Here is a 113,746-nt window from a genome sequence, read left to right as displayed (position 1 = left end):
GATTCTGTTTAATAAAGGGAACATTACTGTTGATGGTAATCCGGTCACTCCCACGTATAAAATGTAAGAAGCGTAGCCCATATTAGACGAAGTCGTAATACGGGAAATCGTCCATAATTGCCATCGTAAGTTCAAAACTTACATTGTTGTTATCCTCGGATAGTAACAGCCCAGGTACGTCATCCAGAGCGTAGCGAAGGATCTCAAATGGTTTAGCATGGAGCCAAAATCAGGAGATCCTTCACTACGTTCAGGATGACGTGGGTTCATTTTCCATCCATGATTTGCGCACAATGCTACGCTGGAGAATAGATCCTCGCAGCGCGGGGATGACACTTGCATGTTAAAACTAAATGGAAATAGTAGTAGTTACGTATAAAGGTGGTTTAAATGACTAAAGGCGTAAAAAAACAGCATCTTCCTGAGAAATTATGCGCTCGATGCGGCCGGCCTTTTACCTGGCGAAAAAAATGGGAAAAAGTCTGGGAAGAGGTAAAATACTGCTCTGATTCATGCAGAAAAAAATGATACAGCCGTAACCTGTCAGGGGCAACGCCGGCCGGACACGTCGCCCAGAGACAAAATGCTTGACTATCCCTCCACCAATGGCACTATATGAACAATAAAACCAGAAGCGTCAATTTATCAGGATAGTCTGCATGAAGGATCGTAATAATTACCGGGTTGCCGTTTTTACCTTTGATCATACAATATGCCGGGAGCCAACGTTTTTTTTTTTCAAAAACCTTGTCGTAGACTATGATCAACGAAGAAAAGACGATCTTCTACGGCATTTCCACTTCAATCAGGCTGATTATGAGTGTGGAAAAAAAGACGCGCCAGGGATGATCAAGACGGGAGTTTCTTCCTGGTTTTTACATAATGAACAGTACCTCAGCGCCATTGCAACGTTTCATGCTTATCCAGATTACATTGCGGGTTATCTGGCTCATATTCTTGGGAAAGAGTTAACAAGACTCGATAAGCACTCAGTTACCCCAGAAGAAAAAACATTAATTGCTACTTATGCTGTTGAAGGGGAGCGCCGCCCCATTCTCATTTCATACCTCAACCCCTTACACGACAGGGGGGTGGCCATCGACAGTTTTACATGGAAAACAAAACAACTGGAGCAACTCCGACAGGTTATGTTAGACAATAGCTGGATAGCCGGCGAGGACATGATGCATTTCTACGAAGGGGTGTGTTCGCATTCTCAATGCGGAGAAGGCTCTTGCGGTATACCAAAAGAGGCAGGCTATACGCCCAAAATCTCACAACTGTCGCTTGAACGCTCGAGTTCTACTCGAATGGGTTTCGTCACCGTGCATCGCGTCTCTCCGGGAGACGAATTTCAAGCCTCGCCTACTTTGGAAGAAATGGAAATCCTGCATCCCCCGCGAGCTGCTGCCAGCAGCCCGATACCAGTGTCATCAGACCGGCGCCCCACCCTTTTACTGGCTGGCTGGGGATTATTCGCGGTCACTGCCGCGATACTTGGCTGCGCGGTTTTGAAAGGGGAAGCAAAGGATTCTGAGCCACGCTGGATGCCCTGACGCATTTTTTTGAAAGCTCATCGAACCCCTCTATCCCGTGCTGGAGCGTTGGTGGAACGATTAATTCACATTAATGATTGGTGGATTTATGGAGTACACTTTGAATAAAAAACCATCTCTACTTGTGATAATTTCCTCGTCAATAATAACATTAATGTCCAGTGATATTTTTTTACCTGGCATGCCACATATAGCGGAGTATTTTTCCGTAGATAATTCCATAGCGCAGCTTTCGATATCACTTTTTTTAGGCGGACAAATACTTGCAACCCTTTTCTGGGGAGCTTTATCAGATAGTATTGAACGAAAAAAAGTATTTTCAATTGGAATATACGTGTTTTTTATAGGCACAATAATCTGTATTTTATCAACCAATATCTATATCTTTTTACTAGGGAGGGTAATACAAGGCATAGGGGGAATTGTAGCTCCCGTTGTGGGCTGGGCACTCATACAAGATCTTTACCCCAAAGATAAAAGTGCCGCAGTTATGTCTTGGATAGGAAGTATTATTGCCTTGGCGCCCATGACAGCTCCCGCATTAGGTGGACAAATCACCAGATATTTTCACTGGAAAGGCAATTTTTATTTTATTGCCATCACGACTGGAATTGTCCTGGCTGGGTTATCTGCGTTACCACACAATCACTTGAAGATACAAAAAAATAATTCAACAAGTCAGACAATCAAGCAGTATGCTGACATTATGAAGAATAAATTATTTGTAAGTTATGTGTCGTTATTTGCTTTATTAGCGTGTGGTCAATGGTGTTTTTTAACCATGTCTCCATTTTTATATAAAAATATAATGCATTTATCCGCTGATAAAATTGGTCTTTTAATGACATTAAGCGCATCTTTTTTCATTTTGGGCACAGGCCTGGCCTCTCGTCTACTGAATCGCCTGGGAGTTGATAAGCTTCTTGGCATGGGTACTAAGTTGTCAATGCTAAGTGGACTAATGCTGTTAGGATTTCATTTATTTGGTATTTATAATCCTATCCTTATCTCTTTAACATTTGGTTTTTATCTCTTTTGCGCTTCTTTATTATGGGGAGCAAGTTCATCAAGAGCATTACAATGCTATGAAGAGCAGCGAGGCGCAGCATCTGCAGTACGAAGTATGTTAATGATAGTTTTTTTTGCAGCGGGTAGTTATTTAGGTTCGTTGATAAGAAATGATAGTCTTTTAGATGTATCTATCGTGCTTATTACTATATCGATTAGTTCGATTTTCTTGAGTTTTACGACAGTGCCGGAGAATCACAAGGTAAACATTGCGGGTAATACCCAGTTCTATCAAGCAAGCGTAGCCCGTATTAGACGAAGTCGTAATACGGGAAATCGTCCATCCATTTGAGATCAGCGTAGAGAATAAGAAGGGAAATGTCGGGCGAAGTGCCCGACCTACGCTTGTTCAATTATTTCTTCAGCTGCTACAATTTTTTCTTCTTCTGTACAGCTATATACTGAGCATGTCTTAATACATTAATTGCCATTGTAAGTTCAAAACTTACATTGTTGTTATCCTCGGATAGTAACTACCCAGGTACGTCATCCAGAGCGTAGCGAAGGATCTCAAATGGTTTAGCATGGAGCCAGAATCAGGAGATCCTTCACTACGTTCAGGATGACGTAGGTTCATTATGTTGAATGAAAGAACAAATTTATCCACAACCTGAGTAGTTACTTTTTTAGTCATACGTGCGGTTGCGTTGACTGTTAATAATAACCGGTATCTTCAACGGCCAGGGATATGCTCCCCTGAATACGTCTCCCGTACGTCACAATTTGGCACATGAGGCACCAGTCTGGCAACGATGGGCCTGCTTTGAATCTTCAATTGCTGCGTGACTTCCAGCGTGTAGTGTTCACCTGACTGAAGCTTACTGGTGTCGTATTCAATGCCAAACTCTTCCTCTTCTAATGTAGAATAAGAAACTCCTATTGTAATTGACAGTTTTTTCAGCTTGTTCAGATCTTGCGCCCTCAGACATTCTATCGATGTACCAAGTGTTAAATTTCTAAGTCGAAGATGCAATTTACCATCACTCTCGAGCAGGGACGCCTTGTATTTTTTGACGCCGTCAATATAAATATTCAGGGATGTAATTGTCCCGCCACAATAGGTTTTGCCACCCTTCCAGCTAAATTGCAGGCTTGTACGCGGGGCAGGGGTGGAAAAAAAGGGATGACCGGCAGACACATCCTGCTCTGATGAACTCATGTTTACTCTCCTTGACTCAATGACATGGTAACTCCCGCGTTGCCCGGGAGTCGTGTTTATTTTAAATAGTTACTTGCAGAATGCTCCAGACAGTTCAGGTGAGCAATGTTATGCCTGACGATACTTGTCCGGGAATGCCAGAGCAATACATACGTGGATCATCAGACAAATGAATGGAAATATCCTGCTTCAGATTCGACAACTTCTCGTCGGCCTTGCGATACAGCGCCATGGTGGGCAAGGGTTCTTTGTCGTCATCGGCCAGATTGTACTCTATAAATTGTGCCAGTAAAACATCAGCATTTCTGGCAAAATCCGGCCCGCGTTGTTTCCCGGCTCCAACCTTGCGGGGCTGGTCTTGGAGCGTTATCATCGCATGGGTACAAAGACGGTGAAGCTGCAGCCAGTAGCGTTGCAACCTTTCCTTTCAAATTATTAACGGGATGATTATGCGTTTGATACTTGCGATTTTTTTACCTTTCCTTGTTTTTTCACTATTAAAAGACCCATATCAGGTGTTGTCTGTCTGATTTTACAACTTACATTGATTGGCTGGATACCTGCCGCATTGTGGGCTGTGTATTCTTTGTCGCAATATAAGACCGACAGGAAGATTGATGAGATGCGAAAAAATTTTTAGGGCCTGTTGGTAATTCACTCTGCTGATCACCTTATCATTTTTTCACAGCACGAAGCTCACATTGTCCGGGACTATTGCCTGCCTTTTTTGTTACAATGAGGGATAAAAAATGATTGTAAAGAACAAGCCATTTCATTGACATTGTTGAATGGATACATCGATGAGCGTATGCTTGATTCATTTACTGAACCATACTAACGGCTGAAAATTGCCCATTAAATAGTATTGTTAGATACTATTGCAAATTCTTTTATAGCTTTTTAAAGGACTAAAAATGCTGAAAAAAATCATAACGTTCGTTTTGTTAACTGCAATGGTATTTCTTTCTACCGCATCAGCAGAAAATTACCGGGTTTCTGCGACAACAAACACAGTAACGCTGGGCCTATATACACTGGATAAGCAACCTGTAGTTAAAGTCCATTCGGGAGATTCTGTGTCGCTGGAAACATGGAATAGCTGCTTGCATGAAATGGTCTTTAATAAAACAACACCGGCTGAAGTTGCCAGGTTTTATTCCAAATATGACATTCAAAATCGGCGTGGCATGCATAGCTTAACCGGCCCGGTTTATATTGAAGATGCTGAGCCTGGAGATGTGTTGGAAATTCGAATATTAGACATCAAATTAAATGATTTCGGCTATAACTTTTTAAGTCCTACGGCGGGAATTTTATCAGAGTTTACCCAGCCTCGAATTAAGTATTTTAAATTTAATAAAGCTAAGACCACCACTGAATTCACAAAAGGGCTTTGTCTGCATCTAAAACCATTTCCAGGAATTATTGCGGTTGCTCCTCCCAAGGATTGGCCTGACGGTTGGCCGGTAAATTTAACAACCCATATGGGCCAACCCGTTCCAGGCCAATTCAATTCGGTTCCACCGGGTCCTTTTGGTGGAAACCTGGATGAACCGGGTTTACAGGTTGGTTCGATTCTTTATCTACCTGTGTTTCAAAAAGGTGCGCTGGTTTGGACGGGGGATTCACATGCGATGCAAAGTAACGGCGAAATTGACGTTACTGCGCTTGAAACTTCCTATGAAGGTATTACTTTGCAATTTTTCGTAAGAAAAGATCTAAAAGCGGAAGGCGTATTCGATAAATCTAAACGCAATGGCAATAGTTTATTTACCTGGCCTATTATTGAAAATGCGGAAGAATGGATTGTGGTAGGATTGAATGAAGATCTCTTTAAAGCCATGCAATTAGCTTCTAGAAATGCCATTGAATTTTTAGTGCGCACTCAAGGATTTTCACCACAGGAAAGTTATCAGTTTTTAAGCATGGTTGGTAATTTCGATATTCCCGAAGCAGTCAATGTCGTCAAAAATGTGGCGGTACATATTCCTAAAAAATATTTCAAAAATACAGGTAAGATGAACACACTTTCTTCTGCGGGTAAGTTTCCCCTCGTATCGCCAAAGCTTGATGAAAATGAACGCTGCGAGCCTCAAGCAGGAAAAATTATTCAATAAAATGATAAATCGCACTCTCTTCTTTATTCTTTTGATGACTGTTTTTAGCGTTTTTGCTGAAACACTCAGGCCTGATTCTAAAAAATCAACACGTACACAAAGTACGCAGGCCACCAGTATCAGCTCTAACCCAGCTGCGGTTAATGTTTCTACCGGCAAAGGAACGATCCAGCGCGCCCTGGAAAAAAAACTTGGGATTGAAAATAATCATGGCATTATGATTCAGGGCGCCTGGATCGGAGACACCAATAATTTATTTTCGGGCGGTATACCTAATGCAGAGCGCACCACATCCAATAGTGTGTTACTGGTTGATTTGACGATTAAAATGGACCAGCTAATCGGGTGGAGAGGCGGTTTATTCAGCGCCCAGTTTTTACAACAAAACGCGCAAAATACCAATGCACAGGCAGGCGTTATTCAAGGCTATAATTCTTTACCCGATGTTGAGCCGTTTAACCGGTCAGAGCTCTATGCGCTCTGGTATCGGCAGGCACTTTTTGAAGATAAATTGTTTGTTCGCATTGGCAAGACAATAACGACCCTCGATTTTAATAATGTTGTTAAACCTGTGCCGCTAACCGCTGGTGAACCTAATATCCCAGCAGTAACCGGTTTAATTTATACTCCTGTCTTCATCAATCCGGCTGTAGATGGCGTTATGCCAGGCTACACCAATTCTGCTTATGGACTCACCATAAATTTTACACCTGTGAAGCAATGGTATCTTGCATATGGCATTTATGACGGTAATCTGGCAAGCGGTAAACAAACCGGTTTAACCGGACCAACATTTAACGGAAATTATTTTCAGGTTGCTGAAACAGGCGCAGCCTGGATTATGGGAAAAAAGCCCGGAACCGCTGCAATCGGAGCATGGCATCAAACAGGGCTCATTCGTCAGCATAATTTAAGTGAAATCGATGCCTCGGGCGCTTATTTATTTGGATCTCAACGTCTATGGTATCGGCATCCAGGATACGATACCAGCGGTATCTCCGCCTTCTACCAATTAAGTATCAATAACGCCAGTGTCTTACCAATGAACAAATCTATTGGCGCAGGTTTAACTGTCTTTGGCTTAATCCCCAATCGAGAAGCTGATTCTCTGGGTTGTGGTTTTTCATTGGCATGGTTGAATAAACGCAGTACCAATCGATCATCGGAATTAATGTACCAGGTTTATTATCAAGCACAAATAATTCCAAATATTTATTTAGAACCCGCGCTTTCCTATATTCCTACGCCAGGACAAAGCTCAAGTTTGCCCCCAGCATTTGCAGGCACAATAAGAGCGATCGTCTTAGCTTGAATGATTTTTGATTATCATTCTCGCATCAACCACCACGGCTTCCTTATCAGTTATAACCAGTGGATTGACATACATTTCATGAATTTGGGGTAATTGGCAAAGCCAGCGTAGGTCGAGCTAGAAAATTACGCAAATCGGAGCCCCCGAAGCATCATCCAGTTTTTGAATTGGGGTCTGGAGTCGCTGCCCAAGCGAAATCAAGTCTGCTGTTCTTACTTCACATAAGGTGGTGACTGCCGCCAAATCAAGACAGGGGCCGCCACGCCCCCCTCCCGTCAGTGGCAGCGCAGAACGAAATATAGCAAAATCAGAACCCATACCGAGCGCGCCGCCGTCCCAATTCTGCCATGAGGAAGTAACCCAATTATAAAACATTAAAGACCGTGGCAAGACCTTTTCGGTAAAATCTGGCACTGGAGAAAATGAGCGGTCCGGATGGCAATATTCGTGGCGAACATGTGCTGGCAAATCCCGCTGCGCCCCGCCCACGACTTTACACCAATGCGCGTATCTATGCGGCCAATCCCAGGCATCAAAATTATCAACATAGGCTTGAAGCGCCTTAATGAGCGGCTGAAAATTAAAGTGCTCTTTTTGCGCTTCGGATTGCTCTAACAAGCCCTTTCTTATCTCCTCACCTTGTTCGTTTTGAGGAAGACAGTCCAGCATCATAGTGTACATGTGGGTATCCATTGCCCACACGGCATATTGAAAAGCAGTACCTGTAAATTGATAACCGGCAATATCAATGGCGGCTCCTGTTTCCAAAAGCAGCTCAGGAAATTTAGCCAGGATGGCTTTCGCTTCATCCTGACGTCCATGCGCTGCATGTTCAATCAGGGTGTTGGTTAAATTCTCCTTTAACGGGTATAAGTTGGCTATATCATTCTTGTTGAATAGACCCATGTTATTTAAAAGCACGCTAAATACCGTCTGTTGAAGTGACTTGTTAGCCGGGTTTTCGCCGGTTATTACATCCGTTACAGCTGTTTCTGTTGCAGACATGGTTCGATTCCGGAAAGATTTCTGATCTTTTGTTGTACACTTAATGGCAGGGCAAGGCAAATTATTTGATATTTTTTTATCATTAAGACAAAAATATATAACGTAGGATTTTCGCAACACATGCCATAACCTAAGTCTGTCTGAAATAAATAGAGCGCCGTGAATATTTTACTCAAAATGATACGCTTGCTGGTTACCTCTATTCCGTGATTTTCTCATTGAGCAGGCTTCAATGTTAGCAAAGAAACCAAATTATTTACCTATCAGTTGGTATTGATTTTCTCTACGGGTTATCTTGTTCAATTAGAGCCATTTTATGTCACATATATTAATCAACCAGGCCCGTCCCTTTTGCTCCATTATGGTAATCCGTGGGGGCAATCATAAGGCGAAGGTGCTTTTGTATTTCTAAATCACAACTCCCTGATTTCCCTGGATCAATAATTGAAAGATGACCATCACAAAGCATTGTGACGCGATCAGAATGTAACAGCTTATTATTTAACATAAATTCATCATTAACGTTAATTACAAAATGCGCTGAATTTGGAAAGTTATTTTGAAAGTCTACCCAATTATCCTGGTATGTAAGAGCCCATTCAATAAATGCAGATTTTGACACTGATATAGATTGTGAAAATACAACATTGGAACAAACAGCAGATGCAATACAACAAGTTGCAAGAATTAAATTTTTCATAAATTTTCTACCTGAAACAATATAGTTATAATGGAAATATTTGAAATAAGACAAAGTCTGTTCTTTAGTTTATTAACTTATTAGAATAACAATTGGCGAATCGAGTGTAACAAGTTTTTACATCACGTAACATACTTGAGAAAACCAATGCAACAAATAACAGATTATTTTTTAAAGTGTATGAGTGTCCAATCGCCGCGACAATATTAACAATTCAATCCCAGAGAGCCGTTCATGAATAAAAGAACGCGCTTGTTTTGCCCCATCCCACAAGGACAATTGAGTTGGTCGAACTGTATTCACAATTTATGGCAAAACAAGTAAAGAGGCTGGCAACGCCTGATCTAAAACAAAAAATGACGCCCGAATTATTAGGGCAAATAATTAAAGCAAGGCGTACACAAAGTAATTTACGTCAGGAAGACGCAGCTGCACTTTGTGGCGTGGCAAAACAAACCTACATGCAAGTAGAACATGGACATCCTAATAGCCAATTGGAAACGGTTTTAAAAATATGTACCGCTTTAGGTATAAATATATATATCCAGCCATGGCAGGAAAGTGGGGAAGTTGATAATGATTGGCAGTGAACATGTATTGGATGTTTATTTGGGTGATAACATAATTGCAGAATTATCGTTAGCTAACGATCTGTTATGGGCGATCAAATAGTGGGCTTTATGGAGTTTGAAAGTAATGGCCACATTGACTGTTTCTATTGTCACCATCAATATCAAGGCAAAGGGGTTGGCAAAGCGCTTATGAAGTATATCAAAAACATTGCAGAAGATAATGGAATATCTCGGGTTTGGGCTGAGGTCAGCATTACTGCTAAGCCATTTTTTGAGAAGCAGGGATTTGAAGTAGTTAAAAAGCAGACGGTTAACTTGCGTGGTGTTGAATTAGTGAATTTTGTTATGGAGTGCAATTCACATTAGTAACAACGTTGACCATAGAGTAATCCCCAAAATATATGAGTACGATTTAATGCTTTTCATCTAATAAATTTGCCACATCAAGGTTTTGGTACTCTTCTGTATCAAAATAATCATGTTGAGCCATCAGTTTTTTATTTTTTTCAAAATATAAAAAATGGGGAAATGGTATTCGCTCAGAAACAGAGATGACCTTGGTAATCATCATCCCAAATTGATGATACAGCTTAACAGCGCTTGTCTGGCAGCTGACGGTATATAAGGACAGCGTCTCGCATCCTTCCGATGCTCCTTTCCGTTCTGCATACTCTAATAATTTTCTTCCCAATCCCTTACCGCGAAATGCCGGCAAGACAGCAAGAAAACTAATGTGGTAGCTTTCTGTTATTTCAAAAGCAAATATATTCTGAAATAAATCGGTAATACTGGGATCAATCGAAGCATCGTATTTACTGGCAGCCATATTGGCGAGTGCTTTTTTGGTAGCGCACACGACCGTACCCAAAACTGTTTCATAGTCTTTTTTTGCTACCACGATGTGTGTAAAGGGTAAGTGAGGCCTAACAATTGCTTCCTTAATAAACTCACGATTACTTATGTTTAGTGAATTATTTTTTAAGCCAAAATCCCAATAGCCTGTGCTGGCCAGTAAGGGGACGAGTTGCTCAACATGTTTTTCTTCTGCTTCAATCAATTCATACATATTGGTTAATCTATTCATTAGTGAGTTGAGAATATGTGTTTTTAACTATTTTATTTGTATTGGTAATTTTATTCCTAAACTTGCTCCTGGTGCATCGTAAGCCAACTATTTGATTAACTATTGCGTATATGGTGCAGCAACATCTTTCCTTTTTTCATCATTTTTAGCATAATTCATGCTCTCAATGATAATAGTTGCAGCGTCAATTCGTCCTTTTAAATAAACTTCAAGTTCTGTCAGTTAATTTTCAACTGATACTGGTTAAACAGCTATTTTGGCTGAAGCAAACGATGATAAATTAATGCTAAATATAAAAGTTACTATGGTCAGATACTAAGAGCGGTTTGGCTAAAATAAGGCTGATGTTCTCTAGTGCGTGGAATTGGCTCCCCGGAACGGGCTCGAACCGCTGATCTAATGATTAACAGTTGCGGTCTTAACCATCAACCACAGTACACTACAAAAAATATCAATAATAAAATCAACTATCTATGCACAAGCCTATTACTGCCAGTTGTTATCATTTATCGCCATTATTTGTGGCGTAGTGTCACATGAGTGTCCCCCGAAATCAATTACTTTTTAGACTTCTAAAACCCGCTTTAATTTGCTGAGCTGCTCTATTTTTTTCTCTTCGGGAATTTTGTTAATGTTTTGTAACTTCCATTGAATCCCAGGAAGGTTTTCAATGCCACCTATAGATAGTAATGACCAGTCAGGATTGCCAGATTTTAATTGAATTAAAAACATTTTTTCTGTTTCAGTAAAAGAACTCAGCAGCAGTTTAGGTAAATGTGCTCGAATGCCTTTTAATTCTTCATGTGTGGTAGGAATAGAAGTCATGCCAGAAAACTCATTTTGAAAAGTGTTTTCAAATTCCTTTTGTGATGCTTCTGTTATTCTCGGTTCAAGAAGTTCATGCATAGGTCTCGAACCACAGGCAAGATAAACAATGAATGCTTGCCGAACTGCTTCATTTAACCCCTGATTTTCTAATAAGAGTTTTATATCAAACAGATCACGAGGGTGATATCTATCTAAGGCCGCGCATATTTTTCCCCCGTACAAATCAGCAACGGATAATGTTTTAATGCGCATAAATTTTAAAAACTGGTCTTGGGCTTTGTCGCATAGTTCTTTTTCTTCACAAGGAAATACAGAACCTCTGAGGACAAAATTAGGTTCAATCTTGATCATGCCATTATTGGAATAAGCCTGTAGTTTGGATATTGAGCCGTTTTTCATAGGTACGGTTTTAACTGTCACTCCTAATTGCTCGATCAGCTGTTTCATTTTCAGTAATTCAACTTCGATATTTGGAAGGAAAACATCTCGGCTCTCAATAGGTAAATAAGTCAGGTCAATATCAACACTTAATCTGGGCATATCATGGATGAATAAATTAATTGCTGTACCACCTTTTAAAGCGAAACATTTAAAATCATTAAGTACAGGTAAGACTTCGAGCAATAAAGCCACTTGATTTTTATAACCGTCTTGAAAACTCAATGCATTACTCCTTTACTTCAGGCAAAGACAGCTGATATTTAGAAAAATATTTTCCGCCTTCAGCTAATACTCGCTTACCTTTGCCCAAATCTACTTTTGTTACATCCAAACTAGAAAACCAAGGATGATTAAATTGTTCACTTAAATGTAAGAAAAGCCTTTTTACTTTGATTGAATGGCAGTCCTCTAGTAATGCTTGGATTATTTTCGGTCTTAATTGAGCTAGATTTTCTATTAAATAAGTTATCTCATTCAGTGATTGATGCTGAGGATATAAATAAAGTAGTTCAAGCGCAGCTCTTTCAGGACTGGATATTTTTAAGTTTATGCCATTGATAGGTCGTTCTACTAATCCTTGATCATTAGAAAATAATGAGGATTTGTATATCTCAAATTCTGCATTCCATGTATTAGCTAATAGCCATTTTGGTATTTTAGTAGTTGCAGGCGCAAATAGCATGATGTGCTGCATGCCTTGCATAGATACAAAATGCCCTAATCCTAATAAATGCAAGGCAGTTTTTGCTCCTACATGGATTGGAGTTGCCAGCTGTGTTTGCAGCGCATTAATCGCCCCTTCCCAAGTGATGTGATCGCCTGCTTTTTTATAAGCGTTAGTTCCGAGCTTTTCTAATAGCCCTGAGTGGACATACCACCAAGCCAGCTTGGACGATACGCCTTGCTCTTCAAGCCATGCGGCAGTCAACACTACACCTGATGGTGCTGTAACCATAAAGTGGTTTATTTTTGATCCATTATTTCTAGTCATACTAGATATTATAGCATAAAGTTAAACCCAAGTTTAATTTAACTAAAAATATTCGAGAATTCCTAGAATTTTTAAATAAAATGTAAACTTTTTATAATTGTGTGATTTAATAGGTGATATTTTATAGTCGGTGTGTTATGGCGAAGGAAAACTCACTCGTGCATTTTTATGTAGAGGAGTGAGCCATATTATTTGTAGTATAATCCGACTAATGGCATTTATGGAGGTCAATGGGCTTGAGCCCTTAGTTTCCAAGGCGGAGCTATGAGGCACTACTTTTTATTCGGCATATAGAGAAAACAGGTTAATAGGTATCGATATGTCAAATAGGTACCGATTATAAAAAAATATATTCCTAATACCCATAAGCCAATCAGAGGATCTAACAATCCGCCCACAAAAATAAGTCCAGCTACGCAAACTTGAATAACTAATGCCAACAAAAACACACTTACCTTTTTCTCCATATTCAACTTGAATTCACTCCCTAATAAGAATATTGGAACACCCTTTTTTCTGAAGTATTAAAAAACATAATAAATAATACCCAGGACTAATAGTGCTGATAAAGATACACATGTTCCCATACGAATTTGTTGTACGTTCATTTCAGTGAACGTAAAGTTCATACCTTTTAAAGCAGAAATAATTAATTTAAACGGGCCTCGTGAAAAAAAATTAATAAAAGGATAAATAAGAAAAGCAATAACTACTGAGTGAAGCTCATTTATATTTTCGCCTAAGTCTCTTATAAAATCAGATAGCGCGTTTTGTTGTAGAGGGTGATTCAGATACGTTTCAGAGGCACACAAAAACATATAAGCTAAAGTTAGAAAAGCATATAGCATCATTATGGTAACAATGTAATAAGCGCCTTTAGATAAAAAAATTCTATCATTAATCTGCTCGGACAATGTTTTTTTAGTTGAGATTGCTAAGTTGGCTTCAGATTTAATATGTAAGGTATGCAAAAATTCTTTTGAAAGCTCTTTGCCAGGATAAACTCTATCGAGCCATTTGGAAAAAATTACACTAATAACACTTGCTAAAATATTTTGAAAAAACGCGGACATACAACAATGTTTCCTTACAATTGAACGCGGTAGTTTATTCCATTTTTCTACATTGTTTCTACATGAAACTTTTACATTTCATGAGAATAACCGTAACTACTTGATTTTATTGGCTCCCCGGAACGGGCTCGAACCGCTGACCTAATGATTAACAGTCATCCGCTCTACCGACTGAGCTACCGGGGAATGAGCGGGAATTGTAAATGCATTCTTTATCGTGGTCAATAGCGTTGGCGTAATTTTTTTATTAATGCAGCAAAAGTCTGGAAACGATTTGATTTTTGCCGTTTTCCTTGGCCTGGTACAGGGCCTGGTCGGCGGTGGATATGATGCTTTCCGGGGCGGATGTGTAGTTGGATAATATGGATACGACGCTCATGCTGAGCGTTACGTTTTCGTGTTGGTTGTTTCTGGAGAACTGGTTTTGTATGTAGGAGCACATGGAGATGGAGTCTTCCGGGCTCATGTTGGAGAGAATGGCAGCAAATTCGTCGCCGCCGAGGCGGAAGATGATGTCGTTGGAGCGGCGTATCGACAGCTTAAGCGAATCAGCAACGTAAACAAGGAAGTCGTCGCCGCAGGGGTGGCCGAAGGTGTCGTTGATGTATTTGAAGTTATCCACGTCAATTAAAATCAGACTCAGGCTATGGCTGTTGCGTTTGGCTCTGGAGATTTCATTTTTCAGCATGCTGTCAAAATAGCGGCGGTTAAACAGGCCGGTCAGTGAGTCGGTGATGGACATGATTTTGATTTCCTCCACCGAGTGCTCCAGCTTCTGGTTGGTCACCTTCAGTTCATTGATAAGGCGATCTTTTTCCTCACTAAGCTCAAAGGTCTTGTGTAAAAGACTGGAATTTATTCTGGCTGTGATCATCAGCATGATAACAAACAGCAGATACATGATCGCCATCAAGGTGCGTTCAAACTCCAGTGGATAGAAATTGTAGGCAATGATAGGTAAAAACATGGGGAGCAGGTACGTATAATAGGCTGGCAGATAGACCGACAACGACGCAATGGCGCCAGCAGACATGCCCCCCAGAACCAGTATGATAATGGCTTCATGCATGCCGGGGACCTGGGATATGAAAATAAAGTAGCAGATGCTCCATATAAGCCCGGTACAGCCTGTTAAAAATAAAAAGACTCCCAGCTGACTCCTCGTTTTTGATTTATCGTATCCACGGCGAATAACGTGTTGGCTGTATCCCCAGCGGATGAGCGTTATTGCGGCCACGGCCGACAGCCAGGCCATCACCAGGCCCGGAGCAACCTGGTTATATATCATGCTCGCACTCATAAAAACGGCGAGAATGACATTAAACGGTATCGATTTCAGCGAGCTTTCAAACAGCAGTGTCACACTTTCATCGTGTATCTGGGGCGTCAATGGTTTCATAGATTCCGCCATGAATTTCCGTTTCTTAGCGGTAAGTATAGTAGTAAATTGCTGGAATGGGTATAAACGTGCCACAGCGCAGAGTCTGTGGCACGGGGGAGAATTTACTGGCAGAAACGCTGCAGTCTGTCCATCGCGTCGCGCAGGATGTCCATGCTGGTGGCAAATGAAAAACGAATGCATCCTTCGTTGCCGAATGCAGAGCCCGGAACCAGCGCAATGCCGACCTGATCCAGCAGTTTGTCCGCAAATTCCACGTCATTGGCATAGCCGCGAGCTTCGATAATACGCTGCACACTTGGGAAAATGTAGAATGTTCCATCGGCAGGTATGACATCAATGCCAGGAATGGCTGTTAAGCGTTCAACCAGAAAATCATGGCGTTGACGGAATGCTGCCACCATTTCCTTCACACTTTCCTCGCCACCGTTTAAGGCCGCTACTGCTGCGCGCTGGGCGATGGAGCAGGGGTTGGAGGTGGATTGCGACTGCACGGTTTTCATCGCGTTAATCAGAGGAGCGGGGCCGCCTGCGTAACCAATTCTCCAGCCGGTCATGGCATAGGCTTTGGAGACACCGTTTAAAACGATGGTGCGGTCATACAGCTCGGGGCAGGCGTTCAGAATATTGGCGAACGGATGCGTCCAGACGATGTGTTCGTACATGTCGTCGGTGGCAATCAGCACTCTGGGATGTTTTTTGAGAACTTCGCCCAGGGCTTTCAGCTCATCCAGCGTGTACGCAACACCCGATGGATTAGATGGGCTGTTGATGAAGAGCAGTTTGGTTTTGGGCGTGATGGCTTTTTCCAGCTGTTCGGCGCTGATTTTGTAACGGGTGGCCGGTGTTGATGGCATAATGACCGGGGTACCGCCAGCGAGTAATACGATATCGGGATAGGAAACCCAGTAAGGCGCTGGAATCAGTACTTCGTCGCCTTCTTCGATAAACGCCTGGCAAAGGTTGAAAATGCTTTGCTTTCCGCCCACGGAGACCAGGATTTGATTCATTTGATAATCAAGTCCATTATCGCGCTTAAATTTGCTGCGAATGGCCTGTTTCAGTTCGGGAATGCCGTCTACGGCCGTGTATTTGGTGAATCCGGCGTTGATGGCGGCAATGGCAGCGTCTTTGATGTGTCGGGGAGTGTCAAAGTCGGGCTCGCCCGTACCCAGGTTGATGATGTCCAGGCCATCGGCTTTCATTTGAGCTGCTTTGGCGGCCACGGCAAGCGTGGGGGAGGGTTTGACCAGTTGAACGCGTTCGGCCAGTGTTATACTCATTAGGACTCCTTGTTAAAGGTAAATTGTATGAAAAACGTATTTAAACTTAATGCTGATTACCAACCTGCCGGTGATCAGCCTGCTGCCATAGCGTCCCTGATTGATGGCCTCGAATCCGGCCTGGCCCGTCAAATCCTGCTGGGCGTTACCGGTTCGGGGAAAACGTATACCATTGCCCAGGTTATTCAGGCAATGAAAAAACCAACGCTGGTCATGGCACCCAATAAAACACTGGCTGCACAGCTGTATGGCGAATTCAAGGCGTATTTTCCCGAAAACGCAGTAGAATATTTCGTTTCCTACTACGATTATTATCAGCCCGAGGCTTATGTTCCGTCATCTGATATGTTCATCGAAAAAGACGCGTCGATTAATGAACACATTGAGCAGATGCGATTATCAGCGACAAAAGCACTGATAGAACGCAAGGATGCCATCATTGTGGCAACCGTATCTGCTATTTATGGGCTTGGCGACCCTGATTCCTACCTGCGTATGGTATTACATCTATCCCGTGGAGAACAATGCGACCAGCGTAAAATTTTAGCACGCCTTGCCGAGATGCAGTACACTCGCAACACGCAGTTTCTGGAGCGTGGTCAGTTTCGAGTGCACGGAGATGTGATTGATGTCTTTCCGGCCGACTCAGAAAAAGAAGCCATTCGTGTGGAGCTGTTTGATGACTGTGTCGATAACATTGCCCGCTTTGATCCGTTGACGGGTGAAATTCTGCAGCGCATGCCGCGCATCACCATTTTTCCCAAAACCCATTACGTAACACCGCGTGATCGTCTGCTGGAAACCATTGAGCTTATCAAGGAAGAATTGAGGGTACGGGTTGAGGAGTTCACCGCACAGAACAAACTGGTAGAAGCGCAGCGTTTGCATCAACGCACCTGTTTTGATATCGAAATGATGCTGGAGCTGGGCTATTGCTCGGGCATTGAAAATTATTCGCGTTATTTGTCTGGGCGCGGCCCGGGTGAGTCGCCACCAACTCTGTTTGACTATCTGCCACCAGACGCCCTGTTGATTATCGATGAGTCACACGTCACCGTGCCACAGATTGGCGGCATGTACCGCGGCGACCGGGCGCGCAAGGAAACGCTGGTTAACTATGGTTTTCGCCTGCCATCGGCGCTGGATAACCGTCCCCTGCGTTTCGAGGAGTTTGATGAGCGCTCACCGCAGACCATCTACGTATCGGCAACGCCTGGGCCTTTTGAAAAGGATCATGCGGACAACATAGCTGAGCAGGTGGTCAGACCCACGGGTCTTGTTGATCCACAGGTAACAATCCGCCCCGTCAGCAACCAGGTCGATGACGTGATGTCAGAAGTCAATCGCGTAGCAGCTCAGGGTGAACGGGTGCTGATTACCACGCTGACTAAGCGAATGGCGGAAGACTTAACCGAGTATCTTCGTGAGCACGGTGTGAAAGTCCGCTATCTGCACGCTGATATTGATACAGTCGAGCGAATGGAAATTATCCGTGATCTGCGTCTGGGCGAATTTGATGTGTTGGTGGGTATTAACCTGCTGCGTGAAGGTCTGGACATGCCGGAGGTTTCCTTAGTGGCGATTCTCGATGCGGATAAAGAAGGATTTCTCCGTTCTGACCGCTCGCTGATTCAGACCATTGGCCGCGCGGCGCGTAATGTCAATGGCCGGGCCATTCTCTATGCCGATAAAATAACCGGCTCTATGCAGCGTGCTCTCGATGAGACCGACAGACGCCGCCAGAAGCAAATCGCGTTTAACGAAGCACATGGGATTACGCCCAAGGGTATTAACAAAGCCGTGAGTGATGTGATGGAGGGCGCGTATTCTACCCGTCGTAAATCACGTGCTGCAGAGCCGGAGGCCGAGTACGCACATTTCACGCCACAGCAACTGGCCAGACAAATCAAGCTGCTTGAAAAGCAGATGCATAGCCATGCACAGAGTATGGAGTTTGAAATGGCGGCTAAGATACGGGATGAGATACTGGCACTGCGGAAGCAGTTTGCGACATAAAATCCCCCGGCAGTCCGGATTTTGAACCCAGGGGTTCAAGTGGGAAGCGGTTGCAGCCGTTCAGGCGTCCCACTCAGGGTGGGCTTGCACAACACGGGCTTTCAGGATGCTCCCCAGAGTGTAAGTATTGGTTCACAAATCACTCGCTGCCGGGTTAGTCTGATTATAGCACTGCTTCTTCCCTGATCACTATGTTAAAACGCGATTTACGCAAATTTTTCGTTAACGGTGATGGTCAATCCGTTTGTGGATCAAATGCTGCATCGCCATTAACCACCTGATTGATTTTATTTTCCAGCGAGCTGATGAATTCTGTTACCTGATGCCGTTGCGCGGCCTGTTTTTTCTCGCAGGTGACCAGTTCATGGCTGATGTAGAGCGCTGCCAGCAGCATGTTTTCGAATTCACTCAGCTGCCTGTACTTCGTTTTGTTCACCTGTAACTGCGCTTCCAGTTTGGTCGCGGCCAATTGCAGATTATCGGACTCATTCTCCGGACACTTGACGGTGTAGGTCTTATTCAGCAGTTTGACCGTGCAGGGCGTGGACGTCGTCATGGTAGTTTCCTGGGTTAGAGGCTCTATTTGTATAAATAGTATCAATTTTGGTTTGTTTCGGCAATTCGGTTATGATAGTCGTACCTGAGAGCGGGTGAATATTTTTATTAATTTTTTTGTCTGGTGAATATTACTATGTCTTATGAAAGTACGTCGGAACGGCTCCCTCCCTACCAACAGTTTGTCGCCAATATTGCCGTGCTTGACCTGCCCCAGTCAGCCAGTGAGCTGCATGGTCTGTTATGCGGGTATCTGTGCGCCGGAGAGTTTCAAAAGGGCGAACATTACCTGCGTGCCCTGATCACCAAGGACAAAAATACCGGGCTTGTTCGAACCGCGGCGTCGGCTTTATTTGAATTGTATATGCTGAGCAAGCAGCAGATCACCACCCTTGATTTTTCTTTTGCTCTGCTGCTGCCAGACGATACGGAACCCCTGGCCGAGAGAGCCAGAGCCTTCAGCGACTGGTGCGAAGGTTTTACTCAGGGCATAAGCCTGTCTGGTGTGGGCTATGAAGAGCTGGACGAAGACGAATCGCGGGATGCGCTGCAGCATTTGTTTGAATTTGCCGAGCTGGATTATGACAGCCTGGATATCGACGAAGACGATGAAAAAGCACTGATTGAAGTGAGTGAATACGCACGCATGGCCGTATTGCGCCTGAGCGATGATTTAAAAGACAATGGAAGCGAGCGTGGTATTACCGATACGGCGCACTGATAAACGACTGGCAAAAGGACCGCACAATATGATTACCCAGCAGGAATATCAACAAAGACGGCAACGACTGGCGCAGCAGCTGCCCGCAGGCAGCCTGGCGATCATCGCCGCCGCCGGCGAACAATTGCGCAATGGCGACACCCATTATCGTTTTCGCCAGTCCAGCGATTTCTACTATTTCACCGGTTTTAATGAACCGGACGCGCTGCTGTTGATTATGGCTGGTGACGAAGGCGAGAGCGTGCTGTTTAACCGTCCCCGCAATCCGGCAGAAGAGCAATGGACGGGGCGACGCCTGGGCCAGGACGGCGCCTGCCAGATGCTGGGCATGGCCGAGGCTTTCTCCATCGACGAGCTGCCTGAGCATCTGGTCGATTTCATGTCTGGAAAATCCGCGGTTTACTACGCGCTTGGCCGTAATTCCCGGCTTGATCAGCAAATGATTCTGGCGCTGAACGTATTGAAGGCTCAGGTCAGACGTGGCATCGTCGCACCGCAGGCCTTTTGCGACCTGGAGCCTGTCACCAGCGAAATGCGACTGTTTAAAAGTCCGGCAGAAATCGCGCTGATGCGTCAGGCGGCCAGCATTTCGGTGGCGGCGCACAAACGAGCCATGCGTGCCTGTCGTCATCTGCAGAATGAATATCAGCTGGAAGCCGAGTTGCTCTATGAATTTTTCCGTCAGGGCTGTCGCAGTGTCGCCTACGATCCCATCGTTGGCGCGGGTGAAAACGCGTGCATTCTCCACTACACCGAAAACAACCAGGCTCTGAAGTCAGGAGATCTGGTCTTGATTGACGCCGGTGGCGAGTTTGAAAATTACGCGGCCGATATTACCCGTACGTTCCCGGTTAACGGCCACTTCAGCACGGAACAGCGTGCGATATATGATCTGGTGCTCAAGGCGCAACAGGCCGGCATTGCGCAGGTCAGGCCGGGAGCCGCCTGGAATGTGATTCAGGAGACCATCGTTCGTATCTTGACGGAGGGGCTCTGCCATCTGGGATTGCTGCACGGCGATGTGGATGCCCTGATTGCCGATGGAGCCTATCGACCGTTCTATATGCACAATTCCGGTCACTGGCTGGGTCTTGATGTGCACGATTGCGGTGCCTACAAAAAAGAGGGCGTCTGGCGTCCGCTGGAGCCTGGCATGGTCCTGACCGTTGAGCCAGGTTTATACATCAGCGCCAATATGCCCGGTGTTGATTCACGCTGGTGGAACATTGGCGTGCGTATTGAAGACGACATACTGGTGACCGCAGATGGTCACGAAAACCTGACCGGCGCACTGCCCGTCTGCGCCGACGAGATAGAGGCCTTACTGCGTGACTGATGATCTGATTGATATTTTAATTGTGGGGGGCGGCCTGACCGGAGCCTCGCTGATGCTGGCCCTGGCGAAACACGGGTTTCGCGTGCGCCTTATCGACGCCAGGCCATTGACAGACAGGGTGCAGCCCGAATTTGATGCGCGCACTCTGGCTCTGTCGCCAGCCAGTGTCCGCATACTGGAGCGCCTGGCTCTCTGGCCCCTGCTCAAGGCCGATGCCACGCCTATTGATACGATTTATGTCTCTGAACAATACCGCCTCGGCACGGCACGACTGCAGCGCGATACTACAGAGTCGCTGGGCTATGTGCTGGAAATGCAGCATATTTCCCGTGCCCTGGTGCAGTTGCTGGATAAAGACGCGATTATGGCGCCTGCCGAATTACGTGCACTGGACGTCGATAAAGGGCAGGCCACAGTTTATCATGATGGCCATGAACAGCTCATTCAGGCGCGTTTGATCGTCGCAGCTGATGGTTCCTGGTCAACGGTTCGTCGTCTTGCCGGTCTGCGTGTGCAGACAAAAGCCTACGATCAGCAGGCCATTGTGGCTAATATTGGTCTGAATCGTCCGCATGGCAACGCGGCTTACGAGCGTTTCACCTCAAATGGCCCACTGGCCATGCTGCCCATGACCGAGCAGCGCGCTGCCTTGATTTGGGCGATGAAGCCTGAACAGGCGACTCGTCTGATGGCGCTGGATGACAAGGCCTTTCTGGCCGGGCTGCAGCTTAATTTTGGCTATCGCCTCGGCCGTTTGATCAAGGTGGGCAGGCGCAGTACCTGGCCTTTGCAGCAAATGATCATGCCGCAGCAGGTTGCCTGGCCGCTGGTCTTTGTCGGTAATGCTGCCCATACTCTGCACCCGGTAGCCGGGCAGGGCTTTAATCTCGGTTTGCGCGACGTGGCCATGCTGGCGCAGTTTTTAGTTGAACAGGGACTGAGTGCGGAAACGCTGACGAATTATCAGGCCGCCAGACATTATGATCAAAGCGCGATCATTCGTATGACAGACGGTCTGGTCACAACCTTTTCCAATTCATTGCCTGGCCTTGGCTCTCTTCGCAGTCTGGGGCTGGCGCTGGCGGATCAGTTGCCTGGTTTAAAACGCATTCTGGCCCGCCACGCGCGAGGTTTTGCCGGCGTGGTGCCGGATTTGGTCTGCGGTATGGATTTGACACCTGGGAGGCATGATGAGCAAGCCTTATGATGTATTGGTAAGCGGAGCCGGTGTGGTGGGTCTGAGCGCGGCGCTGGCCATGGCCCGGCGCGGCAATCAGGTCGCTGTTGTGGATGCGCTGGATATGACCGTCACGCCGCTGACAGAGCCGGACAGGCGTGTATACGCCATTAATCAGGCGTCGAGAGCCCTGTTTAACGAGCTGGGCGTCTGGTCTTTGATGGATGAATCACGCCTGGCACCGTATCGACACATGCACGTCTGGGATGCTGCCACAAAGGCACATATTGATTTTGACTGTCGCGAGGTTGCCCGTGCTGATCTGGGTGTGATTGTGGAAGAGGGCGTGATCCGGCAGGCTCTGTTGAAGGCCTTAGGCGAACTGGATAATGTCAGCTGTTTCCCCCGGCAGTCTGTCAGCCAGATTGATGAGCATGCCGATGGTGTCCGCGTAAGCAGTGTCGATCAAAGCTGGGAGGCTGGCCTTTTGATCATCGCGGAAGGTGCTCAGTCACCCAGCCGGCAGCTACTGAAGGTAGCTCTGACCTCCTGGCCTTATCATCAAAACGCACTGGTAGCGACCATTCGCACCGGGAAACCACATGAGCAGACCGCGTATCAGATTTTTAATGCCGATGGCCCGCTGGCTTTTCTGCCCCTGGCGGATGAGCATCTGTGTTCCATCGTGTGGTCGACCACCGCCAAACGTGCCGATTTACTGAGTCAGATGGACGAAGCGGCTTTTAATCAGGCCCTTGGTGAAGCATTTCAGCACCGTCTGGGTGAGCTCAGTCTGAGCAGTGCAAGGCATCAGTTCCCTCTTTTTATGCGCCATGCGCAGCAGTATGTGGGTAAAAACTGGCTGTTGATGGGGGATGCGGCGCATACCATTCATCCGCTGGCGGGGCTGGGTCTGAACATTGGTCTGGCTGATTTGCGTGACTGGCTGCACTGCCTCGATACTCAAGCCAGGCGCTCAAGGGCATTGTCAGTCTGGCAGCGGCAGCGCAAAGTGGCGGTCTGGCAAAGCATTGCCTTGATGGGCGGGCTGAAAACCCTGTTTGCCAACCCCTTTCCCCCCGTCGCGGCCCTGCGCGGTTTAGGATTAAGCTGGTGCAATCGCATGACACCCCTGAAACGCCTGTTCATTGAGCACGCAGCCTCGTAGGCCGGGCCCTGGCCCAACAGGGGATTACACTGGTCCATCGTTGTTGGGCCGAGGCCCAACCTACGCTTAAAACCCACATACGCCCGGATTAAATTCCAATTTGGCGTCTTTGTTGTTTTTGGAATACACATTGGCTGCCAGTACCAGACCCGTTGCCAGAAAAAACAGGGCGAGGCTCGCGAAAACCAGCGCAGCCGGTAACGGAGCCACAAAAAATAAGGGAAGGGCTACCATAGCGCATACCAGACCGGTAGCCAGACAGTATTTAGCCTGTATATATGGATTGGCCGGGCGTCCGAAAAAAACGCTGCGATTCGATTGCCCATAATGCGCTGCGCCTGTATACGCCTGCGATTGAAAATCGTTTTTTTTCGATGACATGCTTACCTTTCCTACTATGAATGTAAAAGTTGAAATATACACCATTTGAGGTAAAAATTAAACATTTCGCAGGTATATTCCCTGCTGATGTATAGAATCAGCCCATTCTCGGTACGGAACAAAAACTCCGGGCTGTCATTACCGCGGCTTCCTTCACCCTAAACCCAGCGAGAGGGGAGCCGCTTCGTGCTCAGGCTGACAGGCCTCTCCGGGATTTTCATCACGCAGGATGTCGGCGAACGTGACCCTCTTTTTTACTGAGATGGGCGCTTCTGGTAAAAGATTCTGCCACGGCTTCCCGACGCTAACGCTTCTGGCCGTCATATTAGAACGATTTTTTTCATCCAGAAAACGATGCTGATCCCGCTTGTGAAGTTTGCTGAACACAGCCAGAAAGCTATGAATGTCTTCGTCAGACAGTTGCCGGCTGCAAAAAAAAGACAGCAGCAGGTTGCTGCCGCTTTCCGGCGATTCCAGGATAAAAAGGTTTCTAATCAGTTGTAAATCGGCCGGCTGGCTTTCGATGAGATAGCGGATCACGTTTGCCAGATTCAGCTCAATGTGAGGTGTTTTATGCGCATTCCACTGGCTGAAATACGCTTCATTCGTAAACAGAAACGCTTCTGTTATCTGGAACTGCTCCCAAAAGCCAGGACTGGTTCGAAAAAGCGACACAAGTTTTTTGTAAGGGCTGCTGGCAGGGGCCGCGAACAGTGCCTGATACACACCGCTTTGGAACAGGATATCCGCAATGCCTGTGTCTGAGCTGGTGGCGGCACGGGAATCATGGTTTTCTTCGAGCAGACAGGCTGCCATGGCCTTGATTTTCGTGCGGGGCGTCATGGAGCAGAACAGGCTGGTAATCAGAGCATGTTCATCACAAATTTCACGTAAAAATAAAAACGCTTCAGGATGACTGCTCGTTTCCAGGTAGTTAAGGAAGGCCTCGTGCAGCCTGCGGTCAGCCAGTACCGTTCTTAAATTATCCTCAAGCTCAGTGGAGAAAACAGTTGGATGAAACTGCTGCTGGAACAGCTCATGAAGTACGCCTGGCGCCAGTATCGTCAGGACGTCAGGCAATATCTTTTGCAATCGATCCAACATGCTTATGCTTCGGCAGCATTCTGCCGGTATAAGAGTGTTGCGCACGTCGTCAAGCGCTGTTTCCCACGCGTTCTTAATGCCTTCAATCTGAATAATCTGTCCGCTGGACCAGCTCAGCGTCGGGTCATTAATGGCACGCATGACCCTGTGTAGAATAACTACTCGTTGCGCTGGATGCATGGTGGACATGCCAGACAGGATCAGATCAACGGCATCAGGGTTATGATGCTCAAAGTAGCCCGCTCGCTGATATGCTGCAAAGCGCCCACCGAGAGCATAAATATCCAGCGCTTCGCCCAGTGCAACAAGATATATTTCGTCCGGATTGTTTTTCATTGTCCTGATAAACGTGGCGATGACGTCGTTTGGTGCGCGATAGGCAATGGACTGAAGCAGCAGTTTTCCCAGAATGGTTTTCAGCTCATTGGGTGAGCGCTGATCGGGATCAGCAGATTCCTTATAGCCCGTCCATGGGTTTTCCCGATCGTCTGGTGGTGTCCAGTCAGACACGATATACCAAAGCCGGTTCAGCAGACTCTCGGTTCTCGGTTCGAGATCGTAAAAGATCGCGCTTAATGCACACTGATTCTCGCGCAGGGAGGGATCGGCATCAGAGGCGCTGCCATCAGACCAGGCGGAGCAGTGTATCCTCCTCATCAGTTCATCAAGTGGCATCATGGATCTCCTGGCGTCCAGCGTATCCAGGGAATGATACCCGGGCATGACTTCCAAAACACTGCGTTCCATGGCCAGTCGTAGATTCTCTATCTGGAACGGATGGTATTTATGCAGTTTGGCCGGGGTGGCAAACATATTCTCCCAGAGCCAATCCGACCAGGGCATATTCTCTTTGAACAGAAGGAGTTCATTGGCAAACAGTTGTCTTGCTTCGGTGTAGGTTGGCATAAAGAATGGTCCTGTTGATTTTCAAAATTTGTCCATGATATCAAAAAAAACATCAACCATAACAGATAGAAAAGTACCCGCAAGGGCATATTTTAATTCATGTTTGGAAAAATAACCTAAGTCCAGGTAGAATATCAGACTTAAATGTGGTTTAATTTTAAACATTCGTTAGGTCGTGTTGAGGATTTGTGTCATTGTTGAACGTCAAGCGGCAAATAATACCCGTCATGCTACTCTTCCTCGGCACCGGATTTTCTTCCTCCCTGTCGGCTGCAGACGATGCCGCGACCCGTCTGCAGGAAGCCATTGACCGTCCGGAATACATGCTCAAACACTGGATTGATCTGCCCACCTCACCGCAGGCAAAAAACAAAAGCGTACGTCATCTCAGTTTACGCGAAGCCATTCTGCTGGCGTTACGCTACAACCCCAATATTCAGAATGCCGAACTGGACCGCATTGTTCAGCGCTACCAGCTGCGTCTGGCGCATAATGAATTTGAGCTGCAATATGCCCTGGCCGGAACCGGTACGGTGCAGCAGTCCCGTTTCAGCGATGTTGGCACCTCCAGTAATAAGGCCTTTGTCGCTTCGCCCGAAGTAAATCTGAAAACAAGGCTTGGAACGCAGATTGGCCTGAATGTTGATAACAATGTCTCTGCATACAACAACTATACCCCCATGATAACCGCCTCCCTGACCCAGCCTCTGCTGCGGGGTTTTGGTAAAAAAGCCAATGAGGCCGGCCTGCTCAACGCCGAGGACAGCGAGCGCCTGAATAAGGTGATGCTGAAACAGACGGTTATAGATCAAATCACTCAGGTCATCTCCGCATATCGGGCCTTGATTCTGAGTGGAAACAACCAGGAAAATCAGCAGCGTCAGCTGGAGGATGCCAAAAAAACCTATGATATCAACGAGAAAAAAATCGCAGCCGGGCAGCTGGAACCCACCGCCAATATTCAGCAGTCCTATCAAATCGAATCCCTGAGCCTGATGGTCGAACAGGCCAACAATGAATTCAACACGGCGGCTCAAAATCTGCTGCAGGCGATAGGGCTCGATCCTGCCATGCGCCTCGCCGTTCCGAGTGACGTGACTGTCAGCAAGGCCGTGGTGCCTGATTTGAAACGAAGCATCGATATCGCTTTGTCACATAACAGTCAGTACCTGGCACAGCAGACCCTGATGCGCGCCGATCAGCGCGCCTACGATGTGGCACGCAATCAGCAGCTCTGGCAGCTCGATGCCGGTGCCAGTGTGCAGGCTGGTCTTGCCAGTAACGTGGACGGCAATTCAGGGCGTCTGGGAATTTATAACGGCCGCAACGTAACTGAATCGGCCAGCCTGACCTTCACTGTTCCCATTAACGACGTCAGTCGTCGCAGTCAGGTTATCAATGCCCGGGTCAAACTGGAACAGGACAGGCTGAGCCTGATCGCACTTCGCCGCGCTATCGTCACCCAGGTGACCAACAGCGTGAACAGCATTCAAAGTCAGGCCAGGCGCTATCAACTGGCCGAAAAACAGGTTAAGCTGGCGACGCAGTCTTATGAGCTGGAAAAGAAAAAGCTGCAGGCCGGCATCAGCAGCGCGCTGGATTTAAACAACACGCAAAACCAGCTGATTCAGGCCCAGGCGGGGTTGATCGGTGCCAAAATAGCCTGGCTGAACGAATTATCTGCTTTACAGCAGTTTCTGGGTACCACCCTGGACGAATGGCAAATCAAACTCAGGTACGGTTCATGAACATAATCCGAATGATCATCCTCGCGCTGCTTGTCACGCAGTTGAGTGCCTGCGGCGAAACCCCAAAATCGGGCAGACCGGGGGCGCATACCTACGTCAGCAGGAAGGAGGCGGTGGACAAAACCCTGTATTTTACCGGTACCATCCAGCCCTTGCATGCCAGCTCCGTCAGTGTGCCTATGGATGCGGTGGTTGAAAGCATGGATATTCACTACGGTCAGCCGCTGAAAAAAGGGGACGTGATAGCGGTGCTCCGCTCCACAGAACTGCAGCGACAATACAACGAAACCCTGACCGACTACCTTAAAGCCAAAGACAGTTTTGCCGTGGCGCGTGCCAAATTTACCGGAACGAAAAACCTCTGGGATGCCGGATTGCTGTCAAAAAATAATTACCTCAGTGAAAAGTCCAGCCTCGATACCGCCCGCGTGACCCTGATGCAGTCCACACGAAAACTGAGTGAAATGCTCGAAAAAATGGACGACAGCGATGCGCGCGATTTGTCGCAGCTCAGTCTGGCGGAGTTTGACAAAGTGCGTCAGGCCCTGTCCGGTAAACATGACCGCATCTTCCTGAAAGCCCCGGCAGACGGGGTACTGCTGTATCCTCCCAAATCCGGTGAGGACAAGGGTGAGCGCCTGTCGGTTGGCTCAAGCGTCAAGGCCGGTCAGGTTTTTGCTCTCGTTGGCGATTTGACTGGGGTAAGCATCGAAATTGATGTGCCTGAAATTGATATCGATAAAATCCGGGCTGGTCTGAAAGCCAGTGTCACCGGCGTTGCCATGAGGCATGAGGTATTGCAGGGCGAGCTGGTGGCGATTAACGCTCAGGCATCTGCCGGTAACGGCAGTGCCTTACCCTCGTTCAGCGCGGTAGTTGAAATCAGGCATTTGACCAAAAGCCAGCAGGCCTGGGTGAAAGTGGGCATGAGCGCTGCCGTGGCCCTGATGGTGGCAGATGATCAGCATTTATTTATTCCCATCGCAGCGGTTCGTCAGCAAAGCGGCGACAGCATGGTCACTGTGCGTGAGCCGGATGGTAAACTGGTTGACCGGCGTATATCCACCGGTGCCGCTCAGGCAGACAAGGTGATCGTGGAAACGGGGCTGCGCGAGGGCGACGTGGTGGTTTATGACGAATAAGCCATTGATTCAGATTGATAACCTGGTGAAATCCTATGCTCTTGAAGGAGTCAGTACCCAGGTTCTGAAGCAGGTTTCGCTGTCTATAATGGCCGGCGAGCTGGTGGCGATAGTCGGCGCATCCGGTTCAGGGAAATCGACCCTGATGAACGTGATTGGCCTGCTGGACAGCGGCGATTCAGGCCGGTACTGGCTAAAACAGCGCGATGTATCGTCGCTTGATCAGGATGATTTGGCACGCCTGCGTAATCAGTACATCGGCTTTGTTTTTCAGCAGTTTCATTTGCTGCCGCGTTTTAACGCCGTCCAAAACGTGGCTCTGCCTCTGGTTTATCGCAGACTGCCGGCAGACGAAATCGAACATCGGGTGATGCAGGCCTTGTCGCGTGTCGGCATGGCTGCCTTTGCCCGTCATCGACCGACGCAGTTATCCGGTGGTCAGCAACAGCGCGTAGCCATTGCCCGTGCGCTCGTTGGCGAGCCAGACGTTATTCTGGCCGATGAGCCAACCGGCGCGCTGGACTCCCGCACTGGTGCTGATGTTCTGGATTTGTTTCTCAGGCTTAACGACGAAGGGCGGACCATTATCATGGTGACCCACGACGAGCAGGTTGCGCGTCAATGCAAACGACGCATTACGCTGTCCGATGGTCAGATCGTTACCGGGGCGGGCCAATGAATCTGTTACGTCACGCGGAACAGGCCTGGGTTAATCTCGGTGCGGCCAAATTACGCTCTTTTCTTGCTCTCCTCGGTATTCTCGTTGGTACAGCCGCCGTGGTAGCGCTCATCAGCAGTGGTCAGCTGGCTACCGAAAAAGCGCTGGAACAATTCAAGGCGCTGGGCACCGATTTACTGTCCGTATCCGCTTTTAGTCAGGGTCAGGACGCCTCCCATCGTGCCAGCATACCACTGTCGGTCTGGCGCAGCATTCCGGCACGCGTGCCCTGCGTAGCGGAAGTAGCGCCATTTACCTCCACGTATCAGACCATGAGCTTTAACGGACGTGTCCTGACCGGCTCGGTGCTGGGCGCCGATGAGTCGCTGGCACGCATTATTCACACGAAACTGGCGCGTGGGCATTTCGTTTCCTTTGTTGACTCCTTTGAGCATTTCTGCGTGATAGGCGACAGCATTGCCACCCAGATTCGCGAAGTGAGTCAGGATGATCCCATCGGCAGGCCTTTGCGCATTGGCAAAACGCTTTATACCATCATTGGCGTGTTGAAGCCGTGGAGTGAAACCGGTTTTTTCAACGAGGACATTAATCAGACTGTTATTGTGCCCGTGGCGGGTATGGCGCTGGTAACCAAAGACAGCCAGATCAACAATGCCATTCTGCTGATGAAGCCGGACAGTCCCATTGATCAGGTCATGAGTCAGGTCAAGCAGCTGGTGCAGCAAAGCGCCCCCAAACTGACCATTTACGTACGCAGTGCGAAGCAGATTATTGAGAGCATGGAAAGCCAGGGGCGTATTTTTACCCTGCTGCTGGCGGTGATTGGCAGCATTTCTCTGCTGGTTGGCGGCATTGGTATTATGAACGTGATGCTGGTATCCGTGAGTGAGCGCAAAAAGGAGATCGGCATACGTAAGGCGGTCGGAGCCAGCAATCAGGATATTCAGGCCTTATTTCTGGTGGAGTCGGTGATGCTCTCGCTGGTTGGTGGTGTCTCGGGCGTGCTGCTCGGCCTGTTGTTTACCTGGGGCCTGGCCTGGTTCAGTCACTGGACCTTTCACGTCTACTGGATGCCGCCACTGGCTGGCTTCCTGGTGTCTATGATGACCGGGATCTTTTTTGGTTATTATCCAGCCAGGCGCGCGGCCAGGCTGGAACCTATCGTGTCTTTGCGCAGCGCCTGAAAACCAGCATTCGGAATGGGTATGTCCCCAGTACTGGGCAATTCTTTAATCCTGGTATTATTTGCCCTCCCCGCGCAGGCGGGGATCCATGGTCAAATCAGGCTCGGAACCAGCTCCAGGATAGTTTCCCGCCTGCGCGGGAATGACAGACCGGAGTTTTGTTCAGTACAGAGGGGTATGTCAGATCCCATGAGACGGACTGACTGCCGGGTTGGGCTCGCCGTCACTGTCTTCGTCTCTTGCCAGTTGCAGGTTGTCTGGCAATGCTGCGGCCGGGCTGGTGACAGGCAGCACCGGGGAGGCAGGTTCGCTGGCGTCCGGTTTCGCTTTGGATGATTCACTGACCACGCTGATGACGATTAACAGACCGGCGTATATCAGCTGAGCATACAGGCCCAGATCGCACATGGTATCCTGACTGTCTTCCGTGCATTTTTTATGTTCAAAAAGCAACATGGATAATATAACCAGTTTAAACAGCGCGCCAACGCTCAGACCGCTGTGTGCGAGCTTTTCCGCGCTATTGGCATCGGCTACCAGAGCCAGATAGGCTGAGATGAGGAATTGAGCTCCGCTGGTGGGAATAGAGATGATGGGCGTAAAGTAACTGGTCGCGGAACCCAGAACCTCAGCCCCCATGCTGACACGTGTTCCCTTACGCGCGGTTGGGCTTGAAGAAAACGCCCCTTCCTTAACCGCATTAACGATGGGGTTGACGCAGGTATCAAAAAAACCAGCCATGACATTCCTTTTTAAAATAGTACAACAGGGTGCATTATGATACAGTCTCGCGTCAGGAACAAATAATAAAAGAGCGAAATTAAGGCAAGTCGGGATCAAAGGCACAAATCCTGCATGACAGCAAAGAAAATAAAACAGGGGATCGGTAATGAAAAATCTAAGATGGTATTTATCAGCCGTGCTGGCACTGTGTTTTTCAATGCAAATCAGTGCTGCTCCACATCAGAGCTGGGGTCAGTTTGTTTCCGGCGTGCGTACCGAAGCGCTGGAACAAGGCATCTCTCCGGCACTTTTTGACGAGGCTTTTGCCGATATCCACGAACCCAGTCGTCAGGTTAAAGGGCTGGCCCGGTCTCAGCCCGAGCATCGACTGACCTTTAACAGCTATCTGCATTCCCGGGCGGATAATTATCGTATCACCATTGGTCGTAAAAAATACGCTCAGAACAAGGCTCTTCTGGAAGAAATCGGTCAGCGTTTTGGTGTAGATCCCTGTTTTATTGTGTCGTTCTGGGGCATGGAAACCAGTTACGGCAGCTACATGGGCAATTTCCCGGTGATAAAATCGCTGGCAACACTGGCCTATGAGTCCAATCGTCCCGAATTTTTCCGAAAACAACTGTTTATCGCGCTGCACATCCTGAACGATGGCCACGTGTCTCTGGATAAATTCAAAGGCGAGTGGGCTGGCGCATCCGGTCAGCCACAGTTTCTGCCCTCCAGCTGGGTCGAATACGCAATAGATTACGACGGTGACGGGCGTAAAGATATCTGGGAAAGCAAGCCAGACGTGTTTGCATCCATTGCCAACTACATGAAGAAAAACGGCTGGCAGACAGGCGAGCCATGGGCTATTCACGTTAAGTTACCAGCCGGTTTTGATCAAAAGCTGGAAGGGAAAACCATTGTGAAGCCGGTCAGTGAATGGAACGCGATGGGCGTACGCACCGAAAGCGGACAGCCCCTGCCATTCCAAAATCTGCAGGCCAGCATTGTCCAGCCCAACGGTGGCCCTGTGTTTCTTGCCTACCCGAATTACAAGATGATTTTGCGCTATAATAATTCTATCTATTATGCCGGCGCGATTGGTTATATGGCCGACAAAATCTGTAATCGCAGCAAGTAAGATGTGAGGTAGTTGTGGCAACGTATCTGGATAAGACCGCCAGCCTTTCCCCGCTGGCGCGTCGCGTAATCTGCGACAAGGCAACAGAGTATCCTGGGACCGGCTCGTATCAGACCAGGGCCGGTACCGGAACGTATCTGTGTCGACGCTGTGGTCTGGCCTTGTTTCGCGCCAGCAGCCAGTTTCAGTCCGGCTGTGGCTGGCCGAGTTTTGATGACAACATTATTCAGGCTGTACGTCAGGAACCTGATGCGGATGGTCAGCGCACGGAAATTCTCTGTGATCGTTGCGATGCTCACCTGGGGCACGTGTTTACCGGCGAGCACTTTACTCACAATAACCTTCGCCACTGTGTTAACTCCGTGTCCATCGATTTCGTCAATTATGATCAGGTCATGGACAGCGAGGAGGCAATTGTTGCGGGTGGGTGCTTCTGGGGTGTGGAGCATTTTCTCAGCCTGCTCCCGGGGGTGCTCAACGTAGAGGTGGGCTATACCGGCGGTCATGTGCAGGATCCCGGCTATCAACAGGTCTGTCAGGGTAACACCGGTCACTACGAAGCTGCCCGCGTTTTATTTGACAGGCAGGTAACGGATTATCAGAGTGTCCTCCGTCGTTTCTTCGAAATTCACGATCCCACTCAGCGCAGCGGACAGGGGCCTGATATTGGCCCACAATACCAAAGTGCCGTGTTTTGCTACACAGACGAACAGCGAACGATTGCCGGGGACTTGATTCAGCTTTTGCAGAAAAAAGGCTATCCGGTCGCAACAAAACTGCTGGATGTTCAGACTTTCTGGCCGGCAGAAGACTATCATCAGTATTATTACAGCAAGAACAACAGACAGCCCTATTGCCATCGTCCGGTTAAACGCTTCGACTAAAACCTGTTCCTGGAAGGCTGCATGGAATTAATATTTACAACAATTATCCTGATATGCTGTAGGTTGGGCCGTGGCCCAACATGGAATTGGCATCCGGGCTAATTGTTGAGCCAAGGCCTGATGGCACTTACTTAAGCTGTTTCATTCCACGTCCTGCCGGCGTTCTGCTTCATCAGCCTTGCGTTGATTTTCAAGCAGCTGCTGTTCATTCAGCTGAGCCTGCCAGAAGCGGCCGGCCTGCTCTCTGAGCTGCTGGATCTGTCGGAGCAGTTTACCCAGACGCCGGGCCAGCGCAGGCAGCCTGTCTGGACCAAACACAATCACGGCAACGATGGCGATAACCAGCAGTTCACCGCTGCTCATGGCCTGGGCCAGGAAAGTAAAGACAAAGGACGGATATCGCTGAAGGCCATGTTTAACTCCTGTCAGTACGGTTCATAAGTGAAAGAACCCCTCCGGCAATCGCAACAGATAAGGCGGCGATGACCAGATCATGCCTGTTTATTAATTTAAAATGCATTAAAGCGCTGATACTGCCGAAGGCAAGGAACAGGCCAAGACCAAGTCCTCTCAGCCATATTTTTCGCGTAGGCGTGACGGGTCTGGGCGATGTCAGGTATTCTATCTCTCGTGCCTTGATCTCCTTACTTAAGGCCAGCACGTCATACAGCAGGCGAGGCATATGCGGTAACTGCTCCGCAAAAAAAGGCAGGTTTTCACGCAGTTGACGGAAGAATGCCTTTGGCCCCATCTGCTCTTTCAGCCATTTTTCCAAAAACGGTTTTGCTGTGGCCCATAAATCCAGATCGGGATAAAGCTGTCGCCCAAGCCCTTCAACAGCCAGCAGGGTTTTTTGCAGCAAAACCAGCTGAGGCTGTACTTCCATTTGAAAACGACGTGCCACCTGAAAGAGACGCAGCACCACCTGCGCAAAAGAAATATCCTTTAAAGGTCTTTCAAAGATCGGCTCGCAAACGGTGCGAATGGCGCTTTCAAATTCATCCACTCGCGTATCGCGTGCGACCCAGCCCGATTCAACATGCAGCTCGGCTACGCGGCGATAATCGCGACTGAAGAATGCGTAAAGATTTTCAGCCAGATAGCGTTTGTCATTGTCGTTCAGGGTGCCGATGATACCGAAATCGATGCAGATGTACTGTGGATTGTCTGGATGCTCGCTGGAAACGAAGATATTTCCGGGGTGCATGTCAGCATGGAAAAAACAGTCCCGGAACACCTGGGTGAAGAAAATCTCAACACCGCGTTCAGCCAGCAATTTGATGTTGATGCCACGTTCGTTCAACGCTTTAATATCGCCAACGGGTATGCCGTGAATACGCTCCATCACCATGATGTTTGTGCGGGTGTAATCCCAGTAAACCTCCGGAACATACAGTAACTCAGAGTTTTTAAAATTACGTCGCAGCTGACCGGCGTTGGCCGCTTCGCGCTGTAAATCAAGCTCCTCATAAAGGTTATGCTCGAATTCCTTTACAATTTCCTTTGGTTTCAGGCGTTTGCTGTCAGGCCAGTATTTGTCAACCAGACTGGCGATGGTGTGCATGATACTCAAATCCTGGGCAATCAGTTTGCGCATGTTGGGGCGCAGGATCTTCACGACCACGCTTTCGCCGGTTTTGAGTCGGGCGGCGTGAACCTGGGCCATGGAGGCGGACGCCAGTGCCTCGGGATCAAATTCAGCAAAAATATCAAAGGCCGACTTGCCGAAGGCCTCATCGATCGCCGCCAGCGCGATTTCGCTGGGGAAGGGGGGGACTTTGTCCTGTAGTTTGCAAAGCTCCAGTGCAATATCCGCGGGCAGCGCATCCGGCCGTGTAGACAAAGCCTGGCCAAACTTAATAAAAACAGGCCCCAGCTCTTCCAGAGTGATGCGCAGCGCTTCACCACGCGTCAGCGGTTTGCGTCGAAACCAGTTCCATGGGTTGAGATAGACCACGAAACGCAGCAGCGAAAAAAACGGGATGCTGACGATCAGGCTGTCGAGGCCGTTGCGGGCCAGAATAATATTAATCTGGGCCAGACGAATGACTTGTTTAATGTGTTTCATGAGTGGCCGATAACAGGTTAATTTTGGCTTCCAGACGTTCTACATCCATGGCGGTCTGATCGATATCATGGAAAAAATCATCCACTTCTTCGCGTGGTGGAAACAGCCGGGTTTCTTCCTGCAGATAGTTGCTCAGGTTGTTATGCACGCTCTGGCGGATGCGCTGCTGAAAGGCCCGGCCCTGGCGGAAGAGTGAACCGATCTGATGAGCCACGACGTCACCGGTAAAATGCGCCAGATGGCCTTCCCAGTCGATATCCAGCTCATCAATCAGCTGCTTGACCTTCATGCCCAGCACAACATTGCCGCTTATGCGTACGCTGTCATTAAACAGAGAGCGGGCCTGCGAAGCCGGCAGAAAACTGAGACGAATCAGGCCAATGGGGCTGCTGTGTATACGGGTATCTGCTTCGATAGGACTGCTGTCCAGCAGCCTTATCTGACCGTCTTCAAAGCGGATAAAAAAATTGACGTTCAGAGGGCTTATGATCATTTCAACAATTTTGCCCTGCAGCGCGTTTATTTTGTCTGGTGACTGCTCATCCAGTGCCAGAGCAAAGTTCAGAGCCTGTTCCAGAGCTTTCAGGGAGTATTTTTTTAGCATGTCGTTCTCAGTATTTATGAGCGATGTGCAGGGCTACAATGCCACCGCTTAAATTATGATAATGGCAGTCTTCAAAACCCGCCTGCTCTATCATGTTTTTCAATTCGTCCTGGCTGGGATGTTTGCGAATCGATTCGGCCAGGTATTGATAACTGGCGGCGTCCTGGGCAAATAACTGGCCAATTTTGGGCAGCACATTGAAGGAATACCAGTCGTATACGGTTTTAAGACCAGGCAGCACAGGCCTTGAAAATTCTAGCACCATCAACTTTCCACCCGGTTTGCACACGCGAAACATGGAGCGCAGGGCTTCGTCTTTGTCGGTTACGTTGCGCAGGCCAAAGCCCATGGTGATGCAGTCGATACTGTTACTGGTAAAAGGCAGATGCTGAGCATTGGCCTGAACGTAATCGATGTTATCGAGCAGACCTTCATTCAGCAGCCTGTCGCGGCCTACGTTGATCATGGCGGAGTTAATATCTGCCAGGATGACAAGACCTTTAGCCCCCACTCTGCGGCTCAGCAGCCGCGTCAGATCGCCGCTGCCACCGGCCAGATCAAGCACGGTGTGTCCGGGTCTGACCAGACTGGTTTCAACCGTAAAGCGCTTCCACAGATGATGGATGCCCATCGACATCAAATCGTTCATCAGATCGTAGTTTTTCGCCACGGAGTGAAAAACCGCCCCTACTTTTTTTTCCTTTTCGTCCCAGTCTACTGATTCAAAGCCAAAATGGGTTGTTTTCTTTGGATTGCTCATGAATTTATCGATCGTTATCGAGTCTGTGGCTATCTTACCTGATAAAAGCCCGCAGGTGTAGGTTGAAGCTCATACTCGTCAGACCTGGGTCAGGCCGGTCAAGGCCTGCAGATAAGCCTGCTCATCGGGCTGCTGTTGATTCCGCTGAGCCAGCCACAGGCATTCGGCCAGGCAGTCTATCATGGCGTGTTCCGTTGCATGGACGTCGGACTGCCTGCTCAGCAGGGTCTGAAATACCTGGCTGATGCCTGTGGGGCGGTCGGTGACGATCTGCTCACGCAGAGCGAGGTGCAGGCCCATATGCAGGAAGGGATTGGTTTGACCCAGTTCCGGAAACCAGGCCTGATCCATATGCTCCGGTGACTGTTCAAGCAGGGCATGATATTCGGGATGATCCAGAATGACATTAACCAGCTGTTGTTCCAGAGCCTGCAGGACTTGTCCCTGCCGGTATTTTTGCCAGCTGCTGTAAAACATGCTGCGTGTATCGTTTACCTGGTCGCCAAAAAACATGCGTATGTCCTGTTGATTATAAAGCTGGATAAGCCGTGCCGGAGATGAACGTGATACCCTGTCACTGCCGCCCGCAATGACAGGATACCCGGGATGACAAAAACAGGCAGATTAGCTGTTGCTTTCTACGAAGGCAACCAGTTGTGACTTGGACATCAGACCCATTTTCACCGCTTCAACCTGACCGTTTTTATAAAGAATCAGGGTTGGAATACTCATAACGCCATATTTTGCCGGCATTTTGGGGTTTTCATCGATGTTGATTTTGGCAAAACCAATACTGTCGCTGTGACTGGCGGCCACCTCTTCCAGAATGGGTGTCAGAGCGCGGCATGGACCACACCACTCAGCCCAAAAATCTACCAGCACGGGTTTTCCGGAGTTAATGACATCGTCCTCAAAGCTTGAGTCAGTAACGGTTTTAATATGATCACTCATGACGAAACCTCAGTTAATTAATGGAATTCTCCCGACTATTATAGATCACCACATACCGCTTGCAAAACGCTTAATGCCGCAATGGCGGCTGTTTCGGTCCGTAATACTCTCGGACCAAGGCTGAGTGGGGCATAATCCAGCGCCAGCAGGCGATTGATCTCGTCGGTGCTCAGGCCTCCCTCCGGACCGATGACCAGGCCAATATCGGATTCTGTCCACGCGTAGTCTCGCCAGCTTTTTCCGGCTTTGGGGTAGAGGATAAAATTCTGTGTGGGCCGTTCGCTGGCCAGAAAGGCATCCAGGCTCTGAGCCGGGTGGATGCGCGGCACGATGTTTCGCCCAGACTGCTCGCAGGCTGCCACGGCAATCGCCTGCCATTGCTGGTTTTTTTTCTCCATGCGCTCGTCCTGGCGTTTGACTGCACAGCGCTCGGTTATCAGCGGTGTGATGCTGGCCACGCCGAGCTCTACGGCTTTTTGCACCACCAGCTCCATGCGCTCTCCTTTCGAAATGGCCTGCGCCAGATGAATTCGGCGGGGTGATTCCCGATCAACCACCTGCCCGGCGCTAATGGAAACCTCTACTTTTTTCTTATGCACAGCAGAAATGACGGCGCTGAATTCCTGATTATCGCCACGAAACAGGGTCAGTTCATCTCCGACCTGCATGCGTAGCACCACGCCAACGTGCTGGCCGGCGTCTTCGCTCAGCAAAAAGCTGTCGCCGGTCTCGTAGTGTCCTGCCTGATAAATGCGGATAGTTCTCATGGTGTGTGGGTTAATGGTTGCGGGTTCCGGGTGGCGGAGAGTATACTACTGACTTGACCAAACAGCCATTTCTTGCACCAAATCTGGTGTAATCACACAGGAAAAACAGTATGAAAAACGTATACCGCACTCTGTTCATTGCTGCCTCTGCAATGGTTCTCGTTGCCTGCCACACCGTTTCAGGCAGTGAATTACCCTGGTCTGCCATCGGGCATTCTGATACCTCACTGACCGACAGCGTATCTGCCGCGATGATGGCCAACCCACAACTCGCCGGCCTGCCCATTCAGGTGCAAAGCGAAAAAGGCACGGTTCGATTAAGCGGCTATGTTAAAACCATTCGTCAAAGCGATGTTGCCGGTGATGTGGCCAGCCGTGTTGACGGGGTCAAGATGGTTGAAAACAATCTGATTGTTCGTAAATAGTCGCTGTTTCACTGACATCCGGGCGCCCGAACTGTTCACGGCTGTAAGCCACCCGGGCGCTGACCGATTCCTGACCCTGAGCCGCCCGCTGTTCTATGGCTTTGTAACGTAATAATCCGCCCTCGCGATTGGCAATCTGAATATTCAGGCCCGGGCGCGCATTCAGCTCCAGCATCAAAGGCCCATGATCCTTATCGAGAACGATATCAACGCCTAGATAACCTAATCCCGTCAATTCATAGCAGCCGGCCGCGATATTCAGAATTTCATCCCACCACGGCACCTTAATCCCGACTATCGGATTTAATGTGTCTGGATGAAAATCGATAGGGTCATTATGAAACACGCCGCCCAGGGTTTTGCCGTTAGCCATGTTAACACCAACACCAATGGCTCCCTGATGCAGATTAGCCTTGCCACCCGACAGGCGGGTAGGCAGACGCACCATGGCCATGGCAGGGTAGCCCAGCAGGGTAATGATGCGAATATCGGGAATGCCTTCGTAGCTGACTTCCTTAAAAACAGGATCCACGGAAACGCGATGTTCAACAATCGCATAATCGGCATGGCCGCCAAGACTGTAGGCGCCGGATAACAGCGAAGACAGGTGATGCTGTAACTCCTGAGTGGTCACCAGCTTGCCGTTTATCTGACGGTAGCGCCCGAATACCCTGTCCGTAATAACCAGAATGCCATCGCCGCCGGCACCATGCGCCGGTTTGATCACAAAATCCTTATAGGGTTCAAGAATCGATTCAATGTGTTTGATCTGGTGTTCCGTTTCAATCAACTCAAACAGTGTGGGCACAGCAATGCCAGCTGCCATAGCCAGACGTTTGGTTTTAATTTTGTCGTCAACCAGCGGGTACCGTTTGCGCTCATTATAGCGAAGTACGTAATCGCTGTTTCGCTGATTAATGCTTAAAATGCCTTTTTTACGCAGGCGCTGATAGATTCCCAGCATTATTGTTCTCCGGCCAGAGCTTTGAAGCGAAACAGCTCAAACAGGCGATATCCCCGGTATTGACCGAACCAGAGAATCAGACCCAGTAAGACAAGCAACAGTTCAGGAAAGGCAAAAATCAGGTATTCCATGGGCTGCCAGTTCATGGCGCCAAAGGCAATAACCGCCGCAATCAGACTGCCCGCGCCCGACTTAATCGCCTCGCCGGCACCCCGTTCGTCCCAGGTGATGCACATGCGCTCGATGGTCATGGTCAGGATCACCATGGGAAACAGGGCGACCGACAGGCCAGATTCAAGGCCAAGATTCTGACTGATCACGCTGATGAAGATCATCAGCAGAATAACCACCGTCAGAATGGCGGCCAGCCTCGGTACGAGCAGCAGGCGAAGCTGATCGAGGTAAAAGCGCGCCAGCAGGCCAAAGGATACAATGATAACAAACAGGGTAATTCCCCAGACTACGTGCGTTTCACGAAACGCCAGTGCAATCAGAACCGGCATGAAGGTACCAAAGGTTTTCAGGCCGATAAAATTCCGCAGCAGCAGAATGATGAAGGCACCGATAGGGACCGTCAGGAGAATTTTATAGGTTTCCTGGGCATTCACGGGCAATTGCAACAGGGAAAAGCGCAGCATCTGCGAATCAGTCTGCTGGCCACGGGCCTTGGCCATGGTCAGTGCATTAATGGGGGTGGGAGATGCTGTCAGGCTGAAACTCACTTTTTTGCCACCGCCGGTGACATTGTAGAGAGGGTCCGAGCCGTATTGCCAGACCAGAAAATTGGCTGGAAAGCCCGCGCTGCCGGTACGGGGATTGATATAAAACCACTCTGTGCCGTTATATACCGCAAGCAGGCTCTTAAACTCGGTTTTGCTCTGCTTGTTTTGCGACAGATAAATGCCCTTGACCGGCATGGCAAAAATTTTAGCCTGGTTCAATATGGTAATCGCCGCCTGAATCAGGTTCTCATCGCTGAACTCATTACCAATCAACAGCTTGGCGCTTCCATCATGTTTGTTCAGCTCTTTGATGGTGCCCTGAGCAAAGGTTTGAATGTCCGCGGATGACTGTCGCACCTGATTGCTGATGCTGTCCACCGCCGATTTTTGATTTTCTTCCAGGACCTGTACCCGGACGGTTGGCGGTTTAGCCAGATCCAGTTCGTTATTATCGGTTTCACGGAAAATGGCGCGGTAATACAGGGACTGTTCGCCGCTGGCACGTCGCAAAGACCACACTGTTTCGCGGTTGTAACCGTTCAGATTAGTGGTAACGCCATAGTTATGAGAAACAAAATATTCGTCCAGAATGGCAAAATAAGGAGGCATGTAGGGAATGGTGAAGTTGGCTTTTACGGGGATGTTGCGTTCGGCGGTAAAACGCAGATTCGCCTCCACCATCCAGCTGTTGACCGTTTCGGTGTCGGTCAAAGGCACATCCAGCACCAGATGACGATACAGGAACAGGCTCGTGCCAATGATAATCAGCGCGCTGATTAAGCCATATACGTGACGTTTGTTAGACTTCATATTATTCCACGGTGTCAGATTTCAGGGTAAACGTACTGGCTGGATCCACCAGGCCTGAGAATGCCTTGATGGCATCGCGCCCAAGAAGCAATGGGTAGATAAAGCGTTTACGGTTGGTCAGGTTGACCGGAATGGTGCGTTCCATGTCGCCAATCCTGATACGCATGAGCACAACAGGGCGTTTGATGGGCGCAAGATGCGATTTTGTGTTCTCGCCGGCACGTACCTTGATATGGACCTTGCCAATATACTCCGACATAAAGGAAACGTTGCCCTGTTTTCCAGGAACGGTAAAACGCAGATAGGCAACCCCGTCCTTATCGACTTCTTCAATATCGACAGCATTAAGTGAGGCCGATTTGGCGCCGGTATCCAGCTTGGCGGATAAAACCAATCCTTTGTCGACCAGCGTGGCTTTTTCAACGTAACCGTAGATAATTTTATTTTCAGCTGCCATGGAAAATCCTGATAAGAATGAACAGGCCAGAAGGAGTGTTGTACACAGTTTCATCAAAGGGTCTCTTTTTATGCAAGGTAATTTTTGGTGAATTTTAACAGGTTAGTAACATTACGCAAAGCCCACTGCTTATACACCCTTCTTTGTACTGTACAAAAACTCCGGGCCGTCATTCCCGCGCAGGCGGGAATCTATCCAGGAACCGGCCCCGTGCCTGAGTAGTTACGATTAAAAAATTGTCCAGTACAGAGCGCACCCTTATTATTGCATTATTGCGCCCGTTACAGGCTAAATTTTCCTGTTAACTTTTTATAACTTTGTGATATTATTGTAGATGGACTAACTATTATGTAATTTTTTAAAACATTATGAAAGCCATATTGTCATATCGCACGTTTTAGAGTACAATCTGCGGCATCTTAGCTGTTGCATTAGTGACCAAAACTATGACCATGCCTGGCAAGACTGTACCCGACGAGAGTTTTATCGAGTTTGATGCGTTGCATGATAAAAAAACCCAGACTCCACCAGCTCTCTCATACTCCGAACGCCTTGACGCCTACGTCCGCAAACTAGCCAAAAAACTCGATAAAAAAGAATACCTCGCCAGCTCATTCGGACTGGTCGATGGCATGAACATCTCCATCAGTAATCTCCAGAGTATTTTCAGTTACATCTACGCCAACAGCAAATCCGTATCAGCCACCGATGCCCTGCATGACTGGATGATGTCGCCTCTAGGCTTTGCCCTTACAGCAGCGGAGACAGTCACGCTGGTTGCTCTTTCCATCATTGGCAACCGCAAAGACAGCAAAAACAGTCAGGATGACTTTAAACGCAATGTGGCGCTGATGTGGCCTTACATGCGTGATGTCATGAAGGCCTGGAAAAATGGTGGCAAAGGCGTGCGCAGCCTGATCCAGATATCGAATCAGCTGGGTAACGTTAATATTAATTCGCTGATCATGCCGCTCGGAATTGCAGTCGGTGTCCTTGGGGCTGCGAACCGTGTCTGGTATCGGCATATTAAGGATAAACGTAAAAAACAGCTGGAATTACATGCCGCCGTTCTCGCGGACATTGAAAAACTCGATCACATTATGACCGAGGAGGAGCGACTGGGATTCTGGGACAGGGTAAAGGACGAAAAAGGCCTGGCCCGCATGGAGGGTTACACGGCCGCCATCATTGGTGGTGCCGTTGACAGTCTGTACCTGTACCTTGGGCTGCTCGGTCTGGCAAGCCTGGCCGGACCCGTGTTTGTTCCCCTGGCTGTTTTTTGTATCGTGCAAAGTGTCTGCTGCATCATTAACCGTGTGTACGAAGAATACTGCATGCAGCGTGATTTTTTGATTAACCGCGCCGAAATTGATCTGGCAATGTTTATTAACGAACGCGGACCAGCCATTCAGAAATGGTTTGCCCGCTTACAGACCTTGTCCAAAGAGATTTCCGGGGATGTCGATCAGCATTTGAGTGACGAGCAGAGGCAACGGCTGCAGGATGAGTTTGATGAAACAGGTGCCCAGCTGGATAATGAAATCAAGCTGTTCACGGCCAAACGGAATCATCTGTTGTCCTTACAGCCCACGTCTTATCTTGAGGCCATTTTAATTGGTATAAAAAATGGCTTATCAGCCTACAGCGCTTATTCCAGCTCGGTCTTTTTTGTTGCAACCGTTCTTTTGATAGCGTCTGCTCCTTTTCCTCCGGGTCTGGTGATTGCGTCGGTGTCCTTCGGCATTGCGCTGCTGGCTATCTTTGTCGGCCTGGCTGTGATTCAGGCCTATCGTCATCACAAGGAAATGCAGGCCAAAAAAGACTCGCCGGATCTCAAACTGTGCACCATGATGGCTGCGCTGAAAGATCCGGAGCTGGTGCATGCGGTTCGCGTGGAATCGGTTGAAAGCATCATCGGTGATGGTCTGGTGGTTGATCCGTCGCCGCAGTTCTTTTTTCAGGACTGGTTTGAGGTAATACGCCTGGCCTTTTCCGGTCCCGGCAAGGGCAGCAAACTGACAGAATATGCCTTGAATGATTTCCAGCAGCTGGATCATGATACCGGGCATTACCGTGATCCCCTGTTTATGCAGGCGCTGAGTATTGTGCCCGCCATCCTTTGCACGATAGTGTTGTCGCTCAACGGGCTGGTGAAAGGCTTTGGCAAAGACAAGGGCGCCAAAAAAAGCGCGTCCTCAGAGGGTGCTGCCAGCAGAGCCATATTTTACGACGTGTCGGAAAGCCCCTCATTTGGCAACGAAACACCATGCTACAGCCCGTCTGACGACAGTGATGACGACCTGCCGGAGCCACAGCCGGGTGAGTCGTCTGATATTCAAAAGATGCCTCGTGCCAGTTCCATGTCTAATCTGGCCTGCCACCGCAACAGCTTTTTCGCCACCTCCACAGCAACAACCCCGCTACCCAGACGTTCCGCTACACCACAGGTCGCTCTCTCATCAGGATTTCAGCAGGGTCTGCTGCCTGATTGCACTCCTTCCCCTGCGTACTGCGGGTAAGGCGCGGTACGAGAGCTTGATGGGTCAGTTTTCAATACGACCCGGTACGGCCTCGCTGTTTTTTGTATACAACTGCGGATTCAGTCTTGGATCATTATACATTTTGAACTGATGGTATACCCGAAACGTGCGCTTGCCGAGTTTCACTTCTTCCAGTAACTGTTCCAGACAGTCAAGCAGCTGCTGACGCTGGGCGTGAATGGTCTGTAGTTTCTGCTGACAGGTCTGACGATGTGATTCATCAACGTCATGACGTGTCGCCTGTACGCCCATGTGATAAGATTTCAATGCCAGAATAGACAGGCGATCAATCATCATTCCGGGCGTTTCTGAATGCACGGGACAGGTATCAGGACTGGCTGGATTCAGGCGGCTGAACAGCCATTCGTCCATGGTCTCCATGCGATTGTTACGCTGTTGATTGCAGTGATCAATTTCCCGCTTTGCCCGATAGACGAACTCAAAGCCCATGTCTTCGCGGCGGGCACGGTCTTCTGCATTCCACAGTTGATAATTGAACGCGTGATTTTCTTCTACCAGCGCAAAAAAATCGTCATGACTCTGACTGATGCCATGCGCATTCCAGCGCAGGATGCAGTCATCATGCAGGGTGGCGATTGACCTGGGATGTGTTAATACATTCATAAGAATCCGGGTGAAAAATAAATAGCCTCGCAGTCTATCATAAGCGCTGCCCGCTCACAATTTACGGCGATTTGCGAGCAGGCGATCCACGGCGTTGGCAAAGGCCATTTTTTCCTTGGCGCCATAGGCCGCCGGGCCACCTGTCTGTGTACCTGTAGCACGTAGCTGCTCCATAATATCGCGCATGCCCAGACGCTGGCGAATATTATCTCTGGTATACAGCTCTCCACGCGGATTCAGAGCCAGCGCACCTTTCTCAATCACTTCGGCGGCCAGAGGAATGTCTGCGGTAATCACCAGATCATCGGCGTCAAGATGTTGTACAATGTAATTGTCTGCCACGTCAAAACCATGACCAACCCGCACGGTGCTGATCAGGGGTGAGGGTGGCACATTCAGCGCAGCGTTGGCGACGAGGATCAGATTCGTGTTGGTTCGTTTGGCGGCACGGTATAATATATCCTTTACAACCGCGGGACAGGCATCGGCGTCAACCCAGATTCGCATGGATAAAACATGGTTGGTGATTTGTAGTGGAAGAATAACGTTTTACCTAAGGCCTGTCAGCAAAAATTGACTCCGGCTTCTGTCTTACGTAAGCTGTCAGACCCTTTTGATGAAGGAGAACTCTTGAATGAAATGGTTGCCTGCTTTACTGAGTGTGTTATTGGTATCGGCCGCCCAGGCGGATGATAATTTTCCAGCATCCTGTCAGCCCATCGCCGTACAGAGCGATTCGCTGATTCTGAAAACAACCAAACCTCTGGTGGTGCTGATTCACAATATTTCAAGCAGCGATTTATGGATTACACATCCTGTCTCCGATCCCGGTGCCAGCGCCGGCTGGAGCAGCCGCCTGCAGGCGGGTAACTGGTCCGCCCTGTCTGTGGACAAAGCATCGTTTGAACTGAGCTGCATTGAGTCAAAGCCTGGCCATGAGCAACAGGTACCCTGCGTTGGCATGATAGGCGTCTGCGAATGGCCTGGCGTTAAAATTCCTGCGCAGTTAACCGGGACATTCTGGGCAGGTGAAGACATGGCTCTTCCCGCTTTGACCGCGCATATTGGTGGGCGTGGCTTTGTCATACCGGTCAGCACGCCCTGAAGCGGACATCGCGCTTGTGTAAATAATTATTCTTTTGTATTGAGTAAGTGTTAGACTAAGAGTAATTCTTGTAACAAAGTGGTGTCTGTGAGTAAAAAACCGAAAGATCCTTTCTATGAAAGGGAAAAAGAAAAATATGCCTTGCCCGTTCCCAGTCGGGAGCTGATTATGCAGGTTCTGGATGACTTTGGTCGCCCCATGTCGCGCAATCAATTGCTGGGCAAACTGAACGTAGAGCTTGAAGAAGAACAGGAAGCGCTGGGTTTTCGTCTGAAAGCCATGTTGCGTGACAATCAGATCATGCAGGACAGACGTGGCCGCTTCTGCCTTTTGGGGCGTATCAACCTGAAACGGGGTACCATTCAGGGGCACCCCGACGGCTTTGGCTTTTTCATCCCCGACGAGGGTGGCGACGACATGGTTCTGTCTGCCAGAGAAATGAAATCCGTCATGCATGGTGATCAGGTTCTGGCCTATCAGGTCGGTGTTGACCGGCGCGGTCGGCCGGAAGGCAAAATTCATGAAGTCATCGAACACGCCAACAGCACCGTAGTGGGTCGCTTTTTCAGCGAACATGGTGTTGGTTTCGTTCTTCCTGACAGCAAGCGCCTGACTCAGGACATCTCCGTGCCCCTGGAATATTCAGCCAACGCAAAAAACGGTCAGATGGTGCTGGTGGAAATTATTGCGTTTCCAGGCAAGCATAATCAGGCCGTTGGCAAGGTTATCCATATTCTCGGCGAGCACATGGCGCCCGGAATGGAAATCGAAGTGGCCATACATGCGCATGGCATCCCTGCCACATGGCCAGATGACGTGACGGCGGCAGTCGGCAGAATTTCCCAGCAGGTGACTGAGGAGCAATGCCGCGGACGCACGGATTTAAGACATCTGCCTTTTGTGACCATCGACGGCGATGACGCCAAGGATTTTGATGACGCTGTCTATTGCTATCAAAAAGACAAGGGCGGTTTCCAGCTGTTTGTCGCAATTGCCGACGTCAGCCATTACGTTCCCATAGGCTCTCCGCTTGATCAGGAAGCGGCCCGACGTGGAAATTCCGTTTATTTTCCTGGAAAAGTCGTGCCCATGCTGCCAGAAGCCCTGTCGAATGGTATCTGCTCATTAAATCCGAAAGTAGACAGATTGTGTATCGTGGCTGAAATGGCCATTGCAGCAGATGGTAAAATAACCCGTTCCCGCTTTTATCGAGCTGTTTTCCACTCCCAGGCGCGCCTCACCTATACACAGGTAGCTGACTGGCTGGGCAGAAATTCGGTTGATCCTGAGTTTGAAGCCATATGGCCGGCCCTGCAGGATTTAAATAAGCTGTACCAGGTCCTGCTGGGCGCAAGAAAATTACGTGGCGCCATGGATTTTGATACCACGGAAACACGTATCGAATTTGATGAGCATCGCAAAATTCAACAGGTTGTTCCTGTTGTCCGTAATGACGCCCATCGCCTGATTGAAGAGTGCATGCTGGCAGCCAATGTGGCCACAGCGCGCTTTCTCGAAAAGGCCGAAATTCCAACGCTGTACCGTGTTCACACAACGCCTGATGAGGACAAGATTCTGGCTTTGCGTCAATTTCTGGGCGAGTTGGGCCTGCAGCTCGATGGCGGTAAAAAACCTCATCCCAAGGATTTCCAGAAAACCCTGGCCAGTATTGGCGATAAACCAGAAAGGCACCTGATTGAAACTGTGATGCTGCGTTCCCTGAAACAGGCGCAATACCTTGAGAAAAATGAAGGTCATTTTGGTCTGGCGTACCCTGCCTATACGCATTTTACGTCTCCCATCCGTCGTTATCCGGACTTGTTGATACATCGTGCGATTGGGCATGTGATCGACAATCAGCCCATTGAGAAATTCCATTACAGTAACGACGATATGGCTCGTCTCGGCAAGCATTGTTCATCTACTGAGCGACGCGCTGATGAAGCCACGCGTGAAGTGGTCGCCTGGCTGAAATGTGAATACATGCAGGACAAGCTCGGCCAGGTGTTTGAAGGCACCATTTCAGCCGTCACAAGCTTTGGGGTTTTTGTTGAGTTAAATGATATTTATGTAGAAGGTCTGGTACACGTTACGTCTCTGAAAAATGATTATTATACCTTCGACTCGGTCAAACATCGTCTGGTGGGTGAACGTGGTGGCCATGTATACCGTCTTGGTGATCACATTACCGTCCTCGTAGCACGCGTGGATCTGGATGAACGAAAAATTGACTTTGAACCGGTTGGAAAGGAGTCAGGACATGACTGAACAGCTTGTATATGGTGTTCATGCGGTAACCGCTCTGCTTAATAATCCTCATCGTAAAACCAAGGCAGTTTATGTTAATCAGGAGAGGGATGATCAGCGCCTGCAGTCCCTCTGTGATTTGGCCGGGCAGCACAATATTCCGGTTGAGCAGTTGTCTGTGCAGAAAATGAAACAGCGTTTTCCCGATATGGCCCACCAGGGCGTGGTCGCCAGTGCCGCACCCCTGCCGGATTATAATGAAAGCGATTTGTTACCCTTGCTGGAAAAAAGCAGACAGCCCGGCCTGATTCTGATTCTCGATGGGGTAACCGATCCTCATAACCTTGGTGCGTGCCTGCGAACAGCCGATGCGGCCGGTGTTGATTTTGTTATTATTCCTAAAGATAAAAGTGCCAGCATTACCCCGGTTGTCAGCAAGGTGGCCTGCGGTGCTGCGGAATCCGTGCCCCTGGTGCGAGTGACTAACCTTGTGCGCGCCATGGAAATCATCAAGCAGGAAGGTGTGTGGATTTACGGCGCGGCTGGTGAGGCGCGCGAGTCGGTATATCAGCTGGACTTGAAATCAACCATCGCCATTGTAATGGGTGCGGAAGGCGATGGCCTGCGCCGCCTGACCCGCGAGCATTGTGATGGTCTGTTTGCCTTGCCCATGCTGGGCAGCGTAGACAGCCTGAATGTCTCGGTGGCGACCGGCGTGTCATTGTACGAGGTTGTAAGGCAGCGTCAGCTTTAAACGCAATACTTTTTTTGTACGCTATACTCTTGAAAAGAAACAATAGATTTTATTGCCAGTTTCCCAAACCAAAGGATGATCATGACTGGGTTTTTCCTGAGGGTAGCGCCGGCCTTTTTGCTCATCATTCGCGGCGTATTGTTTGCGTTAACCTGTTTGTTTTTTATCGCTCTGCTAGGGCAGTTTAACAGCCAGATGGCAAAAAACAGACAGCTAAACCTGCTGTTGCATATTGAACAGGTTGTGTCCAGGCCGATTAATCCCATCATCAGGTCGGTGGTTCCGCGTATCAACGGTTTTGACGCAACCAATCTGAGCAAGCTGTTATTGTCTTTATTTTTATCGTCCTGGTTACGGGGGCTGAATGGGCGTGTGTTGTCTTACCGTCATTACCTGCAGGAAAAGGAAAAACTGGAGCGCTGGCGTAAAGAAGAGCAGATTGACGATACCAACAGCCTGTATCTCGAACTCGAAAAAAAACTGGAACAGATTAATACCACGAAAGACAAGGCGCTCGCACAGAAACTGCATTTGGAATTTATGGAGCTGAAGAAAAAACTGGAAAGCAAGTCCCGCTTTCTGGCCTTTCTGTCCATAGACGTTGTTAACTCGACAGGTATGAAAAATCAGGAAGACAAATCCATGATTCAGCTCGATTTTCTCCGCTTTAAACGCCTCATACAGAAATTGCTGGATAAATATGGCTGCGTTAAATCAGCCTGGACACCCGATGGTGTGATGGTCTGCTTTGATACGGTTGAAAGTGCGGTGAGTGCCGCCAAAGAATCTCTGTTTGCGCTGAAACGCTTTAATAGCGAGAAAAAACAGATAAGTCATGATTTTGCCATCCGCTGCGGCATTCATGCCGGGCATATTTATTATGATGAAAAACTGCCCCTTGAAGAAATTACGGATCAGGTCATTGATATAGCCGGTCATATGCAAAAGCACGCTGAACCGGGGACAATAGCCATATCCAAATTATCGATTAAGCCGGTTGATAATCCAATAGGCTTCAAGGATCTCGGTAAAAAGGTGGATGAACTGGAAGTCTGTACCTGGGGATTAGAATAGCCTTTCTGGTCAGGGTTTGTACGTAATTCAGGATGAGATTATGTCTCTAAAAATGACGTTTTTAGGCAGTGGCTCGGCATTCACCATTGGTGATGGTAATTATCAATCGAATGTTATGCTCGAAAAAAACAATGATACGCTTCTTCTTGATGCAGGATCCGATTTGCGTTTTTCTCTTGCGGCTCAGAATCGTACTTATCATGATATTAATAATGTCTACATCAGTCACTTGCATGGCGATCACGTTGGGGGCCTGGAATGGCTGGCTCTGGCGACTTACTTTGATCCTGTATTTAAAAAGAAACTGAATTTATTCATATCTGACCAGTTGGTCGGCGATCTTTGGAACAAGAGTCTTGCAGGTGGTTTGAGAACCCTGGCTAATGAGCTTTCTATGCTCGATACCTATTTCAATGTTCATATCATTGATGGCGAGGGTGTATTTAAATGGCAGGGTATTGAATTCAAGCTTGTCCAGACTGTCCATGTCTACAGCGATTTTAAGCTGGTGCCCTGCTTTGGACTGCTGTTTAAATGTGGTTCAACCCGTGTGTTTTACACAGCAGACACCCAATACGCATCAAGCCAATTACTGGAGTTTTATCAGGAAGCAGACATTATTTTCCACGATTGCGAAACATTACCCATCAAAACCGGTGTTCATGCCCATTACACGGAACTGCTTAATGCACCTCTGGAATTTCGCAAAAAAATGTGGCTGTACCATTACAATCCGGGCGCTTTGCCCGATGCCAAAGCCGATGGCTTTCTCGGCTTTGTCACCAGAGGGCAGACGTTTGAGTTTTAGAGCAACAGGCCCGTTCTATCCGCGGGGCTGTTCAACAAACTGATGGATCGTTTTACTTAAACGCAAGACCAGTTCATCAATTTCATCATCACGGATAATCAGCGGCGGTAATAAACGAATGACCTGATCGGCCGTCACGTTAAACAGCACGCCGTTATCGAGCCCGATTTGACGCGCATCGCTGGCCGGTCTGTCCAGCTCGATACCCATCATCAGACCACGACCACGTATCGACTGTACCGCCGGGAGATCGCCTAATGCGTTCATCAGTTTTTCTTTCAGCAGAATACCACTTTGTTTTGCCCGCTCGCACAGATCATCGCGTTCGATAACATTCAAAACGGTGAGCGCGGTTGCAGAGGCCAGCTGGTTACCGCCAAAGGTAGAACCGTGACTACCCGGTTTGAATAAATCACAGGCGCGATTGTTCATCAGGCAGGCACCAATGGGAACACCATTACCCAGGCCCTTTGCTGTTGTGATGATATCCGGCGTGACACCTGCGTGCATACAGGCAAACAGGGCGCCAGTGCGTGCGTTGCCGGTCTGAATTTCGTCGGCAATAAAGAGCCAGTCGTGCTGCTCACACAGCTCAGCGACTGCCCGCAGGTAGGAATCGTCAGCGACAAAAATACCGCCTTCACCCTGGATTGGTTCCAGCATAACGGCCACAACGTCTTCACGATTGTGTGCGATGGTTTTCAGTGCTTCGATGTCATTGAAGGGAGCGCGTATGAAGCCTGGCACGAGCGGTTCAAAGCCTGCCTGAACCTTGCGGCTGCCAGATGCTGTCAAGGTGGCCATGGTTCGTCCATGAAAGGCACGCTCCATTACGATGACAGATGGCGTCACGATGCCTTTCTTATGCCCGTACAAACGTGTCAGTTTGATGGCCGCTTCATTGGCTTCAGCGCCGGAGTTGGAGAAAAACACCTGTTTCATGCCCGACATGCTGGTGAGCTTTTCCGCCAGCTCCTGCTGTTCCCTGATAATGAATCCATTGGACGTATGTAACAGTCTGGCAGCCTGACGCTGAATGGTCTGTGTCACATCAGGATGAGCATAACCAAGGCCACAGACAGCTATGCCGCTCAGGCCATCGAGATATTGTTTTCCCTGTTCATCAAACAGCCATACCCCTTCGCCATGTGTGAACGCAATGGGCATGGGGTTATATGCGGTGATTAAAGCCATTATCATTCCTTATCAATAATGGGCGCCTGTCATTGGCTGACGTGACATCTGACAGGCGCCAGAAGGGTTTTAACGCATGTTGTCAGCTACAAAATCCCAGTTTACCAGAGCCCAGAATGCATTCAGATAATCGGGGCGAACATTGCGGTAATCGATGTAGTAGGCATGTTCCCATACGTCGCAGGTCAACAGAGCCGTTAACCCGTTTGTCATCGGTGTGCCAGCGTTGCTGGTGCTGACAATGCTCAGTTTTCCTTCGTTGTCCTGTACCAGCCAGGCCCAGCCTGATCCAAAGGTTCCGATGGCGGTCTGTGTGAATTTTTCCTTGAACTCAGCAAAAGATCCGAAAGCCTTATTGATGGCATCGGCTACCTTGCCTGTGGGCTCGCCGCCACCGTTGGGGCTTAAACTATGCCAGTAAAAGGTGTGATTCCACACTTGTGCCGCATTATTAAATACGCCGCCAGACGATTTCATGATGATTTCGTCCAGACTGGCTGATTCGAACTCGGTTCCTGCAATTAATTTATTAAGATTAACAACATAAGTGTTATGATGCTTGCCGTAGTGGTACTCCAGCGTTTCTTTTGAAATATGAGGAACAAGAGCATCCATTGCATAAGGAAGCTGGGGTAGGGTAAAGGCCATGAGAATCTCCATTGGTTATTCAGAAAGGCAAGTTTAGCAGGAAGATACGCCTACCGGAATTGACGGACAAGGTTTTTATTTACCTGCTTTTCCCCCCGGCAGTTGCGAATTGGTCGGATTTTCGCCATAATTGAACATATTTTCGATTTACTTAATACAGGTGACGACGTGGAAACAATTGACAAAATAAAGAAACAGATTTCTGACAATGCCATCATTTTATATATGAAAGGCAGTCCCAAGGCTCCCCAATGTGGATTTTCCGCACGGGCTGTACAATGCATTGAAGCCTGTGGCGTCGATTTTGCCTATGTGGATATCCTGGCTAATCCCGATATTCGTCAAACGCTGCCTTCGTATTCTGACTGGCCAACTTTCCCGCAGTTGTATATCAAGGGCGAGCTTGTCGGCGGTTCAGACATTATTGCCGAGTTGTATCAGCAGGGTGAGCTCGAATCGATGCTGCACGAAGCGGTAACCCAGTAAATTTGATTAAAAAGGAGTATATAGATGAGTGTTTTAGTTGGACGCAAGGCCCCCGATTTCACTGTTCCTGCCGTTCTGGGCACAGGCGAAATCACCGATAAATATAATCTGCACACAGCACTGGAAGGAAAATACGGTCTGGTGTTTTTCTATCCTCTCGATTTCACGTTTGTCTGCCCATCCGAGCTGATTGCTCTGCATCATCGTATGGACGAACTGAAAAGTCGCAATGTTGAAGTAGTTGCCGTGTCTATCGACTCACAATTCACTCACAATGCCTACCGTAACACATCGATTAAAGATGGCGGTATTGGTCCTGTTGGCTTTACCATGGCCGCGGACATCGCTCACACCATCTGCCAGTCGTATGGCGTAGAACACCCCGTCGCTGGCGTAGCCTTCCGCGGTGCCTTTGTTATCGATAAACACGGCATGGTGCGCTCGCAGATTGTTAACGATCTGCCAATTGGCCGCAACATCGATGAATTGATTCGTATTATCGATGCGGTACAGTTCAACGAAGAGCATGGCGAAGTCTGCCCAGCCGGCTGGACAAAAGGCAAAGCAGGCATGAAAGCCTCACCCAAAGGTGTCGCTGACTACCTTTCCAGTCATTCACAGGATTTGTAAAAACAGCAAAAAAGCAGCCCTCGGGCTGCTTTTTTATTTCAGGGCATCACGCCAGGTGTTTAACATCGCACAAAACAAATCCGCCGTTTTTTCCGCATCATAAATCGCCGAATGCGCTTCGTTAGGATCAAATTTTAATCCTGCGGCCTTCACTGCCTTGGCCAGAACCGTCTGCCCATACACAAACCCAGCCAGCGTCGCCGTATCAAAACAGGTAAATGCGTGAAAGGGCGATTTGACTTTGGTTCGCTTAATGGCCTCCCTGACAAAAAGCAAATCAAACCAGGCGTTATGGCCTACCAGCACAGCCCGCTGACAGCGGCTGGCCTTGAGTGCTTCATTGATGGGCTTAAACAAATTCTGTAAAGCCGTCTGTTCATCAACAGCAAATCGCAGGGGTTGATAAGGATCTATCTGGTTAAAAGCAAGCGAAGCCGGATCGAGTTCTGCGCCCTGAAACGGGGCGATATGTTCAAAATGCGTCGATTGCCGGCTGAACTCCCCATCTTCATTCATGGTAATAATGACAGCACACATTTCGAGCAGGGCATGACGTGAGGGATCCAGCCCGGCCGTTTCCACATCAATCACCACAGGCAGAAAACCGCGGAAACGTTCTTTCATTTTATTGCCAAGTACCAGTTCAAATGGATTCATAAACACTCCAGGGCAGCGTTTCCCCGGCCGCCATCGGCACGATTTCATCCGCGCCAAAGGCCAGTACGGGTGGAACATGCTGTTCCTGTTTTATCAGCACAAGCTGCTCCTCATTGACCGGAACACGATAAAAATCAGCACCATGCCGGCTTAGAAAGGCATTGAGATGTGGCAGCTGTCCTTCCTGTTCAAAAACCTGAGCGTAAAAAGCCAGTGCATAAGGTGCGGAGTAAATCCCTGCACACCCACAGGCGTTTTCCTTGGTACTTCTGGCATGAGGCGCGCTGTCGGTGCCGGCAAAGAATTTCGGGTGGCCACTGATGGCTGCCTGTACAATAGCCTGTCGGTCGCGCTCATGCTTCAGGACTGGCAGACAGTAGTAATGCGGGCGAATACCTCCGGCCAGCAGGCGATTGCGATTATACAGCATATGATGTGGCGTAATGGTCGCCGCAACCGTTTCCGGGCTGTCCTTAACAAAATCAACCGCTGCCTGAGTGGAAATGTGCTCCAAAACGATTCGCAGGCGTGGAAAATCCTTAACCAATTTCTCAAGGTAGTCTGTAATGAATACCGCTTCACGATCGAAGATATCGCCTTCCGTTACTTCGCCATGGATTTGCAAAACCAAATCACAGTCCTGCATGACCTCAATCAGAGGGTAGATGGCACGTAATGACGACACGCCTTCGTCTGAGTTGGTGGTAGCGCCAGCCGGATAAAGCTTGGCTCCCATGATATCAGGATGATTCCTGCTGGCCTCTATGTCATCCGCCGACAGTGAACTGTTGAGATAAAAGGTCATCATGGGTCTGAAGCCCGAGCCGGGCGGCAGAGCCGCCAAAATCCGGCCGCGGTAATCAAGCAGGGAAGCCAGAGTCGTCAGAGGTGGTTTTAAATTCGGCATAACCAGTGCGCGGGCAAAATGACGGGCGCTGGCGCTCACGGTATGAGGTAAAACCTGGCCATCGCGAAGGTGGACATGCCAGTCATCGGGTCGGGAAATTGTAAGGGTTTGCAAAATAGAACGTCCTTCTGCCTGAAAAGTGATAGAAGAATATCATGATTTTCTTGCCAAACGGCATTTCTTGCATTATTTTGGATGGGTGATCTTGTTTTGTCGGGTAATTTTCAGCTATTTCAATTCTGAAATGAAAAGGGCCTTGAGTCTCATTTGTTGATTGTGGGCATTAAAAAAACATAATAGTTTTTGTGTGCTCAATATATTAAATTTAAAATGAAATTTAGTGGAAATAGTGTTGACTTTGACAAACCAGCGTTTGATAATTTGACCATGTACGTTCTCGGTTAGAGCGATGATTGCGTACTGTGGTCAAACCCATCTTGGTGGGCTGGCGACAAAAAAACCGGAAATTAATAATAAAAAAGTGGAGATGAAGCATGTTAAATTTGAAAAAAACAGCAGTGGCTGTTCTTGCTTTAGGTAGCAGTGCAGTATTTGCTGGAACAATGGGTCCAGTCTGCACACCTGGAAGCGTTACTGTTCCTTGCGAAAGAACTGCCTGGGACTTTGGTATTCAGGCTCTGTACCTGCAACCTACACAAGATATTTTTGCTGGTGCAAGAATTACTACCAACAACAACCAGACTCACGTTCGTTACAACGACATCGACGCTGACTGGGGATGGGGCTTCAAGCTGGAAGGTTCTTACCACTTCAACACTGGAAATGACCTGAACATCAACTGGTACCACTACAACAAAACAACAGATCATAACCTGAACCTGAATGTAAACGGTACTAACCTGTTGAACGTTCGTGCCAGCCTCGAACCTAAATGGGATGCTGTTAACTTCGAATTCGGCCAACACGTTGATTTCGGCGAGCAAAAAAATATCCGTTTCCATGGCGGTGCCCAATACGTTCGTATCGAGCATGAGTTCCGTTCACGTTTCCGTGGTAACAACGTAAACCTGTTGAACATCAACACTGACTTCAACGGTTTCGGACCACGTTTGGGTATGGACATGTCCTATGACCTGGGCAACGGTTTCGCAATCTACGGTAACGGTGCTACTGCTCTGTTGATTGGTACAAGCGACTTCCACACAAACCTGGCTAACACTGTATTCGCAAGTGGCTCCAAAACAATTATGTCTCCTGAACTGGAAGGCAAATTGGGCGCAACTTACACATACTCAATGGCCCAAGGTGATTTGAGCCTGGACGTTGGTTACATGTGGGTTAACTACTTCGACGTAGCCAGAACTCCTGTTATCGATGCTCTGACTAACACCAATTTCTCTCTGAGCGGTCCTTACATTGGTGCTAAATGGGTTGGTAACGTATAATCTGTTAGGTTAACACGCTTTGATAAAGCCCATCTGTATTTGATGGGCTTTTTTTTTACATTCAAATGGAGTAATAATGTTAAAGAAAACGACTTTCGCCGTATTAGGCCTTGTATTCTGTGGCGCCGCATCTGCAGGTATGTATTCTACCCCCCCAGCTCCAACCTGCACACCAGGTGATGTCACAGTTCCCTGTGAAGCAACCAAATGGGATGTTGGTATTCAGGCCTTATACCTGCAGCCTCTGTACAGCAGCGGTTTGACTTACGTAACACTGGGCGATAACAATTACCATAATGTCGACGCCGATTGGGGATGGGGCTACCGTCTTCAAGGTTCCTACCATTACAATACGGGTAGCGACATAACTATTAACTGGTCACATTATGATGTAGACGGTCTGTTGGGACGCTTTAACGGTTCTTATATTCAGTTAACACCTGCGCCCGTTGCCATTCCTGCACAATATAACCTTTATCTCGACAACCAATACGATCAGGTAAACCTGGTTTTTGGACAACACGTTGACATGGGTCTGGTTAAAAATGCCCGTTTCTACACAGGTCTCCAGTATGCTCGAATTCAGGTAGAAGCGAATCGCATATTCGAAGTACCGGCCATTTTTTCAGCAGCAACACGTGGCGGAGCCAGACGCGTAGGCAGTGCGGACTTTAACGGCATGGGACCTGTCATCGGAATTGATTATTCTTATGACCTGTCACACGGATTGAGCCTGACTGCAAACACAGCAGCATCTCTGCTGTACGGTTCTGCACGCGTCAGCGTTGCTACCAGCTATAACAATGGACTGGTTGTTGCGTCTGAATACGGCAGCACTAAGAAAATGACCACCGGTCTGGAAGCAAAACTCGGTGCTAACTATGCCTACGAAATGGCACAGGGCGTGCTGAATCTGGAAGGTGGTTATCAGACAGTGAACTATTTCAATGTTCTGAATACCGGTCTGTTAAGCGGCACCACAAACTTTGGATTATACGGTCCTTATTTTGGTGTTAAATGGCTGGGTAACGCTTAATCACCGTTCAAACACAATCTGGACTCCATTGAGAGTCCAGATTTTATCTACCAGAGTTTTTTTTCATCTTAATGTAATTAAAAAATCTTTTATCCCCACTCTCGCAGAATCTGCGATTCCCTGTATAATCAGTGCGCGACAAGACCTAAGAAGCAAAAAAATAGTCAGGAGTACCGCGCGTGAAACACACAGCTTTAATTTTGGCGTTAGCCGCCGTTTCAATCCCTTCCTTCGCTGCCGATAACGAAGAGCTACAGCAGCAGATTATCCGATTACAAAAACAATCACTGGAAATGCAAAAACAGCTTGAGCAGCTGCAAAAACAATTAATCAGTCAGCGTAAGGTCGAAAAACTTCCTGTAAAAGCCCCCCGGGTCGCAAAAAATACAACAGCGCCAAAGCCCACAAAGCGTAGGGAACGGCAGCAGGTCCAACTGGTTAAACCACCTGCACAGACTTATCACGACAGCACACTTTATATCCACAGACCCAATAACCAGGCCGATCCACACAGCTTTTTTCCATCGGCTCTTATAGCAGATGGCCGCGTGGTCACCTATATCGCCGGAACACCGGTAGTGACCTCGCCGTATACAGGCGATCGTCCCGCGTTCGATGGCTCGGATTACATCGTCAATATTTCCAGTATTAACCGTGATATTCGGTTAATGGAGCAACGTAGACGCCTGTATCATGCCTACGAACAAATCGGATATCCCATTCCTAATATTCCTATTGTTGCTATCAGCGGTAAATCAGAGCCGGTTATCAGCACGTCACGATCCTACGCTGGAAATTCAAGCTCTGATCTGACGCTTGGATCCAGTGAACTGGATGTTGCGGCTGCCCTGAACCGCTACGTAGAAGCATTTATGTCCATTGCCTACGATGAGTCACCGCCAGTGCTTAACGCCCAGCGCGTATCTAATTCTTCGTTTGATCTGAATCTGGGTTTTGTTAACATCGGCAACCTCGATGTGACACCCATCTATTTTACCGCAGGCCAGGTCTATGCACCCTTTGGCCGTTATTCCAGTGCGATGATTAGCTCACCGATTACCCTGACCCTGGCGCGAACAAAAACCCGTCCCGCGATACTGGGTTATAAATCACAGGGTCCCTCCGGTCCATACGCCGCCGCTTATGGTTTTACATCCGACACAACACTTGGCGGCTCAGGTGTGGGCGGGGTGAATCTTGGCTACATATTCTCCGGTCATGATGTGTCTGGAGATATTGGTGTGGGTTACATTGGCTCCATGAACGATGCTCAGGGGATGCAGATAACCGGTTCGGCCCCCTATACTACTTTTGGTGGTTTTGCTTCAATAACAAACGGCAGCGAGGCTGTCGCGAAGACACCAGGCCTTGATATACATGGTAACATCAGTTTTGATCGCTACAGCCTGACCGCGGAATGGGTCGGTGCCAGCAGAGCCTTCCGCACACAGGATCTGAGCTTTAATGGCCGAGGCGCCAAACCACAGGCAGCACAACTGGAAGCAGGTGTTACGTTTATTACCTTTGACAAACCGGCCTCACTGGGCTTCGGATATCAGTGGTCAAAAGAAACGCTGGCCCTGAATTTGCCGAAAAAACGAATCAGTGGTGTGTTTAATATTTCAATCTGGAAAGACACTGTCGAAAGTCTGGAATACCGACACGACATTGATTTTTCAGCCAATACCTTTGCCAATGGCGCCGCACCTGTTAATGTAGTCAATGCCAATACCATCGGAACTGGTAAATCAGCAGACACACTGATTGCTCAAATTGGTGTATACTTCTAACCTTTTGCACGAGGCTAATGATGTCAATTAAATCGGATAGATGGATAGAGAAAATGTCGCGTGACCATGGCATGATTACGCCTTTTGAATCGGGGCAGGTCCGTGAGTCATCCAAGGGACGGATCATTTCCTATGGAGTATCCAGCTATGGGTACGACGTCCGTTGCGCCGACGAGTTTAAAATTTTCACAAACATTAATTCTGCTGTGGTTGACCCGAAATCCTTCGATCCCAACAGTTTTGTCGATGTGAAGTCAGATGTATGCATCATTCCACCGAACTCCTTCGCTCTGGCGAGAACCGTGGAGTATTTTCGTATCCCGCGCAATGTATTGACGATTTGTCTTGGCAAATCAACCTATGCCCGCTGTGGCATCATCGTCAACGTCACCCCTCTGGAGCCAGAATGGGAAGGGCACGTCACGCTTGAATTTTCAAATACTACAACCCTGCCAGCAAAAATTTACGCACACGAAGGTGTGGCGCAGATGTTGTTTTTGGAATCGGATGAAGTATGTGCTGTTTCCTACCGTGACCGTGGCGGGAAGTATCAAGGACAAACCGGCGTTACGCTGCCACGCACTTAAGCAGATATACCATGCCGGCGCTGCCGGCATGCTGTCAATCGTCGTTGTCTTTGGCCAGAACTACGCTGTCGCGGGAGGCGTCAACGCGCTCTTTCAACTCTTTCCCCGGCTTGAAGTGAGGACTGTATTTGGCCTCCGTAATGACTTTCTCGCCTGTTTTAGGATTATGTGCGTTACGTGGGGGGCGATAATGCAGAGAAAAGCTGCCAAAGCCACGAATTTCAATGCGTTGCCCGTTTACCAGAGCTTCACTCATTAATCCCAAAATAACATTGATGCTGTCGTTGACTTGCTTTTCAGGCAGATGCGTCATTTTTGCAGCAAGGCTTTCTATGAGTTGCGATTTAATCATACCCACCTCGGTTAGCCATGTTCCCCTGGCACTATCAGTCAGATAGGGTGCCTGATAGCAATTAAGTACCTCTTATTAATCAGTATAGACACAGTTGAAAATTATTCAATGTTATCAAGTAGCTGAAAATGCGATTTCATTTCCAGATACACGTTGCTGAATAAATGCGCTCACCACGCCCCAGCTCATCTGCACTGGTGTGACCTTGTGTGTGATGAAAGGCCCCGGGCTCAAAGCCTTGCTGGTCGTGATGATCAGCGTTCCTGGCTTCACCTGCTGCAGGTGCTGACTGATACACTGCCAGTGCCCGGCGAAAAACGCAGTGGCATTAATAAAAATGAGACTGGCATCTGATAAAGAAGTATTAAGCAAATCGCTGTGTTCGAATACGATATGGGATTTTAGATGGGCATAAGCGGGTAAAGCGGTTAAACGCTGTCCTTGCTTCTCAGCACACTGATGCAGCAAAGGGAGCAGTTCTACGCCACAGCTTTTCTTCACGTCAAACACCATCGCGCATGCAATCACCGCTTTCCCTGAGCCACTGCCGAGATCATAAAATACCGTATCCGAGCCCACTTGACAGAGGCTGAGCAGGGCGATGAATGATTCAAAGTCTATCTCGCCATAAACGTACTCCGGCGCATCGCCATGCTGACGATCGCTGCGTGAGAGAGAGAAGCCATCCACGTCAGCATACAACCTGTCAAACGCTCTCTTATGGCGCTCCAGATCAAGGGAGCGTCGCCAGCGCTTGATTTGTCGAGCCGGTTTATACCAATACCATTGCAGGCCCAGCAACAATACAAGACCTGACATGAAGGCAATAAAGATACTGCTAACCATTTTTTTGCATAATGCGATTTCGTTCCTGCTGCGACAGATTGGGCCAGGCTTTTAACAGCGCTTTACCAGCCAGCCGCTCATTAATGGCATTTTTATGAATTTCCCAGGGCGATTCGTTGCTGATATATAAACCAATTGCCAAAGCCGTAAAAAATGTTGTTACCAACGCCAGGGCGCTGGCCCGCCATTGAAAATGCCGCAATAGACCAACGCTGGATTTCAAACTGTCATTCGCTATTCTTTCGACCTGCTCACAGGTTTCCTCCGCGATACGACGGAACTGCTCCGCATCATATCCAGATAATTTTTTATCAAGCTGCGCTGCAACCTGCGCCGAATCAAATTGTAAATCCTGCAGCTTCTGACTGGCGAGCTGTGAAAATTCCTGCTGCTGTGCGGCCATGCTGGCAATCAATTGGTTTCCTGTACTTTTTAACGCGGCCAAATGAGCTTCACTCTGCTTCAGGGCATCCTCGGAAAATACACACAGACGGGCAATACCAGCCTCAGTCAACACAGTCTGCAAATCCTGCAACTCAACACGCAACTGCTCCAGCTGCCTGTTGACAGCCTGCTCCTGCGCCTGCTGCTGTTGCTCAATATCCTGCCTCCAGGCGAGCATTTTCGCTTCCGCCAGTTCAAAATACGCTATGAATTCACCTGCATGACGTAACAACGCCCTAAGCCGGCTTATTTCGTCGTCATGAAAATGCTCCATATGCTCTCTCCCGGTCACGAATACGATACGGCTTACAATCATACCCGACCATTTTTGCAGCAAAACTAATGCCAACTATACAGAAACGCAGGGTCTACAGGCCATAAGGCCAGTTTTTTATTGAATTATAAATAGATTGCCCTTGTTTTGTGTTATAATTACATTGTTACTTCAAATTGGGGGCGACCTGGCTTCGACGTGGGTTGCGAAACCTGAGGTGCATGCCGAGATTGAGACCTCTCGTAAATCAGACTCAATAAACATAAATGCAAACAATGCAAACTTTGACGAAGGAGATGTTGCTATCGCTGCGTAAGCAGAGGTAGTTACAAATCTGTAGTCGCCGTGTGCCGCCTAATCCCGGCACCCCGTTCGACCGAGCCCGCTTATCGGTATCGAATCAACGGTCATAAGAGATAAGCTAGCCGCTTTGTGCGTCTCGAGCAAATCGGCGAAATTCAGAGAACCGCTGTGTCCCATCCTGCCTGTCGGAGTGGCCACAGTTAAATCAAATGACAAGGCTACGCATGTAGATCTAAAGGCAGAGGATTTGCGGACGCGGGTTCGATTCCCGCCGCCTCCACCATATTGACTTCCTAAGACATCCAAAAACATCCTACAGGCCTTGAAATAAAGGCTTTTTTTATATAACCTTCGTCCAACAAGATTCATTAAAAGCCCCCAAGAGCCTACCAAAAAGTGGGGCCTATTCAGGGGCTTTATGCGATCGTAAAAAGACGAGGCCCCCATGACCCTTACTGTTGTAGAAATCAAGAACGCTAAACCTAAAGACAAACCTTACAAAATGGCAGATGAGAAAGGGCTATACCTTTTGGTTAATCCTAAAGGCTCAAAGCTCTGGAAATTTAAATATCGCTTTTCAGGTGTTGAAAAGAAGCTTTCTTTTGGTGCGTTTCCTGATGTGAGTTTGGCTGCTGCGAGAGAGGCTCGGGATGAAGCACGCCGACAACTAACCAATACAATTGATCCTGGAATCTTAAAGAGCTCGATTAAGCGCTCAAAGAAAATAGCAGAAGAAAATAGCTTTGAAGCAGTTGCTCGGGAATGGCATGCTAAATTTACGCCTAAATGGAGCCAAAATCATGGTGAGCGTATTTTAATACGTCTTGAGCAAAATATTTTTCCTTGGATTGGTAAACGTCCCATTAATGAGGTCAACGCCCTTGAAATTCTTTCTGCATTACGCCGAATTGAAAATAGAGGTGCAGTTGAAACAGCACATCGAGTCTCGCAAATTTGTGGGCAAGTGTTTCGTTATGCCATTGTAACGGGTAAAGCTGAACGCAATCCCGCTGCTGATTTACGTGGTGCATTGGCGCCCGTGAAACAAAAGCACCATGCCAGTATTACTGATACAGTTGAAATTGGAAGGCTGTTATGTTCAATCAATGATTATCACGGCCACTTCGTCACAAAATGCGCCCTGCAATTAGCACCATTATTTTTTGTAAGACCAGGGGAGTTGCGACATGCCGAATGGACCGAGTTTGATCTGGATAAAGCGGAATGGCGAATTCCTGCAGAAAAAATGAAGATGAAAGCACAGCATATTGTGCCACTTTGTACGCAAGCAATCGAGATCCTCAATGAGTTATGTGCTTATACTGGCTCTGGAAAATACTTGTTTCCCAGTTTACGTTCCGCAACTCGTCCCATGAGTGAAAATACCATATTGGCGGCATTACGGCGCTTAGGGTATAGCTCTGATGAAATGACAGGTCATGGTTTTAGAAGTATGGCATCTACTCTGCTCAATGAAAACGGTTGGAATCGTGATGCCATTGAGCGGCAATTAGCGCATGCTGAACGCAATAACATTCGCGCAGCATACAACTATGCTGAATACCTTCCTGAGCGGCGTACTATGATGCAGTGGTGGGCAGATTATCTCGAGAAACTACAAGATCAAAACAACGTTATCCCGTTATTTAAAAGTGTTTAGGCCATCAGCAAGCTACGTGTTTTTATAACCGCTGTGAATGCGCTTGATAGAGATGTTTTTGAAAATGAATGAACGTATTCCTAATATCATCTATGCTGCCCAGTTTATCTTTTGCATCCTCAATTGCACGATATTTTAATCGTAATAAATCGGGTAGCTTTTCTTGAGCAAGCTCATCCACACCGGATTCAATATATTTAGATAAAACGAACTCAAGAAATTCTTTTTGTGTATTATTAAGCAGGGTAAATATGTTTTTCTGTGCTTTGGCAACACGCTCTTCACGTGTAATAGGTGTAATGTTATATGCCACATATTCAAGCACATCAAACAGGTCGCTCTGCTCTGCATTAATTAATTTTTGCAGCTCTGTTAAAACGTCATGACTATATCCGGCTTTTTCAAGCTTCTCTAATAAGGCTTTTCTTGTGGAAGGATCAGACCAGATTTTACGAAGCTCTTCCTCGCTTTTGAAAAAAGCAGGCAGTGATCCGAATAGATTTTGCATAAATTCTTCAGCAGAAATAGGTTTACCATCCGCACTCCAGAATGATGTCGCTACCATATGCTGTATTTGTCTTTCCTTGCCGTCTCGCAGCTTGATCTTGAGCATTATCCTTCTATTTTCTTCTGGTGTTTCTTCATCTCTGATATAGGGCCCTTCTGGTTCATGAGTCGTGGTTACTCTGCTCTCACCTACTGTGGTTTCATCAAGTGGTTCGCCATCCCATGAATGATCGTTAAAATGATGATATGCACCAACAAAATCATAAATCGTAAAATATTCTTTTCCATCAAATATACGGGTACCACGACCAATAATTTGCTTAAACTCTATCATCGAGTTCACTGGTCGCATTAAAACAATATTTCGAATATTTCGCGCATCTACGCCCGTTGATAGTTTTTGAGAAGTGGTTAGTATCGTCGGGATGAATTTCTCATTATCACGAAAATCACGTAAATATTGATCACCCAATGCTCCATCATTGGCTGTCACTCTCACACAGTAAAATGGATTTTTATTCTTACTTTGCTGGTTGATGAGGTCGCGCACAGCGGCAGCATGGTCTTGTGTTGCACAAAAGACGATGGTCTTTTCATTCTGATTAATCATTGAAAGGAAAAGCTCGACTCGATTGGCCTCTTTAGCCTTTATTTCGATAATCCGATTAAAGTCTGCCTCTTGATATATTTTTCCTTCCTCGATTTCACCCTCAACAACCGTATCATCAGAGGTATAAACGTATTCATCTAATGTGGTCTGTACCCGTTTTACTTTAAATGGGGTTAAAAAGCCGTCATTGATACCTTCTTTCAACGAATAGACATAAACTGGCTCACCAAAGTAGGCATACGTATCCGTGTTACCTTTTCTCTTCGGTGTAGCAGTTAAGCCAAGCTGAACTGCGGGTGAAAAGTACTCTAAGATACCACGCCAGTTACTCTCATCATTCGCACCCCCACGATGACACTCATCAATGATAATGAAATCAAAATAATCCGGGGGATAATCTCCAAAATAAGGCTTATTGTCCTTACCGCTCATAAATGTTTGAAAAATAGTGAAGAAGAGACTGCCATTGGTTGGTACGCTGCCTCTTTTTCTAATCTCTTTGGGGTCGATTCGCACTAATGCATCTTCGGGAAAAGCTGAAAAATCGTTGAATGCTTGGTTTGCCAGTATATTTCTGTCTGCTAAAAAAAGTATCCTTGGCCTTCGAGAACCATCACGCTTCAAATTCCACCGAGAGTAAAATAATTTCCATGCAATTTGAAATGCAATAAATGTCTTCCCGGTGCCCGTCGCCAGTGTCAAAAGAATACGGTCACGATCATTTGCAACCTCTGATAATACTTTATTAACGGCAATTTCTTGATAAAAATAGGGTGGTTTTGTGCCGCTTATATCACTAAATGGCACCGCATCAAATTTATCGCGCCAATTATTTTCTTCTGGAAATGTTTTCTTCCAAAGTTCATCAGGGGTAGGGTATTTGTCAATTAGCTTTTCTTCACCTGTCTCCATGCAGATTTGATAAATTTCTTTTCCATTTGATGCAAATGTCGTTTTAAGTTCCATCTTAACGGCATATTCTTTCGCTTGAGCGACACCTTCACCCACGCCTAGGTCGGCACGTTTGGCCTCAATAATAGCGAGCTTTTGATTCCTATAAGACAAGACATAATCAGCGCGTTTTGGTGTCTCACGACGACCACCGACTTGAATCCGGCCTTTTGTAATAGCATGATTGCGAAACACTTTTGTGCCATCAACAACACCCCAGCCACTTTCGCGCAGTTTAGGGTCAATTAATTCCGCACGTGTTTCATCTTCTGTCATTATGCAACAACCTCGATTTTAGTTAATTCACCGCTGAAAGCTTTTTGAAGAATTGATTTTTTCAATTCTTCCAGATTATTAATTATAGCTTCATATAAAGCTTCGAGTTTTTTGGTTTCGGTCGAAAGTGCATCAAGTTTCTGGACGATATCTTGCTGTGTGTTAATTGATGGCTTATTGAATTTAAAGTCCAAAATTTGTTGTCCGCTTATATGTGGTACTCCAATACCAGTTTGGACATCAATTAAATAATTCATAAATCCCTTAGATTTTAGCATATAAAAAAGTAGTGAATTATCTAGTTTCGGTTTGGTTCTTAAACAAGCAGTTCGTTGAACTAATAATGCAGGAAGATCATTTTTTAATAATCTCGCCACTTTCAATCCTGCTTTGACCCAAGGACGATCCATAGCCAACACGATATCATTTTCTTGTAATTGATATTTTTTATAAACCTCATACTCTGTTTTTTTCCAGCGTTTCGCGTTTTCCCAACGTAAATCACCTTGCATGATATTATCACCCCTCAAAAGCAAAATATCATCTTCCGCCTCTGTGTACGCTTTGCTTTTAAAAGCAAAACCGACTAATAAATCAATTTCATTTTTTAATACAGTTTCTTCCCAGCCCTCGCCTTTATTTTCAAACAAGTCTTGCAAATAACTCTCAAAAAGTTCTTTGGCATTTTTGAGGTTTTGTTCGGCATTGGCTTTTACCTTGGCTATGGCGGCAAAGGCTTCATCTAAGATGGTTACGATGCGTTGTTGCTCCGACAGTGGTGGAAGAGGGATTTCAAAGTTGTTGATCTGTTCAGTACTTAAATTTGGTTGTGCAGCCCCCGCAGCAATTCTTAAACTCTCTTCAACTTTTGTAGATAAAAAATAATAGAGATACGGTTTAAGTAATGCTTTTTTAGGAATAAATTTGCCTACACGTTGATTTAGATAAAAAACTGTATCACTTGTATTTATACCCAGTTTACCTGTCGTTGCTCCTGACATTGCAATTACTAAGTCATTTTTAAATACTTTAAACCTCTCAAAATTTTCTTTGTAATCGTTTGGATCAAAATATACCAATTGATTTACTTCTAATGACTGGTTTTGAATATTTGTAATTCTAAGAACTGGTAAACCAATTTCTTTGTATGTTTTACTCTTAAAAGCGAAACCATTTTGAAAATCACATATTTCACCTAATTTCTTTTTCTCCCAACTCCTCATATCAACTCCAAAATAGAGTTTAAAATATGGGTGCTTTCTTTATCTAAGGACTTTATTTCTTCCACAATTTCCTGTGGCTGGCGTAGAGCGGCTTCTTCTTTTTTATTGGGGTTTTTGGCGCTGAGATCAAACGTTTTTTGGTCAATATCCGCCACATTGATTGACCAAGAATTTTCGCTGTTAGCTTTTGTCTTTTGCAGTTCCACAAACTCAGCTAAATCTTTTTCGCTCAGTGCATTAGTCTTGCCAAGGTTTCTATCCAAACTCAGTTGGTAAAACCATACTTTTTTGGTAGCACTGCCTTTTTCAAAAAACAGCACTACAGTTTTAACACCTGCACCTGTGAACGTACCTCCTGGTAAATCGAGCACTGTATGAAGGTTGCAGCTTTCTAAGAGCAGTTTGCGCAGACTGGCTGATGCATTATCTGTATTTGAGAGAAATGTGTTTTTAATGACAACAGCAGCTTTACCCCCCGCCTTCAACGATTTAATGAAATGTTGCAAAAATAGGAAAGCCGACTCACCCGTTTTAATGGGAAAATTTTGCTGTACCTCAGAACGCTCTTTCCCGCCAAATGGAGGATTAGCAAGAATAATGTCATAACGATCTTTCTCTTGAATGTCGTCAATATTTTCAGCCAAGGTATTGGTGTGAATAATATTAGGTGCCTCAACCCCATGAAGAATCATATTCATCGTACCTATGATATAAGCAAGCGCTTTTTTCTCTTTACCGTAGAATGTTTTTTTCTGTAGCGTTTCAATATCTTTTGTACTTAACTCTTTACTTTGCAGGTAATCAAATGCCTCTACCAAGAATCCAGCAGAACCTGCAGCACCGTCATAAATCCTGTCTCCGATTTTTGGGGCAACAACTTTTACAATTGTTTTAATAAGCGGTCTAGGAGTGTAATACTCACCACCATTTCTACCCGCATTACCCATATTCTTGATTTTGTCTTCGTAAAGGTGGGACATCTCATGCTTTTCCGCATGTGATCGAAAACGAAGCTGGTCAATTAAATTGATAACTTCTCGGAGGTTATATCCACTTTGAATTTTATTTTTGAGCTCATGGAAAATTTCACCAATCTTATATTGAATCGTATCGGGACTCTCAGCACTTGTTTTAAATTTCTTTAAATAAGGAACTAACTTAAGATCAACAAAATCCTTGAGATCGTCGCCACTCAGCGCCTTATGATGGTCTAGCTTGCCGTCCTTGCCCTTAGGCGCCGCCCATACTTCCCAATGATATTCTGGCGCAATAATTTGTTGATACGTCTTGCCCGCTAATTCTGCTTCTGCCTGCTTATCCTTCTCGAAATCATCCAAGTATTTGAGAAAGAGCACCCATGAGGTTTGCTCTACATAATCCAGCTCACTACTGCAGCCCGCATCTTTATGCAAAATATCGTCAATATTTTTGAAGGTTTGCTCAAACATTATTACACCTTTTCATTTTCTTCATTAGAAAGTTGGGTTTCTATTCCCCGAATACTTATCTCATTGATCTCACAATAATCACGAATCAATACTTCAACCATATTAGCTATTGAACGATGCTGATGCTCAGCCGCCGCACGCAACGCTTCTTTGAGTGCAGGTTCGATTCGAAAAGTTAATGTGGCAGTTTTATTTGTAGCCATTATTTTCCCAATTTATCAATACAAGTGATATAGGATGTACTGCAATGTACAGCAAAACCCTATACAATCCAAGCCTGTTAAATTATCTGCCTATTGTTGTTCGGTAAATAAATTGAAATAGAAGGATATAGCTAATGAAAAAATTTACCTATCCAGAGGAACCTGGCTGGTTGTTTAAAGGCGCTCACCCATCACATGGTTTTGGTGGTAGCTCAGCAAGAAATTGGAGTTATTATAGTACGCTTACAATATATGAAGTTGCAGCACTAACCTTTGGAATGAATCCGTATACGTGTGAATCATTTTGGGAAGATAAGAGCAACTACGGAACTTTACATATTGGAATATGGGAGGATCGACTTACTGAAATCATACGTGCAGTTCATGCTGGAGAAATTAGAACGGCAGGTACTTGTACCGAAATTAACAAAGACACTTTAGTGCATACGGTTGATGTTGAAAATTATTTCAAACCACGACGTATGGAACCAAAAGAAGACAATCAGATCCTTGGGGAAACTGAACGAAAAACCATGCTAAAAATTATTTTGGGGATGGCCATCCACGCATATTCATATGATCCATCCTCTAAGCGTAATGCTGCAACAGGTAGTAATAAAAATAGTATAAGCTCTGCTTTGCAATCTTTGGGACTGGATATTTCAGAGGATACTATTCGAAAATACTTGGACGAAGCAAAAGAACACTTTTCTACATCGTCTTCCTAAAAAGTTAACCGATTCGGTTAACTCACAGCCGAGTCCGGCCAATCATTATGGCAAGCAACCTATCGTGTAACTGTGTTTAACAACGCCCTTGGAGGGTTCAACATGGTTACAAACATTCTAAGATTACCTGCAGTAAAGTCAAGGACTGGATTATCTCGAAGTACTATCTATTTACGCATGTCAAAAGGAGATTTTCCTTCCTCTATATCGCTTGGTGATAGAGCTGTCGGATGGATTGAAGCTGAAATAACTGATTGGCTGGAAAAACATATTAAAGAAAGCCGTAAGTCAGTGCAGGAGGTGCGCTCATGAGCACAGCCCTGACAGATTTAGCAAACGAGCATTTAGAAACCGTCATAAGCGATAAAACCGATATTGTAGACAATAACAATTTTTTGCTCTCTATATTTGGCGAAGTAATAGCTGGTCGACATCCACTTTTGGTCAGTTTTAAAGGAAATCCGGCCGACGGCCCAAAAAGTAAATGGACTGCTAAACCATGGATTAATGGCACTTCTATACCCACTATTCGTGAGGAGAATAATTATTTTAGCCTTGGTATGTTTAAACCAAACGATGCTGGCCAATATCGTCGAACAAAAGCAAATTTCTGTGGATTATACGCTTTAATGCTTGATGATATTGGTACAAAAGTAAATATAGAAAGGCTAACTCTGCCACCCAGCTGGTTTTTGGAAACCTCTTCTGGTAATTATCAAGCAGGTTATATTTTAGATGAACCATTAAACGATGTTAAAGCAATAGATCAACTCATGAATGCCATAATAAATGCTGGCTTGTGTGATCCTGGGGCAAATGGAGAAACAACACGGCTCGCTCGACTACCCATTGCAGTGAATGGCAAGCATCAGCCTCCATTTCATTGTCAAATGGAGACATGGTCTCCAAAGCATCGTTATTCAGTTCAAGAATTGATTGAAGGTCTTCAACTTGAAATAGTTCACACAGAGCGATCAAAACAACAGAGGATGGACACACCAGAAAATTATGATGTAGATACTGAAACTGTTTGTATTCCTTGTCCAGAAGAGAATGCTGTGATTACTATTTTGCGGCAACGCAACTTATATAAAGCTTATCTTGGCATGGGTAAACATGACATCACTTGTCCATGGGTCGAAGAGCACACTGACGCAATTGACAGTGGCACTGCTTATTTTGAGCCGGATGATAATTGGCCTGTCGGTGGTTTAAAATGCTTTCATGGTCATTGTGCTGGTAGGCATATTCGTGACTTATTATGCATACTTGGGATTACTGTAAGTGCCGCACGCATGAAATCTGTTATTCGTGTTCTTGCTGGAGAAATTCATCGTGTGGCAGATGTAGCTGAACTTGAATTGGCGCGATCAAAAAAATATTATCAACGAGGGAATCTAATTGTAGCAATATTTAATGATCCAGGAACGCATGAAACTCGGATACAGGCAATATCTAAACCTGCTTTAGTTCGCGCACTGGCAAGTGCTGCTGTTTGGGAGCGCTTTGATGGTCGAGCACAAGAGTGGGTGCGCATTGATCCACCCGAGCGTCACGCCGCTGTATTATTTGATGCAGCGAATTATGTGCATTTACCTGTGCTCAATGGTTTAGCGCGGCAACCATATCTTCGTTCAGATGGCAGTCTTATGAATACAGCGGGATATGATTTAGCTACTGGTATGTTTGGGATGTTTGATGCGAATAAATTTTCGATTCCTGATAAGCCATCACGTATGCAAGCAGAAGAGGCTCTTGCATTACTGCTAAATCTATTAAGTGAGTTTCGTTTTTCCAAAGGATCTGATCAAGCGGCAGCGTTAGCAGCAATTTTAGCTGCAACAATTCGACCAAGCCTTGCTCTCGCACCTATGTTTCATGTACGAGCTCATATAGCTGGCTCGGGCAAATCTTATTTGTGTGAATTGATTACAGCTTTTGCGACACCTCAGCGAGGAACGCCGACCACGTTCCCAGCTGATGATGAAGAATGCCGTAAACTGTTGTTGGCAGAATTACTACGTGCACCAGCGGTTATTGAGTTTGACAATCTCACCAGTGACCTCTTGGCACACAAAAGCTTGTGTACAGCATTAACATCAGAGTTTATGAGTGGACGCATACTTGGCGTATCAAAAACAGCTACGGTAAATACTCGTACACTCTTTTTATCAAGTGGCAACAATGTTGGCCCTATCCAAGATATGGCACGACGCTGCATAACGATTAGTCTTGATCCTGCTGTAGAAACACCGGCGACACGCACCTTTAATCGACCTAATTTGGTTCGTGATTTGCTACAAGATAGAGAGCGCTATGTTTCAGCAGCATTGACAATTATACGTGCATGGATCATTGCTGGCAAACCGATGACAGAGTGTAAATCGTTGGTTAGTTATAGTGAATGGTCTGACTTCTGTCGGCAACCGTTGTTATGGCTTGGTTGCGCAGATTCAACATCTTCAGTATTTGAAGCATTATCAGAAGATCCAGACAGAGAAACATTAGCACGTTTATTAGAAGCTTGGTATGCAGCATTTGAGAGAACACCAACCATGTTGCGCGAGGCCATGAATAGGCTCAATCAGCTTCGTGATGATGAGTTAAGAGAAGTGTTGCATGATATTGCTAGTGAGCGAGGTGAAATTAATCGCCGCAAGCTAGGATGGTGGTTCAAACGACATGCCGGACGAATTGTAAATGGTTTGCGTTTAGTTCGTTGTAGAGGCAACAGTTCGGCTGAAAAATGGCGCGTGGAATCGGTTTCTCCGGTTTTAGCGGTTTCAAACTGTCCTAATGAAAAAAGTGACAATTCAGCATATGAATATCGTCGTGCTTCATCTGGGGAATGATTCACATGCTTTTTCCCAAATGATTTCGGTAAAATAAGGAGAATATAATGGGGGGAACCGGTAGCGGACGACATTGGTATTATGGAGCAAAATCGACAACAAATAGTTATCGAACCATTGATGTGCGGCAATGGCAACGTGAGAAATTACTTACGCCAGGTAACTCATTTGGTCAGCAATGGAAATGTGAGGGCGATGTGGTTGCATCTGTTCATGCGGATGTAGCCCAATCTTTAGATCATCTTATGTTAAGGTATTGGCATAGAAAAAATGGAAATGAGTGGCGAAGCTTTAACTATTATATAAGCCTTGTATGGACTGATTGTCATTTGGGCGGTCAACGTCCGTGGTTTATTTGCCCTACACGTGGATGTGGTTGTCGGGTCGCTATTCTATATAAAGGCAACATTTTTGCTTGTCGCAATTGTTTCTCGCTAGCTTACCCTAGCCAGCGAGAAACTGTATGCTATCGAGCTTCAAGAAAGGCCGATAAAATACGATCACGCCTAGGTTGGCAAGAAGGCTTTTTAAACGAAGATGGTCGAAAACCCAAAGGAATGCATTGGATGACTTTTGATCACTTATGTGAACAACACGATAATTTAGTTCTTTTGTCTTTGACAGAGGCAGTATTTCAATCTGGTTGAAAGGTAGTAAAAAACAAAAAATAAAAGGCTTACCATATGATAACAAAAGACAAAATTCGGCAAAAACTGCTTGAAACAGTTAAAAATGAGATAGAGCGTAATAAGAGGTCTCGTATTTCGTCGAATCTGCAATCGGGTGTGATATTACAAGAGGTTGCCAAGCAGTTTGAAATTACTCACAACCCAACTTATGAGCAAATGATATTGTCTGAATTTCAATGTTTGATGAATACAGGCTATCTTGCGTGGGGATATGATTTAGCGAACCCCAATCCACCATTTTTTCATATAACTGATCAGGGCATTAAATCACTAGAAAATTTAAATCGAGATCCTTGTAACCCCAGCGAATACTTACGTTATATCGACAGCCAATGTCAACTTGATGATACTGAACGTTCGTATTTAAATGAAGCAATAAGTACCTTTAATGCTGGCCATCATAAATCTGCCGCGGTAATGATAGGTGCAACAGCGGAATGTTTAATTTTAAAATTACGTAATGCAATGAATCAGAAACACAGTAAACCACCGAAAGGACTGTCTGATTGGAAAGCTAAAACAATTTTCAATACACTTAAAACAGTTTTGGATAAACATGTGAGTATTATGTCTTCTGATTTGCGTGATGAGTACAATGCGTATTGGCCAGCATTTAACGAGCAAATAAGACGTACTCGAAATGATGCTGGGCATCCAGAAAATATATCATCATTTAAATTTGAAGATGTTCATGCCTCATTATTGATGTTTCCAAATGTGGCGAAATTAACAACGCATTTATTAGCTTTTATTTCTAATAATCAATTTTCATAAATCATAGGTATTGGGGGTGTTGTATTTGGCGGTATTAACGCTAATGATTATGGTTTAATCATATCTAGCCAAGCCTCAACAATCATGACCATAGCCAATGTATCTAACTCACAATATTTTAGAAGGGCTTTTTTAAGCTCTTTTCGTTCAAAATCACTCATATGAGTAAATTGTAATTTGGCATAAGCAATGGTTGCGGCTCCTCCTTCTTTTAGATATTCATCTTCAAACAGTAGTTCAATTTCTTCATCGGAGGCTTCTTTATTGATGGGCTCTAAAAGCAAGTACGGATCTTTGATAACACCGTTTTCATAGATGATCCATTGTTGATTGATGAAATTTTTACTCACAATCCCGTCTTTGCAACCATAAATCGGCCGACCATATTTTTGCTGCAAATACTTAGAACGGTTCAAAATAGCAGGTAATACCTTCTTGATTGAATTTGAACCGTTGGTCAGTGGATCATAATAAAATCGTTTTACCAATTCCCATAAGTCCACCATGCATCGTTTTCCCTCCCATTTTTCACGGCTCTTAGAAGGTGACTTTGTAATCGATTTAATAAACCTAACCAAGACATCCAAATCTTCTGGCGGTTTTGGTAGAGCTAGTAATTGCCGCAATATCATATTTAAATAGGTATTCTCATGATCGCTATATCGAAAAATCGTACCATTGTCTTTTTCAAGCTCCAACTTTAAAGCGCGAACAAAATCAATCGATGGATCGATGCCAGGCTCAGTATTTAAATACTCTCCCACATGCGCCACACACCCTTTTTCGTCCATCATGTGATGGGAAAATTGAAAAGCGATACCTTGGTACGGGTGTGCTCCCTTTTTAAAAGGGATAGGTAGCATCGCTGTTTCAAAATCGATAAAATGCAATGGATACACCCAGGACTGCATTTCCTCACGCAAACCTTGATCATCTATCCAAACGGAGTTATCGCCGTTTTGAACCTTTTCAATTTGCAACCATTGGCGCTGACTCATTGATGCCCCTGGTTTTCCATCTTCCTTGGTCGGAAAATCAATTTCATCGAAGTCACGCAGTTTTATTAACCCTTTTTGTAAGTATTCGTCCTTGCGACCAAATTTCCATAAATCCAAAACGGTGGGAGCAAGAAAATCATTGTCTTTGTAGCCAAGTGCTTCATGCCAACATTCCTTGAATCCTGATAATAAGCCACTTGCTTCATCATGGGGTAATGTTTTGAATTGGCATTTAGCACATGCTTTTTTAGGGATGGGTGTCGATTTTAATCCATTAAAATACTGCTGACTAAACTCCTGAAATCTATCGATGAAAGAGCGTCCCGCAGGATCGATCTCGGACCAGATTTTATCTGTCAAATGATCAACATTGATTTCTTTAAGCAGATGCACTGACAAATCCTCAGCGGTTAGCGGTTCTAAAATTTTCACGCTTGTTTTACCTGATTGATCTTTGGCCAGTAAAAACTTACAATTCAATCCATCTGTTGGGCAGATGCTGTCCTTGTCAACAAGCATCAAATAGCTTGATATGCGGTAATTCGGATAAACCTTCTGAAGCACCCATTTTTGAAAGGCAACGTCGGCCACATAAGGTTTCCAATCGGCATTGATTGTTCCATCTCTCTTTTCTATTTTTTTGATTTCTTCACTACTGATGGATTTTGATTTGATTTCAACTAATCTCAAATGGTTCTGATGTTTGATTAGAACGTCTGTGCGGATTAAATATCCTTGATGCAAGACTTCCGCTTCAAAAAGGGTAATTGACTCCGCCTCAAGCAATCGTTTTGTTGCATCCAGGACTGATTCTTTGTGTTCTGGCACTACAAATATGCCGTCTGGGAAATAACATCGAGCCAAGGCTTCTACCTGATACCCACCTTCTGCCAGTGCCTTCAGAAACGAATCTTCCATCTTCTGATTGGCATATTGTGGCTTATCGATATAATAGAGCTTAGTGGGACATTCTAAGGCCAGTTTGAATTTAGATTTTGTTAGTTTTAAAGTCGCCATCATTTATCTCTTTCGAAGTAAAACTCAAGTTCCCCTTCTTCAGAGTATAGCTGCTGGAATTGGAGTAGCTTTGCACGTAAAAACAACGACGAGTAACCCAGGAGTGCATCTGAATCACTTTCAAACAAAATAATAACAATTTGCACTAAAAATTGTCGAGGAGTTAATATAGATGAGACCAAAAATCATCAACATCGAACCATTATCGGCAGCACCATTATATGTGGAATCATTTTTCAATGAGACATTAATTGCAAAGGCAACATCTTTTATGGTGAAGCGAAAAAATAAATTTTTCTTGTTGACCAATAGACATAATGTCACTGGCAGGGATCAAAATACTGGAAAGCCACTGGATGAGAAAACTGCAGCCATTCCCAATAAGATTCATGTTTATTTTAATATGAAGGGATGTGTAGGTAGAAATATTCGTTCAGAATTCCCATTGCTGATTGATGAGAAGCCAGCTTGGTACGAACATCCATTTTTGAAGGAGTCTATTGATGTCGTAGCATTTCCGGTGCCTGTTGATGATAGTAGTCGTTTGGAAGTTTCGCCATATTATGACCTAGATGTGGAAATTAAGCATGAAGCTGGAATCTCACTAAAACCTGGGGTGCGATTAAATATTATTGGATTTCCTTTTGCAAAAAAAACGATGAATAATTTCGGTATATGGATTACTGGGTTTTTAGCTAGTGATTTCGATATTGATGTTGATGGCGACCCTAAGTTCTATATCGATGCTAGAACAAGAACAGGGCAATCTGGCTCTCCTGTAGTGTTCTATCGTCACGGTGAAAGTGTTACATTGAACAACAATACAACGCACATTTCTTGGTCAGGATATCAATTATTAGGCATATATTCCGGCCGAATTGCCCCTGAATCAGACATCGGGATTGTTTGGAAAACAGGGGTTATTTGTGAGCTTTTAGATGCCATTAAGGTATGAATAATTATGGCTAAATGGCTATCATTTTCTGAATTTCCGGATTTTTATATTCAGCGTGGCCGGCTTCAACTATCAGATTTGGAAATGGGTGGTATGTCGCCTTCCCATGGGTATGGCCGCACAACACCAAGAAATCGATATTAGGATGCTTGGTGCAAATATTCATCAACACATCACCAGATGCTTTTGAAGCAAAATAAGGCAGCCAATCATCATCGCTTATTTTCCCTTCATGCAAGCACGCTTCTTTGAATGGTGGAATATGAGTTAAAACAATAATTCTTTGGGGGCGCTGTATTGCAGCTTGTATCAGCTGTTCTTGTAACTGACTAGCGTCGTAGTCGGCAAGTTGCTGCATTTTGGCTAGCAATTGGGATCGCCCTACAAGCTTTTCTTGAAATAAATCAGAGATCATTCTGCTGTCATTAAGCGTAATTCGACTATTATGATAGTCACCCAAGCGTCCATCGGCCCGGCCATCTTGACCAACTAATAATGTATCATTATCTAGTTGCATAAACTTAGAAGCAGGAAGCCAAAATAAATACTCATTAGACTCAGTCAAGGCTCTCATTTCGTTGCGTACGGTGTCTATTTGACCTCGGTAAAAATCGTGATTGCCAAGAATGTAATAAATCGGCATTTTAATAAAAATTGCCAACTCTTTTAATATATTTTTGATACTGGGCGCTTCTGCAATATCACCGCTTATCAATACACCATCGCATTTGGTGTTAATAATTTCTTGGTAGAATCTTGTGCGTTCATCTGCATCAAGGAAATTTAAATGAATATCGGTTAACCATGCCAGACTCATGTTACTTACTCTGTATAGAAGTTAATTTTTGCTCGAGTAATTCAATTCGATCATTGGCAATACTTCCGTATTGAGCAAAATGGCCAGGAATAGCGCCTTTAAATGATGGAGAAATCATGATTTCTCGCAGCGAATCAATCAAGTATTCTTGAAGGGTTGAATCAGAGGTTTTGATTTCATCTACTATTTCAATGCGCCCATCCAGCACTGATACAATATCCTCAAAATCATGGCTGGCGTAAAAATCCATTTTGCCTCTTGTTTTAAAGGCTTCAAATTTGGTGGCTAGAAAATAAGGTGCTGTAACAACACGAATTTCAAGATTCTCAGTCAATGAATAAAGGTTTGAGAACTCAATTGCTTGTTTATACCAGCGATTTCCAAATCCTAAAATTGTTTCATCAGTAGGCATTACATCAAGAATGACATCATCATAAAACCAACGACAAATGACATCTTCCGTTATGGATTTCTTGAAGCCTTGTTTGTTAAGTTTTTTCTCTAACTGGTAGTATTGATTCCTGGAAATAACATCCACGATACAATCAACATCAAGTGTATAGCGCACATCTGGCACTAGAGGATCGGACAAGAATAAACCTGTGGTACATCCTCCCAGGAAAACAACATCGTTTCGAATATCACCTAATTTTGTTGCGACAAATTCTAACATTCTTAGATTCGCCAATTTCACATTATTATCCAGCATGATTTAATTTTTCCTTCAAAAGTGCTGCTGCAAGGTTTCGCTCACGTGGGCGCCCCGAGCGCATGACATCAATTAAGACAAGTAATTCATGAAAAGCAGAGTCGGGGTTTGCTCGTAACGTTCTTGATAAATTAGGGTGAATAGGTAATAAAGCAACACCACGCTCCTCTCCCATTGCATCAGGCCAAACGGGAATAGGGTCATTACCCAATGCGATTTTATCGCGAAAAATGGGAGCGGCAATTGCTGCGGGAGTCCCTCTAGTGTATTCACCCAACTTTACAGGAAAGAGGAATTTGATTGAGTGTATTAGAAACTCTTCTGCTGCATGAACATTAGGGAAAAGTTTGCCTTGTTTGTCTTTCCTTAATAACCCCGCTTCTTCCAGTCGCTTTATGCCCGCATTAACTTCAGCTAAACTAATCCCCAATGCGGCGGATAATTGGCGCTGGGATAGGTCTATACCGATATTTGCTAGTAGTTTTATTAATACAACGCAATCCTGTGACTTTAACATGGTATTATTCTCTAAATAACATAAATTAAGTATATCACAGCCGTTCGCTGTTCGCGAACAGAAGAACGCATGGGTTGATCGAATGATCTTTTGGTTGATGATATTGCTTCAATCTCATAATTGAATTATTAGATGGTAAGTATATGCGATTTGCTAGAGCAATAAACTAGCCCTGCCTATACTTATATGTAGCATATCAAATGGATGAAATTTTATGGTTCGCTACGATAAAGTTAAGCTGGCATTTGATTTCTTTTGTATAAAAGAAAAATCCTGTCAATCATTTACTCTTAGAGAATTGGCTGATTTTACTGGTTGGAAAATAGAAACTTGTAAAACTTATGTATCGAAACGCTGGCACCATCTTCTCAATCCATCAAGAGGGGGAGAGTATAGTTCAATAGGGATGTCTTCTTTAACTAGTGATGAGTTCCTGTCTCTTCATAGCCAAAAATTGGCTATACACCAAAATAATTCAGAACAAACAGAGTTAGTTAATAAAGCGAAAGACTTTGCAATGTTGGCCGTGGGAGTTTACAACAATCCGCTGTTTAAGCTGAAGACATATGGCTATATTGTAAATATAACTATAGCTTTTACTGCACTATTTCTATCAATTTTTTTAAAAAAAGGTATCGATGTTTTTGAAAAAGACAAAAATGGTGGTTACATTGAGATTGATGGGGGAAAAAAATACATTAGCCTCAAAGCATGCTGTGATTTATATTGGGGAGAGTATACAACACCTGAGCGAGAAAATTTAAATCTCTTAATTGGGCTAAGAAATAGAATTGAACACAAAGATTTACCGCATTTAGATTTATTGGTGGCAGGTTACTGTTTATCTTCTTTATCTAACTTTGAAGATATTTTGAGCCAAGAATTTGGCCAGGAGCATGCTTTGATGGCAAACCTTGCAATAGCGCTTCAGTTAACAAAATCATCCCTAGCTCAACAAGATGCGGCTTTAAAAGCATTTCAAAAAGAAAACTACACGGTCGTCAGAGAATATATTAAACAATTTTCAGAAAAACTTGATATGAATATTGCAGACAGCCAGCATTTTCGCTTGAATGTATTTCTTATCCCCAAGATCGGGCAAAATAAAAGTAACTCTGATTTGGCTTTGGAGTTTGTGGATGCCACAAAGATGAATGAAGAAGAGCTAAAGGACTACAATACTGGGATAGCACTGATTAAAGGTGTTAAATCACCATACAAATGTCGCCCGGGAAGGGTGGTTGAGTTGGTTTGTGAAACACATCCCGATTTTAACATGTCCCGTCATACCCAGTTAAGGAAAAAATACAAGGCAAGACCTCAAAAGATTAATAAAAGTTTCCAAGGCAAGTATGCGGCATATGTAGAAGGTTTTGATGGGTACCTTTATACTATGGCGTGGGTTGATTTCTTGATATCAACTTTAAATAAAGAAAGAGAATCAGGATAATCTATTAATCGTTCGCTATTCGCGAATAGAAGAACAGTAATTGGTGTAATTTGGTTCAATTCCAAGAGTAACACTCCACAAACAGGGGCCTATTTGGGGGCTTTTTCAAAAACCAAATTCAAATAATTATTCAATATCAATCAATTAGATAGCCAATGGTATGGACGCCGCCCCACCAATTAAGTTGTTGATTTATAAGGTTGAAACGACAGTCATTGCAAAACACGGCACCATATCGGCACCATTTCAGAATCTTTCGGGGTCTTTCGGGTCTTTCCAACTTACGGGGGCACTCGCGGTTAACAACAGAGCACCCTAACACGAGTCCTGTAATTTTCAAAATTCCGAAATCCATAAGCTCTACGCTGAATCAGTTTCATCTTTCTATGAAAGCCTTCAGTAATACCGTTAGACTTTCTAAACCGCCACATGCGAAAAAATTCGGCAGCACGATCAAAGTGAACGGCAGCGAGGCCTTCAAACAAGCGATCGTGCAAATAGCCGCATCCTTCAAAATGCCCATTCAGTCTGCGAAACCTGTCCGAACTCTCTGTGGTTCAGCTCACCCGAAGAAGTGAAATGCTATTGCAGAATCATGCACATGATAAGTTAGTGCACAAAAGAACCGAATCTGATAACAAATTGCGATGGGCGGTTTCTCGGGCAAGAATGAAAATATGATACACAACCAGGTCGTGAAAAAATTCGCTGGTTACACTTGAGTTAATATATCCTTAATAATTTGACGATAAAATGTACACAAATAAAAGAAAGCAACTATGTTTTTAACTGCGGAGAAGGTAAATGCCCATTACAACTGAACAAAGAAACCAGTTCGTAACTGATATACGCAACAATAATTATGCGTTTATTCCCGGGATAGTTGGTAATGAGGACGCCATTAATGATTACAATCATGCCCGTAACCAATTGCTAGACTATCTTACGTCAGATGGTCGTTCAAACACAGATAAGATACTGGCTATACATCGATTCCACCATCAACAGCGACAAGCCTTGATAAATATTTATTTGAATGCTACTCGAAACACTGAAACTGCTCAAGAGGCTACAGAAAGACAGCGATTTGTTGATATAAAGGCCAGCACAAGAACTATATTGAAAGCAGGCAGATTATTTCATACCTGGTCCTCAACCATCTTGCCTCTCTCAACTTTAAATGATCAACCCAGTGTTATTTCACGTGATCTTTCAGCCGAACAGCCTTCCCTTGCAATGACCTACGAAGCAGCTTTTGGGGCGGTTCCTGCAAACGAGGAAGAATTGATATCAGCAGGGCGTGGTATCCCTCTTCATCCTCGATTGCAGGGAGAAATGCTTGACCCAAAGCACAGGGCGTGGGGAACAGGATACGCTTCAACCAGGTATGCTTTACAACCAGTTAACGACGGATGGGCAAATGCATCGCCCAGAACAGAGGATCTGACTGTGCACATAGAGTTCAACGACCTATTACGAGCACGAGACCAAAGTTTTGATCCAAGCGTCGATAGAGAGAATCTTGATCCAAATAGCCCCCAATTTTTTAACAGCTTTAATCATTATTTGACCCAAACTGAATTACTAAACTATCTTTTAACCGCCAGAAATGGTCGGCTGCATAAGGGAACAGAGGAAAACCCGATACAAAATACAGGACAGGAACCTCACATCTTCACCATGGACATGCAAGGAAATTTGTATACAAATCGTGATGGGGAATATCGTAATGGCCGCAGGATTGGTCATCCATCGTTTACCCGCGGCGAAGCTTTGGCTGGGGCAGGTGAACTCAAAATTGTAGCAGGGAAGGTAACTCAAATCAGTAACCAGAGTGGACATTATGTGCCTGGCCCGTTGAGTTTGCACCGGGTACTTGTGGAATTGGAGACTCGTGGTGTCCTTGCGCCAAATTGCCGGGTTATAATATTGCCTCCCCCCATGCAAGAAGGGTATTTTTCAGGTACTGTAGAAGAATTTAAAGCACAATACCCGATGCCGGATGACATACAAAATCCACCCGATTTGAGCGAGAAAGCCAATCCTGCCCGTTTGCTTGAAAGCCTGAGAGAAATCAATAACTATTTAAAACAACGCGGGCGCGAAACCAGCGGATTTCTTTCATTCTTTAACCAGTTCAATGGCAGGGATTTTCATCAGAGAAGCACTCACTTTAAAACCCTGATGGATACAATGGTTGCGGGAAACGTAGGTGATGTAGTAGCTTTTATCAACAATTCACTTCCCCAGTTTCAGCATGGAAGAAGAACAAGTTATGCAAACTTGCTGATTGCAGTCAGAGATGCCTTGACGGAGGGCTCTTTACTTGCAAACCCATTGGTACGCGAAAACCTGAACGACTACTCTAAAGTTTATGACTCTTTAAACCAACATATTCAAGCTCAGCGTCAATACCGCGAGAAAAGCTTCTTTGAAAGCAAAAGAAATGAACGTGGTGCGGTCGCTGAGAGTTATCTTCAGTATAAATTTTGGAGAAAAGACGTTTCTGAAGAAAGGCGATCTGAATTCGACAAGGCTGATACGGCAGCAGAAATGGCTGAATTGAATGCCAAAAATTGGTAATTCAAGATAACTTGACGGTGTTATTCAATAGAGCGCCGTCAAGTTAACGATTTTGGTATAAAAATAAGGCAGACACCCAAACTTCGGACGAAAAGAAACTTTCTCGCACAGGGAGGCGTGAAAAAGGAGGAAGTATAAAATATTCAGCCAATGGTTCAATAAAATTATATATTCAGCAATTACATTAGGCCTAATTCGTATGTCTGCTTTGCTCTTCAAGAAACCTTATATTTACTGAGTAATCTAGCGATCAAAGATTAAGCAGCAAGTGCCAAAAGCTCCTTTCCCCATTCTAAAATATGGGAATTGAACCGGTTCCAATTTTCAGACGCCGCCTCCACCATCCAAATTTTTCCACTTGAAATTTACCCAAAAATACAGTTGAGCAAATTCTGCCTATTGTTTTTTATGATATTGGGCCGGAATATTTTGATGATTCATTGATAATGTTTACCGGTGAAGCTCCTGGATTATATACCATTTGCGAAGGAGCAATCATCCTGACCAAAGATCATCGAACCTGGCTGGCTTACATAGACATATATAACAAAAATGAAACGCAACTAATCGTATTCTGTCCCAGAAATGCTGACTGTGATACACAGCCTGAGCCGCTAAAAAAATGGATAAACAGACTGTTGTCACACATGGAAAATAAGAAAATTATTTATTTGCCAATGCTTCCTCATACAGTTTGATAGCCCTGATACAAGATTGGCTGAACTTGAACAAACCGCAACTGTATGTGATTTATTAAAATCTCGTCGGGGGTATTTTGCCATGCTCTGTATAAAATAGAGAAAATGTCGTCAACATGTGTTGCTACCATAACAATTGGGACTTTAATATCTCGGGGGCGATTTTTGCATAATTGGCAAAAAAGTAACTGTTTGCGGAATGCAATAATTGGAATTAATAAGGATTGCTGATGACAACATATATTTACAATTCAAAAAAAACTGGTGATTTATCAGTTAAATCAGATGGATATATTACATCAATATACACAACTCGACTCACATTCAAATCATTGAATCAAGATTCGCGAGCAACCCTGGTATCCAATTATGCAAAGTTACTTGGTGATTCAGAAGTCGTAAAATGGCTTAATAATGGGAAAACCTGGTCTCTTGAGACGGTTCAAACTGTGATTGATCTGAAAACTTCTGCCTGGAATAACGGCGATCCGTTCAGTCTATTTTCAATTTATGAAAATGATACGGGCCAGTTTATTGGTTCGGTTTCAATCAAAAATGAGTTGGCAACCTATCATACAACTGGGGCCGGTCATGCGAATGTTATAGAAATTGGATTTTTCATGGATAAGGTTTTTTGGGGTAAAGGTTATGGTACTGAAATCGCGATTGCTGCAAAAAAATATATTAAACATGCCGTTGGAGTTATTGCCGCTGAGCATGGAAGTCCTTTACCAACAGAAATTGTAGCTACGGCCCACCCTGACAATAAAGCCTCATGTGCTATTTTGCAAAAAACATTGAAACATTTAGAGTCTGAGCCGATTATAAAATTTGATGGCAACCCACGCCTGTTCTTTTTTAAATCATTGAAACCAGCGATAATTTCTCCCATGGAAACAGTCAGTCTGGAATCTTTTAAATGATTCACTAAAATTACAAAATCATAATGTTGTGTTCAAGCGCTCAAACCCGTCCCAGATTCCCGTCCGATCTTGTCCATCGGAATCAGCGATCCACATTGTCGGAGAGGGCACTCTTATACACAAAATAAGACATCTTTAGTGTTAATAATAAAACCTGGTTAAGTCTGGAAACTGTTGTAAAGTCGGTAATAGGGCGCAGGTCGGAGTACGTGTGCAAACAGGACTTCTCGCTGGATAAAAAAATTCTTAACCGGCCTGTCGCTCTGTAGCAATAAGCCCAGTACTTCTACTCGACCTCTATTCGGCATGATTTTGGGCTATGTTGCATTTACAGCCCAAAATACTAATTGATGAGATGCCTCAACCCAGTCGGGCCAGCAAAACGGCCACCTGCAATTGCAAATCGTGCAATTCACTGTCTGTTAAGGTGGTTTTGATTGGCTGTTGCTGTTTAAAAAAAGCGGCCTTTTTTTTATCTTGCAGGGGAGGCACTTTGTGTGATCTGTCAGGACTGGTTTTGCTTGTACGTGTTGCAGGACTGTAGTCCCCTCCCTTTAGTTTTGTCATTACCTTACTCCTTGATTATTATTGTTAATGCAAAAACCGGGTAAATCTACTTTTATTTCATCACCACTGCAAGGATTGAATTTTTAATATTGACAACATGTATATCAACCATAGCCATTTGATAGTAAAAAAAGCGGGCGGAATGCGCTTGCAATGCATTTACAAAAATTTTGCGCAGCGTGCCTGGTTTGAAATATGTGTTCAACGTGCAGTCTTTTGGCGCTATGTGCGTACACAACCAGTGATATGCCCGGTTTTTAGAACCAAAATTACACGCAAACAGCAGTTTCATTCTGAATCTATAGCAGTTTAAGGACTGAACATAAAAGGATACGCGAGCGTTTGATTATCGGTAATAAAAATGCAATTATAATTGTTTTTTAGTCAGGACTTATCTCTACTATAGCCTGATAAAATCAGGGGACTCATGAATGCAACTGGTTAAACTAATCCTTTTTGGTTTTTTTTTACTCTTTTTAATCTGAATGTCCACGCACGCAATGAAGATAGCCATTTAATCAGCTATGTATCGATAGGAGAATTTTCCCGTAAAACAGCAGAGCTAACCCTAAAAAAAATTCCTCCCTTGGATGCTCTCTCAGCCCATTATGATCTTCAACTATACAAAATTGCCTACCAAACCATAGCTCCCGATGGAAGCACCACCGTAGCATCTGGATTGGTGGCCATGCCAATAGCCACAGGAAGACCGGTAAGCATTGTAAGCTACCACCATGGGACACGGTTCGACCGAAACGATGTACCCTCCAGAAATAATCAAAGAAACCATATGTATATTGCTGCTTTTGGCAACAGTGCCGGTTTCATGACCGTTATGCCTGACTATCTCGGATTAGGCGATAGTGCTTTGCTGTTTCACCCGTATATCCAGGCAGACACTTTGGCAGGCAGTAGCGTGGATATGATATTAGCGGCTAAAGAATTAGCGAGACTTCTTAATTATCCTATCAGTGACAAATTATATTTAGCTGGTTATTCTGAGGGTGGGTTCACGACCATGGTCGTGTTTGAAAAGCTTGTCAAGGAGTATCCCGATTTACTAATTACCGCTGTAGCCCCAGGATCAGCGCCGTTTGGCTGGAAAGAAACCATGAATTTTATAATGTTGGAGCCAGGACCTAGAGCTACTGCCTATTTGGCCTATTTCTTCTTTTCACTTCAAACCTACAGGCAATACTGGACAAGTTTTGACGAAATTTTTGTCCCCCCATACAACACTCTTATCCCCACTTTGTTAGATGGTTTTCACACGGCCCCAGAAATTCTGCTGGCACTGCCCCATAACCCCAGGTTTATTTTTCAACCGCATTTTTTTGACAGTATTCTTAATGAGAAGGACCAAAATATCGATGATCTGAAAGCAAACTTTAACCACTTTGAATTCAATCCTACAGCGCCGCTGCTGATAGTAGGTACTAAAGGGGATAAAGACGTTCCTTATACTGGGGCTGAGATAGCTTATGAGACATTCAAAAAGCTTAGCGACTTAGTATGGATAAAATCCGTCAGCGATACCTTAGATCATGTTCAGGCACATCCTTTTATTCTTAAGGAGCAACTTGAATTTTTTAGCCAATATGAAAATAACTAACGGTGAGAGATCAATCATGGAGGATTCTGCCCCCAGATATTCAAGATGATAAGTCTATTAGACCGACATTAATCAACTCAGGTGGGCGAAAAAGCCGTATTCGGCCTGCCCACCCGTTCAGACTGTTAATTGCAGGATAAGGTGTTGCCCCAGTTACCTGATTGCCAGTTGCAGTTTGTTCCAGTAGAACCCGCTCCTCTCGCATAAGTGCAAGTGGCAGAGCAGGTGAAATCATTGGACTGGATTGGTTCAGATATTTTTATGACTCCCCAGCCATCTTTATTGAATGGGCATCCATGGGTGCTGAGCGAGCCGTATTGTGAAATTTGCGCATACATTTCACTTTTGTCGATGGAACAAGAGGCGGCAGATACACCCTGAGCGACTAACAGACCCAACGCACCAATAAGAACACTGAAAGATTTCATTTGTTAATCCCTTGTAAAATTGAAAATCATTATCGTAACAATTTGCCATCCGCCGTGAAACGGATGCTCGATTATGCAGCCTTAGTCAGGCGCTTGCAATCAGGTAAAACTGATCGAGTCCGCTTCATCCAGGCACCCTGGTAAATCAGGTTTAATCAAATGGCAGCAGACAGGAATGACTATGGACCGCAACGCGTATATTATTGTCGTCTTATTCACAAGGAGTTCTCATGACCGAAATAAGCGAATCAGATATCAAAGCGGGGCAGGCTGTATACACAGGGTTTATATTAAAAATATATGATCTGTGGGTGCTGGGTATTTCAAATCGCTGGATTTGGCGCTGTCCCAGTCGTTACCTGCAGGAGCAGTTTGATAGCTTTGCCTCGGTTAATCATCTGGATATTGGCGTGGGAACCGGGCATTACCTGAAACATCATACCTGGCCGCAGCGTACGCGTCTGGCATTGATGGATCTGAATCCTGGCTGCCTGGAAGCTGCTAAAAATGCCGTCAGACCTCTGCCTGCGGAAACCTATGAGGCAGATATTTTCAAACAGCAGCCGGCTTCGCTCAATGAGCAGTTTGATTCCATCTCAATTAACTACCTGCTTCACTGCCTGCCCGGAAACATGATTGAAAAATCGATCGCCATTAAGCATGCGGTGGCTATGCTCAAACCCGGCGGCCTGTTGTTTGGCGCCACTATTTTAGCTGATGAAAACCTGCAGAGCGGAATGAGCCGGCGTTTAATGGCTTTTTATAATGAGAAACGTATTTTTTCCAACCAACACGACGATCGGCAATCTTTGCAAATGGCTCTGGAGAAGAATCTGGAGCGGGTAGAGATCACCGTGAGAGGCTGCGTCGCGCTTTTCATAGGCTACAAGACTGGAAGCAAGGACTGATCCTGATATTCGGGCGCTGTTGTCGTCACAGCGCCCATTGTATGGGTTCCCGCCCATTGGTGATTAAAAATTCATTCGCTTTTGAAAAATGGCGACACCCGTAAAACCCCTGGTGTACTGAAAAAGGAGAGGGATGAGCGGCGGTTAACACGAGGTGCTTTTTCGAGCGAATCAATTCACGCTTGTTTTTGGCGTGGGCGCCCCATAATAAAAATACCAGTGCCTGCTCGTGATCATTCAGGCTCTCAATAACCTTGTCTGTAAACACGGTCCAGCCTGTTTTGGCATGAGACTGGGGTTTGCCCTGCTCAACACTCAGGGACGTATTCAAAAGCAGAACACCCTGATTTGCCCATTTGAGCAGACAGCCATGTTCAGGAATCGGGATATTCAGATCCGTGTTTAACTCCTGATAAATATTTTTCAGTGAGGGGGGAACTCTGATTCCAGGTTGTACGGAAAAGGAAAGGCCATGTGCCTGTCCGGGGCCGTGATAGGGATCCTGCCCTAAAATCACCACCTTAACCTGATCATAAGGCGTTTCCTTGAATGCACGAAACAAATCGCCTTGCGCCGGATAAATGATTTTTCCCGCATTTTTTTCTTCTGCGAGAAACTGCATTATTGATTGAAAATAAGGTTTGGCTTTTTCGTCGCCCAGAATATCAGCCCAGGTTGTTTCGGCATCCGACATAGCGTTCTCACAGTTCATAAGCGACGAAATCGTAGCATACTCGTATTGAAAAACACAGGATGCTGTGAGTGGCTGTTGCATCCATTGTTTCTGGATAATCATTGAAATGACAGGGTTTCGTATAGCATACTGCGTGCCTGATTATTAACACACAGGATTCTGATGACGAGCAGAAAAAAAATTTCCTGCCCAATATGTGGCAAACCGGATACCTGGCATGTTGAAAATCCGTACAGACCCTTTTGCACGGATCGGTGTAAATTGATAGATTTAGGCGAATGGGCCAGCGAATCGCGAAAAATTCCCGGGCCACCCGCTGCCCCTGAGTTCCCTGAGGCTGATGACGATGACCATTATTAATTCACCGTTATTCATGACGGTTTATGGCGGATTTTTGATTTCCGGCTTTTAGACGCATGGCGTGATTTTACCAGCGCTGCTTTCTTCTTTTGATGAATTTTGGGGGCACTGCTTCGCTGCGGGGAAGCGAAATGATCGTAAATAGCACGGCTGGTCATTGCGATGGCTCTGTTTCTTGAGTAGTCGCTGGCTGCCTGAGATTTCACGTACACCGCAATGGCGATGTGCCCTTCGTTATGAGGCAGGGTGATGATGCCAACGTCGCTGGCAAAGCGATACAGGCTCTTCGAGCCAGGATATCTCAGATAATTCTGCTCGCCAATTGCCCAGGTTCCTGTTTTGTGAGCTACTTTCACATTGGGGGGCAGCAGCCCTCTGATTCGGCTTCTGCCCGTGCGGCATTTTTCCATGATGCTGAGCAACAGACTGGTGCTGGAAGGTGACAGAGCCTCCTTGTTGTATAATTTTACCAGCAGGTGAGCCATGTCGTTTGAGGTCGTAGTATCGCGTTTATCGTTTTCGAAATACTTCCAGGCCAGCATTTTGCTTTTCAGCGACACGCTGTTAAATATTTTTTTCCAGGAATACACGGAGCGTGGTTCGTTGATAAGCGAAGGATCAACATGATTGGTATCCATCATCATTTCGAGAATGGAGCGATTAATGACTGTATTGTTTATTCCCAGTGCCTGCATACGCTTGGTCACGTTTTCCGGGCCTCTGGCCTGTTGCAGAATGGTATCGCTGGCGCTGTTGTCGCTGTTGATCAGCATGTAATTGAGCAGCTGCTGCAGCGACATGCTGGTTTGTTTTTTTCTTTCGCATGCGTAGTGCAGGTTACCCGAGCCAGGTACCGAATTTTTCAAATCCAGTTTGATCATGCGGCTCAGCGACTCTTTGTTTTGATCAACGAGATTTAAAAAAGCCATGGCAATAGGCAGTTTGATGGTGCTGGCCATAAAAAATCGTTTGTTGCTGTTATGGGATATGGTTTTGTTTTTTTCGATGTAAATTGCGGTAACGCCCATCACTACATCGGATTTTTTCTCGATAGCGGCAAGTTTTTTAGCCAGATCAGCATCGCTGCCGGCAGCGGAACACGAGATGGAAAACACCAGACTGAGCAGCAAATACGGTAAATTACGCTTAATCATGACCATTTTGACTTACTCATAGCGTTATGTAATCCGGTTATTGTTCTTTAGATTAATTCAACACGAATCGCATTTTAAAGCAATGGCAAATCAGTGAAATTTATCTTTCCGATCAAAGTTTATTGACATTTGGGTGGTCGTATTTTACATAATTATTCTACCAGACAAAATGATACAGGGGCAGGCATGAAAAAGTGGGCAAAGATTTTTCTTTCACTGGTGGTGCTTATTCTTGCATCGTACTATGTCTGTGGACGAATTCTTGAAAGCACGATCAGTAAAAATATTGACGCCATCCCGGATAATTCTCTGCTCAGGGTGTCGCTGAATCACTATCAGCGCGGCTGGTTTTCATCTCAGGCTCAGCTGGCCCTGAGCATGCATGTTCCGCAACAGACAACAACGGATAAAACAACTGGTGCGATCACGACCACACCGGCTGCGGATGTAGATGTGAATTTTCCACTCAGCATGAATCATGGTCCGATTATTTTTACAGACGCGGGTATCCGCTTCGGAACCGGGCATGTGAGTACCACTCCTGAAACGCATTACCAGGCGTTGGTCAGTTATCTGAACAAGACCATTCTTCGCTATACGCTCCCGTCCTTTTCCGTCGATGTCAAAGCCAATTCAGATACAGTACATTTTGAACTGGGTGGTGTCCGTGTCGAGCTGCGCTTCTCGCCTGAGGTCGATAAACTGGATGGCTATTTAACACTGAACAGTCTGAAGGGCTCCGATAAACAAAACGTGTTTCAATTGAGTGAATTGCTCGATGATTTCAACGTATATCGAGAGCAGCCCGGTCTATGGCTGGGACGTAATCATCTTGCCATTCCGCTTATCAAAATGAATGACGCCAACAGGCAATACAGTCTGGAAGATTTTGATTTGCTCGTGAGTACCGATCTGTCGGACGGTGCCCTGAACGCCCATTACGACATGTCTCTTAAGCAACTGCAGGTTGCCGATAAACACTATGGGCCGGCTTCCTTTAAGCTGGGTCTTACTAATCTGGAGCCGTCCGCCATGGCCGGCATTAATCAGGCCAGCTGGGCTATGATGCAGAATAATCAACACCCCGAACTGTTTATGCTGGGACTGGTTGCCGAATTGCCGAAGCTTCTGTCCCGTGGGGTGGAATTGAACCTGTCAGAGCTGGATGTGACGTTTCCAGAGGGGCGTCTCACGGGTAATCTGAAGTTTCTCCTGCCGAAAACGGTATTACCCGATCCAGCACAAATGGCCCAGCAGGTTCGCGGCGAGGGGCAGTTCCGGGTGTCTGCCGCTGTTGTAAAAACGCTGCTGCTGGAATCATTGACGCGCAGCATGGAGCCGCAGCAGGCCCAGGCTCAGGCTGAGCAGATTCTGCAGCAAAGCCTCAGTAAAGGCCTTTTTAAGGTCGAGGGTGATGACTACGTGATGGTGATAAAACTTGAAAATCAGCAACTCAGTATTAACGGTAAGGTGATGAGTAAAAGCGACTGGCAGTAACTTTTGTCTGCGCGGGCTCAGGAACTGTCTATACTTCGAATAGGGCTTTTTGATTAATGGTCCATAGGGTATGGCATGCAGGGAAGGGGGCAGTCAACAGCCCCTGACTGATTTGGGAAAATCCTGCCAATATTACGTTAATTCGAGAGGTTCATATGGACGCGCAACGAGGGTTACATCTATTCAAGGCCGCTTTGCTGGGTCTGTGCCTGGTCTTCGCTGAAACAGGATTTGCTCTGCGCGGGGGTGGATTCAATGCGGGAGGTGGTTTTCACCCCAACGCAGGCGCCAATAACTGGGGTTATCATCCTGGCTATGGATATGATAACAGCCATTACTATGATCATCGCGACTACTACAATGGCTATGACGATGGTGATAACGTGTGGATCGCGCCGGGTGCTGCGGGCTTTTATGCCGATCCCGTCTGCCAGAATGTACAGACCTGCGATGGTGATGGTAATTGTGTCATTAACCAGGTGTGTAATTAGACGTGATTGATCATTGAGAGGGAACGAGTCCCGATGGATTGCTCCGGGACTCGTTTGGCTGTCTGCTCTTCAGCCTTCCAGCGTTGCATCCATGGTAATGGTTGCATTCATCAGCTTTGAAACCGGGCAGCCTGCTTTTGCCTTCTGCGCTGATTGTTCAAAACGCTCTTTGCTGGCGCCGGGTACCGCTGCGGTAACGCTCAAATGAATAGCCGGAATTGAGAAGCCATCCGCTGTTTTTTCGAGGGTAACGCTGGCACTTGTGTTTATCCTGCTGGCTTTCATGCCATCCTGCTCAAGCTGAGCTGCCAATGCCATGGAAAAACAACCCGCGTGCGCGGCAGCAATCAACTCTTCTGGGTTTGTCCCGGGTTCTGTGTCAAAACGTGTCTTAAAAGAATATTTTGTTTTATTCAGTATGCCACTGTCGGTGGAAACCGTGCCTTGTCCGTCCAGTATCCCACCCATCCATTCAGCTGCTCCATTGCGTTTCATCATGCCTCCCGTATGCCCGATAGTGGGCCGTTATTTTTCACCGCTGACTAAGTAAACCGACAGATTAAACTGATATTCCCCGCGGTAAAGCCGTTTACATTCCGCGTCAAACTGCTCAACCATGGCATCATTCAGCTGTTTAACTTCCGAATCGGGAAGCTGCGTTTGAAAAAATGCGATGCCGTTGACAAATTTTCTGTACACATCAAGTGAAGGCAGTATCAGCGAATGACGCTGTTTTTCAACCTTGAGTTGTTTACAGGGTATTGATTTCAGTTTATCAGCCAGGTTGTCCAGTCGAGTATAGTCCATCGGCGGAGTAAAGTGGTCGAGACTGCGAATTTTTCTGGCATCTCTGAGCGCATAATACCCCATGATAAAGGGATCATCGCCCACCGGAAACAGGGTGAAAAATCTGCCGCCCGGCTTTAAGGCGTTCACAATATTGGCAAATGCTTCGACAATATTATTGACCCACTGCAGGCACCAGAATGACACAGCGTAATCAAATTCAGATTGAAAATTCATAGACAGAACATCGTCTTTTTTTATCGAAAAACCAGGGTACTCCTGAATAATTTCATGCGCCAGTTTCAACATGTTTTCCGATGGATCAATACCCAAAACCGAGCCGTCAGGAACCAGGTTCAGAATGTTGCGTGTATAGGCTCCATTACCGCAGCCAATGTCGAGAACTCGGTCTGTCGGGCGACAATGGACGGCATTCAGATGTTGATTGGCGATGCTCGCCTGAATAAAGGAACCGATAGCATAATCGTTTGCTGGCCATTCCTGATTTGGCATGATAACTCCATTTGGTTGGTTTGTATTACCGAGGCTACGCTTATTGCGTTGCAGATAACACTATACAATCATTCTTTCTCAGTCAAATCCAGTGGTAACATACGGCACATTAGGCTGTTACCCTGCGTATTGCGCATTAAGTTGACTCTCCTTCCCTCTGCCCTTAAGATCCCCATTCACCCCCTAATTTAAAATTAATCACACAGGTGGACGATGCCTTCATTTGATATTGTTTCAGAAACTAACGAAGTTGAGTTGCGGCACGCCGTTGAAAACGCGGCTCGCGAAATGGGAACCCGCTTTGATTTTCGCGGTGTTGACGCCAGTATTGAGTTAAAGGAGCTGACCGTTACGCTGAAATCCGAGTCCGAGTTTCAGGTTCGACAGCTGGAAGATCTGTTCCGTAATCATTGCTCCAAACGCGACGTCAGCACAGCCGGCGTAGACATGGAAAGCAAACCTGTACACAGCGGAAGGACCTGGACGCTGAATATGACCTTCAAGCAGGGGATTGAGCAATCGATTGCCAAAGAGATGATCAAATTGATAAAGGACAGTAAAATCAAGGTTCAGGCATCTATTCAGGGCGATAAAGTCCGCGTCACAGGAAAAAAACGTGATGAACTTCAGGAAACCATTGCTCTGTTAAAGAAATCGGATATTAAGCTTCCCCTGCAATTCGAGAACTTCCGCGATTAGGCGCGGTGCTGGTCAGGCGCTTCTGGCCAGCATAAACCACAGACCCAGTGCAGCCAGAGCGTTCATGGCAGCTAAAATCAAAAACACCATAATGATGCTGACGTTAAAGTGCAGTAACAGCATCACCAGCGCCATCCCCAGTACCATAAACAAGGCATTTAGAATATTGTTGGCCGCCAGTGTTCTGGCTCGTGAGCCATCGTCGCAGCTTACTTGAATAAAGGTGTACAGTGGTACGGAAAACAAACCGCCACAAAAAGAGAAAAGGAAGAAATCAAGCATTATGCGCAGGCTTGAAAACTGGAACAAAAACGTCGTCAGCGACTGCAGCGCATTTTCATCAATGGTCAGCGTGGGAGATGCGAAATACAGATCAGTTGCAAATACCGACAGCAACAGCATGCAGACCGGAACGTAACGCAGCGTAATGTTGCCTGCCAGCAGGTAATTGATGGCCATGGAGCCCAGCGCAATACCCGTAGAAAACAGTGCCAGAAAGATCGAAAACACCGAAGGGCTGGCTCCGAGAACATAATGGATATAATCCGGCAGCTTGGTCAACATGATGGCGCCAATCAGCCAGAACCAGGAAATGGCCAGCATGGCAGGGAAAACCTTATGCCTTGCCATGGCGTCTTTTATGATGATTTTAGCCGAACGCCACAGATGCCAGTCAATTTTTAAATCCTGCAGCTTTGATTTGGCTGACGGTATGAACAGGCTGGCCACCAGTCCACAGACGGCTACGAAATTGGTGATAAAAACGGCCATCCCCACATGATTTTTCGCACTGCCAATAGCCAGCGCTCCCAGGGTCGTCCCAAGCAGAATGGCGATGAAGGTGCTGGCTTCAATCAGGGCCGTTGCGGTCAATAATTCCTCGCGAGGCAAATGATCCGGTAAAATAGCGTATTTAATAGGGCCAAAAAAAGTCGAGTGAATACCCATGCCGGTTAAAACGGTCATCATTAACGGAATACTGCCTACGTACAGTGCATAGGCCCCAATGCACATCAGAATCAATTCCAGTACCTTGACCGAGCGTGCCAGAATGGCTTTGTCGTATTTATCCGCTAATTGGCCTGCGGTGGTTGAGAAGAGGAAAAAAGGCAGTGTAAAAAGAGCGCCGGCCAGAGCCTGATAATATTCAGACCAGGCCTGCGACGTGCTGAGGTGGTAGCTTATCAGGGTGACCATCGATAATTTAAAGGCATTGTCATTAAACGCACCAAAAAACTGCGTTAGAAACAGTGGAAAAAAAGTTCTTTTTTTAAGTAAAAAAGCAACTTGTGAGCTCATTAGCAACCCCGATTATTTCATGGATACTGGCAAAAAAGGTTAGGCAGGAGTATATACTTCCGGTACGTGAAGATATAGTTTTGCCGATACTCTTTCTGCATTTTCTTAATTAAGAAGAACAGCTTAACGGCCTCCCGCTCCTGAATATCGCCTCTGCAGGAAAAATCAGCCTGACCTTTATGATTAAAATTTAAACAATAATGGAGCAAATGGTCTATTATAAGACATATAGGTAACGACTGTTCCTGGCTGAACCTAAATACACGTGATGACAGGGAGATTGGTTTGAAGTGTGGTGAGCTGCTCTTATGGCTCAAGAGCGACCTAAAGCGCTTCATATAATCACCAACACTATAAATAATGCCGGCTCAGTTATCCACGACGTCGTTACCTGTACTGACTTCCTGGATCCTGAAATGCGGCAGGTTGGGTCTTCACCCAACTTACTGCAATTCATGTGCATTGTTAAATCATTCGGCGCTCTAACGCAGACACAAATAAAATTCCCGGTATTTATCGAGGCCAATTTGTAAATATAAAACTCTCGTCGTATACTTTTAAGACATGGACTTGGCAAGGAAATGCTCATGAAAACGCTAATATTAGCTTCCACCCTATCACTGTCAGCCCTTATGATGTCAGGCTGCACCGTCACCGAGTCAACATATGCACCCGGATACGATACTGACTACGTCTATACCACAGGTTATTATGGTTACAGGCCAGTCTGGGGTAACAGCCTTTATTCCGGTTACCGTTGGAGAAACAACAACTGGGGGGCTTACAGCTGGAGAAATAATAACTGGGGTTATCATCGTAATTATGGTGGCGCCTGGCGTGCAAGACGATAAGCTGTCCGACACAAACCAACAATAGGGTTCTCCATGAAAGGCTGGATATTTTATAAACGTAACAGACAGCAGTTAACGCCCGCTGACCACGGTGTCACGCGACTTATGGCGGCTGCTGAGGCGATGAATGTCGAGCTGGAAGTCTATCGACCGGATGAGTTCAACATATTGACACCGACCGATTCCCTGTCCGGTATTTATAAGGATGGGCGTCCGGTGGAGCTGCCGGATTTTTTGATTCCTCGTCTCGGTGCCGACACAAGCTCGTACGCACTCGCACTAATCCGTCAATTGGAGTTGAATGGGGTTTACAGTGCCAACAGTGCTCACGCGATTGCCCTGGCTAAGGATAAAATGCGCGTTGCGCAGCTTTTGGTCAATAATCAACTGCCCACACCCAAAACCATGCTGTTGCATTTTCCGGTTCCGGTTGAACTGGTTGAACAGGAAATCGGGTTTCCACTTGTTATCAAAAATATCTCCGGTCTTCGTGGTATGGGGGTGCATTTATGTGAAACCGTGGACAGTTTTCGTGATTTGCTGGGATTACTGGGTAATAACGGTCAGCAATATATTGTACAGCGTTTTATCAGTAGCAGTTATGGGCGTGATTTGCGCGTTTTTGTCATGGACAGGCAGGTTATTGGCTGTATGCAGCGCACGGCAAAAAGAAGCTTCAAGGCGAATTACTCTCTGGGCGGTGACGTGAGCCCGTTCCCTCTGACGGATGAAGTTACGCATTTGTCTCTGGCCTGTGCCGAATTGGTGGGGCTGGATATCGCGGGAATTGATCTATTGTTTGGTGCTAAGGGATATTTTATCTGTGAGGCCAATTCGTCTCCGGGTTTCAAAGGGATGGAACTGGTTACAGGTGATGATGTTGCAGCCAGGATAATACGACATTGTATGAGGCTTTGTACCTGATGGAGCAAGGCACCCGGCCCGCACGTCGTCAGGTCGGGTACCAGCAAAGTGGTGTTATTCTTTGGCGCGCGAAACGTATTCGCCTTTACGGGTGTCAACCTTGATTAACTCACCGGTCTGAACGAATAATGGAACGCGGACAACCGCACCCGTTTCCAGTGTTGCCGGCTTACCGCCGCCGCCGGATGTATCGCCTTTCAGACCAGGATCGGTTTCAACAATAGTCATGATAACAAAGGTCGGCGGTAAAACCTGAATGGGCTCATTATTCCAGAGGGTGACCACGCAGACATCCTGCTCTTTCAGCCATTGAGCCGAATCCGCCAGCGTTTCCGCACTCACTGCGTATTGCTCGAATGTATCAGGAACCATGAAATGCCATTGTTCGCCGTCGCTGTACAGATACTGCATTTCCACGTCGGCAACGTCTGCTGAGGGCAGCGTTTCACCGGTTTTGTAGGTACGCTCAACAACCCGTCCTGTTTTCAGGTTACGAATCTTGACGCGGGTGAAGGCCTGGCCTTTACCGGGTTTGACAAATTCGCAATCGACGATGCTGCAGGGAGCATTATCAATCATAACTTTTAAACCGTTTTTTAATTCATTCGTGCTGTAAATGGCCATCAGTGCTCCACTGTTGTGATTTTGTTGCAATTTCGATAAAGTTCACGCAGTTTACCAATTTTGAACACGTAATGCGAGATGCCCCTGTGAGTTGGCAAAAAATTCTGGCGCAAGGCTTTGCTTCTGCCAGTGAATTACTTGAATATTTGCACTTGCCGGCCCATTTGGGTCATGCGGCAGCCGAGCAGCAGTTTAAAACCCGGGTTCCGCGCGGCTTTGCCGCACGCATGCGGCCGGGGGATGCGCGGGATCCCTTACTATTGCAGGTGCTGGCCATCGAGCAGGAAATGCTGGCTGTTGAGGGTTATGTTTCTGATCCCCTGGAAGAGAAGCGTCATAATCCGGTGCCAGGCCTGATACATAAATACCACGGTCGGGTCCTGTTGACTCTGACGGGTGTCTGCGCCATTAACTGTCGCTTTTGTTTCAGACGGCACTTTCCCTATCAGGACAATAATCCGGGCCGCGCCGGCTGGCAGCAGGCGCTGGACTACATTCGTCAGGATTCGAGCATCCATGAAGTGATTTTGAGTGGCGGTGATCCGTTGCTGGCCAGCGATGTCCTGTTGCAGGATTTAATCGGTCAACTGAATGACATGACGCAAATCAAAACCCTGCGCTTTCATACCCGGATCCCTGTTGTACTGCCTGAACGTATTGATGCGGCATTCCTGTCTGTTTTATCTGCCAGCCGTTTGCGTAAGGTGATGGTTTTACACTGCAATCATGCAAGAGAGCTCGATGAGTCGGTGCAGGCAGCCTGTCAGGCCATGCGGAATGCTGGTTGTACCCTGTTGAATCAATCAGTACTGCTCAGGGGCGTGAATGACGATGCCGACAGCCTGGCCGCTTTGAGTGAGCGGCTGTTTGACTGCGGAGTTCTGCCTTATTATCTGCATGTACTGGATAAAGTAGCCGGTACCGCGCATTTTGACCTCAGCGCCACGGAAGCCAGCGAACTTTACCAGCGACTTCAGGCCATCGTGCCGGGCTACCTGCTGCCAAAGCTTGCACGCGAGGAAGCCGGAAAACCCAGTAAAAGCCTGCTGTACCAGAGCGCCGAATGATTTAACAATACACATAAAGCCGTAGATTGGGCCAGCGGTTTTTGAGACTTATTTTAATCCCCGTTTTTTGAATACAGATGCAGCAGCTCCTCCTGGGCATTATGGTGTCCGTGCGCAGTTTGCCTGTAACTGCCATCTGCCTGCATTTCCCAGGAGTTACTGTTATCCTTCAGGTAGTTTCTGAAGATTTCCTGTTTGATGCGTTTCTGATTGTTTTCACCGAGAATAGGAAATAAAACTTCAATACGATTGTATAGATTCCGCTCCATCAGATCCGCACTGGAGCAGTAATAGTGTTCTTTGTCATCGGCTTTAAAATGGTAAATCCGATGATGCTCCAAAAAACGTCCGACGATAGATAATACCCGGATATTGTCCGATATTCCCGGAATCCCCGGTTTCAGGCAGCACACGCTGCGCACCAGCAGTGTAATTTTTACCCCGGCCTGAGATGCCAGATACAACGCCTTGATAGTGGTCTTGTCCGTAAGCCCGTTCACCTTGATGTTAATTTCTGCCTCTTTGCCTTCCTGAGCGGCCAGCTGGCATTCTTCAATATGATTGAGCAGGCTTTTATGCAGAGTAAAGGGTGAGTGACTGATGTATTTTAATTTTACAGCCTTGCCAAGGCCTGTAAGCTGCTGGAAGATGGACTGTGTATCAGAGGTTATCGAGGGATCGCCGGTAAGCAGGCCAAAATCCGTATACCGTTTAACGGTCTGTTCGTGATAATTACCGGTGCCGAGATGAACGTAACGCTTCAGTTTGCCATGCGTTCGCCGGACAACCAGAGTCATTTTAGCGTGCGTTTTGTATCCCACCACGCCGTACAAAACGAGTACCCCGCCATCGTGCAGGCGATTGGCCAGTTTCAAATTGGATTCTTCATCAAAACGGGCGCGTAACTCTACTACGGCGGTCACTTCCTTTCCTGAGCGGGCCGCTTCTACCAGGGCCTTAACCATGGCTGATTCCGAATGGCTGCGATACAGCGTCTGCTTGATGGCCAGTACATTAGGGTCTGCAGCGGCCTGGCGGACAAAATCGACGACCACATCGAAGCTCTGGTAGGGGTGATGCAGCAGAATATCCTGCTCATCCAGGACGGAAAAAAGACTGCGCCGCAGGTGAATCTGCTCTGGATATTGCACGTTCAGCGGCGGATAATTCAGATCGGGTCTGTCAATGCCATTAATGGCACTGTAGTAGCGCTGCAGATTGACCGGGCCATCACAATAGTAGGCATCTTCATGATGCAGATGATGTTTGACCAGGAGGAAGTCAACGATGTCATGCGGGCAGTGTTTATCAATTTCCAGACGCACCACGTGACCATAATGGCGCGAAAACAATTCCCGTTGAACAGCCACAGCCAGGTCATCAATTTCCTCTTCGCGAAGAAACAGATCGCTGTTTCGAGTCAGGCGGAAAGGGTAGCACCCCTTAATTTCCATGCCGGGAAACAGGCGGTGAACATGTGCCTGGATGATGGAGGATAGATAAACAAAATAATTGTCGCCGTTGGTGCATAATTCTGATGGCAGATGAATAATTCTGGGCAGCGATCGAGGAGCATGGACCACCGCGTAATCAATGCTGCGGTCAAAGGCGTCCCGACCCTGCAGTGACACAATGAAATTCAGGCTCTTATTAAACAGGCGTGGAAAAGGATGAGCCAGATCAAGTGCGATTGGACTGACGATGGGATAAATCTCATTCTTAAAATAATGCTTGGCCCACAGATGAATATCGTCAGTCCATTCATCAGTAGAGAGGAAAAAGATATTATTCTCTTTCATGGCCGGCAGCAGCTGTTTGTTGAAAATATGGTAGATATCGTCGCTCAAACGATGAATTTTTTTGCCGAGCTGATTGAGTATTTCGTCTGCCGTCAGGCCGTCGATATTAGGCAGGCGCGACTGCAGAGCCGCCTTCTCTTTCAGGCCGGCCACGCGAATTTCGAAAAACTCGTCCAGATTGCCGCAGCAAATGCATAAAAAACGCATGCGTTCGAGCAAGGGTATGCGCTCATCCCGTGCCATCTGCAATACGCGCTCCTGGAATGCCAGCGCTGTAAATTCTCGATTGATGAAATAATCTGGGTTATCCAATGCATCCTGCAAGTGAGTCTCCCTTTAACGAACCACAAAAAATCCTATTCCGATAAACGCGAGAAATCCCCAGAATGGAGATAACTGCAAGTAAACCAGCGCCAGTAAAAACAGAATGCTTATGAGGACTATTGGCAGCGAATAATACATGCCAATCACTCCTTGTCCGACCGATATACTGGCTGCTGCCAGCAGGGCCAGCGCACCATATTGAACGGATATCATGATTTTTCGCGTGATCGGGTCGTTGTCATTAGTTAACAGGCGATACCCCAGCACCGCCAGCACAAGGCCGGGCAAATTGATGCTGAGCACCGCCAGCAGCAGGCCCGGCAGGCCGGCCGCCTTATAACCGATTAAGGCAGCCAGTTTCACGGCTGTTAAGCCGGGAAACAGGAACGTGGCTCCCACCATTCGGACAAATTCATCCGGTGCTATCCATTGCCGATAGGTAACCGCTTCCGCCTCGATCAGTTTCAGCATGGAGTTGCCACCGCCCAGCGAGACGAATCCAATTTTGCCAAAACTGTAAACGAGAGCTAAAAGCGTGTTCATCATGGCACGGCAATCTGTTTAAGGAAACTGACATAATCGCAGGAAATCTGCTGATTAAGCAAGTGCTTACTGATTAAATTAACCAGGCGCAGCGAACGGCCTTCGACACAGGCGCTGAAGAAAATACGGCTGTCGATCGTCAATCGAGCCAACTCCAGTTTTATTCCCGGTTGCGTGTCGAATTTATAGATGAGCGCGCATTTATCCACGTTGACGATTCGGCCTTCGCTCTGTACAGACTCCATCATCTGCGCCCCAGTCAAGGGATTCAGGCCAGGGAGCATCTGCTCAGCAGGGTAGTTAAACAGGTTGATTTTTTTTCCATAGCCAAGGCAGGCGTCTTCTTGCCTCATCACGGGTTTGATGAGAATTTCGCCACGTCTCTGCTTGATGTTGTAATCTTTATCAGCCAGGAGATAGTAGGCATCAGGTCGATGTTTCACGGTGAACCTGGTCAGATTAAGGCATTCTGTATCCAGACCACGCAATACGATCTCGCCGTGATCCGCCCAGAAATAACGTATCTCCCAGCGCAGTGAATCCGCTTCGTCTTCCCCAAAGGATGAAATATCCAGAGGATTGCTGTCATCAATGCTGAAATTCCAGACCAAACGATGATTCATAAAATATCCAGGCAGAAAATCTTAACGCTAGACTATTTATGCCTCAGAGGCAAGCCGCCCTGTCTCTGAACCCTGATTTCAAAACCGTATCAAGAAGGCCAATTTCCTGATAGGATGAGACAGTTGTTTATGACTGTCCGAACAAAAGGAAGAGAATACGATGGCTATCTTATTGTTTTTGGCGTATGTAATTTTTACTCTCGTCGCTTTATATCGCAGCATGGTTTCACCAGTCTGGGAAGTGGTGAGCGTAGTTTATCTGGTGGTTGCAACCTGGGTTGTGGGTATGCCCTGGTTTGTCGCTCTGCCTCTCTGGCTGATTATTGCCGCCATTATTGCCGTGATGCATGCCTCGCCGGTGCGTGACTTTATCGTCGATAAACTCTACGTGCGCGCGGTCAAATCAATCCCCAAGCTGTCAACCACAGAAGAAGAAGCTCTGAATGCCGGAGACACCTGGGTTGAGCAGGATATTTTTACTGGGACACCAGACTGGAACCGTCTCGACAACATTTCGTCTGAACTCAGTGCGGAAGAACAGTCTTTCCTTGATAACGAAACGCAAACTCTGTGTGCCATGATCGACGACTGGAGCGTCGGTCAGGAGCGTGATCTGCCAGAGCCAGTCTGGAATTACATGAAGGAGAATGGCTTCTTCGGACTGGTGATTGGCAAAGAGTTTGGTGGCAAGGGCTTTTCTGCCCGCGCACATTCTGATGTCGTGATGAAAATTGCCACGCGTTCCGGCGTGGCTGCGGTAACCGTAATGGTTCCCAATTCTCTCGGCCCAGGTGAGCTGCTGCACTATTATGGCACAGACGAACAAAAAGCCCGTCATCTTCCCAGACTGGCGAAGGGGCTTGATGTACCCTGCTTTGCTCTGACCGAGCCAGGGGCTGGCAGCGACGCGACTTCCATCCAATCCGAAGCCGTTGTTACCATGAAAAAAGTCGATGGTAAGGACGTCCTGGGTCTGACCATTAATAAACTGAATAAGCGATGGATCACACTGGCTCCTATCGCAACGCTGATTGGTCTTGCTGTGAACCTCAAGGATCCGGATGGCCTGCTCAAAGGCGAGGGTGAGGAAGGTATTACCTGCCTGCTGATTTCACGTGATACAAAAAATCTCGAGATCGGAAACCGTCATTTACCTGGCGATCAACCGTTTATGAACGGAACCATTCGTGGCGAAAAGATATTCGTACCCATCGACACCATCATCGGCGGTCAGAAAAACGCCGGTCGTGGCTGGCAAATGCTGGTGGAATGTCTGTCGATTGGCCGCTCCATCTCTCTGCCGGCTCTGGCAGCAGCTTCTTCGTCTGTGTGCTACATCACAACCGGTGCCTTTGCCCGCCTGCGTCGTCAGTTTAACGTTGAGATTGCTCAGTTCGAAGGGATTGAAGAAAAACTGGCTGAGATTGCCGGCTTGAACTATCTGATCAATGCTACCCGTCTGTTGACGGTAGCGGCCGTCAATCAGCACAAAAAGCCATCCGTCGCGTCGGCCATTACCAAATACTTCAATACGGAGCTGTCGCGCATTGTGGTGAATGATGCCATGGACGTACATGCCGGTCGCGCGGTTGTAGTCGGGCCACGCAATTACATGACCAGTTGCTATCTGAGTCTTCCTATTTCCATTACAGTGGAAGGCGCAAACATTATGTCGCGCAACCTGCTGATATTTGGTCAGGGATCCATGGCCTGTCATCCCTATATCCGCGACGAGTTTTATGCCATATCCAAAGAGGACAAACAGGCCTTCTCAGTTCTGCTCTGGAAACATATCGGCTATTTCATGAACAATTTTGCCAAAGCGGTCTGCTCGGCCTGGACAGGCGGTCTGTTTGTTAAGGCGCCAGATAATTCCCTGAATAAAGAATACAAGCGTCTGGCTCGTTTAAGCCACGCATTTGCCTGGCTTGCCGATCTGTCCCTGATTTATCTGGGGGGTGAGTTGAAGCGTAAGGAGCGGCTGTCTGCACGCCTGGCCGATGCCATGTCTTATCTCTACATGGCCATGGCCGCCTTACGTCTATACAAACAGAATGATGCCAATGAAGATCAGATGCTGCATGCGAAATGGGCTGTGACGTATTGTTTTTACAACGCTCAGAAAGCCATGATTTCATTCTGCAACAATTTTCCATCCCGGATTATTGGTCGTCTGGTTCGCCTGCTGGTTTTCCCTTTTGGTCAAACCATGCGCTACCCTACAGACAGGCTGGATCATAAAATTGCCCGTTTGATGACAGCCAATAACCAATACCGTGACAGCATCAAAAAGTGGCTGTATCTGAGTGGCGACAGCAAACAGCCATTGGATAAAATGGAAGAGGCCCTGCAGCTCTTGATTCAGCACGCCGATCTGTATCCCAAAATCAGCGATCTGAAACGATATTCGTTCGGCGCCCTGAAAGACAAACTGGCCGAAAAAGTCAGCAAAGGCAGTATCACACAGGAGGAAATGGATGCGCTGGTGGCAGTTGAGCGCGCCCGTTGGGACGCTGTTCAGGTGGATGAGTTCACGTTTGACTCGATGAAGCATAAAACCTTCCAGTCAGTAACCGATGAGCTCCCTAATCCTCTCGACTGATTTTACGCTTAATTAACGTAATACCTGAGCAAAGGCGTCTTTAAACAGACGCCTTTTTGCTATAATGTAAGCTAAAGTTGATCGAGGAATCCTATGAGTAAATATCCAACAACCAAGCGTGGCAGTTCGATTGAAACTCAATTACCGAACAAAGACGCTTTTCTGAAAATGTTTGACATCATTTCACGTTCTGAAACGGCCGACTACGCTGTTAAATGTTGTCGTGCCATTGCAGGCCTGCCTGCTGATGTATTGAAGGTTGTGGAGAACTTTGCCAAAAAAATGCATTTTCAGGACGATGGCCGAACCAATCCATTCTTTGGAAAACCAAATGAAATTCGTAACACAGACGAGCATTTCCAAAAAATGGCGGCGCTGGACGCGGCTGGTGTAATACTCGAGCAGGTGCCACAAAATCTACATATAGGTTTCGCTGCCAACAGTGAATCAAAGCTCCTGAGGGCTGTGTCAGTTAACAAAAAGCTGGTTGATGAACAGGTAAGCAGCGCCCAGGATACCCTGTTCAGTGCCTGGCTATATACGCATCATGCCGTCTGTGAAGACGGGACTATCTATAAAACCGTTGATGTAACAGAAAACAATCTTCACAGTCGCAGAATCGCAACCGACGCCAACAATGAACCTGTTACATTTCCGGTCGAGCAGTTTACTCGCTTAATGACCGACCCAGGTAAAGACGGTTACGCGGCTTTTCTGAAAAATCACGGTATTGATGCAACGATTCAGAAACGTCCCTATCCCGAAAGCCGGGTTACTCCGGAGCAGACTGCGCAACCCGTCGCTCAGACAGTCGCGCCGGCGCGCCCCGTTGTTGAAACGCAAAACGAGCAGACACCATCCCCGGACTAAGACTGATTGGCCTGGCGCAATCGCTCGATTGTGCCAATGTCTATCCACTGGCCATGAAACACTGTACCACTGGCCAGATCCCCTTCGGCGAGACTGCGCAGCAAGGGAGTAACGGAATATCTACCCATACGACTGGATGAAAAAACATCGGGGTGGTAACAGGCGATACCTGAAAACGTATAGATCTGATCATGGTTGATAAGACGGCCATTCTTCAAGCCAAAATCTCCCTTGCGGTTATGCGCAGGGCTCTTCACAAGGATTAGATGAAGCCGATCCTTCCCGGACAACGCGATGTTCTGAAAAGGAAAATCGGTATAAATATCGGCATTTACGGTTAAAAATGGATCCTTTCCCAGTAAGGGCAGGGCGCTTACGATGCCTCCACCCGTTTCCAGACCACCAGGTGGTTCCGGGGAATAAAGAATATCAATATTCCACTTGTGCCCATCACCGAGATGGCGCCGGATTTGATCGCCCAGATAAGCATGATTGATGACCAGACGCGTGAACCCTGCGCGGGCCAGATTGATTACGTGATGTTCGATAAGCGGCCTGCCTTTAACCCGACACATCGCTTTGGGAATCTCATTCGTCAACGGCTTCAGGCGTTCACCCCGGCCTGCGGCCAGAATCATGGCGGTGTTCATCACAGCTTCACCCTGTCCTGCATAAACTGATACAGCGCCTGCAATTCCTTGCAGGTTTCCAGGCACGACATCACATAGTGCAGCGTCAGCGGCAGATCATTTAAATACCCGGCCTTGCCATCGCGCAGGTACAGGCGCGAAAAAACACCCAGCACCTTTAAATGACGCTGCAGGCCACATAGATCAAAGGCTCTGATAAAGTCAGGGAGAGAATATTGTCTGGCAACGGTGGAGTGGGAGTAAAAATACGAAACCCACTGCGTGATTTGCTCGGTTGGCCATTGCACGTAACAATCCTTGAGCAAGGAAACCAGATCGTAGGTAAAGGGACCCATCATGGCGTCCTGGAAATCAATAATTCCCAGCTCGAAGGGAGGATTCTGATTCAGCACCATCAGATTTCGTGAATGATAGTCGCGATGAATCATAACCCGTGGCTGTTTCAAAACAGCATCGCTTAACCAGTCACAACTGTCCTGAATCATGCGTTTTTCGCTGGCAGACAGTTTGAGACCAAGATAAGCCTCCAGAAACCAGTGATCGAACACAGCCAGCTCACTCAAACAATGGCGCCTGTCAAATTCAGGCAAGGGGGTCTCGCTGGAAACCGGAATCTGCTGCAACGTGATAAGTGCATCCATGGCGGCCTGATACAGAGCGTTGGCGTTGCTCGCAGACAGCGCTTTCAAAAACACCTGATCGCCGAAATCATCCAGCATGATAAAGCCCTGGGCGGTATCCATGGCATACAGCTGCGGCGCCTTGACACCATGCTGGCTCAGCAGCCTGGCTACGCTGATAAAGGATTCTGTTGATTCTTTGTCAGGTGGGGCGTCCATGATGATGCGGCTGACATTGTCATAATGCAGGCGATGATAATGACGAAAGCTGGCATCACCGGCGAGCGCTGTTAATGAAAACGGAACAGAATGAAGGGCTTGATTAAGCCAATTGTGCAGTGCGTTTTGTCGATTAGGCATGTTATACTCCCCGAAAACAAAAATGGCAGCGACCAGCCACGAAGCTTGTTCGATCATAAGGTATTTTGACAGCGGTGAACATCAGGTTTAATGCCATATCCAGAAAAATCACGACACGGGGAAGCCATCGGTTTTCCTGCACGGTTTTTTTCACCCTGATAACAGGCGTCAGCGCGTTCTATTTTCTCAACGCGAACGCCTCTACAACCATGATGGCAGAGCCTGTCCAGGCCTGTGTTGTGGCACGTGAAGACGAATTAACGCCCTTGCAACGCTCCAGTATTGCCCGCTGCCTCGGCTGGCAGGAAACCGACTCATCCTACCTCTGTCGAGGATTTTACAAACCGCTGGATGTTAAGCCGCTGTCCAATCCCAGCGAAGTCCAGCTCTTCGCGGACAGGGTTTCCTTTTATAATCAGGGCCGCTCCGAGCTGCAGGGTAATGTGGAGGTGCGCCAGACATCGCGCGTGTTGAACGCACAGACAGCTTACGTTTACCGCGACAGCAAATCCAACTCGGTCAACGCCATCGAGCTGCTGGGCGAGGTAAGATACCTCGAGCCTGGGCGACTGATGATTGCCAGAAAAGCGGTTTTTCACCCAGTAGACAAGTCTGGCCGTGCCGAAGATGTGCTGTATCGTTTCAGCTCCTACCGTCCCGGTTCGGTTTTACCGGCCTGGGGGCAGGCTGGCCTGATTGAGCGTTTTGCCAACAAGGATTATCTGCTGCGCAGGGCAACGTACAGCACCTGCGCGCCGCAGGACAACGCCTGGCATCTCGAGGCAGACAGTATCGCCCTCAATAACGCCAAGGCAACCGGTGTGGCGCGTAATGCGAAACTCTACGTCGGAAAAGTCCCGCTGATATACGTGCCCTATATGAGCTTCCCAACGTCCAAGGAACGAAAATCCGGATTTTTATTCCCCGTACTGGGTACGTCAAACGTAGGCGGCTTCGACATGGCCTTGCCCTACTACTGGAACATCAGCCCAAACTACGACGCCACACTGACACCTCATCTTTACACCAAACGTGGCTTGATGATGGGCGGGCAGTTCCGTTACCTGACGGAAAAATCCTATGGTCAGCTGAATGCGCGTTATCTGTCTCATGACAGAGCCTATGCCGGTTTTCTGCAGGAGAATCAGTTCCAATACCCACAGTTACGTGGTGCGTCCACGGATCGCTGGTCCCTGCTGTTTCGGGATATCACACAGGTCAGTCCCAATCTGCAATTGAAAATGAATCTTCAGGATGTTTCGGATGATTATTTTCTCCAGGATTTTGACAGTAATCTCTCTTTAATGACCAAGCGTCAGTTGCTGCGGGAAGGAGAGCTGAACTATACGACAGATAACTGGCTGTTTCGTGGTCTGGTGCAAAGCTATCAAACCCTGCAACCCATTAATCAGACACCCGTCAGTGATATTTATCAGCGGCTGCCCCAGTTACTGGCGCGCGGTTTCTATGACAGCCTGCCTTTTAACGCACAGTTGACCCTGCTCGGCCAGTTCGACAACTTCAGGTGGTCGAACAATCTGCAGTCCGTACCTGATGGGCCGCGATACTACTTTAATCCGGTGCTCGCGCTGCCACAGATCAGGCCCTGGGGGTATTTCACCCCATCCGTCGAACTGGTGCAGAATTACTATGATGTGCAGCATTATAATGCCTATGATCGTGCCTACGTCAGCGATGCACGTCTACAGCGCAGCATCCCACGATACAGCCTCGACAGTGGTTTGTATTTCGAACGGCAAAGCCGCTGGCTAAACAGTAATTTTACGCAAACCCTCGAACCGCGCCTGTATTACCTGAACGTGCCTTTCCGCAACCAGACCAATATCCCGGTTTATGATTCCGCGTTTATGATTTTTAATACCGATCAGCTTTTCCGCACAAATCGTTTTTCCGGTTATGATCGCACAGGTGACGCCAATCAGCTGGCCTATGCGCTGACAACACGATGGATGGCCGCCGAAAGCGGGGTCGAGCGTGCCAGCTTCACTATCGGGCAGATTCAGTATTTTGCCAATCGCCGCGTCACACTGTGTCAAAGCGTAACGGGAAGCTGCGTTGATAACCCACTGGATCTCGGTTATCTGTCCCCAGTGGCCAGCTCGTCGCCCATTGCCACACGGGCCGTGTATTATTTCAATCCATCCTGGATAGCAACAGGTGATTATGTATGGGACACACATACCAACGCCACCAATAATGGCCATCTTGATTTTCATTATCAACCAGCGTTTAATCAGCTTTTAGGCGTTGGTTACACGTATCTGGCAAACGGGGACATCACGCAGGTCGGCAATACATCGCCTCGAATCGACCCTTTGCATCAGGTCTCATTTTCCTACGCCTGGCCATTTACAGAGCGATGGAGCAGCATGGGCGCCTATGGCTACAACATCAGCAAGGGTTATGAAATGATGTCCATTGTCGGTCTGCAGTATGATAACTGTTGCTGGGCTGTGCGTCTGATGGGCGGGCGTAGTTTTCAAAGCCTGAATTTTAATGGTAATCCCCAATACAATAATAATGTGTATTTACAGGTGCAGTTGAAGGGACTGGGCTCCGTGGGGACCAGCGATCCGGGAGGCAACATAAGAACATACATACCCGGATACGTGGATACCTTTCACCGTTAGAGCGTGTAATGTGGTTTAAAATAATCATCATTGCTTGTATTTTGATTATAAATGGCCTAAATTGCCGTAAATTTTTTGATTTTAATTTTTGAGGAACCAGGTATGCTGAAGCGTATCGTATGTATTGCTGTGTTGTGGCCTTTGTTTGCAATGGCGGAACCACTGGATCGTGTCATTGCTGTTGTTAACGACAGTGTGATAACGGCCACCGAGGTGAATGCCCAGGTCGAAATTCTGCGTCAGCAATATGCATTCAGAAAAATGCCACTGCCGTCGGACACGGCTCTGCGCAAACAGGTACTGCAGCATTTAATTGATGTTGATCTGGAACTGCAGCTGGCCAAACAAAACAACATGGTCGTTGATAATGCTGAGCTGGACAGCGCCATCAGCAAAATTGCGGCGGATAACAAACTGTCGTTAAGCGACTTACGCAGTGAAATTGAGCGTCAGGGCATGAGCTGGAAAACCTATCGCGAAAACGTTCGTAAGGAAATGCTCATTGGCCGCGTTCAGCAAAAGGCGGTTGGTCAGGATATTAACGTGACACCACAGCAGGTTGAAGAATACCTGAAAACCTCCGCGCATCAGGATAAGACACAATTAACCTACCAAATCAAAAATATTGTGATTCCTCTGCCCGAAGAACCCACACCCGAACAACTGAAAAGCGCACGCCAGAAAGCTGCTGACATTCTGGCCAAAATCAAAAAAGGTGACAATTTTGATCGTCTGGCTATTGAAGAATCAAGCGGGGAGTTTGCACTGGAAGGCGGCGACCTGGGCGAACGGCATCTGGCTGAATTGCCCGATGTGTTCGCTAATGAAGTCGTTAAAATGAAGCCGGGTCAGGTGAGTGGTCCGATTCGTACCGGTAACGGATATCAATTAATCAAACTGGTGGCTATTGGCGGAAATAATGAACAACATGCCGTGGTTAAAACGCACGTGCGCCATATTTTATTGAAACAAGACGCCAGCATGACGTCGGAAGAAGCCAGCAGACAGGTGAACAACCTGTACCAGCAGTTAAAATCCGGAAAGGATTTCGCCGTGATGGCCAAACAATATTCACTGGATGTTGGAAGTGCTACAAAAGGAGGCGATTTAGGCTGGGTCAGCCCCGGTGAGCTGGTTCCCGAGTTTGAAAAAACCATGGATGCCTTGCCACCGCACAAAATAAGCAAACCCGTCAAATCAACGTTTGGCTGGCATATTATTGAAGTGCTGGAAAGAAAAAAAGTGGATGATTCTGAATCGTTCAAGCGTCAGCAGGTTCGACTGTTCCTGCAACAGAAAAAATTCAGTGAAGCAGTACAGAACTGGCAGCAACATCTGCGCGCCGCTGCCTACGTTCACATCATGGATAAAAAACTAGCATGAAGCCCTTGCTGGTTACCAGTGGAGAACCCGCCGGAATCGGCCCCGATATCTGCCTGTCACTGGCCGGCACAGACTACCCGCTCGTGCTGGTTGGAGACATATTCCTGCTCGAACAGCGAGCGGCGCTTCTGGGAATTCCTGTTGAGCTCATTGAATACAGACTGGGCCGCAATATCAAACCAGTCCCAGGGCGGCTTCACTGCCTTCATCTTCCCTGTATTGAACCCGTTGTCTGCGGGCAGCTGAATCCGGCGAACGCTGCTTACGTAATGAGCATGCTGGGCCAGGCTGTAGATTTATGCCTGAGCGGTGAGTTTGGCGGCATGGTAACAGCACCTGTTCATAAAGCTGTTATTAATCAGGCTGGAATTTCTTTTACAGGCCATACAGAATTTCTCGCTGAGCGCTGCGGAACACCCGCTGTCGTAATGATGCTGGCCTGCGATGTAATGAAGGTTGCACTGGTAACTACCCATCTGCCCCTGCATGCTGTACCACGGGCGATCACCCAGGATTTAATTATTCAGGTAATTCGTCAACTACACACTTCTTTGCAAAGCGACTTCGGCCTGGCAAATCCCTGCATCCTGGTCACGGGTCTGAATCCGCATGCGGGAGAAGGCGGATATCTGGGACGTGAAGAAATAGACTGCATTCAACCGGCACTGATCCGCCTAAACGAACAAGGGATCAATGCACTGGGGCCATTTCCGGCAGATACCCTGTTTTCACAATACAATATAGAACGAGCGGATGCATTTGTAGCCATGTACCATGACCAGGGATTAACCGTCTTAAAATACGCGGGGTTTGGCCAGGCTGTTAATGTTACCCTGGGCCTACCCATCATTCGCACCTCGGTCGATCATGGTACGGCACTGGAGCTGGCCGGTACTGGAAAAGCTGAAACAGGCAGCCTGAAGGCAGCCGTAGCCATGGCCGCTTCCATGGCAAAAAAACATTATCCTGACTAAACGGAAAATTCATCATGAGCACCATCAGCCTGATTGCTGCGGTCGACCGACAGTATGCCCTTGGCAAAAACAACCAGTTACTATGTCATCTGCCAGCAGATTTGAAATTCTTTAAACAGACGACACTGGGCAAGCCTGTGATTATGGGGCGCAATACCTTTGAGTCCATCGGCAGACCGCTTCCCAACCGACAAAATATTGTTGTAAGCAGGAGCATGCCTACAATCGCAGGTATAGAACACGCAACAGGCATTGAAGACGCATTACAAAAAGCAGGCGAGGCTCCAGAAATCATGATTATCGGCGGTGCATCTATATATGAACAAACACTGCCCCTTGCCGATAGAATATACCTGACCATAATAGATAACGAATTCGAAGCAGATGTGTTTTTCCCATTAGTAGACTGGAGCAACTGGGACTGTACACAAAAAGAGTTCAGACCATCAGACGAAGTAAACACATACAATATAACATTCTGTACCTTTCAACGAACTCGTTGAAATCACAGCCATTCGTATTAAACCGTGCATAAAATTTCCGTATTGATGATATAAATTACAAAGATTCGGCGATTTTAAAAAAAACA

113 protein-coding genes, 1 tRNA gene, 2 other RNA genes and 2 pseudogenes (1 of these 118 cut by a window edge) are annotated in these 113,746 nt (G+C 46.6%); 59 read left to right on the top strand and 59 right to left on the bottom strand.

The features are described from left to right. The 4 genes from ACQUTA_RS02195 to ACQUTA_RS02180 form a co-directional block, all read left to right on the top strand. Positions 1-67 carry the 3' portion of a hypothetical protein gene (locus tag ACQUTA_RS02195; protein ID WP_444986553.1) on the top strand. It extends 305 nt beyond the left edge of the window, so 67 of the gene's 372 nt are visible here — the last part of the coding sequence; the start codon falls outside the window, past its left edge; it ends in the stop codon at positions 65-67. 323 nt (positions 68-390) lie between these two features. After that, on the top strand, positions 391-528 hold the full coding sequence (locus ACQUTA_RS02190; protein WP_444986552.1) for a DUF2256 domain-containing protein: 138 nt from the start codon (positions 391-393) through the stop codon (positions 526-528). Positions 529-659: 131 nt separating this feature from the next. After that, on the top strand, positions 660-1,556 hold the full coding sequence (locus tag ACQUTA_RS02185; protein ID WP_444986551.1) for a hypothetical protein: 897 nt from the start codon (positions 660-662) through the stop codon (positions 1,554-1,556). Positions 1,557-1,656: 100 nt separating this feature from the next. Further along, entirely contained in the window at positions 1,657-2,916 is a 1,260-nt protein-coding gene (locus ACQUTA_RS02180; protein WP_444986550.1) for a multidrug effflux MFS transporter, read from the top strand. A 381-nt stretch (positions 2,917-3,297) separates the two neighbouring features. Here the strand turns inward: ACQUTA_RS02180 and ACQUTA_RS02175 are convergent, their stop codons facing one another. Further along, positions 3,298-3,783, bottom strand: a complete 486-nt coding sequence (locus ACQUTA_RS02175) for a hypothetical protein (RefSeq protein ID WP_444986549.1) — start codon at positions 3,781-3,783, stop codon at positions 3,298-3,300. A gap of 94 nt (positions 3,784-3,877) precedes the next feature. Next, positions 3,878-4,201, bottom strand: a complete 324-nt coding sequence (locus tag ACQUTA_RS02170; protein WP_444986548.1) for a hypothetical protein — start codon at positions 4,199-4,201, stop codon at positions 3,878-3,880. Positions 4,202-4,279: 78 nt separating this feature from the next. On the opposite strand from ACQUTA_RS02170, the gene ACQUTA_RS02165 reads away from it, so the two are divergent. The 3 genes from ACQUTA_RS02165 (at position 4,280) to ACQUTA_RS02155 (ending at position 7,212) form a co-directional block, all read left to right on the top strand. After that, positions 4,280-4,423, top strand: a complete 144-nt coding sequence (locus ACQUTA_RS02165) for a YqaE/Pmp3 family membrane protein (RefSeq protein ID WP_444986663.1) — start codon at positions 4,280-4,282, stop codon at positions 4,421-4,423. Between the two features lie 274 nt (positions 4,424-4,697). Further along, positions 4,698-5,900: an acetamidase/formamidase family protein gene (locus tag ACQUTA_RS02160; RefSeq protein WP_444986547.1), complete on the top strand. Its 1,203-nt coding sequence runs from the start codon at positions 4,698-4,700 to the stop codon at positions 5,898-5,900. Between the two features lies 1 nt (position 5,901). After that, complete coding sequence (locus ACQUTA_RS02155; protein ID WP_444986662.1) at positions 5,902-7,212, top strand: carbohydrate porin; 1,311 nt, start codon at positions 5,902-5,904, stop codon at positions 7,210-7,212. Here ACQUTA_RS02155 and ACQUTA_RS02150 read toward each other — a convergent pair. The 3 genes and pseudogenes from ACQUTA_RS02150 to ACQUTA_RS02140 all read right to left on the bottom strand — a co-directional run. Next, a pseudogene (locus tag ACQUTA_RS02150) lies at positions 7,204-7,302 on the bottom strand (hypothetical protein); the annotation flags it as partial. The gene ACQUTA_RS02155 and the pseudogene ACQUTA_RS02150 sit on opposite strands and share 9 nt — an antisense overlap. Positions 7,303-7,329: 27 nt before the next feature. Beyond that, positions 7,330-8,217: a Dot/Icm T4SS effector CpeA-related protein gene (locus tag ACQUTA_RS02145; protein ID WP_444986546.1), complete on the bottom strand. Its 888-nt coding sequence runs from the start codon at positions 8,215-8,217 to the stop codon at positions 7,330-7,332. 328 nt (positions 8,218-8,545) lie between these two features. After that, a complete protein-coding gene (locus ACQUTA_RS02140) occupies positions 8,546-8,917 on the bottom strand; it encodes a hypothetical protein (protein ID WP_444986545.1) in 372 nt (123 codons plus the stop codon). Between the two features lie 284 nt (positions 8,918-9,201). Here ACQUTA_RS02140 and ACQUTA_RS02135 point away from each other — a divergent pair, with 284 nt between their 5' ends. After that, entirely contained in the window at positions 9,202-9,507 is a 306-nt protein-coding gene (locus tag ACQUTA_RS02135; RefSeq protein ID WP_444986544.1) for a helix-turn-helix domain-containing protein, read from the top strand. Between the two features lie 66 nt (positions 9,508-9,573). Next, positions 9,574-9,855, top strand: a complete 282-nt coding sequence (locus tag ACQUTA_RS02130; protein ID WP_444986543.1) for a GNAT family N-acetyltransferase — start codon at positions 9,574-9,576, stop codon at positions 9,853-9,855. 46 nt (positions 9,856-9,901) lie between these two features. Here the strand turns inward: ACQUTA_RS02130 and ACQUTA_RS02125 are convergent, their stop codons facing one another. The 7 genes from ACQUTA_RS02125 to ACQUTA_RS02095 form a co-directional block, all read right to left on the bottom strand. Further along, complete coding sequence (locus tag ACQUTA_RS02125) at positions 9,902-10,555, bottom strand: GNAT family N-acetyltransferase (RefSeq protein ID WP_444986542.1); 654 nt, start codon at positions 10,553-10,555, stop codon at positions 9,902-9,904. 582 nt (positions 10,556-11,137) lie between these two features. Beyond that, a complete protein-coding gene (locus ACQUTA_RS02120; RefSeq protein WP_444986541.1) occupies positions 11,138-12,064 on the bottom strand; it encodes a nucleotidyl transferase AbiEii/AbiGii toxin family protein in 927 nt (308 codons plus the stop codon). 4 nt (positions 12,065-12,068) lie between these two features. After that, a complete protein-coding gene (locus ACQUTA_RS02115) occupies positions 12,069-12,833 on the bottom strand; it encodes a type IV toxin-antitoxin system AbiEi family antitoxin domain-containing protein (RefSeq protein ID WP_444986540.1) in 765 nt (254 codons plus the stop codon). Positions 12,834-13,357: 524 nt separating this feature from the next. Next, a complete protein-coding gene (locus ACQUTA_RS02110; RefSeq protein WP_444986539.1) occupies positions 13,358-13,906 on the bottom strand; it encodes a hypothetical protein in 549 nt (182 codons plus the stop codon). A gap of 110 nt (positions 13,907-14,016) precedes the next feature. After that, positions 14,017-14,092: transfer RNA gene (locus ACQUTA_RS02105), tRNA-Asn, on the bottom strand. A gap of 61 nt (positions 14,093-14,153) precedes the next feature. Beyond that, positions 14,154-15,305 (bottom strand): GGDEF domain-containing protein, encoded by a 1,152-nt coding sequence (locus ACQUTA_RS02100; RefSeq protein ID WP_444986538.1) that lies wholly within the window; start codon positions 15,303-15,305, stop codon positions 14,154-14,156. Between the two features lie 104 nt (positions 15,306-15,409). Then, entirely contained in the window at positions 15,410-16,588 is a 1,179-nt protein-coding gene (locus ACQUTA_RS02095; protein WP_444986537.1) for a pyridoxal phosphate-dependent aminotransferase, read from the bottom strand. A 27-nt stretch (positions 16,589-16,615) separates the two neighbouring features. Between ACQUTA_RS02095 and uvrB the strand changes: the two genes are divergently transcribed. After that, positions 16,616-18,604 (top strand): excinuclease ABC subunit UvrB, encoded by a 1,989-nt coding sequence (gene uvrB, locus ACQUTA_RS02090; protein ID WP_444986536.1) that lies wholly within the window; start codon positions 16,616-16,618, stop codon positions 18,602-18,604. Here uvrB and ssrS read toward each other — a convergent pair. Together ssrS and ACQUTA_RS02080 are read right to left on the bottom strand one after the other, a co-directional pair. Beyond that, positions 18,604-18,763: non-coding RNA, 6S RNA (gene ssrS / locus ACQUTA_RS02085), on the bottom strand. The genes uvrB and ssrS overlap by 1 nt on opposite strands. A 76-nt stretch (positions 18,764-18,839) precedes the next feature. After that, positions 18,840-19,160, bottom strand: coding sequence for a cell division protein ZapA (locus ACQUTA_RS02080; protein ID WP_444986535.1), 321 nt, complete (start codon positions 19,158-19,160; stop codon positions 18,840-18,842). Between the two features lie 135 nt (positions 19,161-19,295). Here ACQUTA_RS02080 and ACQUTA_RS02075 point away from each other — a divergent pair, with 135 nt between their 5' ends. From ACQUTA_RS02075 to ACQUTA_RS02060, 4 genes are read left to right on the top strand one after another with little or no spacing between them, the layout of a single operon-like run. Then, the gene (locus ACQUTA_RS02075) at positions 19,296-19,880 is read left to right on the top strand and encodes a UPF0149 family protein (protein ID WP_444986534.1); all 585 of its coding nucleotides are present in this window, start codon (positions 19,296-19,298) and stop codon (positions 19,878-19,880) included. A 28-nt stretch (positions 19,881-19,908) separates the two neighbouring features. Next, complete coding sequence (gene pepP / locus ACQUTA_RS02070; RefSeq protein WP_444986533.1) at positions 19,909-21,216, top strand: Xaa-Pro aminopeptidase; 1,308 nt, start codon at positions 19,909-19,911, stop codon at positions 21,214-21,216. Beyond that, entirely contained in the window at positions 21,209-22,423 is a 1,215-nt protein-coding gene (gene ubiH / locus ACQUTA_RS02065; RefSeq protein WP_444986532.1) for a 2-octaprenyl-6-methoxyphenyl hydroxylase, read from the top strand. Before pepP ends, ubiH begins: the two co-directional genes overlap by 8 nt. After that, complete coding sequence (locus ACQUTA_RS02060) at positions 22,407-23,561, top strand: FAD-dependent monooxygenase (RefSeq protein WP_444986531.1); 1,155 nt, start codon at positions 22,407-22,409, stop codon at positions 23,559-23,561. The genes ubiH and ACQUTA_RS02060 overlap by 17 nt, the downstream gene beginning before the upstream one ends. Positions 23,562-23,627: 66 nt before the next feature. Here ACQUTA_RS02060 and ACQUTA_RS02055 read toward each other — a convergent pair whose 3' ends face one another. Next, a complete protein-coding gene (locus tag ACQUTA_RS02055) occupies positions 23,628-23,942 on the bottom strand; it encodes a hypothetical protein (RefSeq protein ID WP_444986530.1) in 315 nt (104 codons plus the stop codon). A gap of 153 nt (positions 23,943-24,095) precedes the next feature. Next, on the bottom strand, positions 24,096-25,952 hold the full coding sequence (locus ACQUTA_RS02050; RefSeq protein WP_444986529.1) for a hypothetical protein: 1,857 nt from the start codon (positions 25,950-25,952) through the stop codon (positions 24,096-24,098). A 227-nt stretch (positions 25,953-26,179) separates the two neighbouring features. On the opposite strand from ACQUTA_RS02050, the gene ACQUTA_RS02045 reads away from it, so the two are divergent. Genes ACQUTA_RS02045 through ACQUTA_RS02030 form a run of 4 tightly spaced genes read left to right on the top strand, consistent with a single transcriptional unit; the run spans position 26,180 to position 30,705 of the window. Continuing rightward, positions 26,180-27,700 carry a TolC family protein gene (locus ACQUTA_RS02045; RefSeq protein ID WP_444986661.1) on the top strand — a complete coding sequence of 507 codons (1,521 nt, stop codon included), beginning with the start codon at positions 26,180-26,182 and terminating at the stop codon, positions 27,698-27,700. Continuing rightward, positions 27,697-28,842 carry an efflux RND transporter periplasmic adaptor subunit gene (locus tag ACQUTA_RS02040; RefSeq protein WP_444986528.1) on the top strand — a complete coding sequence of 382 codons (1,146 nt, stop codon included), beginning with the start codon at positions 27,697-27,699 and terminating at the stop codon, positions 28,840-28,842. Before ACQUTA_RS02045 ends, ACQUTA_RS02040 begins: the two co-directional genes overlap by 4 nt. Further along, positions 28,832-29,521 carry an ABC transporter ATP-binding protein gene (locus ACQUTA_RS02035; protein WP_444986527.1) on the top strand — a complete coding sequence of 230 codons (690 nt, stop codon included), beginning with the start codon at positions 28,832-28,834 and terminating at the stop codon, positions 29,519-29,521. The genes ACQUTA_RS02040 and ACQUTA_RS02035 overlap by 11 nt, the downstream gene beginning before the upstream one ends. After that, positions 29,518-30,705, top strand: a complete 1,188-nt coding sequence (locus ACQUTA_RS02030) for an ABC transporter permease (RefSeq protein WP_444986526.1) — start codon at positions 29,518-29,520, stop codon at positions 30,703-30,705. Before ACQUTA_RS02035 ends, ACQUTA_RS02030 begins: the two co-directional genes overlap by 4 nt. 180 nt (positions 30,706-30,885) lie before the next feature. Here the strand turns inward: ACQUTA_RS02030 and ACQUTA_RS02025 are convergent, their stop codons facing one another. After that, complete coding sequence (locus ACQUTA_RS02025; RefSeq protein WP_444986525.1) at positions 30,886-31,446, bottom strand: hypothetical protein; 561 nt, start codon at positions 31,444-31,446, stop codon at positions 30,886-30,888. A gap of 199 nt (positions 31,447-31,645) precedes the next feature. On the opposite strand from ACQUTA_RS02025, the gene ACQUTA_RS02020 reads away from it, so the two are divergent. Both ACQUTA_RS02020 and ACQUTA_RS02015 read left to right on the top strand, forming a co-directional pair. After that, the gene (locus ACQUTA_RS02020) at positions 31,646-32,572 is read left to right on the top strand and encodes a lytic murein transglycosylase (RefSeq protein ID WP_444986660.1); all 927 of its coding nucleotides are present in this window, start codon (positions 31,646-31,648) and stop codon (positions 32,570-32,572) included. A gap of 14 nt (positions 32,573-32,586) precedes the next feature. Continuing rightward, positions 32,587-33,456: a bifunctional methionine sulfoxide reductase B/A protein gene (locus ACQUTA_RS02015; RefSeq protein WP_444986524.1), complete on the top strand. Its 870-nt coding sequence runs from the start codon at positions 32,587-32,589 to the stop codon at positions 33,454-33,456. A 141-nt stretch (positions 33,457-33,597) separates the two neighbouring features. Here ACQUTA_RS02015 and ACQUTA_RS02010 read toward each other — a convergent pair whose 3' ends face one another. The 7 genes from ACQUTA_RS02010 to ACQUTA_RS01980 form a co-directional block, all read right to left on the bottom strand. Beyond that, complete coding sequence (locus tag ACQUTA_RS02010) at positions 33,598-33,819, bottom strand: Sec-independent protein translocase subunit TatA/TatB (RefSeq protein WP_444986523.1); 222 nt, start codon at positions 33,817-33,819, stop codon at positions 33,598-33,600. 52 nt (positions 33,820-33,871) lie between these two features. Continuing rightward, complete coding sequence (ubiB, locus tag ACQUTA_RS02005) at positions 33,872-35,524, bottom strand: ubiquinone biosynthesis regulatory protein kinase UbiB (RefSeq protein WP_444986522.1); 1,653 nt, start codon at positions 35,522-35,524, stop codon at positions 33,872-33,874. Then, positions 35,511-36,128: a ubiquinone biosynthesis accessory factor UbiJ gene (locus tag ACQUTA_RS02000; RefSeq protein WP_444986521.1), complete on the bottom strand. Its 618-nt coding sequence runs from the start codon at positions 36,126-36,128 to the stop codon at positions 35,511-35,513. The genes ubiB and ACQUTA_RS02000 overlap by 14 nt, the downstream gene beginning before the upstream one ends. 7 nt (positions 36,129-36,135) lie before the next feature. Further along, positions 36,136-36,888, bottom strand: a complete 753-nt coding sequence (gene ubiE / locus ACQUTA_RS01995; RefSeq protein WP_444986520.1) for a bifunctional demethylmenaquinone methyltransferase/2-methoxy-6-polyprenyl-1,4-benzoquinol methylase UbiE — start codon at positions 36,886-36,888, stop codon at positions 36,136-36,138. A gap of 78 nt (positions 36,889-36,966) precedes the next feature. Next, positions 36,967-37,401 (bottom strand): DUF1841 family protein, encoded by a 435-nt coding sequence (locus ACQUTA_RS01990; protein WP_444986519.1) that lies wholly within the window; start codon positions 37,399-37,401, stop codon positions 36,967-36,969. Positions 37,402-37,512: 111 nt separating this feature from the next. After that, entirely contained in the window at positions 37,513-37,839 is a 327-nt protein-coding gene (gene trxA, locus ACQUTA_RS01985) for a thioredoxin (protein WP_444986518.1), read from the bottom strand. A gap of 38 nt (positions 37,840-37,877) precedes the next feature. Continuing rightward, on the bottom strand, positions 37,878-38,606 hold the full coding sequence (locus ACQUTA_RS01980; protein ID WP_444986517.1) for a 16S rRNA (uracil(1498)-N(3))-methyltransferase: 729 nt from the start codon (positions 38,604-38,606) through the stop codon (positions 37,878-37,880). A 110-nt stretch (positions 38,607-38,716) separates the two neighbouring features. On the opposite strand from ACQUTA_RS01980, the gene ACQUTA_RS01975 reads away from it, so the two are divergent. Then, positions 38,717-39,031 (top strand): BON domain-containing protein, encoded by a 315-nt coding sequence (locus ACQUTA_RS01975; RefSeq protein WP_444986516.1) that lies wholly within the window; start codon positions 38,717-38,719, stop codon positions 39,029-39,031. On the opposite strand, the gene ACQUTA_RS01970 is transcribed toward ACQUTA_RS01975, so the two are convergent. Genes ACQUTA_RS01970 through ACQUTA_RS01960 form a run of 3 tightly spaced genes read right to left on the bottom strand, consistent with a single transcriptional unit; the run spans position 38,994 to position 41,984 of the window. Then, positions 38,994-39,995 (bottom strand): alpha-L-glutamate ligase-like protein, encoded by a 1,002-nt coding sequence (locus tag ACQUTA_RS01970; protein WP_444986515.1) that lies wholly within the window; start codon positions 39,993-39,995, stop codon positions 38,994-38,996. The genes ACQUTA_RS01975 and ACQUTA_RS01970 overlap by 38 nt on opposite strands. Further along, a complete protein-coding gene (locus ACQUTA_RS01965; protein WP_444986514.1) occupies positions 39,995-41,527 on the bottom strand; it encodes an inactive transglutaminase family protein in 1,533 nt (510 codons plus the stop codon). The genes ACQUTA_RS01970 and ACQUTA_RS01965 overlap by 1 nt, the downstream gene beginning before the upstream one ends. A gap of 1 nt (position 41,528) precedes the next feature. Beyond that, the gene (locus tag ACQUTA_RS01960; protein ID WP_444986513.1) at positions 41,529-41,984 is read right to left on the bottom strand and encodes an ATP-dependent zinc protease family protein; all 456 of its coding nucleotides are present in this window, start codon (positions 41,982-41,984) and stop codon (positions 41,529-41,531) included. A gap of 434 nt (positions 41,985-42,418) precedes the next feature. Between ACQUTA_RS01960 and ACQUTA_RS01955 the strand changes: the two genes are divergently transcribed. Then, positions 42,419-44,503, top strand: coding sequence for a hypothetical protein (locus tag ACQUTA_RS01955; RefSeq protein WP_444986512.1), 2,085 nt, complete (start codon positions 42,419-42,421; stop codon positions 44,501-44,503). Between the two features lie 24 nt (positions 44,504-44,527). Here ACQUTA_RS01955 and ACQUTA_RS01950 read toward each other — a convergent pair whose 3' ends face one another. After that, positions 44,528-45,148 (bottom strand): DUF4254 domain-containing protein, encoded by a 621-nt coding sequence (locus tag ACQUTA_RS01950; protein WP_444986511.1) that lies wholly within the window; start codon positions 45,146-45,148, stop codon positions 44,528-44,530. Between the two features lie 54 nt (positions 45,149-45,202). Beyond that, on the bottom strand, positions 45,203-45,655 hold the full coding sequence (locus ACQUTA_RS01945) for a YaiI/YqxD family protein (protein ID WP_444986510.1): 453 nt from the start codon (positions 45,653-45,655) through the stop codon (positions 45,203-45,205). A gap of 127 nt (positions 45,656-45,782) precedes the next feature. Between ACQUTA_RS01945 and ACQUTA_RS01940 the strand changes: the two genes are divergently transcribed. The 5 genes from ACQUTA_RS01940 (at position 45,783) to ACQUTA_RS01920 (ending at position 51,136) form a co-directional block, all read left to right on the top strand. Beyond that, entirely contained in the window at positions 45,783-46,253 is a 471-nt protein-coding gene (locus ACQUTA_RS01940; protein WP_444986509.1) for a hypothetical protein, read from the top strand. An 87-nt stretch (positions 46,254-46,340) separates the two neighbouring features. Then, the gene (rnr, locus tag ACQUTA_RS01935) at positions 46,341-48,521 is read left to right on the top strand and encodes a ribonuclease R (protein WP_444986508.1); all 2,181 of its coding nucleotides are present in this window, start codon (positions 46,341-46,343) and stop codon (positions 48,519-48,521) included. Continuing rightward, complete coding sequence (rlmB, locus tag ACQUTA_RS01930; protein WP_444986507.1) at positions 48,514-49,254, top strand: 23S rRNA (guanosine(2251)-2'-O)-methyltransferase RlmB; 741 nt, start codon at positions 48,514-48,516, stop codon at positions 49,252-49,254. Before rnr ends, rlmB begins: the two co-directional genes overlap by 8 nt. Positions 49,255-49,335: 81 nt before the next feature. After that, a complete protein-coding gene (locus ACQUTA_RS01925; RefSeq protein ID WP_444986506.1) occupies positions 49,336-50,328 on the top strand; it encodes a hypothetical protein in 993 nt (330 codons plus the stop codon). 40 nt (positions 50,329-50,368) lie between these two features. Then, entirely contained in the window at positions 50,369-51,136 is a 768-nt protein-coding gene (locus ACQUTA_RS01920; RefSeq protein WP_444986505.1) for an MBL fold metallo-hydrolase, read from the top strand. A 15-nt stretch (positions 51,137-51,151) separates the two neighbouring features. Here the strand turns inward: ACQUTA_RS01920 and ACQUTA_RS01915 are convergent, their stop codons facing one another. After that, positions 51,152-52,330: an aspartate aminotransferase family protein gene (locus tag ACQUTA_RS01915; RefSeq protein WP_444986504.1), complete on the bottom strand. Its 1,179-nt coding sequence runs from the start codon at positions 52,328-52,330 to the stop codon at positions 51,152-51,154. A gap of 69 nt (positions 52,331-52,399) precedes the next feature. Continuing rightward, positions 52,400-52,978: a superoxide dismutase [Fe] gene (sodB, locus tag ACQUTA_RS01910; protein ID WP_444986503.1), complete on the bottom strand. Its 579-nt coding sequence runs from the start codon at positions 52,976-52,978 to the stop codon at positions 52,400-52,402. A gap of 168 nt (positions 52,979-53,146) precedes the next feature. On the opposite strand from sodB, the gene grxD reads away from it, so the two are divergent. Both grxD and ACQUTA_RS01900 read left to right on the top strand, forming a co-directional pair. Further along, positions 53,147-53,464: a Grx4 family monothiol glutaredoxin gene (gene grxD, locus ACQUTA_RS01905; protein ID WP_444986502.1), complete on the top strand. Its 318-nt coding sequence runs from the start codon at positions 53,147-53,149 to the stop codon at positions 53,462-53,464. A 24-nt stretch (positions 53,465-53,488) separates the two neighbouring features. Continuing rightward, the gene (locus ACQUTA_RS01900) at positions 53,489-54,094 is read left to right on the top strand and encodes a peroxiredoxin (protein WP_444986501.1); all 606 of its coding nucleotides are present in this window, start codon (positions 53,489-53,491) and stop codon (positions 54,092-54,094) included. A gap of 33 nt (positions 54,095-54,127) precedes the next feature. On the opposite strand, the gene rnt is transcribed toward ACQUTA_RS01900, so the two are convergent. Both rnt and pyrC read right to left on the bottom strand, forming a co-directional pair. Continuing rightward, entirely contained in the window at positions 54,128-54,751 is a 624-nt protein-coding gene (gene rnt, locus ACQUTA_RS01895) for a ribonuclease T (RefSeq protein WP_444986500.1), read from the bottom strand. Continuing rightward, entirely contained in the window at positions 54,738-55,772 is a 1,035-nt protein-coding gene (gene pyrC, locus ACQUTA_RS01890; RefSeq protein ID WP_444986499.1) for a dihydroorotase, read from the bottom strand. Before pyrC ends, rnt begins: the two co-directional genes overlap by 14 nt. Positions 55,773-56,152: 380 nt before the next feature. On the opposite strand from pyrC, the gene ACQUTA_RS01885 reads away from it, so the two are divergent. The 4 genes from ACQUTA_RS01885 to dcd all read left to right on the top strand — a co-directional run bounded on the left by ACQUTA_RS01885 (position 56,153) and on the right by dcd (position 60,477). Beyond that, on the top strand, positions 56,153-57,064 hold the full coding sequence (locus tag ACQUTA_RS01885) for an Lpg1974 family pore-forming outer membrane protein (protein ID WP_444986498.1): 912 nt from the start codon (positions 56,153-56,155) through the stop codon (positions 57,062-57,064). A gap of 76 nt (positions 57,065-57,140) precedes the next feature. Continuing rightward, the gene (locus ACQUTA_RS01880; protein WP_444986497.1) at positions 57,141-58,100 is read left to right on the top strand and encodes an Lpg1974 family pore-forming outer membrane protein; all 960 of its coding nucleotides are present in this window, start codon (positions 57,141-57,143) and stop codon (positions 58,098-58,100) included. 179 nt (positions 58,101-58,279) lie between these two features. Next, positions 58,280-59,890, top strand: a complete 1,611-nt coding sequence (locus ACQUTA_RS01875; RefSeq protein ID WP_444986496.1) for an LbtU family siderophore porin — start codon at positions 58,280-58,282, stop codon at positions 59,888-59,890. Between the two features lie 20 nt (positions 59,891-59,910). Continuing rightward, on the top strand, positions 59,911-60,477 hold the full coding sequence (dcd, locus tag ACQUTA_RS01870; RefSeq protein WP_444986659.1) for a dCTP deaminase: 567 nt from the start codon (positions 59,911-59,913) through the stop codon (positions 60,475-60,477). 34 nt (positions 60,478-60,511) lie between these two features. Here dcd and ACQUTA_RS01865 read toward each other — a convergent pair whose 3' ends face one another. From ACQUTA_RS01865 to ACQUTA_RS01855, 3 genes are all read right to left on the bottom strand, one after another. Further along, positions 60,512-60,829, bottom strand: a complete 318-nt coding sequence (locus ACQUTA_RS01865; RefSeq protein WP_444986495.1) for an integration host factor subunit beta — start codon at positions 60,827-60,829, stop codon at positions 60,512-60,514. A gap of 114 nt (positions 60,830-60,943) precedes the next feature. Continuing rightward, a complete protein-coding gene (locus ACQUTA_RS01860; RefSeq protein WP_444986494.1) occupies positions 60,944-61,675 on the bottom strand; it encodes a class I SAM-dependent methyltransferase in 732 nt (243 codons plus the stop codon). Next, complete coding sequence (locus ACQUTA_RS01855; RefSeq protein WP_444986493.1) at positions 61,668-62,435, bottom strand: hypothetical protein; 768 nt, start codon at positions 62,433-62,435, stop codon at positions 61,668-61,670. The genes ACQUTA_RS01860 and ACQUTA_RS01855 overlap by 8 nt, the downstream gene beginning before the upstream one ends. A 136-nt stretch (positions 62,436-62,571) precedes the next feature. On the opposite strand from ACQUTA_RS01855, the gene ssrA reads away from it, so the two are divergent. Continuing rightward, positions 62,572-62,979: a transfer-messenger RNA gene (gene ssrA / locus ACQUTA_RS01850) on the top strand. 162 nt (positions 62,980-63,141) lie between these two features. Further along, positions 63,142-64,356 (top strand): tyrosine-type recombinase/integrase, encoded by a 1,215-nt coding sequence (locus ACQUTA_RS01845; protein ID WP_444986492.1) that lies wholly within the window; start codon positions 63,142-63,144, stop codon positions 64,354-64,356. A 22-nt stretch (positions 64,357-64,378) separates the two neighbouring features. On the opposite strand, the gene hsdR is transcribed toward ACQUTA_RS01845, so the two are convergent. From hsdR to ACQUTA_RS01825, 4 genes are read right to left on the bottom strand one after another with little or no spacing between them, the layout of a single operon-like run. Further along, positions 64,379-66,700 carry an EcoAI/FtnUII family type I restriction enzme subunit R gene (gene hsdR, locus ACQUTA_RS01840; protein ID WP_444986491.1) on the bottom strand — a complete coding sequence of 774 codons (2,322 nt, stop codon included), beginning with the start codon at positions 66,698-66,700 and terminating at the stop codon, positions 64,379-64,381. After that, positions 66,700-67,923: a restriction endonuclease subunit S gene (locus ACQUTA_RS01835; protein ID WP_444986490.1), complete on the bottom strand. Its 1,224-nt coding sequence runs from the start codon at positions 67,921-67,923 to the stop codon at positions 66,700-66,702. Before ACQUTA_RS01835 ends, hsdR begins: the two co-directional genes overlap by 1 nt. Next, on the bottom strand, positions 67,920-69,371 hold the full coding sequence (locus ACQUTA_RS01830; RefSeq protein WP_444986489.1) for a class I SAM-dependent DNA methyltransferase: 1,452 nt from the start codon (positions 69,369-69,371) through the stop codon (positions 67,920-67,922). The genes ACQUTA_RS01835 and ACQUTA_RS01830 overlap by 4 nt, the downstream gene beginning before the upstream one ends. A gap of 2 nt (positions 69,372-69,373) precedes the next feature. Next, entirely contained in the window at positions 69,374-69,574 is a 201-nt protein-coding gene (locus ACQUTA_RS01825) for a type II toxin-antitoxin system antitoxin (RefSeq protein WP_444986488.1), read from the bottom strand. Between the two features lie 134 nt (positions 69,575-69,708). On the opposite strand from ACQUTA_RS01825, the gene ACQUTA_RS01820 reads away from it, so the two are divergent. The 5 genes from ACQUTA_RS01820 to ACQUTA_RS01800 all read left to right on the top strand — a co-directional run bounded on the left by ACQUTA_RS01820 (position 69,709) and on the right by ACQUTA_RS01800 (position 74,617). Next, complete coding sequence (locus tag ACQUTA_RS01820; RefSeq protein ID WP_444986487.1) at positions 69,709-70,302, top strand: hypothetical protein; 594 nt, start codon at positions 69,709-69,711, stop codon at positions 70,300-70,302. Positions 70,303-70,404: 102 nt separating this feature from the next. Next, the gene (locus ACQUTA_RS01815; RefSeq protein WP_444986486.1) at positions 70,405-70,614 is read left to right on the top strand and encodes a helix-turn-helix transcriptional regulator; all 210 of its coding nucleotides are present in this window, start codon (positions 70,405-70,407) and stop codon (positions 70,612-70,614) included. Then, complete coding sequence (locus tag ACQUTA_RS01810; protein ID WP_444986485.1) at positions 70,611-73,154, top strand: hypothetical protein; 2,544 nt, start codon at positions 70,611-70,613, stop codon at positions 73,152-73,154. The genes ACQUTA_RS01815 and ACQUTA_RS01810 overlap by 4 nt, the downstream gene beginning before the upstream one ends. A 47-nt stretch (positions 73,155-73,201) precedes the next feature. After that, entirely contained in the window at positions 73,202-73,801 is a 600-nt protein-coding gene (locus ACQUTA_RS01805; RefSeq protein ID WP_444986484.1) for a hypothetical protein, read from the top strand. Positions 73,802-73,837: 36 nt separating this feature from the next. Then, positions 73,838-74,617 carry a hypothetical protein gene (locus tag ACQUTA_RS01800; RefSeq protein WP_444986483.1) on the top strand — a complete coding sequence of 260 codons (780 nt, stop codon included), beginning with the start codon at positions 73,838-73,840 and terminating at the stop codon, positions 74,615-74,617. A gap of 47 nt (positions 74,618-74,664) precedes the next feature. Here ACQUTA_RS01800 and ACQUTA_RS01795 read toward each other — a convergent pair whose 3' ends face one another. Beyond that, positions 74,665-76,635, bottom strand: a complete 1,971-nt coding sequence (locus tag ACQUTA_RS01795; protein WP_444986482.1) for a DUF2779 domain-containing protein — start codon at positions 76,633-76,635, stop codon at positions 74,665-74,667. Positions 76,636-76,804: 169 nt separating this feature from the next. Between ACQUTA_RS01795 and ACQUTA_RS01790 the strand changes: the two genes are divergently transcribed. Next, positions 76,805-77,587, top strand: coding sequence for a hypothetical protein (locus ACQUTA_RS01790; protein ID WP_444986481.1), 783 nt, complete (start codon positions 76,805-76,807; stop codon positions 77,585-77,587). Between the two features lie 10 nt (positions 77,588-77,597). Here ACQUTA_RS01790 and ACQUTA_RS01785 read toward each other — a convergent pair whose 3' ends face one another. From ACQUTA_RS01785 to ACQUTA_RS01775, 3 genes are read right to left on the bottom strand one after another with little or no spacing between them, the layout of a single operon-like run. Beyond that, positions 77,598-78,404, bottom strand: coding sequence for a metallophosphoesterase family protein (locus ACQUTA_RS01785; RefSeq protein WP_444986480.1), 807 nt, complete (start codon positions 78,402-78,404; stop codon positions 77,598-77,600). A gap of 1 nt (position 78,405) precedes the next feature. Beyond that, entirely contained in the window at positions 78,406-79,113 is a 708-nt protein-coding gene (locus tag ACQUTA_RS01780) for a hypothetical protein (protein WP_444986479.1), read from the bottom strand. Further along, the gene (locus ACQUTA_RS01775) at positions 79,103-79,630 is read right to left on the bottom strand and encodes a winged helix-turn-helix transcriptional regulator (RefSeq protein ID WP_444986478.1); all 528 of its coding nucleotides are present in this window, start codon (positions 79,628-79,630) and stop codon (positions 79,103-79,105) included. Before ACQUTA_RS01775 ends, ACQUTA_RS01780 begins: the two co-directional genes overlap by 11 nt. Before the next feature lie 214 nt (positions 79,631-79,844). Here ACQUTA_RS01775 and ACQUTA_RS01770 point away from each other — a divergent pair, with 214 nt between their 5' ends. Further along, entirely contained in the window at positions 79,845-81,080 is a 1,236-nt protein-coding gene (locus ACQUTA_RS01770; protein ID WP_444986477.1) for a DUF3644 domain-containing protein, read from the top strand. Positions 81,081-81,379: 299 nt separating this feature from the next. Here the strand turns inward: ACQUTA_RS01770 and ACQUTA_RS01765 are convergent. Continuing rightward, positions 81,380-81,523, bottom strand: a pseudogene (locus ACQUTA_RS01765) (transposase); the annotation flags it as partial. 361 nt (positions 81,524-81,884) lie between these two features. Between ACQUTA_RS01765 and ACQUTA_RS01760 the strand changes: the two are divergent. Both ACQUTA_RS01760 and ACQUTA_RS01755 read left to right on the top strand, forming a co-directional pair. Further along, positions 81,885-83,663 (top strand): IQM protein middle domain-containing protein, encoded by a 1,779-nt coding sequence (locus ACQUTA_RS01760; RefSeq protein WP_444986476.1) that lies wholly within the window; start codon positions 81,885-81,887, stop codon positions 83,661-83,663. Positions 83,664-84,591: 928 nt separating this feature from the next. Continuing rightward, entirely contained in the window at positions 84,592-85,284 is a 693-nt protein-coding gene (locus tag ACQUTA_RS01755; protein WP_444986475.1) for a GNAT family N-acetyltransferase, read from the top strand. A gap of 360 nt (positions 85,285-85,644) precedes the next feature. On the opposite strand, the gene ACQUTA_RS01750 is transcribed toward ACQUTA_RS01755, so the two are convergent. Both ACQUTA_RS01750 and ACQUTA_RS01745 read right to left on the bottom strand, forming a co-directional pair. Further along, positions 85,645-85,851, bottom strand: a complete 207-nt coding sequence (locus tag ACQUTA_RS01750; protein ID WP_444986474.1) for a hypothetical protein — start codon at positions 85,849-85,851, stop codon at positions 85,645-85,647. Between the two features lie 52 nt (positions 85,852-85,903). After that, positions 85,904-86,143, bottom strand: coding sequence for a hypothetical protein (locus tag ACQUTA_RS01745; protein ID WP_444986473.1), 240 nt, complete (start codon positions 86,141-86,143; stop codon positions 85,904-85,906). A gap of 498 nt (positions 86,144-86,641) precedes the next feature. On the opposite strand from ACQUTA_RS01745, the gene ACQUTA_RS01740 reads away from it, so the two are divergent. Continuing rightward, positions 86,642-87,463: an alpha/beta hydrolase family protein gene (locus ACQUTA_RS01740; protein WP_444986472.1), complete on the top strand. Its 822-nt coding sequence runs from the start codon at positions 86,642-86,644 to the stop codon at positions 87,461-87,463. A 125-nt stretch (positions 87,464-87,588) separates the two neighbouring features. Here the strand turns inward: ACQUTA_RS01740 and ACQUTA_RS01735 are convergent, their stop codons facing one another. Beyond that, on the bottom strand, positions 87,589-87,891 hold the full coding sequence (locus ACQUTA_RS01735; RefSeq protein ID WP_444986471.1) for a hypothetical protein: 303 nt from the start codon (positions 87,889-87,891) through the stop codon (positions 87,589-87,591). 230 nt (positions 87,892-88,121) lie between these two features. On the opposite strand from ACQUTA_RS01735, the gene ACQUTA_RS01730 reads away from it, so the two are divergent. Next, positions 88,122-88,799, top strand: coding sequence for a class I SAM-dependent methyltransferase (locus tag ACQUTA_RS01730; protein WP_444986470.1), 678 nt, complete (start codon positions 88,122-88,124; stop codon positions 88,797-88,799). Between the two features lie 25 nt (positions 88,800-88,824). On the opposite strand, the gene ung is transcribed toward ACQUTA_RS01730, so the two are convergent. Continuing rightward, positions 88,825-89,493 carry a uracil-DNA glycosylase gene (ung, locus tag ACQUTA_RS01725; RefSeq protein WP_444986469.1) on the bottom strand — a complete coding sequence of 223 codons (669 nt, stop codon included), beginning with the start codon at positions 89,491-89,493 and terminating at the stop codon, positions 88,825-88,827. A gap of 162 nt (positions 89,494-89,655) precedes the next feature. On the opposite strand from ung, the gene ACQUTA_RS01720 reads away from it, so the two are divergent. After that, positions 89,656-89,853 carry a DNA gyrase inhibitor YacG gene (locus tag ACQUTA_RS01720; RefSeq protein ID WP_444986468.1) on the top strand — a complete coding sequence of 66 codons (198 nt, stop codon included), beginning with the start codon at positions 89,656-89,658 and terminating at the stop codon, positions 89,851-89,853. Positions 89,854-89,864: 11 nt separating this feature from the next. On the opposite strand, the gene bla is transcribed toward ACQUTA_RS01720, so the two are convergent. Then, on the bottom strand, positions 89,865-91,013 hold the full coding sequence (gene bla, locus ACQUTA_RS01715; protein ID WP_444986467.1) for a class A beta-lactamase: 1,149 nt from the start codon (positions 91,011-91,013) through the stop codon (positions 89,865-89,867). Between the two features lie 180 nt (positions 91,014-91,193). Here bla and ACQUTA_RS01710 point away from each other — a divergent pair, with 180 nt between their 5' ends. Together ACQUTA_RS01710 and ACQUTA_RS01705 are read left to right on the top strand one after the other, a co-directional pair. After that, on the top strand, positions 91,194-92,504 hold the full coding sequence (locus ACQUTA_RS01710) for a DUF945 family protein (protein ID WP_444986466.1): 1,311 nt from the start codon (positions 91,194-91,196) through the stop codon (positions 92,502-92,504). Between the two features lie 155 nt (positions 92,505-92,659). Beyond that, positions 92,660-92,995 carry a hypothetical protein gene (locus ACQUTA_RS01705; RefSeq protein ID WP_444986465.1) on the top strand — a complete coding sequence of 112 codons (336 nt, stop codon included), beginning with the start codon at positions 92,660-92,662 and terminating at the stop codon, positions 92,993-92,995. A 69-nt stretch (positions 92,996-93,064) separates the two neighbouring features. Here the strand turns inward: ACQUTA_RS01705 and ACQUTA_RS01700 are convergent, their stop codons facing one another. Then, entirely contained in the window at positions 93,065-93,493 is a 429-nt protein-coding gene (locus ACQUTA_RS01700; protein WP_444986464.1) for an OsmC family protein, read from the bottom strand. A 27-nt stretch (positions 93,494-93,520) separates the two neighbouring features. Then, positions 93,521-94,294 (bottom strand): class I SAM-dependent methyltransferase, encoded by a 774-nt coding sequence (locus ACQUTA_RS01695; RefSeq protein ID WP_444986463.1) that lies wholly within the window; start codon positions 94,292-94,294, stop codon positions 93,521-93,523. Between the two features lie 213 nt (positions 94,295-94,507). On the opposite strand from ACQUTA_RS01695, the gene ACQUTA_RS01690 reads away from it, so the two are divergent. Next, positions 94,508-94,993 carry a YajQ family cyclic di-GMP-binding protein gene (locus ACQUTA_RS01690; protein WP_444986462.1) on the top strand — a complete coding sequence of 162 codons (486 nt, stop codon included), beginning with the start codon at positions 94,508-94,510 and terminating at the stop codon, positions 94,991-94,993. Between the two features lie 12 nt (positions 94,994-95,005). Here ACQUTA_RS01690 and ACQUTA_RS01685 read toward each other — a convergent pair whose 3' ends face one another. Continuing rightward, positions 95,006-96,292 carry an MFS transporter gene (locus ACQUTA_RS01685; protein WP_444986461.1) on the bottom strand — a complete coding sequence of 429 codons (1,287 nt, stop codon included), beginning with the start codon at positions 96,290-96,292 and terminating at the stop codon, positions 95,006-95,008. Between the two features lie 587 nt (positions 96,293-96,879). On the opposite strand from ACQUTA_RS01685, the gene ACQUTA_RS01680 reads away from it, so the two are divergent. Both ACQUTA_RS01680 and ACQUTA_RS01675 read left to right on the top strand, forming a co-directional pair. Next, on the top strand, positions 96,880-97,143 hold the full coding sequence (locus ACQUTA_RS01680; protein WP_444986460.1) for a hypothetical protein: 264 nt from the start codon (positions 96,880-96,882) through the stop codon (positions 97,141-97,143). A 33-nt stretch (positions 97,144-97,176) separates the two neighbouring features. Then, entirely contained in the window at positions 97,177-98,067 is an 891-nt protein-coding gene (locus ACQUTA_RS01675) for an ATP-grasp domain-containing protein (protein WP_444986459.1), read from the top strand. 54 nt (positions 98,068-98,121) lie between these two features. On the opposite strand, the gene efp is transcribed toward ACQUTA_RS01675, so the two are convergent. After that, a complete protein-coding gene (gene efp, locus ACQUTA_RS01670) occupies positions 98,122-98,691 on the bottom strand; it encodes an elongation factor P (protein WP_444986458.1) in 570 nt (189 codons plus the stop codon). A gap of 35 nt (positions 98,692-98,726) precedes the next feature. Here efp and epmB point away from each other — a divergent pair, with 35 nt between their 5' ends. After that, positions 98,727-99,758 (top strand): EF-P beta-lysylation protein EpmB, encoded by a 1,032-nt coding sequence (epmB, locus tag ACQUTA_RS01665; protein WP_444986658.1) that lies wholly within the window; start codon positions 98,727-98,729, stop codon positions 99,756-99,758. Positions 99,759-99,811: 53 nt separating this feature from the next. Here epmB and ppk1 read toward each other — a convergent pair whose 3' ends face one another. The 3 genes from ppk1 to ACQUTA_RS01650 are packed head-to-tail and all read right to left on the bottom strand — an operon-like array spanning position 99,812 to position 103,047. Continuing rightward, positions 99,812-101,881: a polyphosphate kinase 1 gene (ppk1, locus tag ACQUTA_RS01660; RefSeq protein ID WP_444986457.1), complete on the bottom strand. Its 2,070-nt coding sequence runs from the start codon at positions 101,879-101,881 to the stop codon at positions 99,812-99,814. 12 nt (positions 101,882-101,893) lie between these two features. Then, the gene (locus tag ACQUTA_RS01655) at positions 101,894-102,427 is read right to left on the bottom strand and encodes a chromate transporter (RefSeq protein WP_444986456.1); all 534 of its coding nucleotides are present in this window, start codon (positions 102,425-102,427) and stop codon (positions 101,894-101,896) included. Then, positions 102,424-103,047: a hypothetical protein gene (locus ACQUTA_RS01650; RefSeq protein WP_444986455.1), complete on the bottom strand. Its 624-nt coding sequence runs from the start codon at positions 103,045-103,047 to the stop codon at positions 102,424-102,426. Before ACQUTA_RS01650 ends, ACQUTA_RS01655 begins: the two co-directional genes overlap by 4 nt. A 160-nt stretch (positions 103,048-103,207) precedes the next feature. On the opposite strand from ACQUTA_RS01650, the gene ACQUTA_RS01645 reads away from it, so the two are divergent. Together ACQUTA_RS01645 and ACQUTA_RS01640 are read left to right on the top strand one after the other, a co-directional pair. After that, entirely contained in the window at positions 103,208-105,649 is a 2,442-nt protein-coding gene (locus ACQUTA_RS01645) for an acyl-CoA dehydrogenase (protein ID WP_444986454.1), read from the top strand. 93 nt (positions 105,650-105,742) lie between these two features. After that, complete coding sequence (locus ACQUTA_RS01640; protein ID WP_444986453.1) at positions 105,743-106,519, top strand: hypothetical protein; 777 nt, start codon at positions 105,743-105,745, stop codon at positions 106,517-106,519. Here ACQUTA_RS01640 and murU read toward each other — a convergent pair. Both murU and ACQUTA_RS01630 read right to left on the bottom strand, forming a co-directional pair. Continuing rightward, on the bottom strand, positions 106,516-107,169 hold the full coding sequence (gene murU, locus ACQUTA_RS01635; protein ID WP_444986657.1) for an N-acetylmuramate alpha-1-phosphate uridylyltransferase MurU: 654 nt from the start codon (positions 107,167-107,169) through the stop codon (positions 106,516-106,518). The genes ACQUTA_RS01640 and murU overlap by 4 nt on opposite strands. Next, positions 107,169-108,149: an aminoglycoside phosphotransferase family protein gene (locus ACQUTA_RS01630; RefSeq protein ID WP_444986452.1), complete on the bottom strand. Its 981-nt coding sequence runs from the start codon at positions 108,147-108,149 to the stop codon at positions 107,169-107,171. Before ACQUTA_RS01630 ends, murU begins: the two co-directional genes overlap by 1 nt. Before the next feature lie 158 nt (positions 108,150-108,307). Between ACQUTA_RS01630 and ACQUTA_RS01625 the strand changes: the two genes are divergently transcribed. The 4 genes from ACQUTA_RS01625 (at position 108,308) to ACQUTA_RS01610 (ending at position 113,660) form a co-directional block, all read left to right on the top strand. Then, the gene (locus ACQUTA_RS01625; RefSeq protein WP_444986656.1) at positions 108,308-110,800 is read left to right on the top strand and encodes an LPS-assembly protein LptD; all 2,493 of its coding nucleotides are present in this window, start codon (positions 108,308-108,310) and stop codon (positions 110,798-110,800) included. Positions 110,801-110,902: 102 nt separating this feature from the next. Further along, a complete protein-coding gene (locus ACQUTA_RS01620) occupies positions 110,903-112,183 on the top strand; it encodes a peptidylprolyl isomerase (RefSeq protein ID WP_444986451.1) in 1,281 nt (426 codons plus the stop codon). Next, a complete protein-coding gene (gene pdxA, locus ACQUTA_RS01615; protein ID WP_444986450.1) occupies positions 112,180-113,157 on the top strand; it encodes a 4-hydroxythreonine-4-phosphate dehydrogenase PdxA in 978 nt (325 codons plus the stop codon). Before ACQUTA_RS01620 ends, pdxA begins: the two co-directional genes overlap by 4 nt. A gap of 14 nt (positions 113,158-113,171) precedes the next feature. Further along, positions 113,172-113,660: a dihydrofolate reductase gene (locus tag ACQUTA_RS01610; protein ID WP_444986449.1), complete on the top strand. Its 489-nt coding sequence runs from the start codon at positions 113,172-113,174 to the stop codon at positions 113,658-113,660. Positions 113,661-113,746 lie beyond the last annotated feature (86 nt).

Source organism: Legionella navarrensis (assembly GCF_052527415.1).
This window is presented reverse-complemented; position numbering and strand designations above follow the sequence as displayed.

Excerpts from the sequence above, each read along its gene's own strand:
- ACQUTA_RS02175 (WP_444986549.1), bottom strand. The coding sequence starts at position 3,783 with ATGAGTTCATCAGAGCAGGATGTGTCTGCCGGTCATCCCTTTTTTTCC.
- ACQUTA_RS01700 (WP_444986464.1), bottom strand. The coding sequence starts at position 93,493 with ATGATGAAACGCAATGGAGCAGCTGAATGGATGGGTGGGATACTGGAC.
- ACQUTA_RS02020 (WP_444986660.1), top strand. The coding sequence starts at position 31,646 with ATGCAAATCAGTGCTGCTCCACATCAGAGCTGGGGTCAGTTTGTTTCC.
- ACQUTA_RS01880 (WP_444986497.1), top strand. The coding sequence starts at position 57,141 with ATGTTAAAGAAAACGACTTTCGCCGTATTAGGCCTTGTATTCTGTGGC.
- efp (WP_444986458.1), bottom strand. The coding sequence starts at position 98,691 with ATGGCCATTTACAGCACGAATGAATTAAAAAACGGTTTAAAAGTTATG.
- ACQUTA_RS02140 (WP_444986545.1), bottom strand. The coding sequence starts at position 8,917 with ATGAAAAATTTAATTCTTGCAACTTGTTGTATTGCATCTGCTGTTTGT.
- pepP (WP_444986533.1), top strand. The coding sequence starts at position 19,909 with ATGATTACCCAGCAGGAATATCAACAAAGACGGCAACGACTGGCGCAG.
- ACQUTA_RS01685 (WP_444986461.1), bottom strand. The coding sequence starts at position 96,292 with ATGAGCTCACAAGTTGCTTTTTTACTTAAAAAAAGAACTTTTTTTCCA.
- ACQUTA_RS01820 (WP_444986487.1), top strand. The coding sequence starts at position 69,709 with ATGAAAAAATTTACCTATCCAGAGGAACCTGGCTGGTTGTTTAAAGGC.
- ubiE (WP_444986520.1), bottom strand. The coding sequence starts at position 36,888 with ATGAGCAATCCAAAGAAAACAACCCATTTTGGCTTTGAATCAGTAGAC.
- ACQUTA_RS01830 (WP_444986489.1), bottom strand. The coding sequence starts at position 69,371 with ATGTTTGAGCAAACCTTCAAAAATATTGACGATATTTTGCATAAAGAT.
- ACQUTA_RS01980 (WP_444986517.1), bottom strand. The coding sequence starts at position 38,606 with ATGAGAACTATCCGCATTTATCAGGCAGGACACTACGAGACCGGCGAC.
- bla (WP_444986467.1), bottom strand. The coding sequence starts at position 91,013 with ATGGTCATGATTAAGCGTAATTTACCGTATTTGCTGCTCAGTCTGGTG.
- ACQUTA_RS01975 (WP_444986516.1), top strand. The coding sequence starts at position 38,717 with ATGAAAAACGTATACCGCACTCTGTTCATTGCTGCCTCTGCAATGGTT.
- ACQUTA_RS02045 (WP_444986661.1), top strand. The coding sequence starts at position 26,180 with ATGCTACTCTTCCTCGGCACCGGATTTTCTTCCTCCCTGTCGGCTGCA.
- ACQUTA_RS01730 (WP_444986470.1), top strand. The coding sequence starts at position 88,122 with ATGACCGAAATAAGCGAATCAGATATCAAAGCGGGGCAGGCTGTATAC.
- ACQUTA_RS02035 (WP_444986527.1), top strand. The coding sequence starts at position 28,832 with ATGACGAATAAGCCATTGATTCAGATTGATAACCTGGTGAAATCCTAT.
- ACQUTA_RS01885 (WP_444986498.1), top strand. The coding sequence starts at position 56,153 with ATGTTAAATTTGAAAAAAACAGCAGTGGCTGTTCTTGCTTTAGGTAGC.
- ACQUTA_RS02100 (WP_444986538.1), bottom strand. The coding sequence starts at position 15,305 with ATGAAACCATTGACGCCCCAGATACACGATGAAAGTGTGACACTGCTG.
- ACQUTA_RS01630 (WP_444986452.1), bottom strand. The coding sequence starts at position 108,149 with ATGCCTAATCGACAAAACGCACTGCACAATTGGCTTAATCAAGCCCTT.
- ACQUTA_RS01645 (WP_444986454.1), top strand. The coding sequence starts at position 103,208 with ATGGCTATCTTATTGTTTTTGGCGTATGTAATTTTTACTCTCGTCGCT.
- ACQUTA_RS02095 (WP_444986537.1), bottom strand. The coding sequence starts at position 16,588 with ATGAGTATAACACTGGCCGAACGCGTTCAACTGGTCAAACCCTCCCCC.
- murU (WP_444986657.1), bottom strand. The coding sequence starts at position 107,169 with ATGAACACCGCCATGATTCTGGCCGCAGGCCGGGGTGAACGCCTGAAG.
- ACQUTA_RS02160 (WP_444986547.1), top strand. The coding sequence starts at position 4,698 with ATGCTGAAAAAAATCATAACGTTCGTTTTGTTAACTGCAATGGTATTT.
- dcd (WP_444986659.1), top strand. The coding sequence starts at position 59,911 with ATGTCAATTAAATCGGATAGATGGATAGAGAAAATGTCGCGTGACCAT.
- ACQUTA_RS02075 (WP_444986534.1), top strand. The coding sequence starts at position 19,296 with ATGTCTTATGAAAGTACGTCGGAACGGCTCCCTCCCTACCAACAGTTT.
- ACQUTA_RS02115 (WP_444986540.1), bottom strand. The coding sequence starts at position 12,833 with ATGACTAGAAATAATGGATCAAAAATAAACCACTTTATGGTTACAGCA.
- ACQUTA_RS02185 (WP_444986551.1), top strand. The coding sequence starts at position 660 with ATGAAGGATCGTAATAATTACCGGGTTGCCGTTTTTACCTTTGATCAT.
- ACQUTA_RS01750 (WP_444986474.1), bottom strand. The coding sequence starts at position 85,851 with ATGACAAAACTAAAGGGAGGGGACTACAGTCCTGCAACACGTACAAGC.
- ACQUTA_RS01815 (WP_444986486.1), top strand. The coding sequence starts at position 70,405 with ATGGTTACAAACATTCTAAGATTACCTGCAGTAAAGTCAAGGACTGGA.
- ACQUTA_RS02130 (WP_444986543.1), top strand. The coding sequence starts at position 9,574 with ATGGGCGATCAAATAGTGGGCTTTATGGAGTTTGAAAGTAATGGCCAC.
- ACQUTA_RS01735 (WP_444986471.1), bottom strand. The coding sequence starts at position 87,891 with ATGAAATCTTTCAGTGTTCTTATTGGTGCGTTGGGTCTGTTAGTCGCT.
- ACQUTA_RS02190 (WP_444986552.1), top strand. The coding sequence starts at position 391 with ATGACTAAAGGCGTAAAAAAACAGCATCTTCCTGAGAAATTATGCGCT.
- ACQUTA_RS01920 (WP_444986505.1), top strand. The coding sequence starts at position 50,369 with ATGTCTCTAAAAATGACGTTTTTAGGCAGTGGCTCGGCATTCACCATT.
- ACQUTA_RS02080 (WP_444986535.1), bottom strand. The coding sequence starts at position 19,160 with ATGACGACGTCCACGCCCTGCACGGTCAAACTGCTGAATAAGACCTAC.
- ACQUTA_RS02010 (WP_444986523.1), bottom strand. The coding sequence starts at position 33,819 with ATGAGCAGCGGTGAACTGCTGGTTATCGCCATCGTTGCCGTGATTGTG.
- ACQUTA_RS01900 (WP_444986501.1), top strand. The coding sequence starts at position 53,489 with ATGAGTGTTTTAGTTGGACGCAAGGCCCCCGATTTCACTGTTCCTGCC.
- ACQUTA_RS02040 (WP_444986528.1), top strand. The coding sequence starts at position 27,697 with ATGAACATAATCCGAATGATCATCCTCGCGCTGCTTGTCACGCAGTTG.
- ACQUTA_RS01945 (WP_444986510.1), bottom strand. The coding sequence starts at position 45,655 with ATGCGAATCTGGGTTGACGCCGATGCCTGTCCCGCGGTTGTAAAGGAT.
- rnt (WP_444986500.1), bottom strand. The coding sequence starts at position 54,751 with ATGAATCCATTTGAACTGGTACTTGGCAATAAAATGAAAGAACGTTTC.
- ACQUTA_RS02050 (WP_444986529.1), bottom strand. The coding sequence starts at position 25,952 with ATGCCAACCTACACCGAAGCAAGACAACTGTTTGCCAATGAACTCCTT.
- sodB (WP_444986503.1), bottom strand. The coding sequence starts at position 52,978 with ATGGCCTTTACCCTACCCCAGCTTCCTTATGCAATGGATGCTCTTGTT.
- ACQUTA_RS01845 (WP_444986492.1), top strand. The coding sequence starts at position 63,142 with ATGACCCTTACTGTTGTAGAAATCAAGAACGCTAAACCTAAAGACAAA.
- ACQUTA_RS01745 (WP_444986473.1), bottom strand. The coding sequence starts at position 86,143 with ATGAAACTGCTGTTTGCGTGTAATTTTGGTTCTAAAAACCGGGCATAT.
- ACQUTA_RS02025 (WP_444986525.1), bottom strand. The coding sequence starts at position 31,446 with ATGGCTGGTTTTTTTGATACCTGCGTCAACCCCATCGTTAATGCGGTT.
- ACQUTA_RS01740 (WP_444986472.1), top strand. The coding sequence starts at position 86,642 with ATGTATATTGCTGCTTTTGGCAACAGTGCCGGTTTCATGACCGTTATG.
- ACQUTA_RS01650 (WP_444986455.1), bottom strand. The coding sequence starts at position 103,047 with ATGAATCATCGTTTGGTCTGGAATTTCAGCATTGATGACAGCAATCCT.
- ung (WP_444986469.1), bottom strand. The coding sequence starts at position 89,493 with ATGTCGGATGCCGAAACAACCTGGGCTGATATTCTGGGCGACGAAAAA.
- ACQUTA_RS02030 (WP_444986526.1), top strand. The coding sequence starts at position 29,518 with ATGAATCTGTTACGTCACGCGGAACAGGCCTGGGTTAATCTCGGTGCG.
- ACQUTA_RS01800 (WP_444986483.1), top strand. The coding sequence starts at position 73,838 with ATGATAACAAAAGACAAAATTCGGCAAAAACTGCTTGAAACAGTTAAA.
- ACQUTA_RS01720 (WP_444986468.1), top strand. The coding sequence starts at position 89,656 with ATGACGAGCAGAAAAAAAATTTCCTGCCCAATATGTGGCAAACCGGAT.
- ACQUTA_RS01640 (WP_444986453.1), top strand. The coding sequence starts at position 105,743 with ATGAGTAAATATCCAACAACCAAGCGTGGCAGTTCGATTGAAACTCAA.
- ACQUTA_RS01925 (WP_444986506.1), top strand. The coding sequence starts at position 49,336 with ATGACTGGGTTTTTCCTGAGGGTAGCGCCGGCCTTTTTGCTCATCATT.
- ACQUTA_RS01785 (WP_444986480.1), bottom strand. The coding sequence starts at position 78,404 with ATGAGTCTGGCATGGTTAACCGATATTCATTTAAATTTCCTTGATGCA.
- ACQUTA_RS01705 (WP_444986465.1), top strand. The coding sequence starts at position 92,660 with ATGGACGCGCAACGAGGGTTACATCTATTCAAGGCCGCTTTGCTGGGT.
- ACQUTA_RS02145 (WP_444986546.1), bottom strand. The coding sequence starts at position 8,217 with ATGTCTGCAACAGAAACAGCTGTAACGGATGTAATAACCGGCGAAAAC.
- ACQUTA_RS01970 (WP_444986515.1), bottom strand. The coding sequence starts at position 39,995 with ATGCTGGGAATCTATCAGCGCCTGCGTAAAAAAGGCATTTTAAGCATT.
- ACQUTA_RS01610 (WP_444986449.1), top strand. The coding sequence starts at position 113,172 with ATGAGCACCATCAGCCTGATTGCTGCGGTCGACCGACAGTATGCCCTT.
- ACQUTA_RS01710 (WP_444986466.1), top strand. The coding sequence starts at position 91,194 with ATGAAAAAGTGGGCAAAGATTTTTCTTTCACTGGTGGTGCTTATTCTT.
- ACQUTA_RS01620 (WP_444986451.1), top strand. The coding sequence starts at position 110,903 with ATGCTGAAGCGTATCGTATGTATTGCTGTGTTGTGGCCTTTGTTTGCA.
- ACQUTA_RS01940 (WP_444986509.1), top strand. The coding sequence starts at position 45,783 with ATGAAATGGTTGCCTGCTTTACTGAGTGTGTTATTGGTATCGGCCGCC.
- ACQUTA_RS01795 (WP_444986482.1), bottom strand. The coding sequence starts at position 76,635 with ATGATGGCGACTTTAAAACTAACAAAATCTAAATTCAAACTGGCCTTA.
- ACQUTA_RS01835 (WP_444986490.1), bottom strand. The coding sequence starts at position 67,923 with ATGAGGAGTTGGGAGAAAAAGAAATTAGGTGAAATATGTGATTTTCAA.
- rlmB (WP_444986507.1), top strand. The coding sequence starts at position 48,514 with ATGACTGAACAGCTTGTATATGGTGTTCATGCGGTAACCGCTCTGCTT.
- ACQUTA_RS01790 (WP_444986481.1), top strand. The coding sequence starts at position 76,805 with ATGAGACCAAAAATCATCAACATCGAACCATTATCGGCAGCACCATTA.
- ACQUTA_RS01780 (WP_444986479.1), bottom strand. The coding sequence starts at position 79,113 with ATGCTGGATAATAATGTGAAATTGGCGAATCTAAGAATGTTAGAATTT.
- hsdR (WP_444986491.1), bottom strand. The coding sequence starts at position 66,700 with ATGACAGAAGATGAAACACGTGCGGAATTAATTGACCCTAAACTGCGC.
- ACQUTA_RS01810 (WP_444986485.1), top strand. The coding sequence starts at position 70,611 with ATGAGCACAGCCCTGACAGATTTAGCAAACGAGCATTTAGAAACCGTC.
- ACQUTA_RS02125 (WP_444986542.1), bottom strand. The coding sequence starts at position 10,555 with ATGTATGAATTGATTGAAGCAGAAGAAAAACATGTTGAGCAACTCGTC.
- ACQUTA_RS01860 (WP_444986494.1), bottom strand. The coding sequence starts at position 61,675 with ATGGTTAGCAGTATCTTTATTGCCTTCATGTCAGGTCTTGTATTGTTG.
- ACQUTA_RS01990 (WP_444986519.1), bottom strand. The coding sequence starts at position 37,401 with ATGTTTTTTGGCGACCAGGTAAACGATACACGCAGCATGTTTTACAGC.
- ACQUTA_RS01960 (WP_444986513.1), bottom strand. The coding sequence starts at position 41,984 with ATGGCAGCTGAAAATAAAATTATCTACGGTTACGTTGAAAAAGCCACG.
- ACQUTA_RS01965 (WP_444986514.1), bottom strand. The coding sequence starts at position 41,527 with ATGAAGTCTAACAAACGTCACGTATATGGCTTAATCAGCGCGCTGATT.
- ACQUTA_RS01825 (WP_444986488.1), bottom strand. The coding sequence starts at position 69,574 with ATGGCTACAAATAAAACTGCCACATTAACTTTTCGAATCGAACCTGCA.
- ACQUTA_RS01675 (WP_444986459.1), top strand. The coding sequence starts at position 97,177 with ATGAAAGGCTGGATATTTTATAAACGTAACAGACAGCAGTTAACGCCC.
- ACQUTA_RS01655 (WP_444986456.1), bottom strand. The coding sequence starts at position 102,427 with ATGATGAACACGCTTTTAGCTCTCGTTTACAGTTTTGGCAAAATTGGA.
- ACQUTA_RS02155 (WP_444986662.1), top strand. The coding sequence starts at position 5,902 with ATGATAAATCGCACTCTCTTCTTTATTCTTTTGATGACTGTTTTTAGC.
- trxA (WP_444986518.1), bottom strand. The coding sequence starts at position 37,839 with ATGAGTGATCATATTAAAACCGTTACTGACTCAAGCTTTGAGGACGAT.
- ACQUTA_RS01855 (WP_444986493.1), bottom strand. The coding sequence starts at position 62,435 with ATGATTGTAAGCCGTATCGTATTCGTGACCGGGAGAGAGCATATGGAG.
- ACQUTA_RS02110 (WP_444986539.1), bottom strand. The coding sequence starts at position 13,906 with ATGTCCGCGTTTTTTCAAAATATTTTAGCAAGTGTTATTAGTGTAATT.
- ACQUTA_RS01950 (WP_444986511.1), bottom strand. The coding sequence starts at position 45,148 with ATGAATGTATTAACACATCCCAGGTCAATCGCCACCCTGCATGATGAC.
- ACQUTA_RS02055 (WP_444986530.1), bottom strand. The coding sequence starts at position 23,942 with ATGTCATCGAAAAAAAACGATTTTCAATCGCAGGCGTATACAGGCGCA.
- pdxA (WP_444986450.1), top strand. The coding sequence starts at position 112,180 with ATGAAGCCCTTGCTGGTTACCAGTGGAGAACCCGCCGGAATCGGCCCC.
- ACQUTA_RS01915 (WP_444986504.1), bottom strand. The coding sequence starts at position 52,330 with ATGGCTTTAATCACCGCATATAACCCCATGCCCATTGCGTTCACACAT.
- uvrB (WP_444986536.1), top strand. The coding sequence starts at position 16,616 with ATGAAAAACGTATTTAAACTTAATGCTGATTACCAACCTGCCGGTGAT.
- ACQUTA_RS01770 (WP_444986477.1), top strand. The coding sequence starts at position 79,845 with ATGGTTCGCTACGATAAAGTTAAGCTGGCATTTGATTTCTTTTGTATA.
- ACQUTA_RS01805 (WP_444986484.1), top strand. The coding sequence starts at position 73,202 with ATGGGGGGAACCGGTAGCGGACGACATTGGTATTATGGAGCAAAATCG.
- ACQUTA_RS01690 (WP_444986462.1), top strand. The coding sequence starts at position 94,508 with ATGCCTTCATTTGATATTGTTTCAGAAACTAACGAAGTTGAGTTGCGG.
- ACQUTA_RS01865 (WP_444986495.1), bottom strand. The coding sequence starts at position 60,829 with ATGATTAAATCGCAACTCATAGAAAGCCTTGCTGCAAAAATGACGCAT.
- ACQUTA_RS02000 (WP_444986521.1), bottom strand. The coding sequence starts at position 36,128 with ATGCTAAAAAAATACTCCCTGAAAGCTCTGGAACAGGCTCTGAACTTT.
- ACQUTA_RS01695 (WP_444986463.1), bottom strand. The coding sequence starts at position 94,294 with ATGCCAAATCAGGAATGGCCAGCAAACGATTATGCTATCGGTTCCTTT.
- ACQUTA_RS01775 (WP_444986478.1), bottom strand. The coding sequence starts at position 79,630 with ATGTTAAAGTCACAGGATTGCGTTGTATTAATAAAACTACTAGCAAAT.
- ACQUTA_RS01680 (WP_444986460.1), top strand. The coding sequence starts at position 96,880 with ATGAAAACGCTAATATTAGCTTCCACCCTATCACTGTCAGCCCTTATG.
- ubiB (WP_444986522.1), bottom strand. The coding sequence starts at position 35,524 with ATGAAACACATTAAACAAGTCATTCGTCTGGCCCAGATTAATATTATT.
- ACQUTA_RS01755 (WP_444986475.1), top strand. The coding sequence starts at position 84,592 with ATGACAACATATATTTACAATTCAAAAAAAACTGGTGATTTATCAGTT.
- ACQUTA_RS02060 (WP_444986531.1), top strand. The coding sequence starts at position 22,407 with ATGAGCAAGCCTTATGATGTATTGGTAAGCGGAGCCGGTGTGGTGGGT.
- ACQUTA_RS01760 (WP_444986476.1), top strand. The coding sequence starts at position 81,885 with ATGCCCATTACAACTGAACAAAGAAACCAGTTCGTAACTGATATACGC.